Raw genomic sequence first — 115,343 nt, 5'->3', positions numbered from 1 at the left:
GTCGATGCCGAGATATGTCACGTATGAAGCGTCCTGTCTGGGGCGCGGGGCGGCGCGCGTCGCGGGGGCGGCGCGTCGTCGCGACCGTGCGGTTCGTTGAGCCGGTGCAGCGCGCGGAACTTCGACGGCGGCACCTGCTTCATCGCGAGAAACTGACGGTTGAAGTTCGACAGGTTGTTGAAGCCAACCCGGTAGCAGATGTCGGTCACCGTCAGGTCGGAAAACATCAGCAGCTCGCACGCTTCGTTGATGCGCAGCCGGTTCAGGTAGCGCACGAACGACGAGCCGGTATGACGCCGGAAAAACCGCGTGAAGGTGCTGACGCTCATGCCGGCGAACGCGGCGACGTCGGCTTCGCGCAGCATGCCGGGCAGGTTCTGCTGCAGGTACGACAGCACCTGGTTGATGGTCGACGACATGTAGTGCTGCGCGTCGCTGCGGTAGCCGGGGCCGGCGAGCACGCGCCGCTCGCGGCACGACGACAGCCGGTCGAACAGCGACATCAGGATCTCGACGCGGCGGCAGCCGTGCGCATTCGCGAGTTCGAGCATCAGCGGCGCGACCTCGATGCCCACGCGGTCGGGAAACTGCACGCCGCGCGCCGCATCGTCGATCAGGTCGATCACCGGCTGCAGCTCGCTGAACGCGCCGACCATCTTCTCGATCGCATCGCGCGAGAACTGCAGCACGACGTCGCGCGACGGCACGCGTTCGCCGTCGGCCAGCTCGCTGACCCAGTTGTGCGGCAGGTTCGGCCCGGTGACGATCAGGTTGCCGGGGCCGAAATCGCCGATGTGGTCGCCGACGAACACCTTGCCGTGCGACGCCTGGATCAGATGAATCTCGTACTCGGGATGGAAGTGCCACTTCGCGACCGAATGCGGATAGTCGTGGACCCACGCGCGAAACGATTCGTCGCGGTGGGTGGGAACGATCTCGAGATCCGGGTTCATCGTGTACTCCGTCGGGGCGTGCCGGCGTGCTACGAACGGGACATCGACCAGCCCGTCGCGGCAGGCGGCGTGGTGCGCGTCGCGGCCGCCGGCGGCGCCGCGTGCGCGATCGGGTTCGCGTCCGGCAGCGTGACGTTGCGCTCGGTGCCGGCGTCGAACAGATGCAGGGCTTCTTCGTCGAAGCGGAACGCTACCACGGCGCCCGGCGCCGGGGCCATCGGGGCCGGCACGAGGGCCGCGCACGGCTGGCCGCGCCAGTCCAGCGTGACGAGCGCCTCGGCGCCGAGCAGCTCGACGAGTTCGACCGTGCCGGTCAGCGTGAGCGTGCCCGGGGTCGGATCGCCTTCGGCGACGAGTTGCAGGTGATTCGGGCGGATCGCCGCCTTCACCTGCTGGCCGTCCTGCAGCCGTGCGAAGCGCGAGGACGCGAGCGGCCAGCGCGCGCCGTTGCAGTCGAGCAGCACGTTCGTGCCGACGCGCGCGATCGTGCCGTCCGCGAAGTTCATTGCCGGCGTGCCGACGAACCCGGCCGCGAATACCGTGTGCGGCTGGCCGTACAGCTCGGCCGGCGTGCCGATCTGCTCGATGTGGCCGCCGCGCATCAACACGACGCGGTCGGCGAGCGTCATCGCCTCGAGCTGATCGTGCGTGACGTACAGCGTGGTTGTCTTCAGTTGCCGGTGCAGCCGTTTGATGTCGCCGCGCAACTGCGTGCGCAGCTTCGCGTCGAGGTTCGACAGCGGCTCGTCGAACAGGAACACGGCGGGCGTCTTGATCATCGCGCGCGCGATCGCCGCGCGCTGCTGCTGGCCGCCCGACATCGCGCGCGGACGGCGGTCGAGCAGCGCGTCGAGGCTCAGGATGCGCGCGACGTCGCGCACGCGGCGGTCGATCTCGTCGGCGGGCACCTTCAGCCGCCGCAGGCCGAACGCGATGTTGTCGTACACCGTCATGTGCGGGTATAGCGCGTAGTTCTGGAACACCATCGCCACATTGCGCTCGCGCGACGGCAGGTCGTTGACGACCGCATCGCCGATCACGAGCTCGCCGCCGGTGATCGCCTCGAGGCCCGCGATCATCCGCAGCATCGTCGACTTGCCGCAGCCGGACGGGCCGAGCAGCACGATGAATTCGCCGTCGGCGATCTCGAGGTCGAGCGGATGCAGCACGGCGGGGCCGCCGTCGTAGTGCTTCGACAAAGCCTTGCAGGTGATCTGGGCCATGGCTCAATCCATTTCGATCTGAATCTTGACGTCGCGCGGGTGCCCGCTCGCCGCTTCCTCGAACGCGCGCACGCCTTCGGAAAACGGGAACGTGCGCGAGATGAACGGCTTCACGTCGATCGCGCCGGACGCGATCAGCGCGAGCGCGCGCGGGAAGATGTTCGCGTAGCGGAACACCGATTCGATGCGGCCCTCCTTCGCCTGCAGCGCGACCACGTCGAGCGGCACCGGCGCGACCGGCATCCCGATCAGCACCGCGCAGCCGCCCGGGCACATCAGGTCGACGAGGCCCGCATACGCATTCGCGCTGCCGCTCGCCTCGAACACGACGTCCGCGCCCCAGCCGCCGGACGCTTCGGCCACCGCGTCGGCCAGCGGCCGCGTACGCACGTCGACGGTCGTGACGGCCGGGTTGCCGGCGAACAGCGCGAGCTTGTCCGGCACGACGTCGGCGAGGATCACGCGCGCGGCGCCGCCGGCGAGCGCGGCGAGCGCCGTCATCGCGCCGATCGTGCCGGCGCCGATCACGACCGCGAGGTCGCCCGGCTTCATCGCCGCCTTCTTCGCAGCCTGCAGGCCGATCGACAGCGGCTCGACGATCGCGCCTTCGGCGAACGACACGTTGTCGGGCAGCCGGTACGTGAACGCGGCCGGATGCACGACGAACGGCGTCAGGCAGCCGTGGATCGGCGGCGTCGCCCAGAAGCGCACGTCGGGATCGAGGTTGTAGAGCCCGCGCAGCGTCGCGGGCGAATCGAGGCGCGGCACGCCGGGCTCCATGCACACGCGGTCGCCGACGCGCAGGTGCGTGACGTCGGCGCCGGTCTCGACGACCGTGCCGGACGCTTCATGGCCGAGCACCATCGGCGCATCGACGCGGAACGGGCCGATCCCGCCGTGAACGTAGTAATGCACGTCGCTGCCGCAGACGCCGACCGTATGGACCTTGATCCGGACGTCGCCGGGGCCGACCGCTTGCGGCAGGTCGATGTCGCGCAGCGCGAGCTCGCGCGTGCGTTCGAGTACGAGCGCTTTCAACGTGTTCTCCTTATTTTCCCTTGACCATCGAATTGAGCAGGCGGCTCAGCATGCCGACGAAGACGAGCGGCGGCAGCGCGAGCAGCACCGTCGACGCGTTGATCACGCCCCACGGCACTTCCTGGCCGAGCGACGTGAACGCGGACGCGACCACCGGCAGCGTCGCGCTGCGCGACGACGTGAGGGCGAGCGCGATCATCAGTTCGTTCCACACCAGCACGAAGCTGAACACGATGCCGCCGAGCAGCGTGCTCGCGCACACCGGCAGCGCGATGTGCCAGAACACCGCGTACGGGCCGTAGCCGTCGAGCGCGGCGGCTTCCTCGATCTCGCGCGGCAGCCGGCGGAACACCGGGATCGACAGCCACGTGATGGTCGACAGCGTGACGAGCAGGTACGTGACGATCATCGACAGCTTGGTGTCGTACAGCCCGAGATCGACCCAGATCGCGATCAACGGCAATGCGACCGCGACGGGCGGCAGGAACCGCAGCGACAGCAGGAAGAACTGGATGTCGCGCTTGCCGCGCACCGGGTAGCGCGCGATCGCATACGCGGCCGGCACGCCGAGCACGGCACCGATCAGCACCGCCGCGCCGACGATCGCGATGCTGTTGCCGAGCCCGATCAGCACTTCGGGGCTCGACAGCACCTGTTCGTAGTTCGCGAGCGTCGGCGTGAAGAAGAAGCGCGGCGTCGGCGTGACGATGTCGAGCAGGTGCTTGAGCGAATTGAGCACGGCCCAGAACAGCGGGAACGCGGCGACGAGCAGGATCGCGCCGGCGATCGCGACGGTGGAAACGGCGGCGGGGCCGCGGCGGGCCATCAGTCGTCCCATTTGTTGACCCTCTTCCAGATGAGCGTGAAGACCAGCGTGGTCGCGACCATCATCAGCACGGCCATGCCCGACGCATACGACACCTTGCCGGCGAGGCCGATGCCCTGCTGGTACGCGTAGAGATCGAGCGTTTCGGTCGCGATGCCGGGGCCGCCCTTGGTCATCACGTAGATCAGGTCGAACGAGCGCAGCGATTCGACCATCTTGATGAACACGAGGCTGACGAGCGGCGCCTTCAGCATCGGCAGCGCGATGTACGCATGCACCTGCCAGGTCGTCGCGTAGTCGAGCCGCGCGGCCTCGAGCGGCTCCGGCGGCAGCGTCTCCAGCAGCTTCAGGATCACGACCGCGAAGAACAGCCCCCACTGCCACACGTCGACGAGCGCGACCGCGTACAGCGCGAGATGCGGATCGGCGAGAAACGCGGTGTGCTCGACGCCGAGCGTGCCGAGCAGCCAGCTCAGGATGCCGGTGAGCGGCGCGTACATGAACTTCCAGATGAACGCGGCCGACACGCGCGGCAGCAGCACCGGCATGATCAGCACCAGCGACGCGAAGCGGCGCCAGCGGCCGTGCACGCGCTCGAACAGGAACACCGCGAGCGCGATCCCGACCAGCACCGCGCCGGCGACCGTGACGACTTCCCACAGCACCGACACCTCGATCGCGTTCAGGAAGCGCCGGTCCGACGCGAGCCGGACGAAGTTGCGCAGGCCGACGTATTCGCTGTCCGGGTAGCGCAGCACGCGGTTGCGCAGCGCGAGATTGATCGCGGCGATCGTCGGGACGAGGCTCAGGACCGCGAGCAGCGCGAGCGTCGGCGCGAGGAACACCCACGGCAGGCTCGTGCGGTCGCGGCGCGCGCGGCCGCGCCGGGCCGACGTGGCGGAAGGGGCCGGGCGGACGCCGAGCGTGCGTCCGCCCGTGCCGTCATTTGCGAGCGCCATGTTCGAGCGCGTCCTTCGCATACTGGTCCGCGTCGTCGAGCGTGCCGCGGATGTCCGTCTGCGTGCCGGTGAACACCTGTTCGAGCGCGATGCCGAGGTTGTCGCCGATATCCGGCCACTGCGGCGTCCGCCAGATCGTCACCTGCGTGACGGGGTTGGTGTCGTTCAGCCCGGCCTGGATCTGCGGCGCGACGTGCTGCTTGAAGTACGGGCTGGCGATCGTGCTGGAGCGGTTGTAGTCGCTGAACACGCCGTTGCGCAGCCGCGCCTGCTCCTGGTCCTTGCTGGTCGCCCACGCGATGAAGCGGCCGGCGGCCATCCGCGTGCAGTCGTCCTTTGCGCCGACCGCCGAGATCGCGAAGCCGTGCCCGTACGCGGCCGACGGCAGCGGCGCGGGCGGCCGCGTATAGCCGACCTTGCCGGCCACGCTCGACTTGCTCGCATCTTCCATCCAGTCCGCGAACGGCGTCGATTCGATCATGAACGCGACCTTGCCCGAGCGGAACGCTTCGAGCGCGTTGCTCCAGTCGTAGGTCGCCGAGCCGGGGGGCGCGTACTTGAACAGGTCGCTGTAGAGCTGCGTGGCCTTCACCGCGGCCGGCGAATTGAACGCGGGCTGGCCGCCCTTGTCGGTCCACGCGCCGCCCATCCCGAGCATGAACGGCGACCAGCGCCACACGTTCATTCCCGAGCCGCGCTGGCCGCGCGCGACCCAGCCGTACAGCTTCGGCGGCGCGTTCAGCTTCCTGATCGCGGCGACGAGCTGGTCGAGCGTCTTCGGCACCGGGATGTGCGCGGCGTCGAGCAGGTCGCGGCGGTAGAACAGGAAGTCGCCGCCGCCGATCAGCGGCGCGAAGTACGCGACGCCGTTGTAGCTCGCGACCGCGCGGCGGCCGGGCAGGAAGTCGTCGTAGTCGTAGTCCTTCGGGTAGTACTTCAGGAGCGGCACGATCCAGTTGGCCGACGCGAATTCGGCGACGTTCGCCTCGTCGACGTAGTAGATCTGGTACGAACCCGCGCCGGTCGACGCGTCGAGCCGCGATTTCGCGCGGCGGTCGTTTTCGCCGAAATAGCTGATCTCGACCTTGGTGCCGTTCTTCTTCTCGTAGTCGGCCAGCGATTTCTCCATCACCGACAGGCCGAGGCTCTTCTGCGCGAGCACCCGAAGGGTCGGCACCTTGCAGGTTTGCGCGGCCGCGACGCCCGGCAGACAGGCGCCGAGCAGCAGGCCGGCTGCGACGATTCGCATCTTGTTCACCCGTGTCTCCTTGATTCTGCTTGTTCGAATGCCGCCGATGACGGCAGGGACAATGGTGTGACGGGGGCGATGCGATCACCACATCAAAAGAATTCGCGAACCGATACTTTTTGCTCAGGTTCGGTCGTGCGATGCACAAAATGTGGTGGTGGGGCGGCGATGGGACCTTTATCGCCGCGGGGCACCTGGTTCAGCCCGCCGCTCGACCAGGTCGGGCGCGAACCGCGCGCGTGAGGGTGTCGCGACGTAACGGCGCCAGGTTACGCCGCGAACCGCTCGCTTTCGGGCGCCGGCACGAGATCGTCCGGCCACTGCACCTCGAACCGCGTGCCGCCCGCGCCGGTCGGCACGCACAGCGCTTCGCCGCGATGGGCATGCGCGATCGCCGCGACGACGGCGAGCCCGAGGCCCGTGCCGCCGGGTTGCGACTCGTCGACGCGCCGGAAAGCCTGGAACACGTGCGGCGCGAACTCGGCCGGGATACCGGGGCCGTCGTCCTCGACGCGCAGCCGGCACATGCCGTCTTCGATGCGGGTCTGGATCCGGATCGCGCCCGGCACTGCGTGGCGGCGTGCGTTTTCCAGCAACGCGAGCAACGCCTGGCGGATGCGCACCGGGTCGCAGCGCATGCGCCGCGGGTCGAGATCGAGCACCGGTTGCTGGCCGGCGGCCTGCAGCGCGTGCGCGAACGCGTCGACTACGGCGCGCACTTCGGCGGCAAGGTCGGTGTCGCGGATCTCGATGCTCAGATGGCCGCTGTCGGCGAGGCTGACCACGCGCAGATCCTCGATCAGCCGCGTCAGCCCTTCGACCTGCACGAGCAGGCTGCGGTACAGCGCATCGCTCGGCGTGAACACACCTTCGGCGAGCCCCTGCAAGCGCCCGCGCAGCACGGTCACGGGCGTGCGCAGCTCGTGCGCGATCGCCGCGTTCCAGAAGGTTTGCTCATCGGTCACGCGCTGCAGTTCGCTCGCGAGCGCGTTGAAGTTGTCGGCGAGCAGCGCCGCTTCCTTCAACGAACGATCGCCGGCGACCGCGCGTGCGCCGAGATCGCCGCGGGCAACGCGGCGGATGCTGTCCGTCACCGAATTCAGCGGCACGAGGATGCGGCGCGACAGGTTGATTGCAACGATGACCGCGATCAACAGGCCGACCAGTGTGGTCGAGGTGATCCACACCCACTCCGGTCCGCTCGGGAGCCAGCTTTCCGGCTTGAACGACTCCGGCGAGTACTGGTACAGCAGGTAGTAGAACGCATAGGCCGTCACGACGATCAGCACCGTGATGCCGAAGGCGATCGCGCCCATCGTCAGCGCGATCTGGCGACTCAGGCCATCGAGTCTCACTCGCCGCTCCACAGTTTGTAGCCGACGCCGCGCACACTGGCCGGTACGCCCGCGACGCCGAGATCGTCGAGTTTCTTGCGCAGCTTGCTGACGTGGCTGTCGACCGTGCGTTCCAGCGCGTCGCCTTCTGGCAGGCAGGTCGCCATCAGCTCGGCGCGGCTGAACACGCGGCGCGGCGCGCGCGCGAGCTGCGCGAGCAGCTTGAATTCGGTGAGCGTCAGCACGAGCGTGTGGCGCACGCCGTCGACTTCGACCGTCGCTTCGTGGTGCTCGAGATCGATCTCGAACGGCGCGGCGCGCAGCACGCGCTGCTCTTCCTGGCGCGCGCCGGCCATCGAACGGCGCAGCACGGCCTGGGCGCGCGCGACGACTTCGGCCGGGTTGAACGGCTTGACCACGTAGTCGTCGGCGCCGATGCGCAGCCCGGTCAGCTTGTCGATGTCCTGGTCTAGTGCGGTCAGCATGATGACCGGCGTGTCGCCGCGATGGCGGATCTCGGCAAGCACCTTCCAGCCGTCGACGTGCGGCATCTGCACGTCGAGCAGCACGAGGTCGGGCTTCAGCGACAGGTGGAGTTCGAGCGCGCGGCGGCCGTCGGCGGCGTGCACGGTGCGCAGGCCGTTGCGCGCGAAATACGCGATCAGGATCTCGGCGATCTCGGGTTCGTCCTCGGCGATGAGGACGAGCGCCTGCGCGCCTTGGCCGGCGCCGGGAGATGAAGGAAATTCGGGCATGGCCACTCGTTCGGATTCAGCGGGGTTCCATCGAATCGCCATACTACCGTACGGCTCTGGCGGTCGAATGGAGACGGGCGGCCATGCCCCGGCGAGACGCCGCGCCAGGGCGGCGCGTACCGTCAGTGCCCGACCGCCTTCAGCAGCGCGGCGGCCGCGAGCTTGCCGACGCCGTTCGATGCGAGCGGGCTGTCGCCCGTGATCAGTTTGCGGTCCTGATGGCAGCGGCCGGTCATGTCCTTGTTCAGCACGCGCGCGCCGAGCTTTTCGAGGCTTTGCGCAACGAGCCACGGCAGCGGGCCCGGCATGTAGCCGATGTCGAGGTTCGGCCCCGTGTCGAGCGCATCCGGAAACACGCAGATCTCGTAGTCCTTGAACGGGTAGTCCTGAGGATCTTCGTCGACGGCGGCCGACAGCAGGCATGCGGGCCCGTGACACAGCGTGATGATGTGCCGGTCGTGGTCGAGCGCCCAGCGCAGCGTGCGCTTGACGTCCTTGCTGTGCGGAATGCCGGCGAGCACGCCGTGGCCGCCGGGAATGAACACCGCGATATACGGCGAATCGGCGCCGGAATGCCGGTCGAGCACGTCGGACAGCTTGAGCGGCGTCTTCAGCTTCGGCAGGTATTTCCGGTAAGTACTCTGCACGGCCTCGTCATCCTGCGGCATCGCCCAGAGTTCGAGTTTGGCCGGGTTACCCGACAGCGTCGCGATGTCGATCTCGAAGCCGGCCTTGTCCATGTGGTGCATCGGCAGCAGCATCTCCACCGGATGGTTGCCGGTCGAGAACATCTTGCCGTTCGTCATCAGGATGTAGCGCTCGTCGGTCGCGATCATCAGGACCTTCCACTTGCCGCCGGTGTACGGATTCGGGTAATCGGCGCCGTCGAAGTCGGTCTTCGACGACGTGTACTGCGACAGCGAATACGGCGACGGGAAATACGCGTTGTTCTCCGCCGGGTCGGCGGCGGGCGTGCGGTCCGTCTGCGTCGTGTCGGAAGTCATGGCTGCTCCTTGCTCGGGGGATGGGTTCGGATGGGGCGGGCGTGGCCGGTGGGCGCCTGCGTGAGTCGTCGCGGCGATTCCGCGGCGGCGACCTGGCGTTCCGGTCATGTCCCGGTCGTGCGGACGGGTATCTCGCAGGGACGATGCGTGTTGCGATGAATCCTACAACGCCGTTCCGCGGCGAACGCCTCCCCGAACGGGTGGGTATCCCGTATTCATCGCCGTGATACGCGTCCGGACGGCTCGCCGCCGGTTTCGACGGGGGCTCGCTCCCCCCGGACAGGGGGGACGCGAAAGCCGGCCGGTCCGGTATCGTGGCCGCACGCTCGACGACCCGACCGGTCGCCCATGGAGACCTTCATGCATTCGTCATACCCGTACCCGCAAGACGAACCGGCGCCGTCCGGCCATGCGTATCCGCTGCTGATCAAGCAGTTGCTTCATGCGCCGCTGGCGACGCGGCCCGAGCAGGAAATCGTGTACGGCGACCGGGTTCGGCACGATTACTGGACGTTCCGGCATCGCATCGGGCAACTCGCGAGCGGACTGTCGTCGATCGGCGTCGGCGCGGGCGACGTCGTCGCCGTGCTGGACTGGGACAGCCATCGCTACCTGGAGTGCTACCACGCGATCCCGATGATGGGCGCGGTGCTGATGACCGCCAATGTCCGGCTGTCGCCCGACCAGTTGCTGTATACGCTCGACCATTCGGGCGCGCGCGTCGTGCTGGTGCACCGCGACTTCCTGCCGTTGTGGGCGGGCATGCGCGACCGGCTCGACACCGTGCGGCACGTCGTGCTGATCGCCGACGGCGATGAAGCCGGTTTGCCGGACGGTTTCACCGACGAATACGAGGCGCTCGTCGCGGCCGGTTCGCCCGATTTCGCGTTCCCCGATTTCGACGAGCAGACCCGCGCGACGACGTTCTACACGACCGGCACCACCGGCCTGCCGAAGGCGGTGGCGTTCACCCATCGGCAGCTCGTGCTGCACACGCTCGCGGGCATGGCGGCGTTGTCGAGCGCGCGCGATCGCGGCCGCGTGCATCGCGACGACGTCTACATGCCGATCACGCCGATGTTCCATGTGCACGCCTGGGGAATGCCGTACATCGCGACCGCGCTCGGGCTCAAGCAGGTCTATCCGGGCCGTTATTCGCCGGACGGATTGGTCGCGCTGATCGTGCGCGAAGCGGTGACGTTCTCGCATTGCGTGCCGACGCTGCTCGCGATGATTCTCGACAGCCCGGCGTCGGCGGCGGCCGACCTGTCGGCGTGGAAGGTGATCGTCGGCGGCTCGCCGCTGTCCGACGGCCTGGCGCGGGCGGCGCTCGCGCGCGGGATCGAGGTCTACACCGGATACGGGATGTCGGAAACCTGCCCGCTGATGACCATCGCGCAGATCGACCCGCCGCGCGCGGCCGGCGGCGCATCGGCCGACGACGACATCGCGCGCCGGACGAAGGCGGGGCTGCCGTTGCCGCTCGTCGACCTGCGTATCGTCGATGCGCAGTTTCGCGACGTGCCGCACGACGGCCGCTCGGCCGGCGAGGTCGTCGTACGGATGCCGTGGGCGACGCAAGGCTATCTGGGCGATGCGCCGGCGTCGGCGGCGCTGTGGGCCGGCGGCTATCTGCATACGAACGACATCGGCGTGATCGATCCCGACGGCCGGCTGCAGATCACCGACCGCATCAAGGACGTGATCAAGACGGGCGGGGAATGGGTCTCGTCGCTCGAACTCGAGAGCATCCTGTCGCGTCATCCGGCCGTGCGCGAATCGGCGGTGATCGGCGTGAAGGATGCACGCTGGGGCGAGCGTCCGCTCGCGCTGGTCGTGCTGACCGACGAGCAGGTCGGCCGCGTCGAGCCGGAGGAATTGAAAGCGCATGTGAAGCAAGTGGCCGACCGCGGGCTGATCTCGCGCTATGCGGTGCCGGAGCGGCTGCTGATCGTCGACGCGATCGAGAAGACGAGCGTCGGGAAGATCAACAAGCGCGCGTTGCGCGAGCGCTACCAGCCCGACTGAGCGGCGCGCGCCCGGCCGTCGAAGACGCCGGCGGTCAGGACGAGGCGACTTCCCCGCCCGGGGTAACCCCCCGAATGGGGGGCTGAACATCGCGCGCCGGTTCGAGAACAATGCGGGTCCCGTGTCGCGGCCGATACGCGCACTGCGCACCCACGCCGGTACGGACATCACCTACCTTTGACGGCCGGCGTCGAATCGTTATGCTGTTTTCGGCGCACGGCGAGACCGGGCCCGGCCGGCGGCTTCGCCGGCCGGGCCGGCGGACACGCGATCAGCGCGAGGAGAACACGAACAGCATGGCGCCGACGGACAGCAGACAACCGGCTCGCCCGCCGGACACCGATGCGATCGAAGTGCTGGTGCGCACCAAGCTGGCGCCGGCGTCGGCCCGCGGCATCGTGGCGCGCATCGCGCGGCTCGGCCGGCTCAGGCGCGGCCTCGACCGTCGGCTGACGCTCGTGAGCGCGCCGGCCGGATATGGCAAGACCACGCTGCTGGCGGAATGGCGCCATGCGCTGGTGGCGTCGGACGTGAAAGTCGCGTGGGTGAGTCTCGACCAGGACGACGACAACGCGTCGATCTTCGCGTCCTACGTGGTCGCCGCGATCGTCGACGCAACCGGCGGTGTCGGCGCCCGAGCGCAGCAGTTGTTGCGCGATCGCGCGCTGATTCCGCTGAAGACCGTCTTCGACGAACTGCTCAACGAACTGGACAGCGCGGGCGTCGACCTGTTCCTGATGCTCGACGACTTCGATCGCCTCGCGTCGCCGGTCATTCACGACGCGATGTTCGACCTGCTGCGCTACGCGCCGTCGAACCTGCACGTCGTGCTGGCGTGCCGCTCGGTACCCGCGCTGCCGCTCAGCTATTTCGAATCGCGCGACGAACTCGTGCGGGTGGACGAGCACGACCTGCGTTTCGACGACACGGAGACGCGTGCGTTCTTCGAGCGGGTGGCCGGCAAGCCGCTCAATGCGGACAACGTCGCGCGTCTGCGCGCGGCGACCGAAGGCTGGGTGTCGGGCCTGCAACTGGCGGCCCTGGCGCTGCACGACGACAGCGACGCGGCGCGCGTGGCCGAGCAGGTCAGCCACGCGCGTGCCGGCATTGCCGCGTACCTGAACGACAACGTGATGACGCAGGTACCGGACGCGATCCGCCACTTCCTGCTGCATACGGCGGTGCTCGACCGGATGACGCCGGCGCTGTGCGATGCGCTGACCGGCCGCGACGATGCGCTCGATTGCCTCGAATGGCTGAATGCGCACAACCTGTTCATCCGGTCGATCGACGGTGACCGCCGGCGCTACCGCTATCACGCGCTGTTCCTGCAATACCTGCGGGAGGAACTGGCGCTGCGCGAGCCCGGCGCGGTGGCCACGCTGCATCGTCGCGCGAGCGCCTGGTACGCGGCCGAGCGGCAATGGCCGGACGCCGTCAGGCACGCGCTCGCGGCGGGCGACTTCGACGCGGCGGCCGGCTGGGTCGAGGCGTGCGCGATGAAGCTCATCGCGTCGAGCGACGTGCGCACGGTGCTCGACTGGGTGTCGCGCCTGCCCGCGCAGGCGCTGGCGGGCCGCCTGCGGTTGCGGATCGCGCATACGTGGGCGCTCGCGCTGTCGATGCAGATGGTCGAGGCGCGCCGCGCGCTGGAAGCGCTGGAAGCCGACATCGCGGCCGGGCGACTCGATACCGATGCCGTCACGGCGACCGAACTGTTGGCCGTGCGCTCGCTGATCGCCGGGCTGTCGGATCACAGCATCGAATCGCTGCAGCTCGGCGAGCGCGTGCTCGCGGCCGCGCCGCCGGCCGGTTCGTGGGTCGAGCAGATCGGGCAGACGACGCTGATCTTCGGGCTCGGCTACGCGGGCCGCCTCGGCGACGTGCGGGATCTCGGCGCGCGCGCGGAACACGCGGCGTCCGGACACGAGCCGCTTTACGCGAACGTGTACCGCCAGAACATGTCGGGCCTGGCCGAGTTCGTCGCGGGCCGGCTGCACGACGCGTCGAAGACGTTCGAGGCGGCGCTGCGGGCCGCCGAACGATCGGCGGGACGCCTGTCGGCGGCGACGGCGCTGTCGGCCGGCTATCTGTCGGCGATCTATTACGAATGGAACGACTGGGCGAAGGTGCGCGACGCGCAGGCCGATCGCTTCGACATCGCGATGCAGGCGTGCTCGCTCGGGCCGTTGCTGAGGTTCATGCAGACGGCCGCGCTGCTGCAATTCCAGTCGGGAAACGATGCGCGCGCGCACGACATGCTCGACGAAGCCGATCGCGTCGCGTGCAGCCGGCAATGGCTGCGGCTGCGCGTCGCGTGCATGGCGACCGGTATCCGGCTGCATCTGGCCGCCGGCAAGCCGACGCAAGCCCATCGCGTGGGGCGGGCGCTGGCGTCGCTGGTGTCGCCCGTGCCGCCGGACGAAGCGTCGAGCCACGTCGAGACGTGGCAGATGGCGCAATCCGCGCAGGCCAGGCTGCTGCTCGCCGATGCGCGCGCGAGCGAGGCGGCCCAACGCATGGCGACCGTGCACGCGGTGCTGGCCGCACGCGGGTTCGACTGGTTCGCGGCGCAGGCGGCCGTGCTGCTTGCGATCGCGCTCGACCAGGCGGGCGACGAAAGCGCGGCGCTCGCGGCGTTGGCGCGCGCGCTCGAATACGGCCAGGGCAACGGACTCGTCCGAACCTTCGTCGACGAAGGGGCCGCGGCCGAGCGCCTGCTGGCGCGCTTACACAAGCGTGCCGACCGCTTTCCGGCGGTCGGCGCATGGTATCTGCGCGATCTGGCCCGTGCGTTCGACGGGCAGCGGCAATCGAACGCCACGCCCGCCACACGGCAGGGTGGGGCCGGCAACCTCAGCGCACGGGAAGTCGAGATCCTCGACTACGTCGCGCGCGGCCTGTCGAACAAGGAAATCGCCCGTGCGCTGCGGGTCGCGCCGGAGACGATCAAGTGGCACCTGAAGAACGTCTTCGAGAAGCTCAACGTGACGTCGCGCATCCAGGCTGTGCGCAGCGGGCTGGCGCTCGATCCGTCGCGGGTGCGGCGCGACGACGAATGACCGGCTGACGCGCTGCCGCCCGCGTCAGCGGTGTGCGGCGAACGCGGCCACGATCTCGTCGATCGCCGCGCGAATGCGCGCGGTGTGGCGCAGGTCGCGGTGCGTGACGAGCCAGACCTCGTACGGCGACTGCCGCATGCGGTCCGGCCAGATGCGCGTGAGCCCGTCGCGCTCGCCCATGTGGACGGGAATCTCGCCGACGCCGAGACCCGCGCGCAGCGCCGCGCGCATCATCAGGTTCGAGTTCGTGCGCGTGACGATGCGCCCGCCGTCGATCGGTTCGCCGGCGAGGGTCGGCTTGCGGCTGGCGTCGATGTACGGCTGGTAGACGACGAGATCGTGACCCGCGAACGCGCGGCCGCGCTCGGGCTCGCCGTGCCGGTGCAGATAGTCGGGCGACGCGAACAGGCCCATGTCCCAGCACGCCAGCCGGCGTGCGACCAGATCGGGGTTCTCGGGCCGCACGGTGCGGATGGCGATATCGGCTTCGCGCTTCGCGAGATTCAGGATGTGGGTCGACGTGTTCAGCGCGACGGAGACGTCGGGATGTTTCGCGTGCAGCCGTGCGATCGACGGCATCACGAACTCGATCGCGAGCGCGTCGGTCGTCGTGATCTTCACCTCGCCGGCGAGCCGCCGGTCGACCCCGTGCGTCAGCCGCACCAGCTCGTGCGCGTGCTGCTCCATCGCCTCGGCGGCGCGCAGCGCCAGTTCGCCGACCGGCGTGGGCAGATAGCCTTTCGACGAGCGCAGGAACAGCGTCGCGCCGAGCATGTGCTCGAGCGTCGCGAGCCGCCGCCCGACCGTCGCCTGATCGACGCCGAGCGTCTGCGCCGCGCGGCGCAGCGTGCGTTCGCGATGGATCGCGAGAAAGACGCGCGCGTCGTCCCAGTTCATCGTGTGTCCCGACTGATGCATTTTTGCATTCCCCGACCGGTAAATCGCTGCGTGCCCGCCAGCGGCATCGCCCATAGACTGGCTTCACACACATGGCGATGCCGCGATTCGCGGATGGCCCGCGAATCGGCCGAGCATCGACGAACGTTGAGGATCATATCGTGATTGATGACGCGAACCCCCTTCCCACCCACATGACCGCGATCGAAATCGTGCGTCCCGGCGGCCCCGACGTGCTCGTGCCGGCGACCCGCACCGTACCGGTGCCAGGCCCCGACGACGTGCTGATCCGGATTCATGCGGCCGGCGTCAACGGCCCGGACGTGTTCCAGCGCAAGGGGCTGTACGATCCGCCGCCTGGCGCGTCCGACATTCCCGGCCTCGAGATCGCCGGCGAAATCGTCGCGGTCGGGCGCGACGTCACGCGGTTCGCCGTCGGCGATCGCGTCTGCGCGCTGATTCCCGGCGGCGGCTACGCGGAATACGCGGTGGCGAACGAGAGCAACACGCTCGCGATTCCCGACGGCCTCGGGATGGCCGAGGCGGCGGCGCTGCCGGAGACCTTCATGACGGTCTGGCTGAACCTGTTTCAGCGCGGCCGGTTGTCGCCCGGCGAAAGCGTGCTGATCCACGGCGGCGCGTCGGGCATCGGCACGACGGCGACGATGCTGGCGAAGGCGTTCGGCGCGTCGACGATCATCACGACCGTCGGGTCGGACGCGCAACGCGACGCGAGCATGCGGCTCGGCGCGGATCTCGCGATCGACTATCGCAGCGAGGATTTCGTCGAGGCGGTCGCGCGCTTCACGGGCGGCAAGGGCGTCGACGTGATCGTCGACATCATCGCGGGCGACTACGTCGCGCGCAATTTCGCGGCCGCCGCGATGAACGGGCGCATCGTGCAGATCGGCGTGATCAATGGCCCCGCGAAGGCGCTCGACCTGTTTCCGATGCTGACGAAGCGGCTCACGCACATCGGCTCGACGCTGCGCTCGCGCACATACGCGGAGAAGGCGCAGATCATTCGCGAGCTCGAGGAGGCCGTGTGGCCGCTGATCCGGCAAGGCACGGTCAAGCCTCGGGTCTATCGGCTGTTCGATCTGCGCGACGCCCGTGCGGCGCACGAGCTGATGGATTCGGGGCGACATATCGGCAAGATCGTGCTGGCGACGCGGGCCGCGGAGGGATCGCTGCGGGCCGCCGTCGACGCAAACGCCAAGCATTCCACATGATCGGCCTACCCTTCAGCCCCCCGGTCGGGGGGGCTGAAGCCGCGGCGGGGATGGTCCGACAATCGGGGCACCGAATGCGTCGCCGCGCCCCGTCGGCGCGTCGCGTGGATGCAGCACCGGACTGGACGATGAGTCGAAATGGACATGCTCGAGAACATGCGGACGTTCGTTCGCGTCGTGCAGGCCGGCAGCTTCTCCGCCGTGGCGAAGCAGACCGATGTCGCGACCGCCCAGGTGTCGAGGGCCGTCGCGAGCCTGGAAGCGTATGCGCAGATTCGTCTGTTGAACCGGACCACCCGGAAAATCGCGCTGACCGACAGCGGACGCCGCTATTTCGAGCGCCTGCAATCGATCCTCGGCGATGTCGACCAGGCGAACGCCGAGGCGAGGAACGCGCTGGTCCGCCCGTACGGACGCCTGCGCGTGCATACGATGCCGGGGCTCGGGCAGAGCCATGTCACCGCGTCGGCCGTCGCCTACCGGGCGCGCTTTCCCGACGTCGCCATCGAGATGACCTATTCGCAGCGGATGCCCAATCTCGTCGAGGAGGGCTACGACGTGTCGGTCGTCACGGCCGCGAGCCTGCCGGACTCCGCGTGCATCGCGCATTCGTGCGGCACGTCCTTCAGCGTGCTGGTCGCGTCGCCGGCCTACCTCGCCCGCCACGGCGCGCCGGCCGTGCCCGCCGACCTGGCGCGCCATACCTGCCTGCGCCTCGATACGCCGGCGGAAGCGAACGGCGAATGGCTGCTGCACGGCGCGGGCGGCCAGGCGGTGTCGCATGCGGTCACGGCCGCGCCGTTCCACGCGAATGCGCCGGAGGCGATGTCGATCGCGCTGCGCGCGGGGCTGGGCATCGGTTCGCTCGCGATCTATTCGGCGATCGACGACCTGCGCACCGGGCGGCTCGTGCGCGTGCTGCCGGACTACCGGTTGACGATGCTCGACGTGTACGCGATGTATGCGTCGCGTCGCTTCCTGGACGCGAAGGTCCGCACCTTCGTCGAGCATCTGCGCTTGGGGTTGTCGCCCGCGCTGAAAGCCGACGCCCGCGCGCTCGACGCGCTCGCGGCGCCGCGCGGCTGCGAGCGTGCCCGTGCCCGTGCGGTGGCCGGTGTCACGGCCTGACGGCCGGCCCATCCGTCGTATCCGTTGTACCCGTTCGTTCCTGTCGAGGAGAATCCGATGAAGTCCCGTTTTGCAATCGTCGTTGCAGGTTTCGTTGCGTTGTCGCCGCTGGCCGGTCAAGCGCAGTCCGCCGCACCCACCGCGCCCGCCGAGCAGGCGGCATCGGCGGCCGCGTCGCCGCGAGCGGCGAAGAAGGCCGAACGCGCGGCCGACCGCGCATTCGCGAAGAAGGTTCGGCAGGCCATCGCGAGGGCGCCCGGCGTGGGCAATGCGCAGGTCACCGTGTTCGCGAAGGCGAAGACGGGCGACGTGACACTGGCCGGGCAGATCGCCGACGAGTCGCAGGACCGGGCCGCGGTGGACGCGGCCCGCCAGGTACCGGGCGTGACGTCGGTGAAGAGCAAGCTCCAGTTACGCCTGGAGGGTGGCCAGTAACGGGTAGGGTTGACGGCATCGGATGCATGTCTTTGCGGGTCTCGTCGTGTAAAGAATCCACGGCGAAGGCTCGGGAAGGCACGCACCCGTGCCGGCTGCGACGCGTCCCGCCGGTGGCAGGGGCGTCAGATGCGACCGAGCAGCACCAGTATCACGACAATGACGACGATCAGCCCGACGGTCCCCGATGGCCAGTAGCCCCAGCTTCGGCTGTGCGGCCATGCAGGAAATGCTCCGATGAGCAGCAGAATCAGAACGATGATGAGGATCGTACCGAGCATCGCATCCCTCCTGGATTTATTCGACACGGTGTCGGCTGTCGCAATTCGCGTGCCGCGAGGCGACGATCGTTCCGTAGGGCGCCGCTGCCGCATCGGACGGTGCGCGGCGGGCGACCGGGATTATGCGCCGGCCTCCGTGCCGGCGGTGTCCGGCCAGAGCAGGGCCTGGGCGACGACGACGTGATCGCCGTTGAAGGTGGCGGCGGGCGAGCCGTACAGGCGATAGCCGAGCGCCAGCGCATCCGACACGCGGTGGCAAAACGTGGCGTCGTCCTTGCCCGTCAGCAAGCGATAGCGGGGCAGGTCGTTGGGTGGGGAAGACGACATGGGCGGGACTCCTGTGAAGGGGGCGGATCGGGCAGTATAAGTCGGGCAAACCCACGCCATCTGCGAAGGCAGGGGCATTTACATCATGAATGCTCGTTCATTCAACAAATAAATTTTAAAAATGGCCGCCCGCTCGCTATGCTGAATCCTTCACTCAGGCGGGCATGCAATGGCTGAACTCTTTCTGGTACGGCACGGGCAGGCGTCGTTCGGCACCGACGACTACGACCGGCTTTCCGCGGCGGGCGACCAGCAGGGCGTCTGGCTCGGCGAATATTTCGCGCGGCAGGGCCTGACGTTCGACCGCGTGATCTGCGGCACGATGAACCGCCATGCGCAGACGGTCGCCGCGATCCTGCGCGGGATGGGCCGCGAAGGCGTCGCGGTGGACCGCCATTCGGGCCTGAACGAATACGATTTCCACGGGCTGTTCGCGGCCGCCGCCAGCGACTACCCGGAGATCGCGCGGCTCGCGGCCGGCTCGATGAAGGAACATTTCCGCGCGCTCCGGCAGGTGCTGCAGCTGTGGACCGAGGACAAGCTCGGCGAGGCGGCTCCCGAAACCTGGGCCCATTTCCAGCAGCGCGTGGCCGACGCGCGCGCGGCGATCCGCGCAGGCGGCGGCCAGCGCGTACTGGCGGTGAGCTCCGGCGGCCCGATCGCGGTCACCGTGCAGCAGGTGCTCGGGGCCCCGCCGTCGAGCGCGATCGCGCTGAACCTGCAGATCCGCAACAGCAGTCTTTCGCAGTTTTTCTTCAACGCCGAGGCGTTCCACCTCGCGTCGTTCAACGGCATCCCGCATCTGGAGGATCCCGAACGACACGCGCTGCGCACCTACGGCTGACCCACGAACGATCGCGACGATGACGAACCCTTCCCAGCAACTCGACGTAGCCCGCCTCACGCGCTATCTGGAAACGCACGTGCCGGGCTTCGAAGGCCCGGTCGACACGGAGAAGTTTGCCGGCGGCCAGTCGAATCCGACTTTCCTGCTGAATGCGAAGAGCGGCCGCTACGTGCTGCGCCGCCAGCCGCCGGGCGAACTGCTGAAATCCGCGCACGCGGTCGACCGCGAATTCCGCGTGCTGACCGCGCTGTCGGGCACCGCGGTGCCGGTCGCGCACCCGTATCACCTGTGCGAAGACCGCGACGTGATCGGCAGCCTGTTCTACGTGATGAGTTTCGAGGATGGCCGGATCTTCTGGGATCCCGCGCTGCCCGAACTGCCGAAGGCCGAGCGCGCGACCTGCTACGACGCGCTGCTGCAGACGATGGCCGCGCTGCACGACGTCGATGTCGATGCGGTGGGCCTCGCCGACTACGGCCGCCCGGGCAACTACTTCGAACGCCAGATCGGCGTGTGGACGAAGCAGTATCGCGCGGCCGAAACCGGCCGCCTCGACGCGATGGAGACGCTGATCGACTGGCTGCCGAAAGCATGCCCCGAGGACACGGGCCGGCCGGCGCTGGTGCACGGCGATTTCCGGATCGACAACCTGATGTTCGCGCGCGACGGCTATCGCGTGCAGGCCGTGCTCGACTGGGAGCTGTCGACGCTCGGCAACCCGCTCGCCGATCTCGCGTATTTCTGCATGTGCCTGCGGCTGCCGTCGGGCGGCCAGGTGCGCGGGCTCGCGGGCCAGGATCGCGCGGCGCTCGGGATTCCCGACGAAGCGGCGATCGTCGCGCGCTACTGCGAACTGCGCGGCATCGCGCCGATCCGCGACTGGCATTTCTACCTCGCCTTCAGTTTCTTCCGGCTCGCGGCGATCGCGCAGGGCGTGAAGGCGCGCGCGTTGCAGGGCAACGCATCGAGCGAGCAGGCGCTGCGCGTCGGCGAAATGGCCGGCCGGCTGGCCGAACTGGCCGTCGGCGTGATCGACGCGCATCGCTGAACGCGACGCTGGCGCAGGCAGCGCCGCGCCGCGGCACGAACAACCACATCAATGGAGGAGCACAGCAACATGGCAACGAATCTGTTCGACCTGACGGGCAAGATCGCACTGGTGACAGGCGCGAGCCGCGGCATCGGCGAGGAAATCGCCAAGCTGCTCGCGGAGCAGGGCGCGCACGTGATCGTGTCGAGCCGCAAGCTCGACGACTGTCAGGCCGTGGCCGACGCGATCGTCGCGGCGGGCGGCCGCGCCGAGGCGCTGGCGTGCCACGTCGGGCGCCTGGAGGACATCGCCGCGACGTTCGAGCACATCCGCGGCAAGCACGGCCGCCTCGACATCCTCGTGAACAACGCCGCTGCGAACCCGTATTTCGGGCACATCCTCGATACCGATCTCGCCGCGTACGAGAAGACCGTCGACGTGAACATCCGCGGCTACTTCTTCATGTCGGTCGAGGCCGGCAAGCTGATGAAGACGCACGGCGGCGGCGCGATCGTCAACACGGCGTCGGTGAACGCGCTGCAGCCGGGCGACCGGCAAGGCATCTACTCGATCACGAAGGCGGCCGTCGTCAACATGACGAAGGCGTTCGCGAAGGAATGCGGGCCGCTCGGCATCCGCGTGAACGCGCTACTGCCGGGGTTGACGAAGACGAAGTTCGCGGGCGCGCTGTTCGCGGACAAGGACATCTACGAAACCTGGATGACGAAGATCCCGCTGCGCCGCCACGCGGAGCCGCGCGAGATGGCCGGCACCGTGCTGTATCTCGTGTCGGACGCGGCGAGCTACACGAACGGCGAATGCATCGTCGTCGACGGCGGCCTGACGATCTGAGCGCGCGATGAAACTGGACAGCTACGCCGGCCAGGCCGTGATGATCACCGGCGCCGCGAGCGGCTTCGGCGCGCTGCTCGCGAGCGAACTCGCCGCGATGGGTGCGCGGCTCGCGCTCGGCGACCTGAACGGCGATGCGCTCGAACGCGTGGCCGCGCCGCTGCGCGCGGCCGGCACCGACGTGATCGCGCGGCGCTGCGACGTGCGCGTCGAAACGGAGGTCGCCGCGCTGGTGCAGGAAGCCGTCGCGCGCTTCGGGCGGCTCGACGTCGGCATCAACAACGCGGGCATCGCGCCGCCGATGAAGGCGCTGATCGACACCGACGAAGCCGATCTCGACCTGAACTTCGCGGTGAACGCCAAGGGCGTGTTCTTCGGGATGAAGCACCAGATCCGTCAGATGCTCGCGCAGCGCGAAGGCGTGATCCTGAACGTCGCGTCGATGGCCGGGCTCGGCGGCGCGCCGAAGCTGGCCGCGTATGCGGCATCGAAACATGCGGTGGTCGGGCTCACGAAGACGGCCGCGCTCGAATACGCGCGCCATGGCATCCGCGTGAATGCGGTGTGCCCGTTCTACAGCACGACGCCGATGGTCACCGACAGCGAGATCGGCGAGCGCCAGGATTTTCTGGCGCAGGGCTCGCCGATGAAGCGGCTCGGCCGGCCCGACGAAATCGTCGCGACGATGCTGATGCTGTGCGCGAAGGACAACACGTATCTGACCGGGCAGGCCGTCGCCGTCGACGGCGGCGTCTCGGCCTTCTGAACCGAACGAACGGAAACACGGAAATCTCGAGGAGTCGATCATGGACTTTGGCTACACCCCGAAAGTGGAAGCACTGCGCGAACGCGTGAGCGCATTCATGGATGCGCACATCGTGCCGCGCATTCGCCAGTGGAACGACGACGTGCACGCGGGCCAGTATCCGGTGTCGTTCATGGAGGAACTGAAGGAACGCGCGAAGGCGGAAGGGCTGTGGAACCTGTTCCTGCCGCACCTGAAGGACGACGAGCCGGGGATGGGCCTGACGAACCTCGAATATGCGCCGCTCGCCGAGATCATGGGGCGCGTGAGCTGGGCGTCGGAAGTGTTCAACTGCAATGCGCCGGACACCGGCAACATGGAGCTGCTGCACATGTTCGCGACGCCCGAGCAGCGCGAACAGTGGCTGCTGCCGCTGCTGCGCGGGGAAATCCGCTCGGCGTTCGCGATGACGGAGCCCGACGTCGCGTCGTCGGATGCGACCAACATCACGACGCGCATCGAGCGTATCGGCGACGAGTACGTGATCAACGGCCGCAAGTGGTTCATCACGAACGCCGCGCATCCGAACTGCAAGATCTTCATCGTGATGGGCAAGACCGATCCCGAGGCCGAGTCGCACCAGCAGCAGAGCATGATCCTCGTGCCGCGCGACACGCCGGGCGTGACGGTCGTGCGCAACATCACGGTGGTCAATCACCACGCGCCGGAAGGACACTGCGAGATCACGTTCGACAACGTGCGCGTGCCGGCGCGCAACCTGCTCGGCGAGGAAGGCAGCGGCTTCGCGCTCGCGCAGGCGCGTCTCGGGCCGGGCCGCATCCACCACTGCATGCGCTCGATCGGCGCGGCTGAGCTGGCGCTGGAGCTGATGGTCGACCGCGCGCAGTCGCGCGTCGCGTTCGGCAAGCCGCTGAACCGGCACGGCACGGTCGGCGAATGGATCGCGCGCTCGCGTATCGAGATCGACCAGGCACGCCTCTTGGTGCTGAAGGCCGCGTGGATGATCGACAAGGTCGGCGCGAAGGCCGCGCGCAAGGAAATCTCGATGATCAAGGCGCTCGTGCCGACCGTCTACACGGACGTGTGCGACCGCGCGATGCAGGTATTCGGCGCGGCTGGCCTGAGCCCCGATACGCCGCTGGCCGACCTGTGGACCTGGGGCCGCGCGCTGCGCTTCGCCGACGGCCCGGATGAGGTGCACCTGCAGGCCATCGCGCGGATGGAGATCAAGGACGGCGAACCCGGCGCGACGGCGCCGTACCTGACGCCGCCGCCGCGCGGCTGAGCGCCGTGCCGCACGGGAGCGCAACGTGGGTGAACGGGAGGCGCACGCCGTATTAAGATGCCGGCAAGGAGATCCGGCGATGCGCCTTTCGAAGATTGATCTGAACCTGTTCGTCGTATTCGAGGCGATCTACAACAAGCGCAACCTGACGCGCGCGGCCGAGGTGCTGAACCTCACGCAGCCGGCCGTCAGCAACGCGCTGGCGCGGCTGCGCAAGACGCTGAACGATCCGCTGTTCGTCAGCACGCCGGCCGGGATGATGCCGACGCCGATGGCCGAGAACATCGTCGGCCGCGTGCGCGAGGCGCTGCAACTGCTCGATTCGAGCGCGCATGAAGGCGACGTGTTCGACCCGGCTTCGTCCGAGCGCGTGTTCCGGCTCAGCATGAGCGACCTGACCGAGGCGCTGCTGCTGCCCGCGCTCGGCGAACTGCTGCAGACGCATGCGCCCGGCATGCACGTGCGCAGCTATACGATGGACCGCCGCGAAGTCGCGACCGCGCTCGCGAACGGCTCGGTCGACATCGCGATCGACGCGCCGCTGATCGGCGATCCGCATCTGCACCAGGCGCTGCTGGTGCAGGACCGCTACGCATGCATGATCCGCGACGATCACCCGTTCAACGGCGACACGCTGACCATGGACGACTACCTGTCGATGGGCCACATCCACGTGTCGAGCCGCCGCAAGGGCAGCGGGCACGTCGACGCGGAACTGACGCGGCTCGGGCTGCGCCGCAATATCCAGATGCGCGTGCAGCACTACATGGTCGCGCCGCTGATCGCGATGCGAAGCGATCTCGCGCTGACGGCGCCGCTGCGGCTGCTGCAGCGCTATCCGGCGCGCATTCTGGAATTGCCGTTCGAGATGCCGGGGCTCGACTACTTCTGCTACTGGCATCGCAGCGCCGATCAGGATCAGGGCAGCCAGTGGCTGCGCGAGCAATTGATGACGCTGATGGGCGGGATCGGCGAGGTGCGGTGACGTGCGCGCAGGCGGCTCAATACGATTCGTCGTCGAAGCGTGACGATGCGGGCCGGCGTTTCATGTCCTTCAACCAGTTCCTGACCTGATCCGGATCCTCGAACTCGCGCAGCGTGACGGTCAAATCCTGGTTGCTCCGCTGCATGCCGGCGATGTCGCGCGCAAGCATGCGCAGCACGGTATCGGGCGCGACCTTGGTGGACGGCGCGATCCCGTACGTGCGCCGGAAGTCGTGCTCGACGTGCACGATCTCCTGATCGAGTTCGCGCAGCTGTTCCTCCAGGATGCCGTTGTAGCGCGTGAGCCGCGCTTCGCCGAGACCGTCGATCGCACGCCGGTCGATCTGTTCGATTTCCAGCTGCAGTTCGAGCAACTGGAGCAGATTGCCTTTCTCGTAGGCACGGTTGACCCGCTGCATCAGCACGGTCTTGCGTTGCTGCTCCTGCGGATCGGGTTCGCGATCGGGGTGCAGCGCGCTGGCCAGCTTGCGATAGATCTCGCGGATCGATTTGCTCGATTCGGCCTGCTCGGCTTCGATCCGGGCCTGCGCGGCCGATTGCTTCGGTGCCTTCTTGCGCTTGGCGCGCTGCGCCTCGCGGGCCGCATGGGCGGCCATGTCGCGCTCGAACTGGGCGTCGAGTTCAGCCTGCATGCGTGCCGCGAGTTCGTCGGGCGACAGCGTGTCGAGATCTTCTGGCGGTTGCGGCTCGGGTTCCTGTTCCCGTCCCGGTTTGGCGGGCTCGGGAGCGCCTGCCGCGTGGCCGGTGTGCGCGGGTCCGGCATGCCGGTCGTAGATGATTTTCAACGTCGCGTCGTCGCTGACGTCGAGCAAATCGCGCGCCATGTCGACGATCAGGTCCGACAGCGTGCGCTGCTCGGCCTTGCTCAGGCCCTTCTGCAGGAACGCGTCGTCGAGCAGATGGATCAGCCGGATGCGCAGCGCAGTCGCTTCCTGTTCGAGCGGCAGCAGAGCGTCGACGAACTTCTTCTGGAACGCCGGCATCACGGCTTCCCACGCGCCGAGCCGCTCGCGCCGCGTCTCGATCTGCTTGACGAGCGTATTGAACGTTTGCTGGGCTTTCGACAGGCTGGCTGTCTCGTGGCCGGGTGCGATGGCGACCGCGGCACCGCGACGTGCGGTCATGATGAGTGTCCTCCGGCCGCGGCGGGACGCGCGGCAGGCCGGTATTTTAGCCGCATGCCCGCGGGGCGGCGCGGAGTTGGGGGCTTCCTCCCGGTGACCGGCGGCGCGTCAGTGCGCCACGGCCGCCGCTGCCGGCGCGCCGGAATCCGAACCCGGTGCGCCGTTCGGGCCGTAGCCCGCTTCGGCATTCTTGTGTTCGGCGAGGCGCTTCGCGGCCAGGCGTTCCTGCGCGGCGACGATGTCGTCCGGATAGCTGTCGCCGTCGCCGATCGACGGGTTGTAGCCGACCGATTCGAGGTCCAGCAACTCCTGGCGCACTTGCGCGCGGGTGAGCGTCGAGTGGGACGACGACTGCGCGTACGACAGGGTCGGTGCGGCAAGCAGCGCGGTGGCGGTAGTGGTGACGGCGGCGATGGTAACGATGAGCGATTTCACGATTTCCTCAGACGGTTTCGTTGCGATTCGGCGTACCTGCGGCAGGCCGCCAGATCGATGGAGCAAGTTTAGGAACCCGGAACGGCCGGATAAACGGCGATTCCTGGCGAGCTGTGTTCCAGAATGCGTGAGAGTGCGCAATGCGCATGCCGGGGCGATCACGCATCGGCGATGGCTGCGGCGGTGCTTGCCGCATGGGCCGTTCCTGACGCGTGTGGTGAGGCGACCCTGATTGCATCAATCGTGTCGCTCGGGACGGCCCGGCTCAGCGGCAGGTGCGTGCATCGGTCGCGAGGCCAATGATCCGGCATGCGGCCGGAGCGACCGGTCGGCGCGGCGTCAAAGCTGGACGCCTGATCGAGGCAATCGGTTTTACTTGTCGTGCGGCAGGTGGGGACGTGCGAATGCCGACCGATGCGGCTTCGGATCGATCCGCAGACTCATGGTCGACGCACGATGAATGGCCTGCAAGGCTCGGTTGCGTGCGCAACCGGGACGGGCTGGCGTGTGATCCGTCAATCGCCGAACAACTGCCCCTGCCCGGAGATCACGCGTTCGAAATCGTCGCGCAGGAACGGCAGGATCGCATCGGCGACGGGCTGAAGCTGGCGGCTCAGGTAGAACGCATAGTCGATCGGCGAGCGCATCGTTTCGAGCGGCTCGGGGCCGGCCGTCGTCATCACGTAGCTGATCCAGCCGCCGCGCTGATACTGCAGCGGCCGGCCCTGCGCATGATTGAACTCGTCGGCGATGCGCGCCGCGCGCACGTGCGGCGGCACGTTGCGCTCGTATTCGCGCAGCGGCCGGCGCACGCGCTTGCGGTAGACGAGCTGATCGTCGAATTCGCCGGCCAGCGTGCGCCGCACGTAGTCGCGAATGAAATCCTGATACGGTTCGCGCCTGAACACGCGCCGGTACAACTCGCGCTGAAACTGCTGCGCGAGCGGCGTCCAGTCGGTGCGCACCGTTTCGAGCCCCTTGAACACGAGATCCTCGCCGCCGTCGGCCGTCGCCGCGAGGCCCGCATAGCGCTTCTTGCTGCCTTCTTCCGCGCCGCGCACGGTCGGCATCAGGAAGCGGCGGTAATGCCGCTCGTATTGCAGCTCCAGCGCGCTGTCGAGCCCGAACTGCTCGCGCAGGTGCGCTTGCCACCAGCGATTCACGTGCTCGACCAGCGCCCGACCCTTCGCGCCGGCTTCGTCGTCGTCATGCGCGCGGCCGAGCCATACGAACGTCGAATCGGTATCGCCGTAAATCACTTCGTAACCCTGAGCTTCGATCAGCTTGCGCGTGCGGTGCATGATCTCGTGGCCGCGCATCGTGATCGACGATGCGAGGCGCGGATCGAAGAAGCGGCAGCCGGTCGAGCCGAGCACGCCGTAAAACGAATTCATGATGATCTTCAGCGCCTGCGACAGCGGTGCGTTGCGCTGCCGCTTCGCGTCGTCGCGGCCTTCCCACACGCGCCGCACGATGTCGGGCAGGCAGTGCGCGGTGCGCGAGAAACGCGCGCCGAGAAAACCGGGCACCGATGTGTCGTCGGCGGGGTGCGCGAGCCCCTCGATCAGCCCGACCGGATCGATCAGGAACGTGCGGATGATCGACGGATAGAGGCTCTTGTAGTCGAACACGAGCACCGAGTCGTACAGCCCGGGGCGCGAATCCATCACGAAGCCGCCGGGGCTGTTCTGCCCCGTCACGTCGCCGAGGTTCGGCGCGACATAGCCGAGCCGATGCATGCGCGGCAGGTACAGGTGCGTGAACGCCGCGACCGACCCGCCGGTGCGATCGGCCGCGAGGCCCGTGACGCTCGCGCGTTCGAGCGCGAAGGACAGCAGGTCGGCCTTGTCGAAGATGCGCGTGACGAGCTCGCAATCCTTCAGGTTGTAGCGCGCGAGCGCGGGCTTGTCGTGATCGAAGCGACGCTGGATCTCGTCCATCCGCTGATACGGATTGTCGATCGACTTGCCTTCGCCGAGCAGCGACTGCGACACGTATTCGAGGCTGAACGACGGGAAGGTCCACGTCGCGGATTTCAGCATGTCGATGCCGTCGAGGATCAGCCGGCCGGCCGCGCCCGCGAAGAAGTGGTCGGGCTGCTGGCCGTGCGCGCGCCAGTCGAGCACGCTGCCGCCGCGCCCGAGTTTCAGCGGCACGCCGTATTGCTCCGCGTGCGCGTGCAGGATGCGCAGGTCGAACTGCACGAGATTCCAGCCGATCACCGCATCGGGATCGTGCTCGTCGAACCAGTCGTTCAGCCGCGCGAGCATCGCGGGCCGGCTGTCGCAGTAGTCGAGATTGAAATCGAGCGTGCCGGTGCCATCGCGTTCGTCGCCGTTCGGCGGGCCGAGCATGTAGACCTGGCGCTGCCCGCAACCTTCGAGCGCGATCGAGTACAGCTCGCCGTGGACGCTGGTCTCGATGTCGAGCGACACGCAGCGCAGCGCGGGGCGGTAACCGGTCGCCGGCTTCAGCTCGCCGCCGGTCAGCGTGCCGTCGCGGCCGGGCTGGCCGCGAAACTCGACGCAGGCGGTGATGAAGCGCTCCATCGCGTAGCGGTCGGGCGGCTGCACGTCGGCTTCGTAGACGTCGACGCCGGCGGCGGCCAGGCGTTTCTGGAGCCCGGACAGATGGCGGTAGCGCTTGCAATAGAGGCCGACGACCGGGCGCTGCCGGAAGTCGCGCAGCGCGAGCGGCCGCAACTCGGCGTCGCGCTCGCCGGCCAGCGTGCGTTCGGCGAGCGCCTGCTGCTCGGCGGGGATGAACGCGACGGCTTCCTGCGGGCGCAACCGCACGCGGCGCGGGCCGTGTCCGGTTGCCAGCCAGAACTCGATCTCGATGCCGGATGCGGTGTCCCGCCAGTGGCGGGTAAGGATGAAGCCCTGCTCGAACGCCGTCAAAACGCTTGCTCGTCGTGGATGCTCAGGCGGCGGATTTTAGCGCCTGGAAGCGCTTCGCGCCGGCGGTGGTCGATGGCATCAGGTGGCAGGAAGCCGGAGCGTCACGACGGCCGCATCAGCACGCGCATGCCCGGCGCGATCTTCTGCGTGACTTCGCCGAACGCGGTGGTGTCGACGCGCGCGGACGCCTGCCGGTCGGCCGGCGACAACCGGTCGCGCGGCTGGACGACGATCTCGCGCATCTTGTCGGGGATGCCGTCGAATACGTCCCGGGTCGTTTTTTCCCAGTTCTTCGCCATCTTCAACCACGACTGCAGATACCGGATCGGCGTGGCGCCCTTCAGGAAGCTGGTGATTTCCGGATGATTCGGATCGTAAGACGACCGGAAGTACTGCCCGAGTTCGGTCGCGATCTTGTCGAATCGCAGCGACTCGGCCACGCAGAACACGACGAGCGATTGCGCGAGGAAGCGATCATCGGGCGTGAGCATGCGCTTGTCGCCGTCGGGTGTGCGCAGCAGGCCGCGAATCGCGCTATCGAGCGAGAAGCCGCGCACCGCGTCGCTGCCACTGGTGGCGATCGCATCGAACGGCATCCGGTCGAGATTGTGCGAGTAGTTTTCGAACGGATGACCGCCGATCAGCTCGACGTACAGGTCGCGCGTACGCATGTTGAGCACGAGCGGTGTGCCGCCGGTGCTGGGAAGCAGGCTGATCGTAAACGAAGGCGGCGCCGCATTCGAACAGATCCGGTAGTACGTGTTGTCGTAGCGGATCAGGTTCGTGTGTTCGGTAACGGCGTCGCGAATGGCATCGATCTGGGTGTCCCAGGTGCGCCCGACGCGCAAGATGAAATTCATGGAGATGTCTCCTGATGGCGGACCGAAGCCCGCACGGCCGGATCGGAAATCCGCGGCGGGTATGCCAGGGGCGCCCCGTCGCCTCTCTATTGCTCTTTTTAGGCTTTTGCAGCGGCTCGCGTCGGCGTAGCGTTTGTTCCGGCACCTTTTGTGAAAAGGCGGGCAACGGGCGCGAGGCAAACGATCATAGCAGGGCCGCGGGGTGGGTCGGCTCGGGCATCGCGCGGTGGGATCGGTGACGGTGGAACCGTGTCGTCGTGCAAGCCACGGGTGCTTGCAGTGGGACGTCAGGCGACGCGGAAATGCTCGGCCCACATCGTGCAGGACGAATGGCATCTGCTTGTCGCAGCATCTCGGTATTACTAAATGCATTCACGCCAATGAATAACCAATTACAGTTTTCAATTATTTGAATTCCACCCAATTGACGTCACAGAATCGTCATTCGTAGAATCGCCGGTCGAGAACAACATAATTCTGAGAGAGGCGCTATGGATGCGCACAGCATGATCGGGGCACTCACGGGAGGGCTGATTCAGCAGGAACGGCTTCTCAAGCTCGATACACCGCTTGGTAGTAACATCTTGACCCCGCATCGCGTGTTCGGGCAGTCTCGTATCGGTCGGGATTACCTGTTCATGGTCGACTGTGTGTCGACATCGAATGATGTCCAGCTCAAGGCACTGATTTCGCAGCCCATCACGCTGTGGATCCAGCAAACCGACAAGTCCTATTTTCCTCACCACGGCTACATTCATACCGCGAGAAAACTCGGTGTGGATGGCGGACTCGCGTGTTATCAGCTCAGTTTCTCGTCATGGCTGCATTTCCTGAAATTCCGACGGGACCAGCGCCACTGGCAAGACAAGACCGTCGACGCGATCATTGCCGACGTATTCGATGCGCATCCGCAGGCGCGCGGAATGTATCGCTTTGAATTGTCGCAACCGCTGCCCTCGCGTTCCTATTGCCGTCAGGACGAAACCGACTGGAATTTCGTGCATCGGCTGCTCGAATCCGAAGGTCTGTACGGCGTCTGGAAACAAGCGCAGGACGGCAAATCGCACACGCTCGTGATGACCGACCGTCTGCAGACGCTCGAGCCGCTTGCGCCGGCAACGGTCGAGTTTTCGCGGGCGGGCGTTCATGGCGAAGTGGACGCCTTGACGCAGTGGGCCGGTACCCGGACGCTGCAGTCCGTCCTGCTGTCGACGCGAACGTTCGACTACAAGAATCCGTCGACCCCTGCCAACCCGAAGGCGACGTCGGTGCCCACGATGGCGAACCAGGGCGATCTGCCGTCGCAGGCCGAGGTGTATGAATACACGGGCGGCTATACGTACCCGGAACAGGAGCGCGGCGATCATCTCGGCAAGATCCGCATGGAGGAATGGGAGTCGCGAGCCAAGCGCTACGATGGTGTCGGCGGGGTGCGCCGCATCGATGCGGGGCGGCGATTCACGCTGACGGGGCATCCCGAGCACGATCAGGACGCGGCCGATCACCGGGAATTCGCGGTGATCGAGGTCGAGTGGATCATCGTGAACAACGTGCCGCTTTCCGGGCACGAAGCCAACTATCCATACAGCCTCTATTCTGCAGTGAAACAGGCCGATGCGGACGACCCCGACAAGCTGTTCACCGTATCGCATGACGACGGCTCGACTGGCTTCTATCGAGTTGCCATCGAAGCGCAGCGTACGTCCGTGCCATATCGCAGCCCGCTCGAACACCGGAAACCGGAAGCCAAGCTGGAATCGGCCATCGTGGCCGGCCCCAAAGGGCAGCAGGCGTATACCGACGGCCTGAACCGGATCAAGGTGCTGTTCATCTGGGATCGGCACAACGAAGGTGACGAGCGGGCGTCGTGCTGGGTACGTGTCGCGCAATCCGACACCGGCGACGGGTACGGTGGCGTTCACATGCCGCGCGCAGGCGAGGAACTGCTGATCGGCCATATCGGGAACGACATCGACCGTCCGATTGCGTTGCACCGCGTCTACAACGGGGCCGCGAAGCCGCGATGGCATTCGAATGCGTTGCTGTCGGGCTACCGGTCCCAGGAGTTTTCGGGAAGCGGTTACAACCAGATGGTCATGGACGACTCCACGGGCCAGAACCGCGTGCATCTGTATAGCAGCAGCACGAATGCCGCGTTGCACCTGGGCTACCTGATCGATCAGAACGACAACGCACGGGGCGGTTATCTGGGCAAAGGCTTCGACTTGAGCTCCGAAGCCTATGGCGCGCTGCGGGCCGGGCGAGGACTGTTCGTGACGACGCACCCGGTGGCTGGCCAGCCACTCGATGCCAGCCTGGCGACGCGTCAATTGAACGGCTCCGCGAATATCCTCGATGGCTTGTCGCAGGCAAGCGAAACGTCGAAGGCGGAAAGCCTGAAGGATGGCCACGACACCTTCAAGGCCTTCGCGGATGCGACGCAGCACAGCGAATCGGGTGCGACGGGCGGTGGCGGTGTGACGGCCGGCGGAGGGACGGGCGACGCCAGTGCGTTCAAGCAGCCGGTGATCCTCATGGCTGCGCCTGCCGGCATCGGCCTGTCGACGCAGAAGTCGACGCACGTTGCGGCGGATCAGCACGTCAATATCGTCAGCGGGCAAAGCACGCACGTGGCGACCGGCAAATCGCTGGTCGCCAGCATTACGGAGAAACTGAGCCTGTTCGTGCAGAATGCCGGGATGAAGCTGTTTGCCGCGAAGGGGAAGATCGAGGTTCAGACTCATGCGGACAATATCGAAGTGACCGCGCAGAAGTCGTTGTTGCTGGCCTCCGTGACCGAGAAGGTCCAGGCATCGGCGCAGCAGGAAATCCTGTTGACGTCGGGCGGTGCGTACATTCGGCTCAAAGGGGGCGACATCGAGATTCATGCGCCGGGAAAGATCGACATCAAGGGCGCGCAGCATGCGTTCAGCGGCCCTGCGCGGATGGATGTGACCCATCCCGCGTTCAAGGATTTGCCGACGCGGCGGCTGATGCTGAATACCATGGCCTCGCCGTCCGCGACCCGTGTCGTTCCGGTCGGCATGCCGTACAAGCTTTACGCGGACGGGGCGCTGGTCAAGCAAGGGGTGTTCGACAAGACCGGGCAGTTGCCGATCGATCATCAGGTCACCACGCAGAAGTACACGCTGGAGATGGCGAACGGGGTGAAGCACGAGATTCCGGTGCCGGGTGAGTATCGGGATGCCGAGAACGGGAAACTTGCGAATCAGGGGTTTCAGTTCCTCGAGAGTTCGCCTGACGACGAAGTCGCGCCCGATCGGGCTGTCCACCGACAACAGTACAACGATCTGCTCAATCCTTCTTCGGACGCATAGCTCATGGCAACGCCGAACAATACCTTCACTACGCCGCTGGCGCTGAATCACACGTCGAACGCGACGGCGACGCTGCCATGGTTTCTGCAATTTACTGAATACGCCGCGAAGCAGGCGACATTCAGGCCCTTGGTAAACGGCAAAGAAGCGTTTGGGACGCTCTATGATGTGCTGATGAAAGCCCAGCACACCATCGACATCATTTGCTGGGGATTTCAGCCGTCCATGTATTTCAAGCGCGACGGTCACTCGCTTCGGATCGGAGAATTGCTTGAGCAGAAGGGGCAGAAAGGCGTCAAAGTCCGATTGCTGTGTTGGCGCGATCCGTTGTACCTCACCGAATTTGGCGAGAACAACATGCCGGGCTACGACCTGGTAACCGGGTTGAAGCAACATATATCGGACGATACCTATCGTCGGAGTTCGATGTTGTCCCGTGACTATCAAACCGACGAAGAAAGGAAGTTCGACGTGGAATGGTATTGGCGCGCCGACTTGAATAACGTAACAAGCACTTCGCTGCTGTCACCCCTGAATCCCCTGGCGAAAGTCGCCTACGAAAAAGCGCGTGCCCAGTACTACAAAGACCACGCACTAAAGAATATTGACTTCGCGACTCGGGGCTTCAGTCCCGCCAATCGGGCAGAGATTGCATGGCGCACGTTCTGGCATGGGAAAGACAAGGATCGTGACCTCCAAACCAAGGCGATGAACAGTGTTGGCATGGGTGCTGGAATTCCGACGCACCACCAAAAGATGGTGCTTGTCGATTATGAGGACCCGGAGAATGCCGTTGGTTTCGTGATGGGGCACAACATGCTCGATCAGTACTGGGATACGGATGATCACAGTTACAAGCCAAAGACCCCTTCGACCGGGCGTAATGGTCCAAGCCCATGGCAGGACATCTCCAGCTATGTGACCGGTCCGGTATTGCAGTATCTGAATGCGAACTTTTGCCAGGCATGGGACGACGCCACCGGCCAGGGCCTGGGCAAGGCACGGGACGGTCTTAAGGACCGCCTCAAGGTTCGATATGCGCCGGGTGGTGATACGCCGATGATGGCTCAGATCGCGCGTACACAGTCCCAGAAGGGACGACGCGACATCGAGAAGCTTTATCTGCAGGCGGTGAACAACGCCACGCAACACGTCTTTATCCAGAATCAATATTTCCGATGGCCGCCGCTTGCGAATGCAATCAAAGCGGTCGCGGCCAAGCACGTCAGTTGGGGACGCAACGTCACCGTGCATGGCCCGTTGTATTTGTTCGCCATCACGAATTCGGGCGACGAGGCAGTCGGAACCGGGACCGTCAATACTTATCGGATGCTGAATGCCTTGGGGAAGGCGCAGAGCATTCCGGGTGTCGCGACGTTGGAGCAAGAGGACGCTCGTCAGACCGCTTTGAAGGATCAGATGGCGGCGGTTGTGGATCAGCAGTCGCAGGCGAACCAAGCGTTGCTCGGGGCTCTCGAAGTGCAAGGCATCGTCGACTCGCCCGATTCGGCAAAACGGGTGGCCGACGCGAAGGCGAGGATCGAGCAGTTGAAACAGCGACGGGAATCCATTGCATCGCAGATGAAGAGTGCGCCGCAGCCTGTTCTGAACAAGGAGTACGATGGCCTCAAGGTTCATGTCTGTACGCTTGTGGCTCCGGATTCCCCGCCGGGCAAGTGGGTGCCCGTCTACGTTCATGCAAAATTGATGACGATCGACGATGTGTTTACGACGCTGGGGTCAGCCAACATCAACACACGCAGCATGGAGGCGGATAGCGAACTCAATATCTGTCACGAGAATGGTGACGTGACCAAGAGGTTACGGCAGCAGTTGTGGAGTCTGCATACGAACAAGGAGGGGGCGCAGGATGATCCAGGGCAAGCTTTTAATAAATGGGAAATGATTCTTAACAATAACGCCGACCTGCAGGGTGGAGGAAAGCATTCACCCGTCGCTTCGATTATTCGTTTCATGCGCATGTCAAACGAACGCACCTACAAAGACTGAAAAATGAGAAAGTCGCTTGTAATTTATACGGTCGTGTTGCTAGTGTGCGCCTGCACCAACAAGGAAGACTCAGTGGACTCGAATTTACCCGATATGTCGGCCGTACGAGCCAATCTCGCATTTACGTGTGTGCACGAGAGTGAACATCTTCCGCCTTTGGATCCGCGGGCAGATCAGTTGTTTCAGTATGGTCGCTATTTGCAGAAAATCGATGGTCCAAAGGATTTCGATGAAATCGTCCGCTACTATCGAATAGCTGCAGCGTATGGTCACTACAAAGCTAACACTAACGCACAGAAGCTGATTTCCCAAGGGTTGGCTAACTCCCCTGACGGGGCAAAGGAAACCATTGCGCTGGCAAAGAAGTTAATTGATGACGGAGTTCCTGGTGGCTATTACGACATCGGGCACTATCTCGAAGCTGGCTATGGGGTAAAGCAGGATGCCGAGATGGCCTTGCGGTATTTCAGGAAGGCTGCGGACATGGGTAGTCCTGAGGCACAAACTTATGTTGCCGAGCAGCTGGCGCCACACGATCGAGCTCCCGAGATTGCACGTCAAATGAGGCAGTGTGCGACCAATCAAGGTTACGGAGATGCTGCCAATTATTTGGGAATTAATTTTAAAAACGACTCAAAATATTCGGATGCCGTTTTATCCTTTCAAAAAGGTGTGAAGGCGGGGAGTGCTCAAGCTGCGTTGGCACTCGAAGAGGGATTCAACGGCCCCGAGGCATCAAATCGTCTTTCGTACCTTGCGCTCGCGCACGATCCAGAACGCTCGCGTCGTTATCGGTTGATCGGCAAATTTCTCGATAGCAACGAGAGCCGTAACCCGAAGGTTCCCGACCTCGACAAGATTGTTCCGCTGCCGCCGGCAAAACTGCCGCCGTGGGACGGCACGTTCCAATGGCAAAAGGAACAAGACGCAGCGACGCCACCGCAGAAGCCTTCAGACGAGTTCATCAACGAGATGGCGAAAGCCAAACATCTCGATCCCGCGACAGGATTACCGCTCCCAGGATCCGCGGACAAGACTTCGCAGGCCGAGCAACCGGAAAACGTCGCATCCCGCCTGCCATTGGGTACGGTTGCTCACACGGGCCAGACCTGCCCGGAAGACGGCGTATGGTGCGCGAAACTCGGTGCGGGTCAGTTTGGCGATACGCAGCGTCGATTCCTCAAGGGCGACGCGCTGCCGTCTGTCGTCGTGCATGAACCGAGAAAGCTGGCGGTGCTCGACAGCATGATGGGGACGCGCCAGCACGTTGAACAAGTTGCGTGGGAACTCGTTGCGTACCTTGATCAGGCTTGACCGGTTCATGCATCAAGGCTGCGTGCCCAACCCGCTCGTTCGATTGCGGCCACGCGCAGCAGGCTCGATTGATCATGTGTAGAACGTCTATCGCCTTGCTTGTTTCGTGCCTGCTGGCCGCGTGCTCGAAGAGCGAGAATGCTACGCGCGCGCGGACTGCCAACCCTGCCCGCAAGACGGCGCAGGTTGCACGACACCCGAACCGACCAGATTGACGATACGCAGCACCTTTTCACCAGGACGACGCATCGCCGTCCGTCGACCACCCGCCCGGCTAACCGGCATCGCGCACCTGACGACTGATTGATCCCGGAGTCCACATCGGCATGCGCGTGTTGCCGATCACGATGGCGATCTTGACCCTCGGCGGCGCCTGTGTGGTTTACCGGGTGCGGTGCCGCGTGTTCTACGCTCCCGTGAGCCGCGACACGGCGGAAACGTCCGAGGGAATGCCGTCGTCGTAGAAGCCGAAGGCGGGGAGGGCGATTCGCCGACGCGTGGCACGGCGGCGAATCACTGGACGATCGCTGTCCCTCCTCAGACATGCCCCTCATGCTCGATCGCCCCGCCATTCCCGACCCGCGCGGCGACCCTCACCGGCACCCCTGACACCCTTGCCGCCCGCTTCGCCCACATCGCCGTCAGAATCGGCACGAGGATCGCCGTCACGAGGCACGCGGTCGCGACGATCGCCGTCGCCGCCGGCACCATCGGTTTGAACTTCGGAATCATCTCGCCGATGATCGCCGGGTTCGCGACCGCGGCGCCGGCCGTCGACGACGCGGCAAGTCCGGCCGTCCCGTTGCCGCCGCCCACGAACTTGTCCGCCAGAATCAACGGCACGCCCGTCACGACGATCACCGCGAGCCCGAGTGCGATACCCGGCAGCCCGCTCTTCGCAATCACGTTCAGATCGATGCCGTTGCCGAGCGCGAAGCCGAAGAACGGAATCAGCGGATGCACGCAGCGCCCGAACAACTCGCGCAGGTCTTCATCGAGGTTGCCGAGCGTGAAGCCGATCAGGAACGGCAGCACCGCGCCGACGAAGAGCCGCGTCTCGAACACCGCGACGCCCGCCGCGCCGAGAATCAGCATGCTGACGAGCGGCCCCGATTCGATCGACATCAGCACGAACGCGCCGGCTTCTTCCTTGCTGCCGTACTGCTGCATCACGGCCGCATAGAGGCCGCCGTTGGTCATGTCCATCGACGTCGTGATCGCGAGCAGCGACAGGCCCGCGAACAGGCCCGTGCGGATGCCGTCGTCGGGGATGAACTGCGCGGCAATCAGCGTCGCGAGCCACGCGACCACGATCTTGGTCGCGAGCAGCGTGCCCGATTTGCGCAACACGACGCCCGTCGCGCGCAGGTTGATCGTCGCGCCCATGCAGAAGAACCAGACGGCGAGGATCGGCACCGTGCCGGCGATCAGGCCGTTGGTGAACGAGCCGAAGTACTTGCCGGCGTTCGGGGCGAACGTATGCACGCACGCACCCAGCAGCATCGGGACCAGCATGAGCCCGCCCGGAATGCGGTCGATGGCCTGTTTCAGCTTCACGTCTCCTCCGTGGACGTCGATGCGTCCCGTTGTCGAATGATGTCTGCTGACTGACTATAGGACAGGATTCGGAACGATGGTCCGTTTTTGTTAATTTCAGTGGTAGTCGTATACCCGTAAGACGCGATGGCTATGGCAGCAAAGGAATTGATCGACCGACGAAGCTGGATCGAAAATCCGGATCGACGTTCTGAATTTGATAAATGTGTGCTTCAATCTTCATCAGGGCGAGCGGCGGCGACGGTGCCGGCGGCCTGCCCATTCCCCAACGGAGAACCGGCATGGACGTGCGACAGGGCATACACAGCGAACACGCGAAGGCGCTCGACACGGCCGGCCTGCGCCGGCATTTCCTGGTGGAGAACGTGTTCGCGCCGGACGCGCTGTCGCTCACCTACAGCCATATCGACCGCATCATCGTCGGCGGCGCGTGGCCGGCCACGCGGCCGGTCGAGGTGCCGGCGTCGCTCGGCGCCGCGATGGGCGTGAGCCATCTGCTGGCGCGGCGCGAACTCGGGGCGATCAACATCGGCGGGCCGGGCTGGGTCGAGGTCGACGGGCAGCGTCATGCGGTGGGCACCGAAGAGGCGATCTATATCGGGCAAGGCGGGCAGGGTGTCGTGTTCGGCAGCGACGATCACGCGCGACCGGCGAAGTTCTACCTGAACTGCGCGCCCGCGCACACGGCCTATCCGACCCGCACGATCACGCTCGCGCAGGCATCGCCCGAAACGCTCGGCGACGCGGCTACGAGCAACCGTCGCACGATCTACAAGTTCATCGTGCCCGACGTATTGCCGACCTGCCAGTTGTCGATGGGGATGACGAAACTCGAGCCCGGCAGCCTGTGGAACACGATGCCGTGTCACACGCACGAGCGGCGGATGGAGGTGTATTTCTACTTCAATCTCGCCGCCGACGCGGCCGTGTTCCATCTGCTCGGCGAACCGCGGGAGACGCGTCACGTGGTGGTGCACAACGAGCAGGCCGTGATTTCGCCGAGCTGGTCGATTCATTCCGGCGTCGGCACGCAGGCATACACGTTCATCTGGGGGATGGCCGGCGAGAACCAGGTGTTCAAGGACATGGACCACATCGCCGTCGCCGACCTGCGCTGACATCATGAAACGCGAAACCCCCGATCTTCCCGCCGCCGGCGCGCATGCCGCGCTCGCCCGCCTGTTCGACCTCACCGGCAAGGTCGCGATCGTCACCGGCTGCAACACGGGGCTCGGCGCGGCGATGGCCGTCGCGCTCGCGTCGGCCGGGTGCGACATCGTCGGTGCGAATCGTTCGTCATCCGATGCAACGTCGGCGCGCGTCGCGGCCGCCGGGCGGCGCTTCGTCGACGTGCGCGCGGATCTGTCGACGCTCGAGCCGGTCGAGCGGATCGTCGAGGATGCGGTCGATGCGTTCGGCCACGTCGACATCCTCGTCAACAACGCGGGCATGATTCGCCGCTGCGATGCGCTCGCGTTCACCGAAGCCGACTGGGACGCCGTGATCGACGTGAACCTGAAGAGCGTGTTCTTCCTGTCGCAGGCCGTCGCGCGGCAGATGGTGCGGCAGGGGCGCGGCGGCAAGATCGTGAACGTCGCGTCGATGCTGTCGTTCCAGGGCGGCATTCGCGTGCCGTCGTACACGGCGTCGAAAAGCGGCGTGCTCGGCCTCACGCGGCTGCTCGCGAACGAATGGGCCGTGCGCGGCATCAACGTGAACGCGATCGCGCCCGGCTACATGGAGACCGACAACACCGCGCAGTTGCGCGAGGACAGCCGGCGCAGCGACGAAATCCTCGGCCGCATCCCGGCCGGCCGCTGGGGCGTGCCGGACGATCTCGCCGGCGCGGCGGTGTTTCTCGCGTCGCGCGCGTCGGACTACGTGCACGGCCATACGCTGGCCGTCGACGGCGGTTGGCTCGCGCGCTGACCGGCTCGCGCGATGAACGCGTTATGCTCTCCCGATTCGCATCTCACGGATTCACGGACATGACAGCAACGCCCAGGCAGCGCAAGCGCGATCAGGCGAACCAGGAAACCGGTGGCGGCCAACCGGGGGCCGACCTGTCGGCGGCAGGCAGCGTCGAGAAGCCCGATTCGGTCGCCGCGGTCGGCAAGGTCTTCACGATCCTCGCCGCGCTCGGCGAGCGCCGCGAGATCGGCATCAGCGAACTGTCGCACCAGCTCGGCATGTCGAAGACGACGGTGCATCGCTTCCTGCAGACCCTCAAGACGCTCGGCTACGTCGCGCAGGAAGGCGAGACCGACCGCTACCGGCTGACGATCCGGCTGTTCGAGCTCGGCAGCAAGGCGCTGGAAAGCGTGGACCTCGTGCGCGAGGCCGATCTCGAGATGCGCCGCATCGGGCAACTGACGCGCGAAGCCGTGCATCTCGGCGCGTTCGACGAGGACGCGATCATCTACATCCACAAGATCGACGCCGATTACGGGCTGCGCATGCAGTCGCGGATCGGCCGGCGCAATCCGCTGTACAGCACCGCGATCGGCAAGGTGCTGCTCGCATGGATGACGCCCGGCGACGCGCGTGCGGTGCTGGCCGGCATCGAGTTCAGGAAGTCGACCGCGAAGACGCTGGCGTCGGCGGATGCGGTGATGAGCATCCTGCCGCACGTGCGGCAGCAGGGCTACGGCGAGGACAACGAGGAGCAGGAAGACGGCCTGCTGTGTCTCGCGGTGCCGGTGTTCGACCGTTTCGGTCGCGTGATCGCGGGGTTGTCGCTGTCGTTCCCGGCGATGCGGTGCGGCGCGGACACGAAGGCGCATTACGTCGCGTTGCTGAAGGAGGCCGGGCAGGCGATTTCCGCCCGGCTCGGGCATCATCCGGAAGCGGTAGGCGTCGAAGCGACGACCATCGCGCAGGATTGAGCGTGTGCCGGGCGCGAACCGGCACGCCGAAACAACCATACGGCATACAGAACTTGATCATGCAGATGAAAATGACGATGCGCATGGGCATCGCGATGCTGGTGCTCGGCGCGAGCCTGGCTGCGAGCGGCGCGCACGCGACGCGCGCGGTCGATTGCGGGCAGCTCGATGCGGCCACGAGCGGCCCGGACGACAACTTCCGGCCGCCGGCGTCGGGTACGGTGATCGGCACGGGGCGCGCGTATTTCTACTCGGCGCCCGACGCGCACTGCATGACGAAGCAGACCTTCATCGTTCCCGGCGATTCGGTGACCGTCTACAAGTCGCACGGGCGCTGGTACAACATCATGTACGTGAACGGCAAGACCGGCGACGACTTCGAAGGATGGGTCGAGCAGGGCCGCGTGCGCCTCGACGGTCGATACGGCGCGCAGTAGTCGCCGTCGGCGGCGCCGCTACACCGGCGCCCATGCGAAATCGCGCTTCAGGTTCTCCGCGCGCAGCGGCCGCTGGTAGAGATATCCCTGCGCATACTGGATCCCGACCGCATGCAGCGCGCGATGCTGCGCTTCCGTCTCCACGCCTTCCGCGATGATCTTCAGGCCGTAGTGATGCGCGACGGCCGCGATCCCCTCGATCAGCCTCGCGCTGCCGCCGTCCAGTTGCGAGATGAACTGCCGATCGATCTTCACGTAGTCGAACGGAAAGCGCGACAGCATGTCGAGATTGCTGTGATGCGTGCCGAAATCGTCGATCGCGAACTTCGCGCCTTTCGAGCGCAGCGTCTGGAAAATCTCGGTGGTTCGCGCGTTCTTCTCCAGCAGGATGCGTTCGGTGACTTCGAGCACCAGCGTGAAGCCGGGCGGCAGCGCGCGGATCGCCTCCTCGACGACGGCCACGAACCGCCCGCGCTCGAGATCCTGCGGCGCAACGTTCACGGCGATGCGCAGCGGCGCGGACGGTGTCAGCGCGGTCAGTTCGGACACGGCCGTGCGCAGCACGAATTCGGTGACCTTCGGCAGCACGGTGCTGGATTCCACCTGCGGGATGAAGGCGGCCGGGCTGATGGCCCCCCACTTCGGATGGTGCCAGCGCAGCAACGCTTCGACGCCGACCGTCCTGCGCGTCTGCACGTCGACGATCGGCTGGTACACGACATGGAATTCGTTGCGCCTGAGCGCGTGGCGCACCGCTTTCAGCAACAGCCGCCGCGGGGCCATCGTGAGCAGGTAAGCGGCCATCACGAGGCTGTCGGCCAGCAGCACGATCGTCGCGCAGATCAGCCGGTAGTGGCGCTGCACCTGTGCCGCGTAGCGCGCCGAGGCGATGACCGACACCGTGAACGGCCAGCGCTGCGACGCCATCGTGCTGCCGCCGGCGGGGCCGGCCGCCGTTTCCGGCGCGAACTTGCCGTGCTGATCGAGACGGCCCGAACCCGCGATCGACAGCGTGGCCGTTTCCGCGCCATCGCCGGTGCCGTGGTTCAGCGCGTCGGCGACGTAGTCGCCTTCGATCAGGTACAGGACGCCCGCGCCGCGCGCGGTCGCGCGGAACGCGGACAGTACCGGAATGCCATGCTGGAACGGCGTCTGGCGCAGCAGCGTGACGATCATCGATCCCGGTTCGGGTTCGCGCGCATATGCGGCGAGCGGCAGGTCGATCGAGCCGAGCGCCGACGAACACATCACGCGCCCGTCGTTTGCCAGCGCGACCGCCCGCAGATAGCGCAGGCGAGTGCCCACTTCGGCGAGTGTCCGGAACACCGTCGCGCACGGCCGCCCGACCAGTGCGGTCAGCTCGTCCGCGTGTCGAAGGCGCACGCCGTCCAGAATGCGGTCCACGGAAGCCACGATGTCGTTTGCCACGACGCGTTCATGCGCGGTGACGGCATCGCGCGCGTAGCGGTCGGCCAGCACGATCGCGAACGCGGGCACGAGCACGCAAATGATCACGGCGGCGAAAAACACGACGCGCGGCCACGCGCCGCGGCGATGGAAAAGGGGCTTCGAGCCGGGCGCGAGCGCCCACAGTCCCGCGGTTGCCTTTGGTGTTGTACGCATGGCGTGGCAAGTCGAACCGGTCGATGCGCCAACGGCGCGCATCCCGCATGCCCGATTCGGGCCATGCGGCTCGCGCGCCGGTTTCGGGACGCCGGTCAATTCGGCCGGCGCGACGGCATCGGCTCGGCCTGTCGCGATCGACCCTTCATCTGGCAGCATTCCTCAATAACATGCGCGCATTGAGCATGTATATCGACGCAGCGTACCGAAAAAAGCCCCGGCCGCACAGTGTGTGCAGCCGGGACAAAAAACACCGTCTCTTGGCACGAGGATGGTGCGCGGCAAGTATAAGACGCGGCGCGATATTACGAAATATTGTTGTTTAAATATTGATGTGGTTTTGTGATTGTGTCTCAAAAAGAAACATTTCCATGTGGCGCGGCCGGCGGCAGACTTCTGCCAGGGCCTCAAACCGGAGCGTGACGATGGAAGAAAATGCCGGACCCACGGTCATCGTGACCGATGGCGCCGCCGTGGCGGACGGCGGTTCGCTGTGGATCAGGATTGCAGTGGATGGACAGGCGCGCGACTACTCGCTCGATCGCGCACTCGCGTCGCGCGGCACGCCGCGCTACGACAGCATCCGCGGCACGCACGGCGTGCTGTCGAACGAAGAACGACGGGCATTGCGGGTGCTGCTGGAGCGTATTGCCGATCCTGCCATGTGGGCCGGCATCGTCGGCACGTTCATCGAGGTGCTGAAGCGCGCCGACGGGCCATGAACGATGGAGTGCGGCTGCGCTTCAGAAGTCGTTGCGCATCTTGTGGAGCAGGCCGCTTGGCGACTGATGCGTGTCCACCGCGGTGAGCACGTCGGTCAGGAACCACGGCAGGTTCAGTTGCGTGTCGGCGTCGCCGACGCATACGCGGATCGGCGGTGCGCCGGACGGCGAACGGGCGCCTGGCGCGGCATCCCGCGACGGCACGCAATTTTTCGCGTGGGCCTGAGCCGGAACCGGCGCGACAGCGCCGGAGGATGCACCGGCGATGGCCGGCGCGTTGAAGGCGGCAAACAGGGTCAGGGCGGCGGCAAGGGCGACGCGTTTCATGAGGGTTCTCCGGCGATGCGGGTTCGACCACGCGAGCCGATGCGAGTTCGTCCGCGCGCGATGCGTGCACCCGCCCCAACAGCCGCTCAGCCGCGCGCGACGCTGGCTGCCCGCGCCGGCTGACGGCTGCGCCACTGCTGCGGCGATTCCCCGGTCCAGCGCCGAAAGGCGCGTGTAAACGCGCTGTGTTCGGAATAGCCGAGCAACCAGGCCACTTCGGCGAGCGTGAGCCGCGGATCGTTCAGATGATCGATCGCGAGCCGCCGCCGCGTATCCTCGCGCAGGCGCCGGAAGTTCAGCCCGAGCCCGGCCAGCCGGCGATGCAGCGTGCGGGACGACACATGCAGATCCGACGCGATCTGCTCGATGCTCACTTCACCCTGCGTCAGCAAACGCGCGACGGCCTCGCGCACCGACTGTTCGAGATCGTCCGTCTGCCGCAGTTCCGCGAGCAGCGCGCTCGCCTGGCGCTCCATCATCTGCCGCAGCGCGTCGTCGGGCCGCTGCAGCGGCTGCGTGAGCAAGCGCAACGGGAACGCGAGCCGGTTCACCGGCTGGCCGAACCGAACCGGGCAGCCGAAGTAGTCGCGGTACGGCTGTTCGTCGCCGGGCGACGGATGCACGAAGCAGACTTCGTCGGGCCCGGTGCGCGTGCCGGTGATATTGCGCGCAAATTGCACGATGGCGGTCAGCGCGACTTCGTCGACGAGCGGGCCGAGTGGTTCCGGTGCATCGTGCCATTCGATCGCCACTGACGTTGCCTCGACGCGCACTTCCATGCGCGCGACGTTCGCGATCAGGTGTTCGTATTGCTGCCAGCGCGCGAGCGCCGCGCCGGCGTCGCGGCACGCATGCAGCGCATAGCCGAGCGCGCCGAGATGCGCGGGCGTGATCCGCTGGCCGACGTGCAGGCCGAGCAGCGGATCGTCGAGCGCATCGGCCGCGCGTTCGAGCAGACGCCGCCAATGCGCGCTCGCGTACAGCGTCAGCCCGCGGTCGTCCTCGGGTGGCCGTGCCTCGCCGAGCACGCGCGCCGCATCCTTGCCCTGCCCGGACAGATAGTCGAACAGCAGCCGCACGTACGTGCTCGAGTAATAGATGCGCTGGGTCGCGAGCGGGGAGGCGGCGGGCATGGCGGAAAGTGTCAAGTAATCGTCGGCAAGTGTCAACGCGGGCCGACCCGTGCGCGACCATACTGCGCGGCAGTTCCCGATCGAGGCTGCCGACATGCCGACCGAGTTGATGACGTGGCTCCATGCGTTCCTGGGTAACGACGTGGACTGGAAGCAGGTGCTGCTGATCGGCATGACGCCGGTGTTCCTGATCGCCTTCGCGGTCGAGTACGCGGTAATGACCCGGCGCGGCCGCCGCGAACCGTTTTCCTGGAAGGAGATCGTCGCGAACCTGTCGCTCGGCGCCGGTTATCAGGTGGCCGAGACCGTGACGGGATTGCTGTTGAGCGGTGCGATCTTCGCGTGGGTCTATCGACACCGGCTGTTCGACGTGCCGGTGAACGGCTTCACGATCGTGCCGATCTTCGTCGTCGTCGAGTTCTGCTACTACTGGTTTCATCGCACGTCGCACCGCGTGCGCTGGTTCTGGGCCGCACACGTGCCGCATCACAGCGGCGAGGTGATGAACTTCACGACGGCGATGCGCCAGTCACTGCTGAACGCGTTCGTCGGCGTGTTCCTGTTCTATCTGCCGCCGGTGTGGCTCGGCATTCCGCCCGCCGTCGTGCTGTTCCTGCTTGCCGTCGATCTCGCGTACCAGTATTTCGTGCATACCGAAGCGATCGGCCGGCTGCCGCGCTGGTTCGAGTACGTGTTCGACACGCCGTCGAACCATCGCGCGCATCATGGCCGCAATCCGCGGTACATCGACCGCAACTACGGCGGCGTGCTGATCATCTTCGACCGGATGTTCGGCACCTATGTCGAGGAAACGGAGCCGGTCGACTACGGCATCACGCAGCAGATTCGTTCGTACAACTTTCTTGTTCTGAACGTGCACGAATTCGTCGACATGTGGCGCGATGTGCTCGCACCCGGGCCGGTTCTGCAGCGCTTGAAGCATCTGTGGATGCCGCCCGAGTGGGAGCGGCCCGGGCATCGGCCGATCCATACGTGGAGCGTCGAGCGGAAAGGGGGGGAAGGGGCGAGTCGGGCGGACATGACCGAGCGCGGTACTTGACCGCGCGGGGCCGGTTTTTCAGTTGGCGCCTGTCGGGCGATGACGGAAGAAAAGGTATGCCAGGCCGAGCGGTGCGATGAAAATGGCTAGATACCAACACAGGAACATGGTCATGAACTTGACAACCAGCATCAATGCTGCATTGACAAAGAACATATTGCGTCCAACGATGTAGTTCACGACGCTTTCGTAGACAAATCGGGAATAAGGGTAGAGGAGGCAACTCACCGCCATGAAAATCAATACAAGCGCGAGCAATCCTCCGGGAAGGCTTTCTTTCCCGAAGCTGGAAATGAAGATGAAAACCGTGGGGAAGATCAAGCTGAAAAGAAAGTTACGAATATAGTAGGGGCGAGTGAGTCCGCCAAACGAGCGCGTAATGATTGAATTCATGCCATCCCTGGTCGAAATTCATAGTAACGACCAGAGATGATAAAACTTGATAGGTCGCAATCAGATATTTTAATTGGCCGCGATATTCGAGATTGTCGACGGTGATTGCGGGCATGAAGGACAAGGGCGGACGTCGTCGACGTGATGCATCGCGCATCCGGCATACGTTGTCGTCACCATGCGTCACTGATACCCGTAACACTGCTTCAGCCCCGCGTAGTCGTAGAAGTGGCTGGTTGGCGCGATCTTCGCGCCGTCGCACGCGGCCTGGAAATCCGTTTCGCGCTCGTTGTACAGCATCTTCACGATGAGCCGCGTCCCGTTGCGATAAACATCCCATTGCATGTTCGCGGCCATCGGCGACACCTGGTCGCCGCGCCACGGGTTGTTCGCGTACGTGTACGTCTGCGCTTGCGGCGTCGGCACGAACACGTTCTTCAGGTTCATGATCGACGCGAACGGAATCACGATCTCCGCGTGCGTGAAGCGCAGCTTCGCGGCATGCGTCAGGTCGCCGCGCGCGATCGCATCGACTTCACCGAAGAAATCGTCCTGCAGCACCTTCGCCATCCGGTACGTCACCGGGTTCGCTTCCTGGATGCCGGGCCCTTTCTGGTAGTAGTCCTCGGCGTCCTGCAGGTACGCGAGATACTGCGCCTGCTCGGCACCGATGTATTTCTCCATCGTGACGCCGCCGGTTTCCGCGGTCATGGCCGGCGCAACCTGCAGCAGGTTGTACAGCACGTTCACCGCATCGACGGCCGTCGCGATCTTCGTCTTGCCGTCGCCCTTCAGCGTGTTGGTGAACTTGCCGTCCGTCGATGTAAACGCATAGGTGCCGGTGTTCGCGAACGTGTAGCCGTCGGTGCCGAGCTTCGCGATGAAGGCCGGCGACACGAGCGCGGTCAGCACCGTTCGCGCGACGTCGGCCGCTTGGGGCGCGGCCTTGATCGCCTTCAGCTTCGCGGCCACCGTCGCGTCGTTTGCATAGGCCTGGTATGCCTGGCTCGCCTGATAGGTCGCGTAGTACGGATCGCTCGTGTCGGTCACGAGATCGGTGGCCGGCTTCAGCGAGTGGAAATACAGCAGGAAGCGATTGGTGCCGGCCGGCTGCGCGACCGGTGCGTTCGCCGGATAGCCGGCCGGTGCGGCCGGCAGCGTGATGGCCGGCGCCAGTGCCGGCTGCGCGGCAACGAGCGCCGCCGAGAAATATGTCGAACTGTCGACCGCGCGATCCTGGCCCGAGTTGACGACGACCACCTGCCGGTTGCCCGCGGCGAACAGCGCAGGCAGCCGCTGCGCGAGACGCGCGGCGAGTTGCTGATGTTCGCGGATGCCGGTTTGCGTGAGGTTGCCGTACCCGGGTGTCGAGATGCCCTGCACGCCGTAGCCGAGCAGCGCATTGGCCTTCATCATCGCGTACGTGTCGGCCTTGAGTTGCGCGCCCAGCGCGGTCAGCGCGCCGTCGGCCTCGGCCTTGACCAGCATCGCGTAGATCGCGCCGTCGTACTTGAAGCCCGACAGCCCGCGCGAGCCGTGCCGTGCGACGAGTTCGGTGTAGACCGGCGCGTAGTCGGCCGGCGGCGCTTCGTAGGTCGCGGCGTCCTGCTGCGGGCGGTACGGCGTCTTCGTCTGGTAGTAGGTCGCGGGCGCAGGGTCAGGCGTGGGCTGAGGTTGCGGTTGCGGTGCGGGCGCCGTGCCGTTGTTGTCGACCGACGTGGCGGGCGGCGTCGGGTCATCATCCCCGCCGCAGGCGGCGAGCAACAGACAGGCGATCGTGAGGGCGGCGGCGGTGCGGGTCGGGCGTGTCATCGTGGCGGGCAACGGACGGCACGATGCGCATGCGCGTCGTACCGTCTCCGGGGCAATGTGGTCGAGCCCCGGAGTGTTGCAAGCGACTTTGACAGCAGAATGTCAGGATGCGGTCGGACAATCGTCGGATTGCCGCCGGATCGACGATGATGGCCGGCTGCGGCCGGCCCGGGGGCGGGCGTTCAGTGCAGCCCGGCCGATGCGATCGAGCGCACCGTATCGGTGATGTTCACGCAGCGCGACAGGCCGAAATGTTCGACTTCGCGGCGTTCCGGTTCGCTGCTCGCGATCCCGACCGCGCGCTCCGGCGGCACGCCGAGCGCTTGCAACGCGACATCGAACGGATGTTGATTTGATCCGGAGTCCTGTTGATCAGAATCCGTGACGACGACCGAGAAGCGGTCGAGGTTCGCGCGGCCGAACTGGCCTTCGAACATGTCGCTGAGCCGTGCGGCCGGCAGCGTCGTGACGAGACCGAGTCGATATCCTTCTTCCGATGCCCGGTCGAGCCACTGGATGATCGCGTCGCGCTGATGGCGCGATTCGCGCGAATCCGGTGTTGCTTCGATCTGCGCGAATGCTGCGTCGAGACGGGTGACGATGGCTTCGATGACCACGGTGATTCCTTTTCAGAAACGTGATGATCCGTTCGCCGACGGGAATGCCACACACCTTAGCGTCGATCCGGAAAATGCGACCAATTAATATTTTTAGCCGACTCATACGATTTGACTAATGAATGGGGTGGCAAGCCAGAGCGGGCGCGGGACACGTGTCGCACGGCATTTTCCGCGCGAATGGCAGCGCATCGACGGCCTTCAATGTGATGCACCAGCATGGCGCACATTCTGGATGCATCACGCATATGCATATAAGGAAACGGCATATCGAGCGATGCCCGCCCGATATGCCGCGTTGCGAGGGTGCGCGCGAACAGGCGCGATCAGTGCAGCTTGATCGACGGCTGGTTACGGCTTTGCAGCCAGTGGCTCAGCGACTGGAACAGCGCGCGCTTCACGCCGACCACGCTGAACAGGTGCTTGCGATACAGGAACTTGTACAGCCCGATCGCCGCCAGCCCGTCGACGATCAGCGAGCGCGAGCGCACGCCGATGTCCGCCTGGTACACCGCACCCGCATGCCCGAGCGACACGACCGTGCCCGCATCGCGGAACGTGAAGCCGGCCACCGGCTTGCCGGCGACGCGGCGCGCGAACGCGTTGACCAGATACACGGCCTGCTGGTGCGCGACCTGCGCGCGTGGCGGCAGGAATCCGCCGGCACCAGTCGACGGGCACGCGGCGCAATCGCCGAACGCATACACGTGCGGATCGTCGGGCGTCTGCAGCGTGTCGGTCACGATCACCTGGTTCGAGCGGTTCAGCGCGATGTCGCCGATGTCCCGCAGCATCGCGGGGCCGGCGACGCCGGCCGCCCAGATCGTGATGTCGCTCGCGAGCCGTTCGCCCGCCGCGGTCGTCACGGCATCCGCGCCGACTTCCGCCACGCGCGTATCGGTCAGCACGTCGACGTTCAGCGCGCGAAGCTGCGCGTGCATCTTGCCGGACAGCCGTTCGTCGAGCGCCGGCAGGATGCGCGGGCCGCCTTCGATCAGCCGGATGTGCACGTCGCGTGCGGACACCAGCGCCTTGAAGCGGTACGTGGTCAGTTGCTGGATCGCGTGCCGCAGCGCGGCGGCCAGCTCGACGCCCGTCGCGCCCGCACCGATCACGTTGATGCAGATCGGCGCGCCCCGCCGCGCGGGCTGCTGCTCGGCCAGGTGATTCGCCTTCGTGCACGCAGCGAGGAACTTGCGGCGGAAATCCTCGGCCTGGTCGAGGTTTTCGAGCGGCAGCGCATGACGCTCGGCGCCCGGCACATTGAAGAAATTCGTCACGCTGCCGACCGCCAGCACGAGATCGTCATAGTCGAGTTCCCGCTGCGGCAGGATTTCCGTGCCGTCCGCATCCCGCACGGCCGCGATCGTCGCCGTGCGGGCCGCGCGGTCGACCCGCCGCAGCGCGCCCTGCACGAAACGGAAGCCGTGACGCTTCGCCTGCGCCGCGTATTCGATCGTGTGGGAGGCCGGATCGCGATGGCCCGATGCGGCTTCGTGCAGCAGCGGCTTCCAGAAGTGCGTCGGATAACGGTCGACGAGCACGACGTCGGCCTGCCCGCGGCGTCCGACCGTATCGCCGAGACGCGTCGCGAGCTGCAGGCCGCCGGCGCCGCCGCCGATGATCACGATGCGCGGAACGCGCGGTGCGCGGTCCGTTGCAAGGGTGGGCGTGGTGTTGTCCATGTTGGGCTCCCGCTGAATGACGATTCGGATGACATTGCTCAAGAACCGACGATATAGTTTCGAACCCACTCGAACAATTTAATGTTTATAAGCGACTCATATGTATTCACTTATAGGAAAGACCGCGACGTTCCGGCAGCTGAAGGCGCTGGACATGATCGCGCGGCTCGGCAGCGTGTCGCGCGCGGCCGAGGAGCTGAACCTGACGCAGCCGGCCGTGTCGCTGCAGGTTCGCCTGCTCGAGGAGGCCGTGGGCGCCGCGTTGCTGCAGCGGGTGGGGCGTGGCGTGCAGCTGACGGCGGCCGGCGAGATCGTGGCGCGCTACGCGCGCGAGATCCTGCATCTGTGGAGCGAGGCCGGCGACGAAGTGGCCGCGCTGACGGGCGATCTCGGCGGCACGCTGCGGATCGGCGCGATCACGACGGCCGAATACCTGATCCCGCCGCTGCTCGTCAAATTCACCGCGACGCGTCCGCACGTGAAGACGTATTTCAAGGTCGGCAACCGCGACGACATCATCCGCATGCTCGCGACGCATGAAATCGATCTCGCGGTGATGGGCAGCGCGCCGAAGGAACTGCGCACGCACGCGGTCGAGTTCGCGAAGCATCCGATGGTGTTCGTCGCGGCGCCCGGCCATCCGCTGATGCAGCGCAAGCGCGTCGCGCTGAAGGATCTCGAATCCGCGCACCTGCTCGTGCGCGAGCGCGGCGCGGGCACGCGCTCGACCGTCGAGAGCCTGTTCAAGAACGCGGGCCATCGCTTTCATGTGGGTTCCGAACTGTCGAGCAACGAGGCGATCAAGCAGATGGCCGAAGCGGGCCTCGGCGTCGCGTTCCTGTCGTTGCACGCGTGTGCACTTGAATTGCGAACGGGGCTGCTCGGCCAACTGCCGTTTCCCGGCAATCCGATCGAACGCGAATGGTATGTGGTGACGCTCGCCGACCGGCGGATCTCGCAAGTGACGGGGCTGTTCCGCGACTTCCTGATCAAGCAGGGTGCGCCGGTGATCGACGGCGCGACGGTGGCGTCGCACGAGCGGCGACGCAAGTAGGCGCGACCGGCGGTCAGGCGAGCCCGAAATCGTCGTTGCTGTCGGGAATCGATGCGAGCAGCCGTTCGAGCCGGTACCAGCCGACCACGCGCAGGCACCACGCGGCGATGGCGGTGCGTGTATTGCGGACGTCGGGGCCGGATGAAGGGCGAACGGTGGACGGCGAACGCGCGATGAACGCCGCGCGTTGCGGGCAGGAATGAGGCATGACGGGCTCCGTAGGTGTCGGATGAACGGATCGTAAGCGGCGCGGCGCCCGCCGGCGCGCACGCAAGGATCGTCCCGAGCAGAAACGGATGATCTTTTTCTGCGTGATCCGGCGGCGCTCGCGCACGGCCGGCACGCCGGCCCGAAACGCGTCACAATGCGCGTTCGGCACCTGATCTGGTGGAGACCATCAATGAGCGATCCGATTCTTGCCGCGCCGACGGACAACGGCGTCCCGGTCAGCCTGCGCTCCAGCCGCGGGCTGGGTTGGCGCGGCTTCGGCGCGTCGCTGCTGGAGATTCGCGCGGGTACGTACCGGATTCCGGCGGCCGAGCATCACCGGATCGGCGTGCATATCGGCGCGCCGGTGCGCGCGGATTGCGTGTGCGACGGCGAGCGCGTGTCGCGCATCCAGGCGCACGGCGACGTCGACGTGATTCCGGCCGGCCTGCCCGGCCAATGGACCGACAGCGCCGACTGCCGGATTCTGCACATCGCGCTCAGCGACACCTTCGTGCGGCGCACCGTCGAACAGCTCGAACTGAAGCCGTCGCACGCGCAGATCCGCCGGCGGCTGCAGGTGCGCGACCCGCGGCTGCAGCACATCGCGTGGGCGATGGCCGCCGAACTCGAAGCGGAAGACGCATCGGACCCGCTCTACGCGGAGAGCCTGTGCACGGCGCTCGTCGCGCGGCTGGTCGACGGCCAGCCCGTGTTTCGCGAACGCCGGCGCACGCTGGCGCCGAAGGCGGCGGCGCGCGTGATCGACTATGTCGAGGCGAATCTCGACCGGCGCATGACGCTGGCCGAGCTCGCGGCGCTCGTGTCGATCAGCGTGCCGCATTTCAAGGTGCTGTTCCGCGAAACGCTCGGGATGCCCGTGCACCAGTACGTCGTGCGGCGCCGGGTGGAGCGCGCGAAGACGCTGCTGCTCGAAGGCCGGCTCAGCATCAGCCAGATCGCGCTGGAGGCCGGGTTTGCGCATCAGAGCCACATGGCGAACTGGATGAACCGCGTGCTCGGTGCGACGCCGACGGAGATTGCGCGGTCGGGCGTGCGGGGCGGGTTGCGGCTGGCGTATGACGGTGAGGATGGCGGGAAAGACGCATGACGCAACAGCAATACATGGACGTTGCGTTTGATCCGAGGGCAACTGTCCAACAGGTCGTTGGACAATTGTCGCGTTCGGCTTCTCCGGTTTTGACGCGCTTGTATCGGGGAGCTCGCATGGTTACGGCGTATTCAACGCGTCATCCTTTCCTGTTCGATTCATCCGCCCGTGCGCGCCTTCTCGGCCGCGCAACCCGACAATCACAGCACCTTCATCCCTCAGGAGCGAACCGTGTTCGTGATCTTCGGAGCATCCGGCAACGTCGGCTTGTCGACCGTGACGACCTTGCGCAACGCAGGCCATTCCGTACGCGCGGTACTGCGCGACGCGCGCCATCGTGAACGTTTCGTGCAGCTCGGCTGCGATGTCGCGATCGCGGACCTGACGGACGCGAACGCGATCGCCGCGGCAATCGACGGCGCGCAGGCCGTGCAGATGCTGTGTCCGGTGCCGGCTGCCGATCCCGATCCGGCCGCGACGATGACGCGCACGATCGACGCAGCGACTGCCGCGCTCGCCGCGAATCCGCCGCCGGCGCTGCTCGCGTTGTCGGATTACGGCGCGGAGCTTGAAGGCAATACGGGTATCACGCGTCTGTTCCATGACTTCGAGGCACGTCTGAAGACGATCCCGACACAATTGACGCTGCTGCGCTCGGCCGAGCATCTGCAGAACTGGGCGCGCGTGCTGCCGGTCGCGCTCGGTACCGGCGTGTTGCCGAGCTTCCATCATCCGGTCGGCAAGGCGTTTCCGACGGTCTGGGCGCCCGATGTGGGCATCGTCGCGGCGCGGCTGATGCTCGATGCGCCGGAAGGCGGCAGCGGGCCGCGCATCGTCAGTGTCGAAGGGCCGCGGCGGGTGAGCGTGACGGCGATCGCGGAGACGTTGGGCACGGCGGCGGGCCGCGCGATCGTTGCGCACGAGCTGCCGCGCGATACGTGGAGCGCGGCATTGCTGCGCGCCGGGCTCAGCGAGCGTCATGCGCAGCTGATCGTCGATTTGTACGACGTGCATAACGCGGGGCGGATCGATGTGGAAGCCGACGTGTCGGAGCGGGTGTACGGGACGACGATGCTGGAGGAAGCGCTTGCGCAACTGGTGCGCCGGCATGCGTGTTGAGTGAAGGGGGCGCGGCACGCATCACGCGGGCCCCCGCACCCTGTTCAATACCGCATACGCCGCCGACCCGATCACGATCCCCCAGAACGCCGACCCGAGCCCGAGCCACGTCATCCCCGACGCGGTCGCAAGAAACGTGATCATCGACGCTTCGCGATGGTCCTCGTCCTCGAAGATCCCGTGCACGTTCGCGCTGATCGCGCCGATCAGCGCGAGCCCCGCCAGGATCGCGACGAACGCCTTCGGCAGCGCGAAGAACACCGTGACGATCGTGCCCGCGAAGAGCCCGCCGATCAGATAGAACGCGCCGTTCGCGAGCCCGGCGACGTAGCGCCGGTCCGGATTCTCGTGCGCGTCCTTGCCGGTGCAGAGCGCCGCGGTGATCGCCGCGACGACGATCGTGATCCCGCCGAAGCAGGCGACGACGAGCGACATCACGCTGGTCGCGGTGATGATCGGGCGCGCCGGCGTGTGATAGCCGGACACGCGCAGGATCGTCATCCCCGGCAGGAACTGGCCGGTGAGGCTGACGACGACGAGCGGCAGCGCCAGGCTGAGCGTCGTGCCGAGCGTCCATTCCGGGGCGATGAAAATCGGCCGCGCGATACTCGGCGACACGTTGCCGAGATGCGTCATCCCGAGCAGCGTCGCGAGCGCGGCACCCGTCAGCAGCACGAGCACGATGCTGTAGCGCGGCAGCAGGCGCCGGAAGATCACGTACGCCGCGATCATCCCGAAACCGAGCACCGGCTGCGCGGTCGCGGCGGAGAACGCATGCATGCCGAACGGCAGCAGGATGCCGGCCATCATGCCGCAGGCGATGCCGCGCGGAATGTGGCGCACGAGGCGGTCGAAATAGCCGGACACGCCGATCGCCAGGATGATCAGCCCAGCCGTGAGGTACGCGCCGACGGCCTGGTTGAGCGTCAGTTGCGGGAACAGGCCGACGAGCAGCGCGGTGCCGGGCGCCGACCACGCGGTGATGACGGGCACCTTCAGCTTCCAGCTGGCGAACAGGCCCGAGACACCCGCGCCGATCGAGATCGCCCAGACCCACGACGACACCATGTCGTTGGACGCATGCGCGGCCTGCGAAGCCTGGAAGAAGATCGCGAGCGGGCCCGCATACGAAATCAGGACCGCGAGAAAACCTGCGGTGATTGCGGAAACGGACCAGTCGTTGCCGATCGTGCGGATCGCGCCGGGTGGGGTGTTCGGTTGCATCGTCGTCGGGGAATGCGGCGCGCGGCCGTGCGGCGGAGCCGGGGCGAATGATGATCGGAAACCCCGGAGGAGCGGCCATTCTGGGCATTGCCGACGCAATTGGCAATTCGCGGGCGACGATCGGCGTCGTCGGCTTTTCGTAAGGATCGGTGCCGAAACGCGGAAACTTCTGACGTCAGGTGCTGATCTGCAACACCCTGTCGACCACCGCCACTTTCACGCCGCTCCCCGTCGACAACGACGCTGTGCCCTGGTCGAACGGATGCACGGGCGGATCGGTCGGCGTCCACGCATGGCGCGCGAGCAGTTCGCGATATCCGCCACGGATCACGAAGCCGCCGCATTTCTTCGCATACGCGTCGCGTCGCATCCGGTATGCGCGTGGCAGGTCGTACCACGGCAGCTTCGGCAGGTCGTGATGGACGAGGTGATAGTTGTTGTTCAGGTACAGCAGCCGCATCGCGAAGCCGGCTTCGTTGATCGTGATGCGCGCCTTCGGATGCGGCGCGGCGCGATGCTCGTACAGCGAGCGGATCATCGCGAGCGACAGCGCGGGCCACGTGACGGCCAGCAGGTAGTACCACCACGGCACGCCGATCGCCCATTGCAGCCACGCGAGCAGCGCGGCCACGCTGGCAACGTGAGTCAACCACATCGGCAGATAGCGGAAGTCGCCACGGCGGAACGCGACGAACGCATCGCGGAACGTCGCGGCGACGGCGAGCGGCGGCCCGACGACGATGCGTCCGAGGAAAGTCTTGCGCGCGACCGTCAGCGCCCGGCGCCAGCGTGGCAGCCGCGCCCAGCGTTCGCGCGTCACGTAGTTCGTTTCGGGATCGACGCCCGGCACGGTCAGGTCCTCGTCGCGATGATGCTCGAGATGCGTGTCGCGATACAGCGTGTACGGATACCAGACCGTCAGCGGCGGATAGCCGAGCAGCTTGTTCACGAAGGCGGAACGCGTCGGATGGCCGTGCAGCAGCTCGTGCTGCAGCGACAGGTGCCACGCGCCGAGCAGGATCAGCGGCGGCGTCGCGGCGCCGAGCGACAGGTGCCCGTCGCGCGCGAGCAGCAGCACGGCGAGCCAGCCGCCGTAGATGACGACGACCAGCAGCCAGGTCGGCCACTCGGTGCGGGCAGTGAAGCGGGCGTCGAGCGCGGCGATCGCGCGCGCGTGGTCGACGTCGAAGTATTCGGCCATGGCGTTGAGGCAGGTGGATCGGGCAGTGCGGGGAACGAGCGATGGAACCGGGGCGCTCGGCCCGGGTGCGCTGGTGTCTCGCGGATCACGGTCGGCTTGCCCGGCATCGCGCACGGTGGCGGCGCCGGCAGGCCTTCGAACGGTACCGGGGCGGCGCGGCTACGCCAACCAATCGATTCGCATTTGCTTATCGTCTTGCGGCCGATAAGCATCCGGAGCGCCGTCGATGCGTAGAATGCCTGCATGAACCCCTGGATCGCTGTCCTGCCGATGTACAACGTGACGCCGCGCCACGCCGCCCTGTGGCGCGCGCTGTTGCGTGATGCGCTCGATGCGTTCGCGAACGCGGGCGGGCCGGCTGACGTCGTGCTGCCCGACGCGCCGTTCGACGATCTGCACGCACTGTGGCGGCGCGACGACCTGCTGCTGTCGCAGACCTGCGGCTACCCGTACCGGATGCTCGGCTTGCACGACGTCGTGCGATTGATTGCGACCCCGATTTTCGACGCGGAGGGCTGCGACGGGGCGCGCTACAGCAGCGTGCTGGTCGTATCGGCGCGGGTGCATGCGGGCGGAGCGACGACGCTCGCCGCCTGCCGCGGATTGCGGGCCGCCTTCAACGGCGAGGATTCGCACAGCGGGATGAACGCATTCCGGCACGCGGTTGCGCCGCATGCGCACGACGGACGGTTCTTCGGCTCGGTCACGCCGTTCGGTTCGCACCTGAACGTGCTGCGTGCGCTGGCCTCGGGAGAGGCCGATTGCGCGGCGATCGACTGCGTGACGTTCGCGTATGTGCGCGACGCGCGGCCCGACCTGCTCACTGACATCCGGATCATCGGCACGACGGCATCCGCGCCGGGCTTGCCGTTCGTCGCATCGCGGGCGGCGCTGGCGGATACGCAGGTGGGCGCGTTGCAGGAGGCGCTCGAGCGCGCGGCTGCCGCCGATGCGGAGCGGGCGCGCGTGCTGAGGCTGAAGGGATTCGACCGGCTGTCGCCGGCCGACTACGACACGATTGCGCGGTTCGAGCAGGCCGCCGCGACGCACGGCTATCCCGAACTCAGGTGACACACGGGGCGGCGCCCGGCGGTGTTGCGACCGTCCGCGCCGCGGCCCGCTTACTCCTCGTCCATCAACCGGACCTTGACCCGCTTGCCCTTGATCTTCCCCGCATTGAGCTTGCGCAGCGCGTCGCGCGCGACGCCGCGCTCGATCGCGACATAGGTCGAGAACTCGGTCACGTTGATCTTGCCGATCTGCTTGCCGTCGAATCCGGCGTCGCCGGTCAGCGCGCCGAGCACGTCGCCCGGGCGGATCTTGTCCTTGCGCCCGCCGAGGATCTGCAGCGTTTCCATCGGCGGCAGCAGCACGCTGTCGTCCGCCGGCTTCAGTTCAGCAAGCGGATGCCATTCGACCTCGCGCTTCTGCGCCTGTTCGATCGCGCCGACACGGCCCATCTCGTCCATGCTCGCGAGGCTCAGCGCCCAGCCGTCCTGATCCGCGCGGCCGGTGCGGCCGATGCGGTGTACGTGCACTTCGGGGTCGGGCGTCACGTCGACGTTGATTACTGCTTCGAGCTGTGCGATGTCGAGACCACGCGCGGCGACGTCGGTCGCCACCAGCACCGAGCAGCTGCGGTTCGCGAACTGGATCAGCACCTGGTCGCGCTCGCGCTGGTCGAGCTCGCCGTGCAGCGCGAGCGCATGGAAGCCCTGCGCGTGCAGCACGTCGAGCAGGTCGCGGCATTGCTGCTTGGTGTTGCAGAACGCGATCGTGCTCACCGGCCGGTAGTGGTTCAGCAACTGGCCGACCGCATGCAGCCGCTCGTCCTCGGTCACTTCATAGAAGCGCTGGCGGATCTTGCTGTCGTCGTGGCGTTCCGCGAGCTTGATTTCCTTCGGATTGCGCAGGAACTGCTGGCTCAGCTTCGCGATGCCGTCCGGGTAGGTCGCGGAGAACAGCAGCGTCTGACGCGTCGTCGGGCACATCCGGGCGACCTTCGCGATGTCGTCGAAGAAGCCCATGTCGAGCATCCGGTCGGCTTCGTCGAGCACCAGCGTGTTCAGCGCGTCGAGCTTCAGGTTGCCGCGATCGAGGTGATCCATGATGCGGCCCGGCGTGCCGACGACGATATGCGCGCCGTGCTCGAGGCTCTGCGCCTGCGGACGCATCGGCGTGCCGCCGCACAGCGTCAGCACCTTCACGTTTTCCTCGGCGCGCGCGAGGCGGCGCACTTCCTGCGCGACCTGGTCGGCGAGCTCGCGGGTCGGGCACAGGATCATCGCCTGCACGTCGAAGCTGCGCGCATCGAGGCGCGCGAGCAGCGCGAGCGAGAACGCGGCGGTCTTGCCGCTGCCCGTCTTCGCCTGCGCGATCAGGTCCTGGCCGGCCAGCGCGATCGGCAGGCTCGCGGCCTGGATCGGCGTCATGTCGACATAGCCGAGCTGCGCGAGGTTCGCGAGCGTGGCGGGCGTCAGCGGCAGCGCGCTGAACGGCGTGGCGGTCGGTTGGGTCAAGACAGGTCTCCGAGGTAGGGGCGGCCTTCCATCTGTTCATAGACGACGTTGCCTTCGTCGTCCTCGAAGCGTTCGAGATAGTTGCGGGCGCCGCACAGCGGGCAGCGGAACAGCAGCCCTTGGCCTTCGTCCTTGATGACGACGTCGGACTGCTCCCACTGCGTGCCGCAGCTCTGGTTTCGGCAGGTAAACACGGTCTTTCTCCAGCTGAATTCGGTTGATGGCGCGCCCGGGCGGGCGCGGCCACGGCAGGCGGCGCTCGCGCGGCTCGGGCGCGGGCCGCACCGGCGGTGGCTCGGGTTGGGTCGATGCGGGTGATGGATCGGGCGGCGACGGGGTCGCGCGTGCCGCAATTCTAGCGGAAGCCGGTGCTCGCGCCCGGCGCGCACCAGGAAAAACGGCCGCCCCGGAGGGCGGCCGTGTCGGGCGGCATGACGGTGCCGCATGGGTGCCGCGCGGCTGTTGCGCGGCGTCGGGCGCGTTACAGCGCCATGTCGGCCGATGCCTTCGCCGGGCGGGCCGGCGCGTTGCCGGTGGCCTGCGACGGCGCGCCGAGGTCGATCTTCGGCGGCGGCGACAGTTGCAGCACGTCGCTCGTGTAGGTCCATTCCTCGACGACCTTCGCCGGGCTGTCGTTCAGCTTGGTGCCGTAGCTCGGCACGATCTGGCGGATCTTCTGCTGCCACTCGGGCGTCGCGACCTTGTCCTTGAACACCTTCTTCATCAGGTTCAGCATGATCGGCGCGGCGGTCGATGCACCCGGCGACGCGCCGAGCAGGCCCGCGATGCTGCCGTCCTGCGACGCGACGATCTCGGTGCCGAGCTTCAGCACGCCGCCCTTGACCGGGTCGCGCTTGATGATCTGCACGCGCTGGCCGGCCTGCCACAGGCGCCAGTCTTCCTTCTTCGCGTTCGGGAAGTATTCCTTCAGCGCGTTGAAGCGGTCGTCGTCGGTCAGCATCAGCTGGCCGGCGAGGTACTGCACCAGCGGGAATTCGTCGACGCCCACGCGCATCATCGGCGCGACGTTGTGCAGGTTGGTGCTCTTCGCGAGGTCGAAGTACGAGCCGTTCTTCAGGAACTTGGTCGAGAACGTCGCGAACGGCCCGAACAGGATGATCTTCTTGCCGTCGATGATCCGCGTGTCGAGGTGCGGCACCGACATCGGCGGCGAGCCGACCGACGCCTTGCCGTACGCCTTCGCGAGGTGCTGCTTCACGACCTCGGGGTTGTCGGTCACGAGGAACGAGCCGCCGACCGGGAATGCGCCGTAGTCCTTCGCCTCGGGGATGCCCGACGCCTGCAGCAGGTGCAGCGCACCGCCGCCCGCGCCGATGAACACGAACTTCGCGTCGACCGATTGCGGCGGTTCATCCGAGTGCAGCTTGACCCACGACACGTGCCACGTGCCGTCGGCGTTGCGCGTGATCTCGCGCACTTCGCTCGACAGCGACAGCGTGAAGTTCGGCTGCGTCTTCAGGTAGCCGACGAACTGGCGCGTGATCTCGCCGAAGTTCACGTCGGTGCCGATCGGCGTCCACGTCGCGGCCACCTTCTGGTTGCGATCGCGGCCTTCCATCATCAGCGGCACCCACTGCTTGATCTGGTCGTAGTCTTCCGAATACTGCATCCCGCGGAACAGCGGGCTCGCCTGCAGCGCTTCGTAGCGCTTCTTCAGGAAGCGGACGTTGTCGTCGCCCCACACGAAGCTCATGTGCGGCGTCGAGTTGATGAACGCGTGCGGGTTCTTCAGCACGCCCTGCTTGACCTGCCACGCCCAGAACTGGCGCGAGATCTGGAACGACTCGTTGATCTCGATCGCCTTCGAGATGTCGACCTTGCCGTCCGCCTTCTCCGGCGTGTAGTTCAGCTCGGCGAGCGCCGAGTGGCCGGTGCCGGCGTTGTTCCAGCCGTTCGAGCTTTCCAGCGCGACGCCGTCGAGGCGCTCGACCATCGTCATCGACCAGTCGGGCTGGAGTTCGTGCAGCCAGACGCCGAGCGTCGAGCTCATGATGCCGCCGCCCACCAGCAGGACGTCGACCTTCTTCGTGTCGGCGGCGTGCGCCGACGATGTCGCGACGCACAGCGCGAGCGCCGACAGTATTACCCGTAACGTTTTGATCACAGCAGATCCCTTTTTCAACTTGGATGCATCGGTTTGCCATGCCGCCCGGCGCGCGGTTCCGTGGCGCCGGAACACGGGTCCGGAGATCCGGATCGCGAATCCGGAATTCCGGATCGGCGCGGCGCGCCGTTGCATTTGCGCACGCGAAGCGATTCGGAAGGACACCTTCGGATCGGCTTCCCGCGGGCAGGCAAGCGCCTGCGTCGCGAGGGTGCGCCACGCGCCCGGGTGGCAAGCCTGAGCGGACGGCGCTTCAGGCTGCGTTGAAAGAGGCCGCGTGCGACGCGTTTTGCGGGGGCGGGGTGGCAAGGGGCGCGTAATATAACCGAACTCGGACAACGTGTCGCAGGCGGCGAATATCCCTGTTTTCGTGGGGTTTTTTGTGCGTCCGGGTTTCCGGAATGACGGGGCGCGACGCGGGAAAATCGACGGGAATCGGCGGGGTCGAATGCGTGCGATGGACGGGCCATGCAGCAGACCGGAACATTATCGGATCGCGGCGTTGCACCGCGACCCGTTCACGCGCACCACTTCAGTTCACTTCGTTCCGCCGTTCCGGCAGAACTGCTCGTAAGCCTGCGCGGAATTCGCGAAGCCCCGCGCCTTCGCGAGTTCCCACGGACGCTCGCACTGCTGCGTCCGCTCGCACCACGCGTAGCCGGCCGAGCCGATGCAGCCGTGTGCGTCGCGATCGCCGCCGACCAGCGGCGGGGCCACTGGCGCGGCTGTACCGGCCGGCGCCGAAGCAGTGGCCGGCGCGGACGATTGCGCCGCACAGGCGCTCAATGCGAATGCGCAGGCAATCGCGGCGGCAAACGACGCGGTGGGAAAGTAACGTTTCATCGGGTAGCGCTCCATGGGATGACGATCGACGGCGGATGCCCGTGTGTGGGCGCCTGACAGGCATGAACGGTCACGCGTCCGGCACCGGCACGCGTGACGAGAACTTCACCTCGCGCAACGCGAGGCTCGACTGGATCGACGACACGCCGGCCTGCTTCCTCAGCACGCGCTCGAGGCACCCGGCGAAGGGGCTGGCCGCGATGCCGGTCACAGTCTATCGCGGCGCACTCGGCGAAGGGCGCTTCACGCCGCACGGCGACCTGAAGCACGGCGCGATCTCGGTGTTCACGTACAAGAGCGGCAGGAAGGCGCTGCTCGACATCGTCCGGATGTAACGCCGCAGCCGGGGCGCGGCGCGCCTCGCGGCACTACAAGACCCGCACGCGCGCGTCGCCTGCGCGGCGCTCCGCGTCGTGCACGATGTGCAGCTCCCGCGTGCGGATCGGCAGCGCGCAATCCGCGTCGGCGAGCGTCTTGCGCACCTGGCGCGCGAGGCGCCAGCGCATCGTCCAGAACTTGTCGGTATGCGTCCACACGCGCATGTTCGCGACGGCCGTGCTGTCGTCGAAGCGCATCACCATCACGTCCGGCGCGGGGTCCTGCAGCACGTCGGGATCGGCCACGGTCAACGCATGCAGCGCAGCGAGCGCGCGATCGATATCGTCGTGCACGGACACTTCCACTTCGAGATCGAGGCGGCGCGTCGGGTTGCGCGTGTAGTTGCGGATCGAGCTGCCCCACAGCGCGCTGTTCGGCACGTACTCGCAGATGCCATCCGGCTTCGTGAGGCGCGTCATGAAGAGCCCGACCTCTTCGACGGTGCCCGCGACGCCTGAGCCGCCGTCGATGTAGTCACCGACCTTGAACGGCCGCAGCAGCAGAAGCATGATGCCGGCCGCGATGTTCTGCATCGTGCCCTGCAGCGCGAGCCCGATGGCGAGGCCCGCGGCGCCGAGCACCGCCACGATGCTCGCGGTTTCGATGCCGAGCTGCGACAGCGCGCCGACGATCGCGACGATGCGGATGCCCCATACCGCGACGTCGCAGAGGATCGGCCGCAGCGTGTCGTCGACGCGCTCCTTGTTCGAGAGCAGCCGGTTCAGCCAGTTGCCGATGCGTTTCGACAGCCACCAGCCGGCGATGAGTAGCGCCAGGCCGGCGGCAAGCTTGAGGGAGAGGGTGGACAATGCGTTCCACAGGAACGTCCAGCGTTCCGGATGAAGATGATCGAGAAACATGACGGGATTCCGGTGTTGAAGACACAGTGCGCGGCGCGTGTCGCGCGCCGGCAGCCCTCGACTGTACACGGCGTGGCGGGTTTCGCGCGAATGCATGGCGTCCCGGCGGCATTGTTTTGGTACGAGTATTAAGCATCATTATTAACAAATAAGACGAGTCCTATTTAGCCGTTTCGACCACGCCGATACACTCGCTGTCGAGTAGCCGGATCGCGACGATCGTTCCTCAGCGATGTCCGGTTCTTTCCCGATTTTTCATTGAATAGCGAGTGACGACGTCATGCGGTCAGACCTGCGTTCCGTGTCGCACGCGAGCAAGGTCGACCCGCGTCACGCGGCGTTCACCGTTTTCCGATGGGTCGTGCGTTCCTGCGCGGCATCGTCGCGGCGGCGTGCGTGGCCGGCGCACAGGGCGCGGCAGCGCAGGCGTTTCACGACGCCGCGCCGGCCGCGCCCGCGACGGCGGAAACCACCGATCTTGGCGACGTGCCTTTCTTCAATTCCGCGCGCACGACGTGGGGCGGCCTGCGTGCATCATCCGCCGCGCCGCTCGACGTCGCTTATGCGTCGCACGCGTTGAACGTGTCGGCGGGCATCGAACGAGACGATCCGGTGGCGCGCTTCGGCGCCTGCGTCGCGTATCGCGTGCTGTGCAATACCGCGCGCGGTGCGGTCGAACGCGGCTATGCATCGCGGTTCGATTACGGGCTGGCGTCGGCGTTGCCCGCGACGGGCGCGCAGCCGGCGTTCGCGCGAGGTCCGGTCGATCTGGCCGCCGCCGAGCCGTTCACGCTCGCGCAGCCGGATCGCGGCACGCGTGCCGGCGCGATCGTCGGCAGCCTGCACGCGTCGCTGGCGCGCGCCGATCTGCCGGCCGGCGTCGCCGCGCAGATCGCCCGCATGCTGGCCGGGCGCATCGATTCGAAGCAGCGCGGCGCGCATGGCGATACTTTCCGCGTGGCATTCGAGCCCGACCACGGCGCAACGCGGCCGGGCCGCGTACGCGTGACGGCGCTCGATGTCCGCTTTCGCGGGCAGCGCGTCGCGGCCGTGTGGTTCGCCGCGCAGGCCGGCTCGCCGGGCGCCTATTACGAGTTTGACGGCATGCCGCTCGCCGGCGCACGCTTCGCGATGCCGGTCGCCGCGACGCGCATCAGCTCGCCGTTCGGCGCGCGCGTGCATCCGGTGAGCGGTGCGCGTCACGTGCATTCGGGCGTCGATCTCGCGGCGCCGGCGGGCCGCGCCGTTCATGCGTCGGAGCGCGGCGTCGTGACGTTCATCGGCACCGAGCCGCGCGGCTATGGCAAGTACGTGGTGATTCGTCATGACGGCGGTTACGCGTCGTACTATGCGCACCTGTCGGCGTTCGAGCCGACGTTGCGAACCGGCGCGCGCGTGATGCGCGGTCAACGCGTCGGCGCGGTCGGCAGCACGGGAACGGCGACCGGCCCGCATCTGCACTTCGAGGTGCGCCGGCATGCGCGCCTCGTCGATCCGATCGAGCTCGTGCACGCAGCCCGAGCGGCGAAACTGAAGGGCGCGCAACGCGTGGCGTTCAACCGCGTGGCGCGTGATGCGCGCATTCAGCTGGCGTCGGCCACTTGGGCGCAACCCGTGGCGATGTCGACGCGCTCCGCATCCCATGCGGGCTGACCGCTAGCAGTTGCCCGCTCCTCGATGCTGGCCGCAATGGCCGGCATCGTTGCATGGGCCAACCGACACCCGCCGTCTCGGCATGCGCGCAACGACGCTGCGCGCGCAGCCGGACTGGTCCTACACCCCGTTGACGATTTCAGCCTGGTCTGATGGTTCCGCTTTTGCCCCGTCGCTAAGATTTTCGGATGCAACGCGCGTGGCGATTCCCACAGCGAGTCATCGCGACCGCGTTCGTACCTCAATCGACTCCATCGTGCGCACCCGGCGGCGCCCGTGAGCGCGGTCGCGCGCTTCATGCATAGACGACCGCGCTGGGCAAAACACGGCGCGGCATGCACGACGACACAACGGGATGAAAACCATCTATGTCAAAACTGGATTTCACGTCGAAACGCACGTGGGGGGCGCTGGCGGCGATTGCCGTCGTGGCCGGCGCACTGACGTCGACCCTTGCGTGGACGGCCGGCTGGATTGGTTCGCGCACGACCAGCGTATCGCTGGTATCGGAAACCCCGCAGCCGTTTCCGCCCGGCTTTCGCCGCGCGCACGGCAAGGGCGTCTGCTTCGTCGGCACGTTCCGTCCCGACCGCGCGGCGGTGCCGTTGTCGACCGCGCGTGTCTTCACGCAGGCGGACATCCCGGTCGTCGGACGACTCTCGATCGGCACCGGCAGCCCGTACGCGGCCGACAACTCCACGACGACGCTGAGCATGGCTCTGCTGCTGACGACCGATGACAAGCAGCAATGGCGCATGGCGATGAACAACCAGCCGTACTTCGCGACACACGAACCGGAGGGCTTTCTGGCCATGCAGCAGGCGACCGCGCCCGATCCGGCCACGGGCCAGCCAGACCCGGCGCGGGTGTCCGCGTTCCTGAAAACGTACCCGGAGGCGGAGAAATTCATGAAATGGGCGGCTCAGGAACCGGCGCCCGGCAGTTTCGCGGGCGCGACGTTCTACAGCGTCAATGCCTTCTATCTCGTGGCCGCCGACGGCCACCGGCAGCCGGTGCGCTGGATGATGCGCCCGCATGATCCGTTCATGCCGATGAGCGATGCGCAGCGGCAGAAGGCCGACCACGACTTCCTGTTCGAAGGCGTGCGCGAGCGGCTCGCGCGCAAGCCGCTCCATTGGGATTACGTGTTGCAACTCGCGCAGCCGGGCGATCCGGTCGACGACGCGTCGCAGCCGTGGCCGGCCGATCGCAAGCAGCTCGTCGCCGGCACGCTGGAAATGACGCGTGTCGTCGAACAGGCCGAGGGCGCGTGTCGCGACATCAACTTCGATCCGTCGATCGTGCCCGCGGGCGTCGCGGTGTCGAACGATCCGATCCTGAACGCGCGCTCGGGAGCGTACGCGCATTCGTTCAATCGCCGCGAACGCGAAATCGGATACGGCAAGGCGACCGAGGCGGTCGGCAAGCAGGAGGTCAAATGAATACGCACAAGCTCGCGAGCAACGGCGCACCGCGCCATTTCAACGCGCTGGCGCGCGGTCTGCACTGGCTGATGGCCGCGATGATCCTGGCCATGCTGTTCATCGGCGCCGGCATGATGACGTCGTTGCATCACCGGATCTGGCTGATCGACCTGCATCGGCCGCTGGGTATCGCGATCCTCGTGCTGGCGCTGCTGCGCGTCGCGAACCGGTTGCGCAGCCGGCCGCCGGCACTGCCGGCTAGTCTGCCGTATTGGCAGGTGCTCGCAGCGAAAGCGTCGCACTGGGCACTGTATGTGCTGATGTTGGCATTGCCGCTGATCGGCTGGGCCTTGTTGTCGGCGGGCGGTTTCCCGATTGTCCTGTTCAAGGGCGTCAACCTGCCTGCGATCGTACCGGCCAGCCCGACGCTCTTTGCATGGTTGCGCGATGCGCACGGCCTGTTGGCGCGGCTGCTGTTCGTCGTCGTGCTGGCCCATCTGTCGGCCGCATTGGTCCATGCGTGGATTTACCGGGACGGCGTTTTTTCCAGCATGGCACGTGGTGGACGGCAACGCGGTTAAGTAGCCCGTCGTTCGATCGTCGGCGGAGTGCGTCGCATGGCGGCTTCGACGGCGGCCGTCCAGCTATCCGGAACATCTGCTGGCGGGATCGTCGAGCGCATCGACGAACACCTCTGGCCATGTAGTCGTCCAAAAGCCCGTGGCATTGCTTCGTGCAAGGCAACATGGCCGAGTTGTCCATGTTGCTTTGCACGACCCGTGCGATTGCGGTATCGCGTCATATTTTCCGATTCGCCCGAATCTCGTCGTCACGACTTTCAGCAGTCTCGCGATAACCGGAAAATTAAACCGGTTCGCTCCCATTCGCTTTCATGATGCCGGTGCCGCAGCATTTTCCGCGACGCAACAACGCGACCATTTTCCTTATTTCCCGTTCCGCAATGAATTGCGACGTGATTTCCGATATCACGCCAATGGATCTTGCGATTATTTCAAGACAAGTGATATAACCCGTTTCACGCACCGATTTGCAGCAATAACGTCACCAATAAATGCGAGCGGAAAAATGAAAAGAAAGGCGCGGAACCTGGGTTTGGGTGGAATGGCGATTCTGACCGGCGCGGTGCCGGTCAGTGCGTATGCGGCGTGCTCGGCCACCGCGCCGGGCAGTGGCATGACGGTGACGTGTACCGGCGCGAACGCGCCGTCGGTCGTGGCCACGGCCGGCAGCACCGGCGTGACGATCAACCTCGATTCGACCGTGACGGGCAGCTACGTGTTGACGTCCACGCCGACGCCGTTCTCCATAGACACGTCGAGCACGATCACCAACAACGGCAACCTGTCGATGTCCGGCAACGGCACGGGCGTCGCGAATCGCGGCGCGGTGCTGCTCGGCGTGAACAACGGCAACACGCTCACCAATGCGGCGACCGGCGTGATTTCGACGTCGGGCACCTACAACGACGGGATGGCCGCGAACGGCAACAACAATACGCTGGTCAACAACGGCACGATCACGACCACCGGCAACAACGCGTACGGGATGACGGCCGCGTGGGGGCAAAGCAATCCCGGCGCATCGGGCAACCAGATCGTCAACACGGGCACCGTGACGACATCCGGCAACAACGCGCGCGCCGCGTCGCTGCTCGGCGGCAATGGCACGATCACCAACAGCGGCACGCTGACGTCGAACGGCCGCGATGCGCCGGCCGTCTACATGCAGGGCAACAACGACACGCTGGTCAACAGCGGCACGATCCAGACCACCGGCACCGCGACCAGCGGCGGCAGCGTCGACGCGGTCGTATCGAACACGCTCGGCAGCTCGTTCACCGCGACGATCACGAACCAGGCCGGCGGCCGGATCATCAGCAACAACGGCATCGGCGTGCGCTCGACCAACGGCGCGACGACAATCACCAACGCGGGGCTGATCCAGGGCGGCGGCGGCACCGCGATCCAGGGCGGCAACGGCAACGTGACGCTGATCCTGCAGACGGGCTCGCAGATCGTCGGCACGGCCAACGGCGGCGCGGGCACCAACACCGTGACGCTGCAGGGCACCGGCACCGCGTCGAATGCGTTCACGAATTTCCAGAGCCTGACGATGGCCGGCACCGACTGGACGTGGGGCGGCACCGGCACGTTCTCGACCGCGCTGGTGCAGAGCGGCACGCTGAACCTCACGGGCACGCTCGGCACGACGACGGCATCGGTCGTCGCGACCGTCAACGCGGGCGCGACGCTGCAGGCCAATGCGTCGAACCTGCCGCTGTCGGTCACCGACAACGGGCTCGTGCGCTTCCAGCAGGACAGCGCCGGCACGTACACGGGCACGATTGGCGGGTCGGGGGCGGTCGAGAAAACCGGCGCGGGGACGCTGACGGTCGCGCCTTCTTCTGCAGGCGGCAACACGTACTCGGGCGGTACGACGATCACGCAGGGTACGCTGTCGGTCGCGGCGGACAACGCGCTCAGCGCGGCGTCGGGACCGCTGACCTTCAACGGCGGCACGCTGCAACTCGGCAGCGCGTTCGATCTCGCGGCGAGCCGCGCCGTGTCGATCACGGCGAACAACGGCACGATCGACACGCAGGGTTTCAATTCCACGATCGCGCAGAACGTCACCGGCGCGGGCGGGCTCACCAAACTCGGGGCCGGCACGCTGACCATGAACGGCGCGAACGCCTATGCCGGCGGCACCGCGCTGAATGCCGGCACGCTCGTCGTCGGTGACGCCGCGCATGCGTCGGCCGCGCTGGGCGGTGGCGGGCCGGTGACGGTAGCAGCGGGCGCCACGCTCGGCGGCTACGGCAGCGTGACGGGCAACGTGACGAACAACGGCACGCTCTCGGTCGCGAACGCGCTGGCGAGCGTCGCCGGCGGCGCCACCGGCAATTTCCGGATCAACGGCAATCTGACCAACGCGGGGCTCGTTCAGCTCGGCGGCAGCGGCGTGGGCAACACGCTGACGGTCGCGGGCAACTACGTCGGCCAGAACGCGACGCTCGCGCTGAACACGACGCTGGCCGGCGATGGCGCGCCGTCGGACAAACTGGTCGTCAGCGGCGGCACGGCGAGCGGCTCGAGCACGCTGAAGGTGACGAACGTCGACGGCGCGGGCGCGCAGACGACGGGCGACGGCATTCAGGTCGTGCAGGCGACGAATGGCGCGACCACGAGCGCGAACGCGTTCTCGCTGTCCGGCGGGACGGTCAGCGCCGGCGCGTACACGTACTTCCTCGCGAAGGGGGGCGAGTCGAATGGCACAGGCGACAGCTGGTATCTGCGCAACACGGTGCCGCCGAGACCGCAGCCGCGCGTCGTCGAGCCCGGCCAGCCGACGCCGCCGGCCGAGCCGCCGGTGATCGCAGCCGAAGGCACGCCCGAATCGATCGTCGAGGCGGTCGATCATGCCGGCATCGGCGCCAATCCGGAGCCGATCTATCGCCCCGAAGTGCCGCTATACGCGGAAGCGCCGGCCGTCGCACGCCAGCTTGGCCTGCTGCAGATCGATACGTTCCATGATCGTCAGGGCGAGCAAGGCCTGCTCGCCGAAAACGGGTCGGTGCCCGCGTCGTGGGCGCGTGTATGGGGCGGCAACAGCAACATCAAGCAGAAGGGTGACGCGACGCCGTCGTTCGACGGCACGGTGTGGGGGATGCAGGTCGGGCAGGATCTCTACGCCGATACGACCGCCGGCGGCCATCGCAATCACTACGGTTTCTTCCTCGGTTTCTCGCGCGCGGTTGGCGACGTGAACGGCTTCGCGCTCGCGCAGCCGGACCTGGGCGTCGGCACGTTGCAGGTGAACGCATACAACCTCGGCGGCTACTGGACGCACATCGGCCCGGGCGGCTGGTACACGGACGCGGTGCTGATGGGTAGTGCGCTCACGGTGCGTACGCACTCGAATGACAACGTGAACGGCTCGACGAACGGCAACGCATTCACGGGCTCCGTCGAAGCCGGGCTGCCGATCGCGCTCGGCAACGGATTGACGCTCGAGCCGCAGGCGCAGCTCGTGTGGCAATGGCTGTCGCTCGATCGCTTTAACGACGGCGTGTCGAGCATCGGATGGAACAACGGCAATACGTTCCTCGGCCGGATCGGCGCTCGGCTGCAATACGCGTTCGATTCGAATGGCGTGAGCTGGAAGCCGTATCTGCGCGTGAATGTGCTGCGTTCGTTCGGCAGCGATGACAGGACGACGTTCGGCGGCTCGACGACGATCGGCACGCAAGTCGGGCAGACGGCCGGGCAGATCGGCGCGGGGCTCGTCGCGCAACTGACGAAGCGCGGCAGTGTGTATGCGACGGTCAGCTACCTGACGAACCTCGGCGGCGAGCATCAGCGCACGATCACCGGCAATGCGGGCGTGCGGTGGGCATGGTGACGACGAAGCGCGCCGACCGACATTCGGCCTCGGAGTGTGATCGGGCCGTAGCGCGAGCTCGACGCGCGCATACGGCACAGGACTGGAAGTTGAGGCGGAACAGGGTTTGAACCAGATGGCCGTGCCGTCGGCCACCATCCAGTGCCCGTGCCACGGCACACATCGTGCGCGGTTCCGGATGGCAGGCGGTCGAGGCATGCGCCGCAAAACCCACGCCGTCGGTAGCGTGCCGATCCGGAACCGCGCAGCGATAGAGTAGCGTCCGGCGCCACGCAGGCCAATCAGCCTGGTCCGATTTGGCGGAGCCGTGGCAGCCAGGCGCGCTAGTCGCCGCGTGACGCCGCGTCGGTTGCGGTGTCCCGGCACGACGCAGGCCAGAGGGCCGGGTGTACCAGATCGAGATAGCGGAAAGCGGCGCGATTGCGCGGAATCGCATCCAGATCGATACCGACGTCGACCACCGCGTCCCGGTCTGACGGCGCCGCGGCAATGACGTCGCCGTCGGGCGAAGCGACGATGCTTTCTCCGCTGAACGTATAGCGATCGCCCGGGCCGACCCGATTGGCCATCGCGACGAAGACCTGATTTTCGAGCGCGCGTACGGGAATCATTTTCCGATGGACATGGCCATGAGGTTGCATCATGCCGTCGGGGATCACGATCAGATCCGCGCCGGCCCGCGCGAGCGCCCGGGCGGTTTCCGGGAATTCCAGATCGAAGCAGATCAACATGCCGACCTTGACGCCGCGCCATTCGCACACGTCGAACGTACCGCCCGCTTCGAAGACGCCCACATCCGATTCGTACAGGTGGGACTTGCGATAGCGCAGCCGGAGTTCGCCGAATTCATCGACCAGAATCGCCGTATTGAAGTAGCGCCCGTCGTCCTGTTCGGCGAATCCGATGACGACGGCGACGTGCGCGTCACGCGCGGCGGCGCGAATTGCCCGTACGGACGGCCCGTCGAGCGGCTCGGCCAGTTGAGCGACGTCATCCGGTGTCGGAAACCCCGGAAGGTACGTCTCGGAGAAGATGACCAGATCGGCGTTGCCGCGCGCCGCTTCGATATGCGCGAGGGCCTGAGCAAGATTCGACGCGTGCGCGCCGTCCTTCAGGGTGGACTGGATCAGGCGCAATCGCAAGATACTCATTGTCGGTACTCGATGACAGTTAATGGCGAGGATGACGGAAGCGGTTCCGGCGACAGAGCCGGGACAGGCTGACCGGCAGGCTCAGTTGGACGGCACGTCGACGGCGGGCGTTTCAGCGATGATGCGGCGTTCGCGATCGAGGTCGAGCGAGCGCGACATGAGCCAGTAGACGCCACCGGAGACGATCAATCCGACGAGCCAGGCGACATCGACGCCCCCGAGCATCCGTGCAAACGGCCCGACGAATACCTCCCGGTTCACCTCCGCGTCGAACACATAGAAGAACGGCACCATCGACGCGAATCCGATCAGGTAAGACAGGATTCCGCGCAATTGCCAGGCTCCGTACAAGCCGCTCGGTGTGAAGAAATGCGCGATCGCGTAATGGCCCCGACGCACGAAGAAGTAGTCGACGAGGTTGACGGCGGTCCACGGCACCAGGAAGTAGAGCATCAGCGTGAGGAATGTTTGAAGCAGCGCGATGCCGTTGCCTCGGATCGCGAACACGCAGGCGAGCACGAACGTGCTGATCGCGAGAATCGACGCGACCCGCGCGCGGCGCGTCGGTTTGATCGGCACGATCGAATCGATGCCGGTCAGCACCGTCAGCATTGCGCTGTATGCGTTGAGCGCGATGATCGGGAGGAAACCGGCGAGCGACACGAATGCGATCAGCTTGCCGAGACCGGGGACGAGCGACGCGCCGACGTCGTTCATCGCGACCAGCGCATCGGCCGCGTGCAACTTCTGGGCGAGCCATGCCCCCAGGCCGATCATCCATGCGCCCGACAGCGACGCGCCGGCAAAGATCACCGCGATCAGCTTCGCGCGGCTCGTCTGTTTCGGCAGATAGCGCGAATAGTCGGATACGTAGGGGGCATACGAGATGTTGTAGCTCGCGGCAATCGCAAACTGGGTCGCGAAGCCGATCCAGTTGAAACCGGATGGCGTCGACGACACGGGCGCGCTCGACGGCGCGGCATGGCCGAACACGAGCGCGAGCGTGACGAGCGCATAGAGCGGCAGCGTGGCGACGAGCGCCCACGTGAAGGTGCGATGCATCAGGTCATGCCCGTAGATCGCGAGCAGTGCGCCGATGGCGACCGCCGCGACGGCGACGAAACCGCCGTCGATGCCGAAGACGTTGTGCACGCCGTCGACCATCAGCGACACGTTGACGACATTGAAGCCAACGAACACGAACAGCGTGGCGAGCAGCGCGACGATGACGCCGCGATAGCCGAACTGCGCGCGCGACTGGATCATTTGCGGCAACCCCATTTCGGGCCCCTGCGAGCCGTGGAACGCCATGAACAGCGTGCCGAACATGATGCCGAGCGCGCCGGCGAGCGTCGTCCAGCCCGCCGACAGGCCCATGCCGGGCCCGACGAAACCGATCGAGATCGTGAAAAAGTGGAAATTGCCGAGAAACCAGAACGGTCCCTGGCTGGCGAGCTTCGCATGGCGCTCGCTCTCCGGAATGTAGTCGATCGAATGATGCTCGATCTGAAGGCCGGTTGGTTCGGCGCGAGCGAGGTCGAGGGTCTCGGGGCGATGCATGACGACGATGTCTCCGTGAGCATGCCGCGGCAGGCGGCATGTTTGCGCGCCAACGAGCGTGGCGCTTGATGAATGTTCGTATGATCAGGGACTGCGTGGGCGACCGGTCGTACGTGGGGATCGACGTGTCAGCCGGGCATGCGGGACCGGCAGCCCGGTGTCGGCACTGCGGCAAGCGCCGACATGTCGGGGCAAACGGTGCCGGGAGGGATCACCGCGTCAGCTGTCTCAATTTTGTTGTCTCCTTTCGTGCGATCGGCAAGAACGTGGTCAGCGTCGGTCTCGATGCGCCGCGTCGCCACTGGACGTAGTTGTACGCGGGTGATGCGAAAAGAGGAATGCGAATATATCGACGTAAACATCGATCCGGATCGATGCATGGGGGATGTAAGGAGGTTATTCGAAGCTGGAGTGCAAGGATGCGTGTCGTCGAGGTCGTGGAACGGTTTTGCGGATGACGAACGGTTTCAGGGAACGGGACGGGCGCAGGCCCGTCCCAGGACATTCCATAGCCGACGTGTCGCGGTTGCGAAAGGGACGCGCCGGAGCCAGTCAGGGGCGGGAATGGATCGATGTGCTTTGGGGAAGCTGAACGGGTTTCAGTTGATCCCACATCGTGATCGGACCGGGATTGTCAAGCGCGGCGTCCGCGCCGCCGAACATGCGCACCACCTTGTTCACGGCGTTGATCGCCGTGCCGATGGCGCCTTCGATCCAGCCGGCCACCCACGAAATGTCGTCGCCGGCCAGGATCATTGGATTAGCGTGTGGGCGCGGCGGCTCGTCCGGTTCGACACCGTCTATAAATTGCGAGAAGAGGCGTCGTTGCAGTTCGTACTGACCGGGCAGGTTCATCTTGAATGCGCCGAGATAGAGCGGTTCGTTCTCCCAGTTGATCTCGACTTCTGCGTTGCCGCCAGGGGCGAGCTCGCTCTCGAGATCGACCTTCGGGTAAATATCCTTGAGAACCTGGCGGCACAGGTGCGCGTGCGAGTGAACCGCGCCGTCTCGATCGCCGAGAAGCTTGAGTGCGTCGTCATTCCACGTGTACGAGAGGAAGATGCCGGTCCCTCTCGTACTGCCGGCGCTCTCACTGTAATCGACGAGATACGTGCCTCGCGTGAGCCGGTCGGAGAGCGTCACGCTCATTTTTCGCATGTTGGTCTCCGGATCGGTCTCCTTCCAGAACGCCGATTTCGTCGCCATGAAGATCTTGGCCGATTGCATATAGTGCGTGTACTGAATGGCCTCCCACGTCCTGGCGTCGAACAGGTTCGTGGTCTGTTGGTATTGTTGATGCGTACCGTAGTGGCGGAGTTTGTCGAGAATACGAACATGCGGCGTGTAGATTACCGCGTCGAACAGCATCTCCTGTATCGCGCCAGTGGACACATCGGTGATCGTCACGGTGAGTGTGTTGTCCGGGTTGCGCGACAAGTGGCGAACTTCCTTGCCGTGCGGTATCGGGTTACCGGGGAAGGCGGTTGCGAGCGCCTGCATCGTCGTCTTCAACACGGACTCGTTCTGCGTATCGGGATCCGTGACGTCGTGCAGTTCGGTTGGTGTTTGGGTCAGCAATGTGTTCGGAAGCGTGGAGGTGCCGTCGTACATCAGTCGATGATCGACGTCGAGGCCGGTATAGAGCACGCGCAACACCTCCAGGAAACCGTTCGGGTAATCGGTATTCCAGCCGCCCGTGCCGAAACCGATTTGCCCGAATAGATCGATCGTCTCGCGGTCCCATTGCGCCACGTCAACCAGGGCGCCGTGAAAACTCAGGTTGTCCCAGCCTTTGGTGTGCAGCAGATTTTTCCATGTCGCCTTGATTGCATCGTAATCGGGCGGATCCTGCGACATCGCGGCCTGAAGTTCGTCAAGCTTGATGTCGTCGTTGTTTAGCCACCCGTGGGGGCCGAACATGGATTCTTCGAGTTCCACGTATTTTTCGGGGATGGGGAACGGGTTTTCGGTGCCGCTCGGAACCGACTGGTAATAGGTCCGCTCGCCCTTGTAGTCGATGACGGTGCTGAAGGCGGCTTGACTGCCGGGATTGGGAAACGGAGCCCAATTTTTCAGCATGCCGACTTTTTCGAAATAGTGGAGGCCGGCCTTTCCGGAACTCGGAAATCGCATTGCGCCAAGCTCGGCGAATACCTGATGGTCGGGGTCCGAACCGAGACGTTGCGCATTCAATCGACCACCGATGCGATCCGACGCTTCGACGATGACTGGGCGAAAGCCCAGCCGCAACAATTCGTAGGCTGCGACCGTGCCTGCCACGCCGGCACCCACTACCAGCACGCGTTTCGATTTCGCATCGGACGAAACCTGAAAAAGCGGCTTGTTGGCTGATTTGGCATTATCGAGGAACCTGCCGTAGTGAAATGGAAAATCGGGAATCAATGCTGCGAGATCCAGGCCGCGTGTTCTAGGCGTATTGCGATTGTGCGACGGGATTGACGACATATGATCACTCCTGGAACTGAAAATATTGATTTGATTGTTCGGGGTTTCAACGTCAAGCCAGACAAGGCTTGCTCGGCGCTTGTCGCTTTATGAGCCAACGAAGCTTAGAAAATCGTCATGCCGGTTTCAAGGAAAATTACGGACGTTGATTGGAATTCGGTTGGAGTGGTTAAGTTTTCCAGAAAGACTGGCGCGCGGACCAGAAACGGAGTGCGAGGTTATTTATTGAATATGGCTATTGACGCCCGCAGGCATGATGTCGCCGGAGTTTCGATCAGGGCTCCGGGTTTCCGGAGCCCTTTTTCGATGTGGAATGGCCGAGCGCGTCGCCACAGCTATGCCGATGCGCTTCGAGTTCGGCCGCCCGGGTTTGCGGCTGAACGCAATCGGCGTCACCCGTAAAGAGAAATCAGCCCGCGTTGAGGCGACCTTGGAGTGCCAGGATTTCGGCTCTCAATTGGGCAATGATTGCCGACTGAGCGCTCAATTCTGCAGTGACCCTTTCCGATTCGGCGAGAAGCGCGGCGCGGAGTTGTCCGATGGTCGCTGCGTCCGTCAATTGTTCGCCATCCGCGACGTTGACGATCTGACGTAGCTGCGCCGTCGAGCCGACCGAGAGCGTATTCGGGAGATTGGCTACAGAGTTGAAACCAAGCGCGATGCTGTTTTCCGCGCCAGCGGTGGCGGAGCTGCCGATTGCGATGGCTCGCTGCGGGGTCGCGTTTGCTCTCCACCCAACCGCAATGGTTCCCCACGCATTCGCTTCCGTATTGCGGCCCAGTGCAGTTGCACCTTCTCCCGGCGCTTTCGCTGCATAGCCGATTGCGGTAGCCGCGACGTTTCCACCGTCCGGTCCAGCAACGGCGGCGTTACCGAGCGCGATGGAGTTTGCGCTTGCGGTGGCAGCGTGCCCGAGACCTTTGACGTCGACATACCGGTTGTCGACCTTCGTCGCTAGCGCGGCGTTCATTTGGCGCCGATTGACAGCGTCAGCGTCCTGCACGCCATCTGCAACGCCTGTCAACCTGCGTTCGCCTCCCGTGCCGCGCAAGTCGACCGCTGCGCCATTGGTCGCGGCGCCCACGGTCAGATTCGCGCCGGCGCTCGCTTGCTGCACCAGGCCCGCCGTGCCGCTTTCCAGCTCGTTCAACTTCGCGTCGATCGTCGTGACATTACCTTCGATGATCGTCACGCGACCGGTGAGTTCGCCCATGTCGGTATTCAGCTTGGCGATGTCGGCGGTGTTGTTGTCGACAGCCTCGTTGGTGGCGTGCAGCTGACTGCCGTTCACCGCGTGAGTGCTCGCAGTCGACAGCTCGCCGTCGGCCACGCCCATCAGCCTGCGCGCGCCTTCCGTGCCGGCGAAGTTGGCCGACGCGCCCGCGTGGTCCGCGGCCACGGTGATCGTGTTGGAGAGCGGGTCTTGCCGGACCAGGCCCACCTCGCCGCTGGCCAGTTCGCTGCGGATGTTCGTGATCGCCGTTTCGTTGCCCGTCACCCGCGCATCGATCCCGTTCACGCGGGTCGACAGGTTCTTCACGTCGACGTTGGTCGCGTTCAGTTGCTTTCCGTTGACCGCGTCGTTACTGGCGCTCGACAGTTCGCCTTCGGCCACGCCCCTCAGTTTGCGTGCGCCTTCCGCGCCGGCGAAGTTGGCCGACGTGCCCGCGCGGTCCGCTGCCACGGTGATCGCATTCGTGTCCGGGTCTTGCCGGACCAGGCCCACCTCGCCACTGCCCAGTTCGTTGCGGATGTTCGTGACCGCCGTTTCGTTGTTCGTCACGCGTGCATCAACGCCATCCACGCGGTTCGACAGGGTCTTCACGCTGACGTTGGTCGCGTTCAGTTGCTTGCCGTTGACCGCGTCGTTGCTGGAACTCGATAGTTCGCCTTCGTCCACACCCGTCAGTCTGCGCACGCCTTCCGTGCCGGCGAAGTTGGTCAACGAGCCCGCGCTGTCCGCGGCCACGGTGATCGTCTTCGTCACCGGGTCTTGATGGACCAGGCCCAGCGAGCCGCTACCAATTTCGTTGCGAATATTGGTCACGGCCGCTTCGTTGTTTGTCACGCGCGTATCGACACCATCTACCCGGGCCGACAGGTTGTTCACGTTGACATTGGTGGCATTCAGTTGCTTGCCGTTGACTGCATCGTTGCTGGCGCTCGACAATTCGCCTTCGCCCACGCCGGTCAGTTTGCGGTCGCCGACCGTGCTGGTGAAGTTGACGGCAGGGCCATCGGTAGCCTTGCCGACGGTGAGGTCTGCACCCGCTGACGCTTGCTGCACCAGACCGATAGCGCCGCCGTTCAGGTCGGCGCGGATTTGCGTGATTTCCTGGCTATTGTTCGCCACCTGGACGCCGATGCCATCCACGGTGGTGTTGAGTGTCGTCACCCGGCCGTCGACATTGTCAAGTTGGCGCAGGTTCACGGCGTCCGTGGCTTGCGTACCGTTGGCCACGTTGGCGATTTGTCGCTGTCGCGCGGCCGAGCCGACGGAAACCGTATTCTCCCGGTCGGCCGAAGAACCGTTACCGAGCGCCACGGCATTCTGGGCCGTGACGTTGCTGTCCAGGCCGACGGCAATGCCGTTCGTCGCGCTTGCTTTGGCACGAAGACCCAGGGCGATGGCGGCCTGGGCGGCCGCTTCGGTGTCGGTGCCCAACGCCATCGCGCCGGCAATGCCGGTTGCCCTGGCATTTTCCCCCAAGGCAATTGTTGCGCTGTTGGTCGCAATGCCCGTCGATTCCGCGTTGTTGCCTATAGCGATGTTCCCTGGCCGGCCGCTGATGGTGGCCGTCCCGGTACCGCCCACCTTGACACGCGCGTCGTCTGCCTTCGCAGCCAGCGCGCTGTTCAGCTGGCCCAGATTCACCGCATCGTTGCTGTTCATGCCGACGCCCACGTTGACGATCCGGCGCTGTATGGCGGAGGTGCCGATCGATACCGTGTTGGCCGTGTCTGCAACCGATCCCGCGCCGAGCGCGACTGCGCTCGTGCCATTCGCAGTGACTTGTGCGGTTGCGCCGATCGCCGTGCCGTTGTCGGCCAGCACGCGGGATACATGGCCCAGCGCTGTGCCAGAACCCGCGTTGACGGTTGCGGCATTTCCCAAGGCATTGCTGCCGGTGCCGCTGACAGTGGCTCCGTAGCCGATGGCGCTGCTGTTGGATGAGTTGGTCGGCACACCGCTGATGTTGCGCTGCGTGACCTTGGCGGTGTTGCCGATCGCGGTGTTGTAACTACCGGCATTGGCGTTGGTGGAACTGCCGCCCGTGCTCGCGTCGAAGCCGACCGCCAGCGATGCACCGCCGCTGCTCGCATTGGCGCCGAAAACGGCGGAGTTCACGCCTGTCGTGCTGGCGCTGAACCCGACAACGACGCTGTTGTTACCCGAACTGGTCGAGCTACGGCCAATGGCAATCGAATTTTGGCCGCTTGCACTCGAATAAGCGCCCAATGCAATCGCTGCCTCGCTGCGTGCACCGGCACTCAGTCCAATCGATATTGTCCAATAACCTTGGGCAATTGCCGGCGTCCCGATTGCAATCGCCGGCCTGTAGGAACCCGCGACCGCCGGGCCTGCACTTGCGGTACCGCTCTGACCAAGCGCGATGTCATATGCATAACCCGCGACCGGGGGAGGATTGCTCGGGTTGGAGGTGTTCACGTTGAGTACTCTATCGCCCGATTCCTTGATTCCGATCGAACCCGTCGAGTCGATGGAGGGCGTGTCCAATGCCCGCGTCTCGGCTTCGCGTGCCGCTTCGCCATTGCGTTTGCCGTCGCGCCCATTGGGTACTTCAGTAGCGTTTGCCATGATCGGCTCCATTCGAGAGTATGGCCGGTTCACCTGCCCCGACCCGGATACTTCATGCGCAATATCGCTATTGCGCATGAAGCGGACGATGACCGGCGACGCGCCGATCACATTGAAACCGGTGAACCCGGCGACGGGCGGCTACACCGTCGATCGCAAGAATTTCCAGTGTCCCGTGCCTTGCCCGGCGCGATTCGAAGTGGCGTGCGTGTACACCGCATACTTCGTATTGGTGCCCTTCCGGAAGGCCTTGGTGGTTTGCCCTTCGAAGACATGGCAGGTGTCCAGGAAGCCGCCTTGAGAGTTGTTGTATTCGTTGCGCAACGTAACCTGATCGCCGATCTTCACCGGGGTGCCGGCGGTACCGGAAAGCACGACCCAGTCCAGGGTCTTGTAGGCACCGCGGCTCGTCTTGTCCGCGGTGGATACGTTATAGAGTTCAGGGGCGCCCGCATGGCCATTGGTATCGAGATAGCCGCCGTTGTTGCCGTACGCGTTGAACAACCGGATGGCGTCGCCGCTGAGGACTGCCGTGCCTTTTGCCTTTCCGGTCACGGATTCGACGATCCAGGTGCCGCTGCCGCCATCCCGGGTCGGTGAGCCGGACGTGATGACGCCGTGCTTGGCGCCAGCTTGCCTGGCGTAGTCATAGGTATCGAGATAGCCGCCATTCCAGTTGTTGTAGCCGTTCAGGAGGTGAACCCTGTCGCCGTACTTCAACGTATTGGCGTCGATTTGCGGGACGTCGCCAGCTTGAGCGCCCGGACTTGTGCCGCCAGGCTGGGCTGGCTGACCTCCGCCGGCGACCTGATCTGCCGGACCGTTGCCGCCTGGCTGGGCCGCCGGGCCGTCACCCGGTGCTTGCGTCGCCGGCTTGCCATCGCCTGCCTCAGCCTGCTGACCTCCACCGGTTGCCTGGTCTGACGGACTTTCACCGCCTGTTTGCGCTTCATGCTCTCCGGTCGATTGCTCGACCGCTTTGTCGATCGGCCACTGGAGCAGGACGATGCCGTCGTTATAGTCGGTGCCGGTCTGGCGATCCTCCGTGACGACGATGCCGAAATTGACGGTGAACGGCGTGCCATTTGCGGATTTGCCGCTGATGGGCGCCAACCGAGCGTCGGCGGCGGACAGTTTGCCGTTGACCCACACCTCCACCCGAATCTTGCCGTTGCCGGAATTCAGGGTGGCCTCGCGCGTGCCGTCACGTGTGGTCAGCTTGTACTCCGCGGCCGGTTCCGCACTGTCGCCGATAAACAGCTTGATGTGCTGCTGGTAGTCCGGCGGGGAGTTGGCAAAAAAGATCGCGCGAAAATCGGTGTTGGGTGGCAGCGTGAAGTTGGCGTTTCGATCGGAGAACGGTTTGAAGTCGGACATGATTGGTTCCGGAAATGGATAGGCGCGATACGATCGGATAGCTGATCGAAGGACCGCTGCTCATTGACGTGGCTGTCTGGGCCTGGCGTGTCGGCACGTTTCTGGCCCGCGGCTTGCCGTCGTCAGTCGCTGCCTTGGCTATGTCGACATCCGCGCTGCAATCGGTCGACACCACAGGGAGCGGCGTGCGTCTTGAATGGAGACGCGGTCTTCGACGGCGTTGCATGGCTGCAATACCGCTGACCTGCCCGGGCAACTGACAGGTCAGCGGTCGTCACTCGGTCAGCCAATCGGCCACTGGAGCACGACGATGCCGTCGTTGTAGTCGCTGTCGTGGCGGTCCTCGGAGACGGTGATGCCGAAATTGACCTCGAAATCCTTGCCGTCTTTGGACTTGCCCTTGATCGGCGCGAGCCGTGCGTCGGTGGCGGACGGCTCGCCGTTGACCGACACCTCCACCCGGACCTTGCCGTCGCTGCCGGAATCCAGCGTGGCTTCGCGCGAACCGTCGCGGGTGGTCAGCTTGTGATAAAGGGCCGGCGTTTCGCTGTCGCCGATAAAAATCTTGATGTGCTGCTGTTCCGCGGCATTGGCCCAGAGAACGGCCCGGAATTTCGTGTTGGGCGGCAGCGTGAAGTTGGCGTTTCGATCGGAGAACGGTTTGAAGTCGGACATGATTGGCTCCGGAAGTGGATACGGGTAATGCAATGGCGTTCGTGCCTGAAGAAGGATTGCCGCTTGACGTGGCTAGAGAAAACTATATAAAAAAATTGAAAAAATATTCAATTCCTCGATGAATTGCTTTTCCGATTGAAATGAGCCGGTGGATTGTTGATCCTTTGTGATTGTTTTTCTGCCGTAAATGCGAGTTCTGGAATTCGCTATTCGACACATGTCGATTATTCAATTTCTCTGAATGCTGACCGAGGGTGTTTCGATCTGGCCGCGCCATGCTCGAACGCATGCCATCAAGCAACGAAGCCTGCCTTGATGGTGGACGCTCGTCTCGCGACGACTTTCAAGGGCCTCTTTTTCTGTCGAATTGAGCGATACCAGCGGTGCTGGCTGGTTTAAGCCGGATAAACTGGATGTGGACTGACAATCATTGCCGCCCGAACATGACCCCGGCCGGATTTACCCCAAAGCGGCGGCTGGCCGTGGCCGCTTGGTTCCTGCTTCCGGGCCCGTCGCAAAGGGATTGCCGGCGCGTCCCGCGACATCATGTAGCCGATGTGTTCCGATTGCGAAAAGGATACGTCGGAGGCGGTCGGAGCCCGGGACGGGTCGGTGTCCGGTGGGGCATCCTCGTATTTCATGATTTTTTTGTTAATCGTTTGATCGACGAATAAATTATGCCGAGCAGAGAAAGAAGGGTTCCGATACAGATGAGTTGTATCGAAATGATCGCCGGATGTGCTATTGATAAGGAATCGTCGGTGCTGCTGGCATATCTCAATGGGAACATCAGGATATAAGCCGTACCTGTCGCTCCGGCGAGTGACATAAATGCGCATGTCAGCCAGTACCATCTACCCGGACCAGCGTGGCCGATAGCCTCGATGATCGATTCGATGATGATCAAGGCAACGAAGAGTATTTCAAAAATGAACAATGCTCCTTTGAACATCGGTTTTCCTTGTGATTGGCGTGGAATGGCCATGTCCGGCGCGACCGGCTGGGGGATGATTATCGTGCCAGCATGTCTCCGGGAAAGAATAGAGTCTCGGGGTCTACGCGTCCAACTTGTACGGCGGATTAAACCGGCCGATGCAATCCACCGGGCACCGCGTAAGCAGCGGGGGCTGAAACCGGATTTCCCGCACGCGCGGGGCGCGGATGCCGGATGCGCACCGACCAGTCGCCACGCCGCGCGGCGTGGCGACGCTCATCACGCGGCCGCGACTCAACCCAGCGGCCAGTTCAGGATCGCGATGCCGTCGTTGTAGTCGCCGTCGCCGCCATCTTCCGATCCGACCAGCCCGAAGTAGGTCTTCTTGAAGATGTCGACCTGACGCGAGCCGATCTTCGACGGCTTGCCGTTCGCCGTCACGACCACCCGCACCTTTCCCTTGCCCGAGTTCACGATCTGCGTGTTCAGGTTCGCGTCCTGCGTGCCGGCGCCCTGGAACGTCGCGGCCGGTTTCGGATTGTCGTCGACGAACACCTCGATCGTCTGCGGGGCGGACGAATTGACCAGCGCGGTCACGCCGAATGCGATGTTCGGCGGCAGGTTGAAGACGCCGTCGCGTTCGCCGCCGCCGGTCGGCGCGGGCGTCGGCTGCACGGGTTGCGGTGTCGCTTTCGAGAAGTAATTGACCACCGCGCCGACGCCGAACTTCGCCGCGGCACCGGGCAACACGCCCGGCGCGCCGGCCCACGTCACCGTGCAGGCAACGACCTCGCCTGCCGCATCGGTTTTCACCTTGTTCTGCCAACTGCCGACGTCGAAGCTGTACGGGATCGTCGCGATATCGACGAACACGTCGTATTGCGGGAGTTTCTCGACGAGCTGCGCGGTCATGAACCGGCGCATCCGGTCGAGCACGGCCTGATCGCCGTTGGCCTGCACGGCAGTGGCGTCGTTGCCCGCGAGTTGCAGCAGCGCGTAAAGGTCGTCGTGGGTAAAGGGTTGTGACATGTCGTCCTCGTCTGGATGGAAGGTTCCGCATCGCGTGACCGGCGAACGGATTTCACCGGGCCGCGCGCGGTGTACAGCAGTGGGACTGCAAATGATTGGTCGAACGATGCGCAATGCGTGGCTGGCCCCGTCGCCATTGCGATGTTTCGCGACTACCGTCGCTCAGCCGAGCGGCCAGTTCAGAAACACGATGCCGTCGTTGTAATCGTCGTCGGCACCGTCTTCCGACCCGACGATCCCGAAATACGACTTCTTGAAAATGTCGACCTGCCGCGAGCCGAGCCGTGACGGCTTGCCGTTCGCCATCACGATCACGCGCACGCGTCCGTTGCCGGAATCGAGCACTTTCGTGCCGAGGTTCTGGTCCTGGGCGCCGGCGCCCTTGAACGTCGCGGCCGGTTTCGGGTCGTCGCCGATGTAGATGTCGATCGTCTGGTCGTTCGCCGCGTGGGTGAGCGCGGTCACGCCGAACTTGATGTGCGGCGGGAGATTGAACGTACCGTCGCGTTCGCCGCCGCCGCCGATGTTGCCGGCCCCGGTGCCGCCGGTTTCGGCGCCCTGATTGCCGCTGCCTTGCGACGACGATGGCGCGGCCGTGCCGCCGAGCGCGGACAGGCTCGCGTACGAATCGATGTGCATCGCGCTGCCGCGCACGCTTTTCCACTGGCCCTTCACGAACGTGACGCCGCTGCCGACGTCGATCGTCGCGACGAGCGTGAACGGCATGCGGCCGGTGCTTTCGGGCACTTTCGACGAATACGTGAAGCAGCCGTCCGCGACGACGCCCTGGTTCGTCGCGATCGCGAAATAGATGCCGGGGAAGTTGTTGCCGGTCGCATAAGGCGTCGGCACGTTGAGGATGACTTGCAGTTTGCCGTCGCGAATCCCGGCCTTCGCGACGTCGAGGTAGAGGCCGGGGATGTCGACGTAAGTCTCCGACGTCGCGACGGGCGCGCTAACGATCGAAGCCGAAAGGAGGGGCATGGGAGTCTCCGGAGGGAGGGCGGGGCCGGCCGGGGGCGAGGCGCCGCCGTACCGGGCGCAAACCGCCGGCCGGCGCGGACGCGGCGCGGCCGGCGGCGGTCGGTCGTCGAACGTGCGTCAGGTCAGCCGATCGGCCACTGGAGCACGACGATGCCGTCGTTGTAGTCGCTGTCGTGGCCGTCTTCCGACACGACGATCCCGAAGTTGACCGTGAACGGCGAGCCGTCCGACTTCTTGCCGTTGATCGGCGCGAGGCGCGCGTCGGTCGCCGACGGCTTGCCGTTCACCGACACTTCGAAACGGATCTTGCCGTTGCCGGAATTCAGCGTGGCTTCGCGCGGGCCGTCGCGCGTCGTCAGCTTGTGATACGCGGCGGGTTCCTGGCTGTCGCCGATAAACAATTTGATGTGCTGTTGCTCGGCGGCATTCGCGAAGAAAATCGCGCGGAAATCGGTATTCGGCGGAATCGAGAATTCGCCGGCGCGGTTGGATGACGTTTGAGAATCAGCCATGCTTTTCTCCTGTGGATTATTAGGTAAGGCCAGGGGCCTCGTCGCGCAAACGTTTGCCGTTTGAAACGCGACGTACCGAGCATGACGAAAAATAAATAAAAAAATATTCGTACGTGAATGGCTATTGTTCAGTAAATCGAAAAGCAATGCCAATCTATTGAGTGAAATGTAGTTAATGAAGTGGATTTCGATATATTCGAGAAATTATATCGATGCGTGTATCGTTTTCCTGAACGATGCGCGAGCGGGGCGGGAGAGGCGGAGGGCAATCGGACTTCGGAGCAGACGCTCGGCGTTCGCATATGGCAGCGTTTCGTTTCAACATCAGCATCTCTGTCGTGGCCGCGCCCACCGGCCACCGTCGAACGCCCACACCGAAGCCCGATTGCAGGGAGGGGTGTGCGGCGACCGGCGAAGAGGATGGACCGACTCACTCCGAACATGAATAGGGCCTCACCGGCGCCGCACCCGTGAAGCATATCGATGGGGCCAGCCGCCGCCTATCGGACTGGACTGATTCTGCGCCAACGCGCGTGTCGGGGGACGACGCGGAATGAATGCGCCCGGTTGACAGCCGTGGCCACCCTGTGATTTGATGCCGGTCATGCACGCCGCCCAGTTCCTCTTCTCGCTACGACTACTAGCCCGCTTCTCCGGGCTGGGTCTGCGGCTGCGCGCTTTCCATCTGCTTCTTTCCTGAAGCGCCAGATTTTCCCCGCATCACCGACCTGGCCCCGGTTGTCGACCGGCGCCTGAGTTCGTCTTTCTTCCGTCACCACTCCGCTCCGTCCCGGTCGCCCAACCGCCAAGGCCGTCGTTTGCCGTACCGCTTTGCCGTTGTGCCGCTTTTTTGCCGTTTTTACCGCTGCGCATGGACCCGGCTCATCACGCCGATGGCCGCCGCGCCGCGCTTCGCCGACAAACAGACCGAGGACCGACATCATGATGCTGAAAAACCCCGCGACCAAATACCGACCGTTTACGCCCGTCAACCTGCCCGACCGCACGTGGCCGTCGCGCACGATTACGCAGGCGCCGATCTGGATGAGCACCGACCTGCGCGACGGCAACCAGGCGCTGTTCGAGCCGATGGACGCCACGCGCAAGATGCGGATGTTCAAGACGCTGGTGGCGATCGGCTTCAAGGAGATCGAGGTCGCGTTCCCGTCCGCGTCCGAAACCGACTTCAACTTCGTCCGCGAACTGATCGAGGGCGGCCACATTCCCGACGACGTGACGATCGAGGTGCTGACGCAGGCGCGCGACGACCTGATCGAGCGCACCTTCGCGTCGCTGCGCGGCGCGAAGCGCGCGATCGTGCACCTGTACAACGCGACCGCGCCGGAATTCCGCAAGATCGTGTTCAGCCTCGATCGCGACGGCGTGAAGCAGCTCGCGGTGAACGCGGCGCGCACGATCAAGCGATGCGCCGATGCGGCGACCGACACGCAATTCACGCTGCAGTACAGCCCGGAAACGTTTACGGCGACCGAACTCGATTTCGCGAAGGAAGTGTGCGACGCGGTGTTCGACGTGTGGCAGCCGACGCCCGAGCGCAAGTCGATCGTGAACCTGCCGGCCACGGTGGAAATCGGCACGCCGAATTACTATGCGGACCAGATCGAGTGGATGCACCGCAACCTCGCGCGCCGCGATTCGCTGATCCTGTCCGTCCACCCGCACAACGACCGCGGCACCGCGGTCGCGGCGGCCGAGCTCGCGGTGATGGCTGGCGCCGACCGGATCGAGGGCTGCCTGTTCGGCAACGGCGAACGCACGGGTAACGTCGACCTCGTGACGCTCGCGCTGAACCTGTACACGCAGGGCGTCGATCCGGGCCTCGATTTCTCGCAGATCAACGAAGTCGCGCGCACGTCCGAGGAATGCACGCAGTTGCCGGTTCACCCGCGCCATCCGTATGTCGGCGACCTCGTGTTCACCGCGTTCTCGGGCTCGCACCAGGACGCGATCAAGAAGGGCTTCGCGGTTCAGCGCGCGGACACCGTATGGGAAGTCCCGTACCTGCCGATCGATCCGAACGACCTCGGCCGCACGTACGATTCGATCATTCGCGTGAACAGCCAGTCGGGCAAGGGCGGGATCGCGTACCTGCTCGAACAGGGCTACGGCGTCGCGCTGCCGCGCCGCATGCAGGTCGATTTCAGCGCGGCCGTGCAGCGCCTGACCGACGAGAGCGGGCACGAGGTGACGAGCGCGCAGATCTGGGCGCTGTTCCAGCAGGAATACGTCGAAAGCGACACGCCGCTGCGTTATGTCAGCCATGAGTTGACCGAGCGCGACGGCCGCGAGACGATCGTGCTGACCGCCGACGTGCACGGCGAGCGCCGTGTGCTGCGCGGTGAAGGTAATGGCCCGCTCGACGCGCTGATGCATGCGCTGCACACGCCGCTGCGGATCCAGCATTACGAGGAACGCGCGCTGTCGCAGGGCGCCGATGCGAAGGCGATCGCGATCGCCGAGCTGGCCGGTACGGGCGTGCGCGGCAGCGCGTTCGGTGTGGGGGTTGATGCGAACCTGACGACCGCGTCGATTCGTGCGGTGATCAGCGGCGTGAACCGCGCGTATGCGCGCGCGGATGAGGTTGTGCAGGCAACCTTCTTTGCCGGACAGCCGGCGGTGCAGGCCGTCGCATAAGCGGGTCGAAACCCGGGCGGCAGGGCCGGCCCGGGTTGTTTTTTCACGTCACGGCGCGCGCGTGCGCGCCGTTAGGGCAGCAGCCCGAGCATCGCGGCCTTGGTGGCCGCATGCGTCTTGTTCATCGCGTCGAGCTTCACGACGGCGTTCTGCAAGTGGAACTTCACCGTCCGCTCCGCGATCCCGAAGATCATCCCGATTTCGTAGGCCGTCTTGCCGTCGGCCGTCCACGCCAGCACCTCGCGCTCGCGCAGCGTCAGCCCGGTGCCGACCGGCGCGATCGGATCGGCGAGGCGCGGCATCAGGTACGCATGCGCCGCATGCGAGAGGCTCGCACAGGGTGCGCGCAACCGCGAGATTTCGTCCGCGTCGAGCGGCGTCGTGTCGCGCACGAGCGTCAGCACGCCGAGGTTGCCGGCCCGGTCGTAGCCGCCGTGCGACCAGCCGTAACGCATCCCGAAGCACGCCGCGTCGTGCCAGAACGCGGTGTCGCCCGGTTCGTCGAACGCATTCCATACGACCGGGCGCGGCTGGCTCGCGACCCGCTTGATGATCGGATCGATGGTGACGTAGCCGAATTTCACATAACGGTGTTCCCATTCGCGTGGATGATTGCCGACGATCTGCATGTCGGGCCGGGCGAGCGGCAGCGTGCGGCGCAAGCCGTACACGCAATACCGGAATCCGAGCGCGGCCGCGGCAGCGGCAATCGGCGGGAACGCGGCTTCCGCGGTGGGTGCGCGCTGTAGTGCGTCGAAACAGTCGTGCAGTATTGTCAGGTCCATCGGTGATCCTCGTCGGTGTGGGCGGGCCGTGCATTGCGGCCCGCGCGTATCCTGTTCAAAAGGACAGTTTTGAGGCGAAGCCGACGCCGGTTTAATGGCGGCTGTTCGCACGACGGGCCCGCTTGTGCGGGCACTGTCCCCCCGTCGTTTCACGTGTTGCGGTACCCCTCCGGTTTCGTATCAGGACTGATCGACCATGACCAGCGTTCAAGACGTGCCTCTCCTCGCGCGCGCCGGCGCGCGCGCGTTCGCCTTCGGCGGGATCCGCGCGATCGAACCGCCCTGCGCGTCGGCCCCCGCCCGCGCGCTCGCTCACGAGTATGCCCCGCACGCGCATCAGGCCGGGCAACTATTGTTTACGACGCGCGGCGTATTGGTACTCGACGTCGAAGGCCAGCGCTGGATCACCCCGCCGCTGCGCGCGATCTGGATTCCGGCGCGCACCGTTCATGCGATGCGCGTGGCCGACGACGTCCAGCTCTGCTCGCTCTATCTCGGCGACGCGCTCGGCGCGCGGCTGCCGGCCACGCTGTGCGCGATGACCGTCTCGCCGCTGCTGCGCGAGCTCGCCACGCGCGTGTCGCATCCGTTCGATTGCAGCGTCGACCACGATCCGCTCGTGCGCCTGTTCGCCGACGAACTGAGCGAACTCGCGCAGACGCCGCTCACGTTGCCGTTGCCGCGCGACCGGCGCCTGCTGAAGCTGTGCGAGCGGCTGCAGCGCGAGCCGCACTGCGAACTGCCGCTCGACACGCTCGCACGCGACGCCGCGCTGAGCGCGCGCCATCTGGCGCGCCTGTTTCGCAGCGAGACCGGCATGAGCGTGGCCGCGTGGCGCCAGCAACTGCGGCTGTCGATGTCGCTCGCGCTGCTCGCGAGCGGCATGCCCGTCACGCAGGCCGCGCACCAGGTCGGCTATCGCAGCCCGACCACCTATGCGGCCACCTTCAAGCGCGCGTTCGGCGTCACGCCGAGCCAGTACCTCGCGGCCGCGGAAGCGGCGGCGCGCTGACCGCCGCCGCCCCGCTGTCACGCTCAGCGTGCGGTCCAGCGCGGCACCGTTTCGAACGCGTGCTCGACCGCATGCACGATGCGGTCGACGTCCTCGCGACCGATCACGAGCGGCGGCGCGATCGCGAGCCGGTTGCCGAGCGAGCGGATCAGCACGCCCGCATCGCGCACCGCGTCGGCGAGCGCGGCCGCATAGCCGTCCGACGGCTCGATCGATTCGCGCGTCGCCTTGTCCTTCACGAGGTCGATGCCGACCAGCAGCCCCTTGCCGCGCACGTCGCCGACGACCGGATAGCGGTCGACGAGCGGCTGCAGCCGCTCCAGCAGGTACGCGCCTTCGCGCGCCGCGTTGCCGGCGAGATCCTCGTCGACGATGATCTGCAGGTTCGCGAGCGCGGCCGCGCAGACGATCGGGTGGCCCGAGTAGGTGTAGCCGTGCATCAGCGTGCCGATGCCGCCCGGGTTGGACGCGAACGCGTTCTCGATGCGGCGGTTGACGACGGTCGCGCCGAGCGGCAGATACCCTGACGACACGCCCTTCGCCAGGCACATGATGTCCGGCGCGACGCCCCAGCCGCGGCTGCCGAACGCCGCGCCGGTCCGGCCGAAGCCGGTCACCACTTCGTCGGCGATCAGCAGCACGCCGTGGCGGTCGCACACCTCGCGCACCAACGGCCAGTAGTTCGCGGGCGGCACGATGATGCCGCCGGTTGCCTGCACCGGTTCGGCGATGAAGGCGGCTACGGTATCGGGCCCCTGGAACAGGATCTCGCGCTCGACGAGCGACGCGCACAGGCGGCCGAGCTCTTCCGGGTCGTGCGTGAACGGGTTGCGATAGATCCAAGGCGTCTCGACGTGGAAGCAGCCGGCGAGCGTCGGCTCGTAGTTGCGCCGGTAGACGGTGTTGCCGGTGACGGAGCTGCCGCCGAAGTGCGAGCCGTGATAAGCCTGGCGCAGCGCGATGAACTTGGTGCGCTCGGGCTGCCCGGACACCTTCCAGTACTGCCGAGCGATCATCAGCGCGGCCTCGACGGCGTCCGAGCCGCCGGAGCCGAAGATCACGCGGCTCATGTCTTCCGGCTGGAGCATGTCGATCAGCCGCGCCGACAGTTCTTCCGCGCGCGGATGACTGAACCCGGCGAACACCGGGTGATATTCGAGCTCGTCGAGCTGCCGGACGATCGCTTCCTTGATTTCCCGCCGGCCGTGGCCGACGTACACGTTGAACAGCGACGCGACTGCGTCGAGATACGGCCGGCCGGTGTCGTCGTACAGGTAGCAGCCTTCGCCGCGCGTGATGCGGACTGGCGGGCGCGACGCGGCGAGCGGATGTTGCCGGGGATGCCAGAAGCGCGATTCCGAATAGGGCATGACAGGACTCCGTAGTGATTCGGTTTGACGGGGCAACACGGTGACGCAGGTGGCGCTCAGCCGGCGAGCGCCGCCGGTTGAAAGTCGAGCCGGCTCTCGAGCGCGCCGAGCGTCGCGAACGGTTCGTCGAGCGCGACACGCATGAAAGTCAGGAACTGGCCGACGTGGGCGTTCAGCGCATCACGGCTGTAGTACTGCGGACTCGCGTCGAAGTCGAAGCGCAGCGGTTCGCCGTTGCGGCGGTCGGTCAGGTTCACCATCAGGTCGTCGGTGGTGCCGACGGACAGGTTGTGCGACGTCGTCACGCAGTCGCCGAACCGCAGGTCGTAGTCGAACGCCATGATGTTGATCTCGGGGCCGAACACGCCCTGGCCGTTGTCGAGCGACGTCAGCTCGCGGTGCAGGTCGCCCATCCGGTAGCGCTGGTGCTGGCGCAGCGCGATCATCTCGCGGTTCGCCTGGCGGCACAGATCGTCGAGCGTGTGGCCCGGCTCGACGTGCAGGCGCAGCGGCAGCATGTTCGCGCACTGCGCCGGCGTACGGCGCTCGCGCGCCGACGTGCGCGCCATCGCGGCGACCGACAGCACGATGTCGTGCGCGCCGGTGTTCAGGTACAGGTACGCGGCGGTCAGCGCGGTGACGAGCCGCGGCACCGTCGACGTGAAGAGATCCCTGGCGACCGCCTCGAGGCGTGCGCTTTCGGTTGCGGTGGCGAGGCGCGTCTCGCGCAGGTCGGGCCCGTCGTCGCGCTGGGGAAAGCGAGCGGGGCCGGCGAGCGTGACCGTGCGCGGCTGGTCCGCGAAGCGCTCGAGCCAGTAGCGGCGATCGTGCGCGAACTGTTCGGACGCGCGGTACGCGTCTTCGTCCAGTTGCAGCTCCGCGAGCGACGCGAAGCGCGCGGGCGGTGCCTTGGCGCCCGCCGCGAACGCGCTGTACAGCTCGGCGGCGCGGGTGGCGATCAGGCTGCCCGAATAGCCGTCGACCAGAATGTGCGCGTAACCGTGATACCAGTAGTAGTGATCCGGTGCGATGCGGTACAGCGTGTGACGGAAGAACGGCCCGCGCGCCAGTTCGATCGCACCCGTGCAGTGCGCGCGCATGCCGGCGAGCGCGACGGCGTGCGCGTCTTTCGTGCCGGCGAGATCCACGCGTTCGAGCGTCCAGTCGTCGGCGAGCGCGGCGTCGAGCACGCGCACGGGCGTGTCGCCATCCAGCACGATCCGCGTCGTGTGCAACGTCTGCGCCTCGCGAATCACCTGCCGTAGCGCGCGTTCGAATGCACCGGTGTCGAGCGCGCCGCGAATGTCGAAATACTCGGCCGCGTAGATATGCGTCGACGGAGCGGGATACGCGAGAGCGGCCTCCCAGAAATCCCGCTGCGGCGCGGACAGCGGCAATTGAAGCGTCGAATCGATCACGTCGTTTCTCCTGGAAAGCTTATTCCGGTGGATGAATTAAATGCGTGTATTTGTTTAATGAAAAATACATATTCGCATCGTGAATTTCATTTTTTGATGAATCGCAATTCTTATCCTAGACAGTCCAATTTGCGGCTGTCAATTCCGTGCGGTTTTGTCGGTAATTCGTAAAGTCCTTGCCAGTAAAGGCTTTGATGGATGAGTGAATAGTCTGGTCCGGAAAGAATATGAGAATGTCCGTTTTGAATAGGCGGCAAATTTACAGCTTATTTAGCATCGACGCCTGAAATTGCTGCGCAAGCCGAAAACGGCATGCAGGCAATTCGCCGGAAACGGTTTCCGGCGCCGGAAGCCGGCGCAGTGGGCTGGCGCGAGCGGACATTACTAGGAGAGTCCCGTGAATCAACTGGAAGGGCTGGAGCGAAAAATCGGCGAGCAGCACGAGCGGCTCGCGCATCATCCGGTGTTCGGATCGATCCGTACCATCGACGAGCTGCGCGTGTTCATGGAATGGCACGTATTCGCCGTGTGGGATTTCATGTCGCTCGTGAAGCGGCTGCAGCAGGACCTGACGACCGTCGCGGTGCCGTGGGTCGCGCCGCGCAACGCGAACGCGTCGCGCCTGATCAACGAGATCGTGCTCGGCGAGGAATCGGACGAAACGCCGAACGGCCACATGAGCCACTACGACCTGTACCTGCACGCGATGCGCGATGTCGGCGCGTCGACCTCGCGCATCGAGGAAATGGTGTCGCTGGTGCGCTCGGGCTTCTCGGTGTCGGCCGCGCTGAAGGCCGTCGATGCACCGGAGCCGGTGATCCGCTTCGTCGAGGCGACGATGGCCGCGTGCACGTCGGGCGCGACGCACCAGGTGCTCGGCAACTTCTTCTACGGCCGCGAGAACGTGATTCCCGACATGTTCCGCACGCTGCTCGACGAATGGAAGATCGAGCGCTCGTCGATCCCGCTGCTCGTGTATTACCTCGACCGCCACATCGAAGTGGATTCGGGCGAGCACGGGCCGGCGGCGCGCGCGATGATCCGCGAGGCGGCCGACGGCGACGCGGCGAAGCTCGAGGAAGCGCTGCAGGCCGGGCTCGATGCGATCGACGAGCGCATGCGCCTGTGGGACGGGCTGCTCGCGCATCTCGGCCAGACCCGCAACGTGGTGCCGGCATGAACGCGCGCGGGCTGTCGGAGCGCATCGTCGATTTCGCGGCGCTCGAGTGGGAGCACCCGGCGGCGTTCGACGACGGCATCGACCAGGTCGTGCTCGTCGATACGCTGGACGAGCACGCGAAGCGCGGCATCCGGACCCGGATCGTGCGGTTCGATCCGGGCGCGGGCACGAGCGTGCCGTTCCTGCACGACTACCACGAGGAAGTGCACCTGATCGACGGCGACCAGAGCCTGGTCGACGTCGCGACGCGCGAGTATCGCGCGACCTATCGGGAAGGCAGCTACTTCGTGCGTCCGGCCGGCACGCCGCATGGCCCGTTCCGCAGCGACGCGGGCTGCCTGCTGCTCGAAATCCATTACTACGGTTCCCCGGAGGACACGCGATGACGACCGCCGTCACCTACGTGAGCCACGTCGATCGCTGGGAGGCGCGCGCGACCGTGCGATCGCGCCCGCGGCGGATCGTCGAGGACGACGAACTGCGCTATTACCCGCTCGAACGCCAGCCGCTGTGCGCGCACCCGGCGATCGTCGACGCGGGCGATGCGGTGCGCGATTTCGTCCTGCTGCAGAGCTTCTACAAGTACATCCAGGACGTGATCATCTTCGAAACGGAGATCGTCAACGCCACCGCGTTGCGGATCGCGCGCGGCCGCTTCGCGCACCCGTTTCCGTTTGCATGCCGGCAGGATGCGATGACCGTCGTGATCGACGAGGACTACCACGCGTACGTCGCGATGGACTACCTGCGGCAGGTCGAGGAGGCCACCGGCATCGCGCCGCTGCCGCCGAACAGCGAGATCGAGCTGTCGCGGGCGATTCCGCGCGCGGTCGAGCGGGTCGGCGCGCAGTATCGCGACGGCATGGAGCTGCTGTGCGTCGCGATCTCGGAGAACACGGTCACGGCGGAAGTCGCGGCGTTCTCGCGCGACGCGACGCTCAAGCGCTCGGTGAAGGGCGTGATGGCCGATCACCTCGCGGACGAAGGCCGTCACTCGGCGTTCTGGATCAATCTCGTGAAGCTGTACTGGTCGGAGATCGACGAACCCGCGCGGCTCGCGCTCGGCGAAGGGCTGCCGTGCTTCCTGCGCGAATACCTGAGCGCCGACCTGCAACTGCAGTTCGATCGCCGCCTGATCGATGCGCTCGATCTGCCGGCCGCCGAGCGTGCGCGGATCGCGGACGACATGGTCGGCGCATATCCGATCACGAGCCAGCATCCGATGATCGTCAACATCCGGCAGTTCTTCCGGATGAGCGGCCTGCTCGATCACGCGCCGACCCGCGCGGCCTTGTCCGACTACCTGTGAGTCACGTCGATGAAAGCGATCATCATTGCGATCGGCGGGCAGACCCGTCTCGCCGCACGGCTGGCGTCTGAACTCGAGGCGACCGGTCATACCGTCTGTATCGCCGACGGACGCGACGGCCCGCTGCGCGACGCGGCCGATGCGCTGCTGTTGCCGGCGCCGGCGCCCGAACCGTTGCGCAACGCGGCCGAGTGGTCGATCGTCTGCGGCGCGCCGGACCCCGCCGTGCACTGCGCGCACGCACGGCCGCTGCATTGCGAGATCGTCGCCGATGCGTTTCCGCCGCGCGAGGTACGCGTCGCGTGGCTGACCGACGCGGCGCCGGGCGACATGCGCGTGCTGGCCGACGCGACGCTCGCGTTCGGCGCGGCGCTCAACGGCGCCGATCTCGCGGACGAGATCGCCGCGTGCGCGGTCGATCTGATGCACGAAGTCGCGAGCGGGATCGCCCGCGAGCTGAGCGACCCGAACGACGCGCCGCGCGCGACGCCGCCCGGGCCGGCCGACATCGTGCTCGATCTCGAACGGCTGGCCGGCTGGCATGCGTCTAATGACACGGCCGCCGCGTGGCCGTGCGAGCCGTCGCTGCCGGAGCTCGTGTCGCGTGCGGCGGCCGCTGCGCCGGACGCCTGCGCGCTCGTCGCGGCCGACGGCCAACTGACCTATCGCGAGCTGGTCGCGCGCGCCCGCCAGGTTGCCGCGCGCATCGCCGCGCGGCCGGCCGCGCCGCGCGTGGTCGCCGTGCGGCTCGACAAGGGCGTCGCGCTGTACCCGGCGATCGTCGGCGTGCTGGGCGCCGGCGCGACCTGCGTGCCGCTCGATCCGGCGTTTCCGCCCGAGCGGGCCCGCACGATCCTGCGTGAATCGGGGGCGCAGGCGCTCGTCGTCGGCGGTGCGGTCGAGCCGGCGCTGCTCGACGGATTCGACCTCGACGTGATCGACTGCGGCGCGCACGCGGAAGCAGACGCGCACGCCTCGCCCGATGCGCTGGCCGGCCAGTGGCCGCTCGAACGGGATGCGGATCGCGATGCGCGCTGCGCGGTCGCGATCTACACGTCGGGGTCGACTGGCGTGCCGAAGGGCGTGATGCTGTCGCACCGGAACATCGTGCAGTTCTGCCACTGGTATCGCGCGCACGTGTCGCTCGATGCGTCGTCGCGCGTGCTGCAGTTCTCGACGGTCGCGTTCGATGCGTCGCTGCTCGACATGTTCCCGACCTGGCTCGCCGGCGCGACGCTGGTCGCGCCGAGCGAAGCGCAGCGCCGCGAACTCGACGCGCTCGCGACGCTCGTCGCCGACGCGCGCATCACGCACGCGTTCCTGCCGCCCGCGCTGCTCGCGGCGCTGCCGGATTGCGACTGGCCCGCGCTCGCGCATCTCGTCACGGGCGGCGACGTGTGCGACCCCGACACGATCGCGCGCTGGAGCGCGAACCGGCGGCTGCACAACATCTACGGGCCGACCGAATGCACGGTGCTCGCGACGACGGGCGAACTGCGCGCCGGCGACAGCAACCGGCGCATCGGCCGGCCGATCGCGAACGCGCGCTGCCACGTGCTCGCGGCCGACGGCCGTCCGACGCTCACCGGCGAGGAGGGCGAGCTGTGCATCGCCGGCGCGGGCGTCGGGCTCGGCTATCTCGGCCGGCCCGACCTGAGCGCCGAGCGTTTCGTCGCCGATCCGTACGGCGCGCCGGGCGCGACGATGTACCGGACCGGCGATATCGCGAGCTGGGAGCCGGACGGCACGCTGCGCTACGTGGGCCGCCGCGACACGCAATTGAAGATTCGCGGTTTTCGGGTCGAGCCGGGTGAGATCGAGACGGCCGCGCTGGCGGCGGGGCTGTACCGCCAGTGCGCGGTGGTGCCCGACGAGCGCAAGCGCATCCGCCTGTTCGCCGCGAAGCCGGTCGACGCGGCGGCGACGCCCGATGCGCTGCGCGCCGTGCTGGCCGCCACGCTGCCCGACTACATGGTGCCGTACGACATCACGACGCTCGACGTGCTGCCCGCGACGCCGAACGGCAAGATCGATCGGGCCGCGCTCGCGCGCCTGCCGGTGTCGCGTGCGGGAAGCGACACGCGCGATGCCCCGCGCGGCGCGCTGGAGATGCGTCTCGCCGAGATGTGGGCGACGCTGCTCGAACTCGCGCCGGACGAGATCGGCCGCGACGCGTCGTTCTTCGAACTGGGCGGCCATTCGTTGCTGGTGTCGCGGCTGATGCTGGCGGTGAAGCGCGAACTGGGCGGCAACGCGGCGCTCGCGCGTTTCATGGAGCGGCCGACGATCGCCGCGCTCGCGGCGCTGCTGACCGACGAAACGGGCGAGCGCGGCGCGAACGTGCCGGCGCGCGTGCACGACGATCGCCGGCTGCCCGACGACGTGCGACTGCCGGCCGGCCAGTCGGCGGGCGACGGCCCCGGCGCGGTGCTGCTGACCGGTGCGAACGGCTTCCTGGGCAGCTTCATCCTCAGCGAGCTGATCAGCCGCACCAATCAGATCGTCTACTGCGTCGTGCGCGGCGACGACGATGCGAGCGCGCGCCGGCGGCTCGACGAAGCGGCGTTCGTCAACGGGCTCGGCCATCTGTGCGGGCATCCGCGCGTGCGGGTGCTGCGCGGCGATCTCGGCGCACCGCGCCTCGGGCTGTCGGATGCGGTGTGGCAGACGCTCGCGGCCGAGGTCGGCGCGATTCATCACAACGGCGCACACGTGAACCACGTGTACGACTACCCGTACCTGCACGCGGAGAACGTCGGCTCGACGCTCGAACTGCTCCGCCTGTGCTGCAGCGGCCGCCGCAAGGCGCTGCATTTCGTATCGACGCTATCCGCGGCGAGCGCGACGGGCCCGACGGGCCGCCTGATCGAGGCGGCCCCGTCGGAGGCCGGCCCTGCCTTCGTCAACAACGGCTACAACCTGACGAAGTGGGTGTCCGAGCATCTCGTTGCCGAAGCGGCTGCGCGGGGGATCGACACGACGATCCTGCGGCCCGGCAACATCACGGGCCATTCGCGCACGGGGCTGTGCCAGCCGGGACGCAACCGGATCCTGCTGCTGCTCAAGGGCGCGGTGCAGCTCGGCTGCGCGCCGCTCGCGAGCGAGGGCGGGCTGTTCGACCTGAGCCCGGTCGACTACCTGGCGCGGGCGATCGTCGCGTGCACGCTCGACGGTGCGCGCACCGAGCGCGTGTTCCATCTGCACAACCCGCGTCCGCTCGACTGGGCCGGCTACCTGCGCGCACTCGCGCGGCGCGGCTATCCGCTGCGATTCGAAGCGCCCGGGGTCTGGCGCGAGCGGCTGTTGTCGATCGACGAATCGAATGCGCTGTTCGACGTCGTCGCGTTCTATCTCGACGACCGGCAGGACGATATCGGCGACATGGCCGTGATCGATCACGCGCGCACCGAGGCGACGCTGCGCCGGCTAGGCGTCACGTATCCGGACAAGGACGACGCGCTGCTCGATGCGCATTTCGGCTACCTCGCCGAATGCGGCTTCATGCCGCCGCCGCCCGAGCCGGCGCCGCGCGCGAACGACGCCCGCCGCGACGCCGAGCCCGAACCCGCGTGGTGAAGACGTACCCCGTTTGATCAATCGCTGTCATCGCATCATTCATCAAGGAGGCATCATGCTGCAACGTACTGCAACGCAACCCCGTCCGTCCACGCTCGTCTACGCGCCGCAAACGCCGATCCTGTCCGGCTCGGCCGATCTCGACGTGCCGGCGCGCGACGCGTGGCGCGTGGTCGGCGATTTCGCCGGCTTCTCGCGCTTCATCACGGGGCTCGACCATACCGACATGATCGGCGAAGGCGTGCGCTCGCTGCGCATCAAGCATTTCGCGGACGGCAACGTCGTCGTGGAACAGCTCAACAGCCACGACGACGAAGCGATGGTGATGACGTGGAGCCTGATCCATACGTCGTTCGACATCGGCAATCTGTGGGCGCTGATGCGCGTCGAACCGCGCGGCGACCACGCCTGCACGGTGACGTGGGACATCGCCGGCGAACCGTCGCACGGCGGCGCTGCGCGCCAGCCGGAATTCGATGCGTTCGTCACCGGCTTCCTCGACATGGCGATGACGAACCTGCGCGCGCTGTTCAAGCCGCAGTAACCGTATATCGCCCGCCGGCGCCGTGCCGCTATGCGGCGGCGCCGGCCCACACGCCGGCCTTGCCTGGCGCGTGGCTTTTCTTCCCGGCCGGTGGTGCGCATGCGTCGTCGTGCATCTGCGCGAACGCATCGCGCAGCGCGGCCTTCATGAAGTCGACCCAGGCGCGCGTCTTCGCATCGAGATGCTGGCGCGACGCGTACACCAGGAACACGCCGATTTCTTCCGCCTGGTAGTCGGGCAGCACGCGCACCAGCGCGCCCGAGCGCAGGTCCGCCGCGGCGACGAAGTCCGGCAGCAGCCCGATCCCCGCGCCTTCGCGCACCGCGATCGCGAGCGACGCGGCGACGTCGGCCGTCATCGACGGATCGACGTCCACCGTTTGCGCTTCCGCACCGTTCCAGAGCGTCCAGATGCGCTCGTGATAGGCGGGCGCGACCAGTTGCACGCAGCGATGGTGAACCAGCGCGCCCGGCGAATCGGGCATGCCGTGCGCATCGAGATACGCGGGCGACGCGCACAGCACGCTGCGGATCCGGCCGACGTCGATCGCGACCTGCTCGGAACTCGGCAGGCTCGGCATCGCGATCACCGCGACGTCGTAGCTGTCGCGCACCAGTTTCGGCAGGTGCGGCGCGAGCGTCAGGTCGACGCTGACGTCCGGGTAGCGCGCCTGGAATTGCCCGATCAGCGGAATCACGAAATGGTTCGCGATGCTGGCGCTGCAATGCGCGCGCAGCCGGCCGTGCGGATGCACGCGCGCGTCGCGCGCCTCGCGCTCGCTCGCATCGACGGCCAGCGTGATGTCGCGGGCGCGCGCCAGATAGCGTTCGCCCGCTTCGGTCAGGCACATCGAACGCGTCGTGCGGTTCAGCAACCGGATGCCGAGACGATGCTCGAGCGACGCGACGAGCCGGCTGACGTGCGCGGTCGTGATGCCGAGCCGTTTGCCGGTCTCGGTGAAGGTGCCCGCGTCCGCGAGCGTGACGAACGCCTGCATGCTTTGAATCAGATCCATCGGGATAACGAAACCTCCGGCTGGCCGTATGGCAATGCCGCTACTGTAGCGACGGCCACGGCACGCCGCGCGCGCGCATCAGCGATCGATCGTCGCAAAACGGACAATCGACGCCCGGGTCAGCGCCGCCGGAAGTATTCGCTCGGCGCGACGCCGAGCGCCTTGCGGAACATCGCAGCGAATGCGCTGGGGCTGTCGTAGCCGTGTTCGAGCGCGAGTTCGAGGATCGGCGTGCCGGCGGCGAGGCGCGGCAGGCTCAGCAGCAGCCGCGCGTGGCGGCACCATGCGCCGTGCGTCATGCCCGTCTCGCGCTTGAACGCGCGGGCGAGCGTGCGCTCGTTCATGTGCGCGTCGCGCGCCCACGCCTGCAGCGTGACGGCCGACGACGGGTCGTTGATGAGCCGCGTGCACAGCGCGACGAGCGCGGGATGGCGCGGCATCGGCACGTGCAGCGACAGCGACGGCGCGATCTCGATCTCGTCGAGGATCAGTGCGAGCACGCGGCCCGCGCGGTGCGACAGGTCGTAGTCGGCGGGCAGGTCGCAGGCCGTCACGATCAGTTCGCGCAGCAGCGTGCCGACCTCGATCACCCGGCATTCGGTCGGCAGGCTCGGCCGCACTTCCGGGCCGACGAACACGGTGCGCATCTGCACGTCGCCGGCCGAGCGGATCTCGTGCTGCGTGCCGCCCGGCACCCACACCGCGCGGCCCGTCGGCACGACCCAGCTGCCCGCGTCCGCGTGCACGATCATCACGCCGGAAATCGCGTGGATCAGCTGGCCCTGGCGGTGCGAATGCGGCGGGTACGCCATGCCCGCCGGCGAGTCGGAGGCGACGACGGCGATCTGCTTGTCGCGCGCCTGACGCTCGAGTGCGATGAAGAAATTTTCCAATTGATCGGGATTGTCCTTTTCTCGACGACGAATGCGCTTTACGCGCGAGATCGACCGCATAGGTCGAAATTACCATAAGCCCATCGTTTGTTCGACCTCCTTGCCACTGCCACCCGATGCGCGTTCCGTCCATTCCGTCCGCTTCGCTCGTTTCTCCCGCCGTCGAGACACGCTTGCCGCGCGTGCGGCGCGCCACCTGTGCGGCCGTGCTGCTGGCGTCGGCTGCGCTGGCCGCGTGTTCGGTCGGCGAGCCGTATCGGCCGCCGGTGTCCGACGCAACGCGCACCGGGCCGTTCGACGCGGTGGCCGACGTGCCGGCCGTGGCCGCCGGCGAACCGCCGCAACGCTGGTGGCGCCTGTACGACGATCCCGTACTCGACGGTCTGGTGCGCGATGCGCTCGCGCAGAACCGCGATCTCGCGGCGGCCGTCGCACGGGTCGAGCGCGCGCGTGCCGTGTTCGACGAGGCCGGCGCCGCGCGGCTGCCCGACACGACGGCCGGCTTCGGCGTCGACTACGGCAAGCACGCGCCCGACCAGATCGTCGCGGCGGCCAAGGACACCGATGCGCGCACGCGCTGGGGTTTCGCGCCGTCGTTCTCGTTGTCGTGGGAAGTCGATCTGTGGGGCCGCGTGCGTCATCTGGTCGACGCTGCGCGGGCCGACGCCGACGCGGTGCAGGCCGCGTCCGATGCGATGCGTGTCGTGGTGGCCGCCGAGACGACGGCCGCCTATGCGCAGGTGTGCGCGTACGGCGAGCGGATCGACGTGGCGCAGCAGTCGGTCGGCATCGCCGACCGGCTGGCCGCGCTGACGGCGAAGCAGCGCGCGCACGGGCTCGTGTCCGACCTCGAAGTGGCACGCTCGCGCGCGTTCGCCGACGACACGCGCGCCGATCTGCCCGCGCTCGTCGGCTCGCGGCGCGCGGCGCTGTACGAACTGGCCGTGCTGACCGGGCGCGCGCCCGGCGCGCTGCCCGACGCCGTCGCGCATTGCCGCACCGCGCCCGTGCTCGCGCGGCCGTTCCCGGTCGGCGACGGCGCGTCGCTGCTGCGCCGCCGCCCCGACCTGCGCGAGAGCGAGCGCCAGCTGGCCGCCGCGAATGCGCGGATCGGCGTGGCGACGGCCGAACTGTATCCGTCGATTTCGCTCGGCGGCTCGGTGAACTGGCTGTCGACCGGCGGCGATCCGTCGACGCTCGGCGACAAGTACGCGATCGCGTGGGGCGTCGGCCCGCTGATCACGTGGCGCTTTCCGAACATGGCGGCGAGCCGCGCGCGGCTCGCGCAGGCCCGCGCCGACGACACGCTCGCCCGTGCGCAATTCGATGCGCAGGTGCTGCGTGCGCTGAAGGAAACCGAGCAGGCGCTGGCCCGGTACGGCGCCGCGTGGCGCCGCCGCGCCGCGCTCGAAACCGCGCGCGCCGAGCATGCGCGCGCCTATCGCCTCGCCGAGCTGAACTACGAAGCCGGAGCCCTCGATTTCCTCGGCGTGCTCGACGCGCAGCGCAGCCTCGTCGCGGTCGATTCGGCGCTGGCCGAGTCGACGCAGCAGGTCTCGCTCGACCAGGTCGCCGTGTTCAAGGCGCTCGGAGGCGGCTGGCAACCGTAGCCGGCCGCGTTCGCCGCGTCCCTGTCCGTTCTCTTGCACGCCTACACATCATTCCGATCATGAGCACGACTGCCGTACCCGAAAAAGCCAAAACCGCCCGGTTCTCCCGGCGCCAACTGATCGCCGCGGGCGTCGTGCTCGCCGTCATCGCGCTCGCCGTGTTCGGCTGGCACTGGTGGACCGTCGGCCGTTTCATCGAAAGCACCGACGACGCGTATGTCCGCGCCGACGTCGTGACCGTCAGCTCCCGCGTGTCGGGTTACGTCACGCAGGTCGCCGTCGACGACAACCAGCCGGTGAAGCGCGGCGACGTGCTCGTGCGGCTCGACGACCGCGACTATCGCGCGAAGGTCGACGATGCGCAGGCCGCCGTCGCGGCGGCCGACGCGACGCTGCAAGCCGAGCAGGCGGCGGCTTCGACGCTCGACGCCCAGATCGGCCAGCAGCGCAGCCAGATCGCGCAGGCCGATGCCGACGCGGCCGCCGCGGGCGCCGAAGCCGCGCGGCGCGACGCCGATGCGACGCGCTACAAGCAACTGCTGGCCGAATCCGCCGCGAGCGGACAGCGCTGGGAGCAGGCCCACGCGGACGCGTTGAAGGCACGCGCCGAACTGGCCCGCGCCGGGGCGGCCGTGCGCGTGCAGACCGACCAGCAGACCGTGCTGCAGCGCCGCCGCGAACAGAGCGCGGCCGCGATCGCGCAGGCGCGTGCGCGGCTTGCGGCGGCCCAGGCGAAGCTGGCGCTCGCGCAGCTCGATCTCGACCACACGGTGATCCGCGCGACGCGCGACGGCAGCGTCGGCCAGCGCGCGGTACGGGCCGGCCAGTACGTCGAAGTCGGGATGCCGCTGCTCGCGGTGGTGCCGCTGAGCGACGTGTATGTCGTCGCGAACTTCAAGGAAACGCAGTTGGGCGCGATGCACGACGGCCAGCCCGTCCAGATCGACGTCGACACCTATTCGGGCCATACGCTGCATGGCCGCGTGATCGGCCTCGCGCCGGGCTCGGGCGCGCAGTTCGCGCTGCTGCCGCCGGACAACGCGACCGGCAACTTCACGAAGATCGTGCAGCGCATCCCGGTGAAGATCCGCGTCGATGCGCCGCCGGCCGGCGTCGTGCTGCGGCCCGGGATGTCGGTGATCGCGCGCGTCGACACGCGCGGCACGCAGGGGGCCGGCACGTGAGCACGACGACCGCGCAGGCTGCGCACGAAGACACCGTTTCGCTGCGCGCGTGGGTCGCGGTGCTCGGCGGCGTGTTCGGCTGCTTCATGGCCGGCATGAACGTGCACGTGACCAATGCGTCGCTGCCCGACATCCGCGGCTCGCTCGGCGCGAGCTTCGAGGAAGGCTCGTGGATCACCACTGCGTACCTCGTCGCCGAGATCGTCGTGATTCCGCTCACCGGCTGGCTCGTGCAGGTGTTTTCCGCGCGACGCGTGCTGCTGGTCGGCGCGACCGGCTTTCTCGCGTTTTCGCTCGCGTGCTCGGTCGCGCCGAGCATCTCGACGATGATCATCGCGCGGGCGCTGCAGGGCGCGTTCGGCGGCGTGCTGATCCCGCTGTCGTTCCAGCTGATCGTCACCGAATTGCCGCCGTCGAAACATCCGCTCGGGATGGCGCTGTTCGCGATCGCGAACAACGTCGCGCAGGCGGCGGGGCCGTCGGTCGGCGGGTGGCTGACCGACATGTATTCGTGGCGCTGGATCTTCTATCTGCAGATTCCGCCGGCGATCGCGCTGGTCGTGGCGATCGGCTGGGCGATCCGGCCCGTGCCGGTGCAGCTCGGGATGCTCAGGCGGGCCGACTGGTTCGGCATCGCGACGATGGCGGTCGGCCTGAGCGCGCTGCAGATCGTGCTGGAGGAGGGCGGGCGCAAGGACTGGTTCGCGTCGGACCTGATCGTCGAGCTGTCGATCGTCGCGGCGCTCGGGCTGGCGGCGTTCGTCGCGATCGAGCTGCGGCGCAAGGAGCCGTTCATCAACCTGCGGCTGCTCGGCCAGTACAACTTCGGGATCGCGAGCCTGATGCAGTTCCTGTTCGGCGCGGTGGTGTTCGGCGTGGTGTTCCTCGTGCCGAACTACTTCGCCGAGCTGCACGGCTACAGCGCGCGCGACATCGGCCTCGCGATGATTCCGTACGGGCTCGTGCAGTTCGCGATGTCGTTCCTGACGCCGCCGCTGATGCGCCGCACCAGCCCGCGCACGACGATCGTGCTCGGCTTCGTGCTGGTCGCGGCCGGCTGCCTGATGAACATCCACCTCGACGCCGATGCGGCATCGAACGTGATCGTCCCGTCGCTGATCGTGCGCGGGATCGGGCAGTCGTTCGTCGTGATCGCGCTGGCCGTGATGGCCGTCGACGGGATCGAGAAGGCGCAGCTCGGCTCCGCGTCGGGCGTGTTCAACATGGTCCGCAACGTCGGCGGCGCGATCGGCATCGCGGTGATGAGCCAGATCGTCGTCGAGCGGCAGAAGCTGCACGCGATGCGCATCGGCGAGACGGTCACGCCGTTCTCCGAGGCGTTCCAGGAGCGCATGGCGATGCTTGCGCGGCTGCTTTCCCGCGTGCATGCGCCGCGCGCGGACGTGCTGCCCGGCGGGTCGATCTCCGGCGTGCAGGAGATGGCGCTCGGGCTCGTGAACCAGCGCGTGATGCGCGAGGCGCTGCTGATGGCGTACAGCGATACGTTCCTGATCGCGGGAATCGCGATGATCGGGTGTACGGCGGCGGCGTTCGTGTTGAGGGGGAGGAAGAAGGCGTAGCGGCGGGGGCGCAACTGGCCGGGCAGGCGTGCCCGCGGGCGGTGCGCCGGCACGGAGCCGAACCCGCTCGGACCGGTCCGATGGTGGCGAGCGCGCGGCTCTGCAACAATGCACGATCGGCCACGATGCCCTGTTTTCCGCCGGCCGTGCGCGTGCAGGTTCGTTGCGCAACGCGTCACATGCTGCCGGCATGCCCGATCGTTCTCCTGCCCATGCTCCGGATTTCCACGCTGTTCGTTGCCGTCGCACTGTGTTTCGTGGCACTTCCGCCCGCCCATGCCGACGACCGCGCGCGCTGGCCGGCCGCCTCCGACGGCCGGCCGCTTGTCGGCGTCCAGACGAAGATCCAGTCGTTGACGCCCGCCGATGCGCGGCAGATTCGACAGACCGGCTTCGACTTCGTCCGCTTCGGCGTATGGACCGATCGTCTCGATCGTGCGGACTACCGTCGCCAGGTCGACGAGGCATTCGCGGCGGCGCGCGCGGCTCGGCTGCCGGTGTTGCTGACCGTGCGTATGCTCGCGCCGCTGGGACAAGACGATGGAGCGCGCGAAGCGAACACGGACCGCCCGTCGCTCGTGACGGCCGGCGCCCGTTTGGCCGGCGCGGTGACGCAGCTCGCCGCGCGATACGACCGCGCGCTGGTGGCGATCGAGCTGTGGAACGAACCGGATCTGGGCCGTTATTGGCCGACCGGCGACGTTGCGCACACGTTCCCGCCGTTTGCCGAAGGCGTGTGCCGCGGCCTGGCCGCGCGCCGGCCGTCCGCTCCGGTCGTCGGCTTCGGCTTCGCACGGCCGCCGCTGCCCGGCAGCGTGCCCGACCGCCTGCTGGCCGGCATGGTTGCCGCGTCACCCGCGTGTCTCGACGCCGTGTCGTACCACGCGTACGGGATGACGCCGCCGCAGATCCGCGATGCCGCGCGCGACATTCGCGCGCGCTACGGCCTGCCGGCGCTCGTGACCGAAGACGGCGCGGCGTCGGCGGGCGTCGACGGCAACGCGCGGCAGGCGCGACGTGTGCGCATGCTGCTCGATGCGCGCGCGACGCTCGGCACGCCGCTGCTGTCGGTTTACGAATGGGCCGATACGGCGAATGCGAGCGATGCGGCGCAGCGCAGCTACGGGCTCGTGCGCGCGGACCGGTCGCCGAAGCCCGCGCTCGATGCGGCCCGCGCGTCGCTGCGCGCGACGACGTCGAAGCCGTAGCCGGCCGTCAAGCCGGCTCGCGCGTGCGGATCGACCACAGCGCGACGGCGAACAAGGCGACGCTGGACAGGTGCCGCAGGTAGCTGCCGAGATCCGGCTCGAACAGCATCGAGACCGCGACATGGCCGAGCAGCAGGCACGCGAGCAGTTCGCCGTTGCGGGGCAGCGCGTTTCCGCCTTCACCGGCACGCCGCACGGGAACGCGTCGCCATGCGGCGCAGAGAAACAGCGCGACCAGCGCCTGCATCGCGAATCCCTTCGGATCGAACGAGAACAGCACCGGCAGGTTGAGCCGCACGAGCGAATACGCATAGTTGCCCGCGAAATGGACGAACGAATCGGGCGGAAACGGATTGTAGAAACTCGTGCGCGCGCCGAACGGCGACGCATACACGAGATAGTCGACCGCGAGGTCGCGCGGCTGCTGAAGCAGCGTATAGGCGGCATTCGGCAGCGCGACGAGCACGGCGACGACCAGCAATGCGCCGGCCAGCCTCGGCAGCGTCGATACCCGGCGCCACACCCATGCCGCGAGCGCGATCGCGACGATCAACGCGAAGTAACCGCGGATCGTGGCCGCGTAGCCGAGGTACAGCAGCACGGCGATCAGCATCGTACCCGTCGTGCCGCGTACGCGCGCAACGGCGAGCACCGCGATCGACATCGCGACGACGAGCGTGTCCTTGCTCGCGACGAACAGGTTGAAGAACAGGCACGGCGCAATCAACGCGAGATGGGCGACCAGCGCGCCGAGCCGCCGTGTCGCGCGTAGCGCGATCCAGATCGTGGCGACGCCCAGCGCGACGACGAACACGGCCGTGCCGGCGCCGCCGAGCGCCTGGTACAGCTTGCCGACCGCGTCGAACGACGAGCCGTCGTAGGTCGAGCCGCCGCCGATCTGCGTCTGGATCTTGTCTGCGTCGCGGAAGATGAATTCCGGCAGCAGCGCGCGCGCATTCGCATAGACGCCGACGTACAGCAGCGCGAGGCACGCGGCGATGGCATCCCGCAAGCCGCGGCTCAGCAGCGGACCGCTCGCGATCAGCTTACGCAGCATCGGCCGCTCCCGGCCGGATGGCGCGGCGCGCCGTCGGGGTGCGCGCCGACACGATCCATGCGAGCCACGCGAACACCGCGATGCTCGCGACGAGATGCGCGACGGCTGCGCCGATCGCGTGCCCGTCATGCACGAGCGCGATCGTCATCGGTACGCACGCGAGCGTCAGCACGGCCATCACGCACGCGACCACGCGGCCTGCCCGCAACGCGACGGCGGCGGCCCACAGCACGTCGCACGCGGCGCGCAGCACGAACGACAGCAGCAGGATCGCGAGGATGACGGTCGACGGCAGGTCGTTGCCTTCATGCGCGAGCCGGAACAGCCACGGATGCACGGTGACGATCGCGAGCGCGGCGGCGCCGGTCAGGATCACCGACCCGCGCAGCGCCTGCGCGAGTTCGCCGCGAAATGCCTTCGGCGCGTTTCGCGGACAGTCGAGCGCACGCACGAGGCGCGGCGCGGCGACCGCCGCGACGGTGGCCGACGCGATCGTCTGGATCGCGTTCGCGATCGACCACACGAACACGTAGCGGCCGAGCTCGCCCGCATCGAGCATCGCGGATGCGACGAAGCGTTCGAGATACTGCAGTACCGACAGCAGCAGCAACGCGACGAAGAACGGCGCGCCGCTGCGCCAAACCGTCGCGAGCGGCAAGCGCGTGGCCGATAGCGCGGGCATCGCCGGCAGCCGGCGCGCGGTGCGCGAAATCAGCAGCCAGCCGAGCGCGACGACGATCACGTCGCCGGCGAGCCAGATCGCGAACACGCCGTCGATCGACCCGACCACGCGCGCCGCGAGCGCGGCGACCGCGACGCCGGCCCACGCGCCGGTCCGCACGAACAGCAGCCATGACGCCGCGCGGGCGCGATGTAGCGAGAACAGCCACGTGTTGACTTCGAGCGCCGCATGTTCGGCGCATGCGACGAGCGTCACCAGGACGAGCGGCACGTCGGCCAGCGCGCCCGCCCGCGGCCGCCCGAAGAACGCGCCGACCGGCAGCGCGGCCGCGCCGCACAGCACGACATGGACGCCCGCATACAGCACGGAGAGCCGCATGCAGGTCCGGATCGCATCGCGCGGATCGGGGCCGGCGAGCCGCCGGTTGATTTCGGTGCTGAAGCCGAGGCCGAGTACCTTCGACGCGACGACCGACACCGCGAGCGCGACACCATAGACGGCTACCGCTTCGAAGCCGAGCGTGCGCGCGACGACGATCGTCAGCACGAATTTGAGGCCGAGCGCACCGACCCGCAGCGCGAGGCGCGACGATGCGGCCTTCATCGCGCCGCTCCGTCGTGGAGCGCAGCCCGCAGCGCGGCGACGATTCGCTCGCGTTCGCGGGCGAGCCGCGCGATGCCGGTGTCGGTCTGCGTCCAGAAGCGGCGCAGCGCGTCGGGGGCGAACAGCGTGTCGCATACCGCATTCGCATCGAAATCGGCTGCGTTCGCGACCCAGTGGCCGACGCCGAGATCGGCATACGCGCCGAACCCCTTGCGCTCGTAGCTCAGGTGATAGGCCGGCACGCCATGCAGGATCGACTCGAGCGCGCCGTGCAGGCGCACGGAGACGACCGCATCGGGCGTGTCGCCGGCGAGCACGTCCTTCAGCGTGCGCGTATCGTCGAAGCCGCGTTCCCGGTAGTACGCGGCGTCGTCGTTGCCGCGCCCCGTGCTTTGCACGGCGAACGTGATGCGGCAGAACGCGCCGAGCCGTTCGATCAACGCTTCCGTCTGCGCGTGGTAACGCGCGCATTGCGCGGCGTTCCACGCGGGCGGACGGCGCAGCACCAGCGCGATGTGGCCGGGGCGGGCCGGCGGCACATGCGCGTGCTCGCGCAGGCCGGCCGCCCGACGGCCGAATTCGAGCACCGCGAGATCGGGCGCCCGCCGGGTGTTCGGGTTGGCGGCGAGCAGCGCCATCGAACGATCGTCGCGCACGAACACGGTGTGGAAGCCCGCGAGCAGCGACGTCAGGTGGCCGGCGAGCATCGCATTGCCGGCAGCCGGGCCGATGCTCTGCGGCAGATAGACGGCCGGCTTGCGCGCCGCGCGTGCCGCACGCATCTGCACGAGGTGCCCGGCTTCGAGCTTGAGCGCCTCGACGCTGTTGCGCGCGCGCAGGTAGCCGCCGCCGACGCCGACGATCAGGTCGACCTGTTTCAGCAGGCCGCGCAGGTCGGCCAGCGCCGGATTGGCGACGACGGGCAGCGCCGCCATCGCCGCGCCGATCAGCCGCCCGGCGGCGCCGGCGGCGAGCACGGGCGCGGGCCGCACGTCCGGATGAGCGGGGAACGACGCGGGATCGGCCGCGACGACGGACACGCGCGTGTCGGCGCCGAACGCGCCGCGCAGCAGCCCGACCGACAGCTCGACGAGCAGCCCGTCGCCGGAGTTGCGTGCGCTGTACGCGTGCAGCAGCGCCACGTGAACGGGGCGGCTCATCATGCGCTCTCCCGCAGCAGGTCGCGATAGACGGCGAGCGTGCGATCGACCATCGCGTCCGCCGAGAAATGGGGGTAGGCGCGTGCGCATTGTTCGCGCATCAGCCGGTGCGCGGCCGGATGCTCGACGAGCCGGCCGACCATCGACGCGAACGCGGCCGGATCGTCGCTGTTCGATACCGTCAGCCCGACGCGGTGGTCGGCGATCAGCTCGGTCGCACCCGACACCTGCGTCGCCACGATCGGCACCCGTGCGGCGACGGCTTCGAGGCACACGTACGGAAACCCTTCGTAGCGGCTCGGCAGCGCGAGCAGGTCGAACGCGGAGAAGTAGCGGCGCGCGGCGTCGACGCGGCCCGCGATGCGCAGGTTCGCCGGCAGGTCGTGCGCCTCGTCGCCCGCTGCCCGGTCGAAGTCGCCCGAGCCGACCGCGACGACCTGCACGCGATTGCCGAAGCGTTCGTCGAGTACGCGCGCGATCCGCACGAGGCGGTCGATCCCCTTCTGGTGATCGAACCGCCCGACGAACCCGACGACGAACGGGTGATCGGCCAATCCGAGCGCGATGCGTGCCGCCTGGCGCGCGAGCAGCATCGGCGGCGTGACGCCGTTCTCGACGAGCCGGATGCGCTCGCGCGCGATGCCGAGCGCATGCAGGTGATCGGCTTCGTCCTGCGACACGGCGATCACCGCGTCCGAGCACGCATTGCCGAGCACGCGCTCGACGCTGCCGTAGAACGCGCGCTTCGCAGGCGACAGCGTCGGGTTCAGCGTATAGACCGCATGCGGCGTGTAGACCTGCTTCCAGGGCCCGCGGCACAGGCGCGCGAGCGCGCCGGCCTTCGAGCTGTGGCTGTGCACGATGTCGGGCCGGATCCGGCGCAACAGCCGGCGCAGCGCGAGCATGCCGCGCAGGTCGTGTGCGCCGACCGCGCGCCGCAGCGGCAGCCGGTGCACGGTCTTGCACCGCGCGGCCGCGTCGGCCAGCATCGCGTCGTCGAAGCGCTCGCCGAGCGGCGCGATCAGGTGGATGTCCGCGTAGCCGCGTGCGTGCAGACCGGCGATCAGGTCGGTCAGGTGCACGGCGACGCCGCCGCCGGCCGCTTCGACGACGAGCGCGATGCGCAGCGGCGGCGCGGCGGGGGGCGAAGCCGCTGGGCGCGTGTCGGGTTGAAGGGGCGCGCGCTCGTCGAATGACGGCGCGAATGCGATGTCGCTCATGCGGACCTCCGCAGCAGACGTTGAAGTGCCGCGCGCAGGCGGGCGAGGTGCGTACAGCGCCGCGCGTCGCACGTGTAGCGGTACGCTTCGTAGCGGTAGCCGCCGTATTTCGAGCCGAAGGCCGATGCGCCCGTGCGCGGATCGAGGCCGTTCAGCACGACGCCGGGCTGGGCGTCGGGCCGCTGCGGCAGGCGCTTCGCGGCTTCGACGAGTTCGCCGGCCCGCGTCGAGCCCGCGCGTGCGACGAGGAGCGTCGCGTCGGCATGGGTGCCGAGCCAGGTCGAGTCGGTGGCGGCGAGCAGCGGGGCGGAATCGACGACGACGAGGTCGTAGCGCGCGCGCAGCGACGCGAGCAGCGCGCCGAGGCCGGCCTGCTGCAGCAGCGCGGTCGGCGCGCTCGGCAGTTCGCCGGTCGGCAGGAAGTCGAGATTCGGCGCGACGTCGCGCCGGATGGCGTCGTCGGCGTGCGCGCGGCCGGCGAGCAGCGCCGCGAAGCCCGCGCCGCGTTCGAGTCCGAAGTACTGGTGCAGATAGCCCTTGCGCAGATCGCCGTCGATCAGCAGCACGCGCCGGCCGCTCGCCGCATGCACCGCCGCGAGGTTGACCGATACGAACGACTTGCCGGTGCCGGGTGCGGGGCCCGTGACCAGCACCAGCGGATGCGCGCGATCGGCGAGCGCGAAGTGCAGTGCGGTCTGCAGGCTGCGCAGCCCTTCGATCGCCGGTTCGTACGGATCGTCGTACGCGAGCACGTGCAGGCCCGCGTCATGACGTTCGACCGCGCGCATCAGCTTGCGCTGGCGGGCGGCGGCAGGCAGCACCGCGCGCACCGGCAGCGACGTGTGGCGCTCGATCTCGTCGACGGCGGTCAGGCCGCCGTACAGGAATTCGCGCGCGAATGCGGCGATCAACCCGAGCGCGAGGCCGGCCAGCGCGGCGGCGGCGATCACGACCGGCCGGTTCGGCCGCACCGGATCGGCCGGCGCGACGGCCGCATCGACCACGCGCACGCTCGCCGTCCTGCCGGCCTGCACGAGTTCGAGTTGCTGGGTGTTGTTCAGCAGCGCGGTGTACAGGTCCGCGTTCACCTTCACGTCGAGCCGGGCGCGCACTTCCTCGCTTTGCTGGGCGGGCAGCCGGGCGATGCGCGCGTCGAGCGCGCCCTGCTGGCGCTTCAACGTCGCGAGCTGCGCGTCGAGCGCGGCCATGTCGGGGTGAGTCGGCAGGAAGCGGCGGGACAGTTCGTCGTGTTTCTGCTGCAGTTCGAGCAGGCGCGTCTGCAGGTCGGCGCCTTGTTGCAGGACGACCTTGCCTTCTTCCTCGAGATCGACCGAGCCGGTGCGGCTGCGCAGGGTCGCGTAACGTGTTTCCGCGCGCTCGAGCTGGCCTTTCACGATCGGCAGCTGCTCGTTCAGGAACGCGAGCGATTGCGCGGCCTCGGCCGTGCGGCGCGCGATGTTCTGTTCGACGTAACGGTTGGCGATCGCGTTGAGCGTCGCGCTGATGTCGACGGGATCGTGGCCACGTAGCGACGCGACGAGCACACCCGATTGCTTCACCTTCTCCTGGACGTCGAGCGCGGTGCGCAGCGTGTCGATCGTTTCCGCGCGCGATTGACGCACCAGCGTGAAGCGCGTGCCGGGCAGCGCGTCGAAGCCGGTGATGTCGAGGTGCAGCGGGCCGTAGCGCGTGTCGAAGGTTTCCGTGCGGCCGATCGTGCCGACCGCATCGGCCTTCAGGCTCGCGCCGGTGAGCCGGTAACGCGTTTCGTCGAGCCGCACGACCTGGAACGTGTCGCCTTCCGCGCGCGTCGGGACGTCGAAGCGCACGACGTCGATCCGCTCCTGCCCCCACGCATAGCCGCCGAAACCGAACAGGCCGGGCTTCACCGCGCCGTCGTTGAAGCGCGCGACGAACGCGCCGATCACCGGCACGCGGGCGGGGGCCGCGACGATATACGCGCGCAGGTCTTCCACCGCGCGCGTGACGACGAGCCGCGACGACAGGATCTGCGCCTCGGCCGACGCGGGCGACGCGACGTTGAAGAACGACGCGGCATCGCCGAGCAGGTTCTTCGACGCGGCGTCGGTCGCATCGTCGGTCTGGATCATCAGGTCGGCCTGGTAGATCGGCGGCGCGACGAACGCATACAGCGCGCCGGCGGCGACGCAGGCCGCCGTGATCGACGCGATCGTCCAGCGTGCCTGGCGCAGGACGTCGAGCACGCGGATCAGGTCGATCTCGCGTTCGGGGGAAGCGGTACTCGTCATGGCTGGGGTCCGGAGAAGGAGGCGGTGATGTGCGGCCAGCGCGCGGCGAGCCGCGGCAGCCAGCTGCCGACCGCGAGATCGATCAGCGCCGCGCAGCGCACGAAGTCGTCGCGCGTACCGCGGTAGGGGTCTGGGATGTCGAGGCCGAGCGGCGCGCCGTCGGCGATCCGCGCGTACTCGCCGAGACGGAACACGCGGCCGCGCAGGAACGGGTGACGCGCTTCGAGCACGCGGCGCTGCCCGCCGTCCATCACGAAGATCAGGTCGGCCTGCGCGCACAGCGCGGCCGTCACCGGCCGGGCCGCATGCGCGTCGAGGTTGAGCCCGCGCGCGGCGGCCATCTCGCGGGCCAGCGGGTCGGCCGGCCGGCCGTTCGGCGGCGCGAGGCCGGCCGAGCCGGTCCGCGCGTGCGGCAGCTTCGCCGCGAGCAGCGCGGCCGCGAGCGGGCTGCGGCACACGTTGCCTTCGCAGACGGCGAGCAGGAAGGGGGGCGGGGTCGGCCTCATTTCGTGGCGATCCCGGCGGCGACGCCCGTGTTCACGCTGGGCAGCAACAGGCTCAGCACGCGGCTGATGCGGACGAGCCCGTTGCCGTCGACGTAGACGATGTCCTTCGGCTCCAGCTCGAACTGGTTCGCGAGCACCATCGCGACTGGCGAGCGCGCGTCGAGATGGAATACCGTCGGCGTGCGGCCCTGCGCGCCGCGAATCACGAACATCTGCGCGGCGTCGGCGGTATTGGAATTGATGCTGCCGGCCTGCAGCAGTGCGTCGCTCAACGTCAGGCGGCCGTCGCGCTTCGGCAGCGCGAGCATCGGCCGGTTGACCTCGCCCATCACGTACACGCCGTTGCTGTCTCGCGCGCCGACGCGCAGCAGGTCGCCGCCGCGCAGCACGATGCGCGACGGGTCGCGGTGGCGCTCGATCAGGCGCGCCAGGTCGATGCGCACGGGCGTGCCGTCGCGCACGATCGTCACGTCGCTCTGGTCGGCGCCGGGCGTGAAGCCGCCGGCGCGCGCGATCGCATCGGCGAGCGTCATCGGCACGTCGTTGACGGGCAGCGCGCCCGGCGTGTGGACTTCGCCGTCGACGTACACCTGCTGCGAACGGAACGATGCCACGCGCAACGTGACCTGCGGGTCTCGGTAGATCTTGCCGAGCGCCTGCTTCACGCGGGCCTGCGCGTCGGCGGCGGTCAGGCCGGCGACCTTCAGCGCGCCGGCATACGGGAACGTCAGGTTGCCGCGGTCGTCGACGACGAAGCCGGCAACCGGGTCGGCCGCGCGCGGCGGCGTCTGCTGTGCGCCGCCTTGGGCCGCCGCGAGTTCCGGGTGATCCCACACGGTGATCTGCAGCACGTCGCCCGGGCCGATCCGGTAGGCCGACGACGCGCGCGATGCGGCCGGCGTGTCGAACGCCGCCGCGGCCGCATCCCGGGCCGCGCGTTGGCGCGCGATCAGCGACGGATCGATGTCGACGATCGGCGGCGTGGCGACGGCATCCCCGCCCGCGAGCGGCGCGCGAACCGGCGTGCCGGCCGTGGTCGACGCGGCCGCGGCGCGTGCTTCGGCCACGCGCGAGTCGGCCGCGGCCGGCGCGGGCGCGCCGTCATCCGGC

Annotated in this window: 94 protein-coding genes and 2 pseudogenes (1 of these 96 running past the window's edge); 40 read left to right on the top strand and 56 right to left on the bottom strand. The window is 66.8% G+C overall.

What is annotated here, in order from left to right; genetic code table 11:
* From xylB to hchA, 10 genes are all read right to left on the bottom strand, one after another.
* Positions 1–21, bottom strand: partial view of a xylulokinase gene (gene xylB, locus MMB92_RS04745; protein WP_200062099.1) — the beginning only. Its footprint begins 1,446 nt before the window's first position; the window shows 21 of its 1,467 coding nt (coding positions 1–21); the start codon lies at positions 19–21; the stop codon falls past the left edge of the window.
* The gene (locus MMB92_RS04740; protein WP_006482319.1) at positions 18–953 is read right to left on the bottom strand and encodes an AraC family transcriptional regulator; all 936 of its coding nucleotides are present in this window, start codon (positions 951–953) and stop codon (positions 18–20) included. The genes xylB and MMB92_RS04740 overlap by 4 nt, the downstream gene beginning before the upstream one ends.
* A 29-nt stretch (positions 954–982) precedes the next feature.
* On the bottom strand, positions 983–2,176 hold the full coding sequence (gene ugpC, locus MMB92_RS04735) for a sn-glycerol-3-phosphate ABC transporter ATP-binding protein UgpC (RefSeq protein ID WP_006482347.1): 1,194 nt from the start codon (positions 2,174–2,176) through the stop codon (positions 983–985).
* 3 nt (positions 2,177–2,179) lie between these two features.
* Complete coding sequence (locus MMB92_RS04730; protein ID WP_006494552.1) at positions 2,180–3,214, bottom strand: NAD(P)-dependent alcohol dehydrogenase; 1,035 nt, start codon at positions 3,212–3,214, stop codon at positions 2,180–2,182.
* Between the two features lie 10 nt (positions 3,215–3,224).
* Entirely contained in the window at positions 3,225–4,052 is an 828-nt protein-coding gene (locus MMB92_RS04725) for a carbohydrate ABC transporter permease (protein WP_006482351.1), read from the bottom strand.
* Positions 4,040–4,999, bottom strand: coding sequence for a sugar ABC transporter permease (locus tag MMB92_RS04720; protein ID WP_006482286.1), 960 nt, complete (start codon positions 4,997–4,999; stop codon positions 4,040–4,042). Before MMB92_RS04720 ends, MMB92_RS04725 begins: the two co-directional genes overlap by 13 nt.
* The gene (locus MMB92_RS04715; protein WP_006482338.1) at positions 4,983–6,257 is read right to left on the bottom strand and encodes a sugar ABC transporter substrate-binding protein; all 1,275 of its coding nucleotides are present in this window, start codon (positions 6,255–6,257) and stop codon (positions 4,983–4,985) included. The genes MMB92_RS04720 and MMB92_RS04715 overlap by 17 nt, the downstream gene beginning before the upstream one ends.
* 260 nt (positions 6,258–6,517) lie before the next feature.
* A complete protein-coding gene (locus MMB92_RS04710) occupies positions 6,518–7,603 on the bottom strand; it encodes an ATP-binding protein (protein ID WP_006494550.1) in 1,086 nt (361 codons plus the stop codon).
* Entirely contained in the window at positions 7,600–8,337 is a 738-nt protein-coding gene (locus MMB92_RS04705; protein ID WP_006482275.1) for a response regulator, read from the bottom strand. Before MMB92_RS04705 ends, MMB92_RS04710 begins: the two co-directional genes overlap by 4 nt.
* Positions 8,338–8,459: 122 nt before the next feature.
* Positions 8,460–9,341, bottom strand: a complete 882-nt coding sequence (gene hchA / locus MMB92_RS04700; protein ID WP_200062103.1) for a glyoxalase III HchA — start codon at positions 9,339–9,341, stop codon at positions 8,460–8,462.
* Between the two features lie 360 nt (positions 9,342–9,701).
* Between hchA and MMB92_RS04695 the strand changes: the two genes are divergently transcribed.
* Positions 9,702–11,369, top strand: coding sequence for a fatty acid--CoA ligase (locus tag MMB92_RS04695; RefSeq protein ID WP_200062104.1), 1,668 nt, complete (start codon positions 9,702–9,704; stop codon positions 11,367–11,369).
* A 296-nt stretch (positions 11,370–11,665) separates the two neighbouring features.
* On the top strand, positions 11,666–14,431 hold the full coding sequence (locus MMB92_RS04690; RefSeq protein WP_277562569.1) for a LuxR C-terminal-related transcriptional regulator: 2,766 nt from the start codon (positions 11,666–11,668) through the stop codon (positions 14,429–14,431).
* Between the two features lie 24 nt (positions 14,432–14,455).
* Here MMB92_RS04690 and MMB92_RS04685 read toward each other — a convergent pair whose 3' ends face one another.
* Positions 14,456–15,328 (bottom strand): LysR family transcriptional regulator, encoded by an 873-nt coding sequence (locus tag MMB92_RS04685; protein ID WP_058903558.1) that lies wholly within the window; start codon positions 15,326–15,328, stop codon positions 14,456–14,458.
* A gap of 92 nt (positions 15,329–15,420) precedes the next feature.
* Here MMB92_RS04685 and MMB92_RS04680 point away from each other — a divergent pair, with 92 nt between their 5' ends.
* The 3 genes from MMB92_RS04680 to MMB92_RS04670 all read left to right on the top strand — a co-directional run bounded on the left by MMB92_RS04680 (position 15,421) and on the right by MMB92_RS04670 (position 18,123).
* On the top strand, positions 15,421–16,560 hold the full coding sequence (locus MMB92_RS04680) for an NAD(P)H-quinone oxidoreductase (protein WP_200062106.1): 1,140 nt from the start codon (positions 15,421–15,423) through the stop codon (positions 16,558–16,560).
* Positions 16,561–16,698: 138 nt separating this feature from the next.
* A complete protein-coding gene (locus MMB92_RS04675; protein ID WP_200062107.1) occupies positions 16,699–17,688 on the top strand; it encodes a LysR family transcriptional regulator in 990 nt (329 codons plus the stop codon).
* 57 nt (positions 17,689–17,745) lie between these two features.
* Entirely contained in the window at positions 17,746–18,123 is a 378-nt protein-coding gene (locus tag MMB92_RS04670) for a BON domain-containing protein (protein WP_059720944.1), read from the top strand.
* A 125-nt stretch (positions 18,124–18,248) separates the two neighbouring features.
* On the opposite strand, the gene MMB92_RS04665 is transcribed toward MMB92_RS04670, so the two are convergent.
* Together MMB92_RS04665 and MMB92_RS04660 are read right to left on the bottom strand one after the other, a co-directional pair.
* Positions 18,249–18,404, bottom strand: a complete 156-nt coding sequence (locus tag MMB92_RS04665) for a DUF3309 family protein (RefSeq protein ID WP_006483086.1) — start codon at positions 18,402–18,404, stop codon at positions 18,249–18,251.
* 120 nt (positions 18,405–18,524) lie between these two features.
* Positions 18,525–18,731, bottom strand: a complete 207-nt coding sequence (locus MMB92_RS04660; RefSeq protein ID WP_023474879.1) for a DUF1737 domain-containing protein — start codon at positions 18,729–18,731, stop codon at positions 18,525–18,527.
* Positions 18,732–18,900: 169 nt separating this feature from the next.
* Between MMB92_RS04660 and MMB92_RS04655 the strand changes: the two genes are divergently transcribed.
* From MMB92_RS04655 to MMB92_RS04630, 6 genes are all read left to right on the top strand, one after another.
* The gene (locus tag MMB92_RS04655) at positions 18,901–19,575 is read left to right on the top strand and encodes a histidine phosphatase family protein (RefSeq protein ID WP_200062108.1); all 675 of its coding nucleotides are present in this window, start codon (positions 18,901–18,903) and stop codon (positions 19,573–19,575) included.
* A 19-nt stretch (positions 19,576–19,594) separates the two neighbouring features.
* Positions 19,595–20,626, top strand: coding sequence for a phosphotransferase (locus MMB92_RS04650; RefSeq protein ID WP_006483113.1), 1,032 nt, complete (start codon positions 19,595–19,597; stop codon positions 20,624–20,626).
* Positions 20,627–20,695: 69 nt separating this feature from the next.
* Positions 20,696–21,460: an SDR family oxidoreductase gene (locus MMB92_RS04645; protein ID WP_043886545.1), complete on the top strand. Its 765-nt coding sequence runs from the start codon at positions 20,696–20,698 to the stop codon at positions 21,458–21,460.
* Positions 21,461–21,467: 7 nt separating this feature from the next.
* The gene (locus MMB92_RS04640; RefSeq protein WP_200062109.1) at positions 21,468–22,226 is read left to right on the top strand and encodes a glucose 1-dehydrogenase; all 759 of its coding nucleotides are present in this window, start codon (positions 21,468–21,470) and stop codon (positions 22,224–22,226) included.
* 40 nt (positions 22,227–22,266) lie between these two features.
* Positions 22,267–23,511, top strand: coding sequence for an acyl-CoA dehydrogenase family protein (locus tag MMB92_RS04635; protein ID WP_212157538.1), 1,245 nt, complete (start codon positions 22,267–22,269; stop codon positions 23,509–23,511).
* 79 nt (positions 23,512–23,590) lie between these two features.
* Positions 23,591–24,496, top strand: coding sequence for a LysR family transcriptional regulator (locus tag MMB92_RS04630; RefSeq protein ID WP_006483110.1), 906 nt, complete (start codon positions 23,591–23,593; stop codon positions 24,494–24,496).
* Between the two features lie 16 nt (positions 24,497–24,512).
* Here MMB92_RS04630 and MMB92_RS04625 read toward each other — a convergent pair whose 3' ends face one another.
* The 4 genes from MMB92_RS04625 to MMB92_RS04610 all read right to left on the bottom strand — a co-directional run bounded on the left by MMB92_RS04625 (position 24,513) and on the right by MMB92_RS04610 (position 29,835).
* Entirely contained in the window at positions 24,513–25,640 is a 1,128-nt protein-coding gene (locus tag MMB92_RS04625) for a J domain-containing protein (protein ID WP_006483103.1), read from the bottom strand.
* A 108-nt stretch (positions 25,641–25,748) separates the two neighbouring features.
* Positions 25,749–26,075 carry a DUF4148 domain-containing protein gene (locus MMB92_RS04620; RefSeq protein WP_006483102.1) on the bottom strand — a complete coding sequence of 109 codons (327 nt, stop codon included), beginning with the start codon at positions 26,073–26,075 and terminating at the stop codon, positions 25,749–25,751.
* Positions 26,076–26,590: 515 nt separating this feature from the next.
* A complete protein-coding gene (locus MMB92_RS04615) occupies positions 26,591–28,975 on the bottom strand; it encodes a DNA polymerase II (protein WP_077189813.1) in 2,385 nt (794 codons plus the stop codon).
* A 101-nt stretch (positions 28,976–29,076) separates the two neighbouring features.
* Positions 29,077–29,835, bottom strand: a complete 759-nt coding sequence (locus tag MMB92_RS04610; protein WP_006483080.1) for a hypothetical protein — start codon at positions 29,833–29,835, stop codon at positions 29,077–29,079.
* A 491-nt stretch (positions 29,836–30,326) separates the two neighbouring features.
* Here MMB92_RS04610 and MMB92_RS04605 point away from each other — a divergent pair, with 491 nt between their 5' ends.
* The 3 genes from MMB92_RS04605 to MMB92_RS04595 are packed head-to-tail and all read left to right on the top strand — an operon-like array spanning position 30,327 to position 36,497.
* Complete coding sequence (locus tag MMB92_RS04605; protein WP_212266687.1) at positions 30,327–33,173, top strand: type VI secretion system Vgr family protein; 2,847 nt, start codon at positions 30,327–30,329, stop codon at positions 33,171–33,173.
* Between the two features lie 3 nt (positions 33,174–33,176).
* Complete coding sequence (locus tag MMB92_RS04600; RefSeq protein WP_034203050.1) at positions 33,177–35,183, top strand: phosphatidylserine/phosphatidylglycerophosphate/cardiolipin synthase family protein; 2,007 nt, start codon at positions 33,177–33,179, stop codon at positions 35,181–35,183.
* Positions 35,184–35,186: 3 nt separating this feature from the next.
* Complete coding sequence (locus MMB92_RS04595) at positions 35,187–36,497, top strand: sel1 repeat family protein (RefSeq protein ID WP_181645694.1); 1,311 nt, start codon at positions 35,187–35,189, stop codon at positions 36,495–36,497.
* 537 nt (positions 36,498–37,034) lie between these two features.
* Here MMB92_RS04595 and kdgT read toward each other — a convergent pair.
* Complete coding sequence (kdgT, locus tag MMB92_RS04590; protein ID WP_006494531.1) at positions 37,035–38,054, bottom strand: 2-keto-3-deoxygluconate transporter; 1,020 nt, start codon at positions 38,052–38,054, stop codon at positions 37,035–37,037.
* A 281-nt stretch (positions 38,055–38,335) separates the two neighbouring features.
* Between kdgT and kduI the strand changes: the two genes are divergently transcribed.
* The 4 genes from kduI to MMB92_RS04570 all read left to right on the top strand — a co-directional run bounded on the left by kduI (position 38,336) and on the right by MMB92_RS04570 (position 41,376).
* Positions 38,336–39,172: a 5-dehydro-4-deoxy-D-glucuronate isomerase gene (gene kduI / locus MMB92_RS04585; protein ID WP_006494530.1), complete on the top strand. Its 837-nt coding sequence runs from the start codon at positions 38,336–38,338 to the stop codon at positions 39,170–39,172.
* A gap of 4 nt (positions 39,173–39,176) precedes the next feature.
* Positions 39,177–39,983 carry a 2-dehydro-3-deoxy-D-gluconate 5-dehydrogenase KduD gene (kduD, locus tag MMB92_RS04580; protein ID WP_048986384.1) on the top strand — a complete coding sequence of 269 codons (807 nt, stop codon included), beginning with the start codon at positions 39,177–39,179 and terminating at the stop codon, positions 39,981–39,983.
* 59 nt (positions 39,984–40,042) lie between these two features.
* Complete coding sequence (gene kdgR / locus MMB92_RS04575) at positions 40,043–40,939, top strand: DNA-binding transcriptional regulator KdgR (RefSeq protein ID WP_058902529.1); 897 nt, start codon at positions 40,043–40,045, stop codon at positions 40,937–40,939.
* 65 nt (positions 40,940–41,004) lie between these two features.
* Entirely contained in the window at positions 41,005–41,376 is a 372-nt protein-coding gene (locus MMB92_RS04570) for a hypothetical protein (protein WP_034203450.1), read from the top strand.
* Positions 41,377–41,394: 18 nt separating this feature from the next.
* Here the strand turns inward: MMB92_RS04570 and MMB92_RS04565 are convergent, their stop codons facing one another.
* Positions 41,395–42,999 carry an EAL domain-containing protein gene (locus tag MMB92_RS04565; protein ID WP_058903559.1) on the bottom strand — a complete coding sequence of 535 codons (1,605 nt, stop codon included), beginning with the start codon at positions 42,997–42,999 and terminating at the stop codon, positions 41,395–41,397.
* 425 nt (positions 43,000–43,424) lie between these two features.
* Here MMB92_RS04565 and MMB92_RS04560 point away from each other — a divergent pair, with 425 nt between their 5' ends.
* Positions 43,425–43,721: a hypothetical protein gene (locus tag MMB92_RS04560; protein WP_058902530.1), complete on the top strand. Its 297-nt coding sequence runs from the start codon at positions 43,425–43,427 to the stop codon at positions 43,719–43,721.
* 21 nt (positions 43,722–43,742) lie between these two features.
* Here the strand turns inward: MMB92_RS04560 and MMB92_RS04555 are convergent, their stop codons facing one another.
* Together MMB92_RS04555 and MMB92_RS04550 are read right to left on the bottom strand one after the other, a co-directional pair.
* The gene (locus MMB92_RS04555) at positions 43,743–44,048 is read right to left on the bottom strand and encodes a hypothetical protein (protein WP_006483216.1); all 306 of its coding nucleotides are present in this window, start codon (positions 44,046–44,048) and stop codon (positions 43,743–43,745) included.
* Positions 44,049–44,134: 86 nt separating this feature from the next.
* Positions 44,135–45,181, bottom strand: a complete 1,047-nt coding sequence (locus tag MMB92_RS04550) for an AraC family transcriptional regulator (protein WP_006494522.1) — start codon at positions 45,179–45,181, stop codon at positions 44,135–44,137.
* A 49-nt stretch (positions 45,182–45,230) separates the two neighbouring features.
* Here MMB92_RS04550 and MMB92_RS04545 point away from each other — a divergent pair, with 49 nt between their 5' ends.
* Positions 45,231–46,241: a sterol desaturase family protein gene (locus tag MMB92_RS04545; RefSeq protein ID WP_227746323.1), complete on the top strand. Its 1,011-nt coding sequence runs from the start codon at positions 45,231–45,233 to the stop codon at positions 46,239–46,241.
* A gap of 18 nt (positions 46,242–46,259) precedes the next feature.
* Here the strand turns inward: MMB92_RS04545 and MMB92_RS04540 are convergent, their stop codons facing one another.
* From MMB92_RS04540 to MMB92_RS04525, 4 genes are all read right to left on the bottom strand, one after another.
* Entirely contained in the window at positions 46,260–46,634 is a 375-nt protein-coding gene (locus MMB92_RS04540; RefSeq protein WP_006483192.1) for a hypothetical protein, read from the bottom strand.
* A gap of 183 nt (positions 46,635–46,817) precedes the next feature.
* Positions 46,818–48,446, bottom strand: a complete 1,629-nt coding sequence (locus tag MMB92_RS04535; RefSeq protein ID WP_012493022.1) for a histidine-type phosphatase — start codon at positions 48,444–48,446, stop codon at positions 46,818–46,820.
* A 182-nt stretch (positions 48,447–48,628) separates the two neighbouring features.
* The gene (locus MMB92_RS04530; protein ID WP_006483196.1) at positions 48,629–49,063 is read right to left on the bottom strand and encodes a hypothetical protein; all 435 of its coding nucleotides are present in this window, start codon (positions 49,061–49,063) and stop codon (positions 48,629–48,631) included.
* Positions 49,064–49,389: 326 nt separating this feature from the next.
* On the bottom strand, positions 49,390–50,748 hold the full coding sequence (locus tag MMB92_RS04525; protein WP_062885135.1) for an NAD(P)/FAD-dependent oxidoreductase: 1,359 nt from the start codon (positions 50,746–50,748) through the stop codon (positions 49,390–49,392).
* 100 nt (positions 50,749–50,848) lie between these two features.
* Between MMB92_RS04525 and MMB92_RS04520 the strand changes: the two genes are divergently transcribed.
* The gene (locus MMB92_RS04520) at positions 50,849–51,802 is read left to right on the top strand and encodes a LysR family transcriptional regulator (protein WP_006483210.1); all 954 of its coding nucleotides are present in this window, start codon (positions 50,849–50,851) and stop codon (positions 51,800–51,802) included.
* 13 nt (positions 51,803–51,815) lie between these two features.
* On the opposite strand, the gene MMB92_RS04515 is transcribed toward MMB92_RS04520, so the two are convergent.
* Complete coding sequence (locus MMB92_RS04515) at positions 51,816–52,010, bottom strand: hypothetical protein (protein WP_006483197.1); 195 nt, start codon at positions 52,008–52,010, stop codon at positions 51,816–51,818.
* A 192-nt stretch (positions 52,011–52,202) separates the two neighbouring features.
* On the opposite strand from MMB92_RS04515, the gene MMB92_RS04510 reads away from it, so the two are divergent.
* On the top strand, positions 52,203–53,120 hold the full coding sequence (locus tag MMB92_RS04510; protein ID WP_058902533.1) for an AraC family transcriptional regulator: 918 nt from the start codon (positions 52,203–52,205) through the stop codon (positions 53,118–53,120).
* Positions 53,121–53,351: 231 nt separating this feature from the next.
* Entirely contained in the window at positions 53,352–54,239 is an 888-nt protein-coding gene (locus MMB92_RS04505) for an NAD(P)H-binding protein (RefSeq protein WP_058902534.1), read from the top strand.
* A 21-nt stretch (positions 54,240–54,260) separates the two neighbouring features.
* On the opposite strand, the gene MMB92_RS04500 is transcribed toward MMB92_RS04505, so the two are convergent.
* A complete protein-coding gene (locus MMB92_RS04500) occupies positions 54,261–55,463 on the bottom strand; it encodes a benzoate/H(+) symporter BenE family transporter (RefSeq protein ID WP_058902535.1) in 1,203 nt (400 codons plus the stop codon).
* Positions 55,464–55,638: 175 nt separating this feature from the next.
* A complete protein-coding gene (locus MMB92_RS04495) occupies positions 55,639–56,664 on the bottom strand; it encodes a fatty acid desaturase (protein ID WP_058902536.1) in 1,026 nt (341 codons plus the stop codon).
* 243 nt (positions 56,665–56,907) lie between these two features.
* Here MMB92_RS04495 and MMB92_RS04490 point away from each other — a divergent pair, with 243 nt between their 5' ends.
* Positions 56,908–57,735 carry a PhnD/SsuA/transferrin family substrate-binding protein gene (locus tag MMB92_RS04490; RefSeq protein ID WP_058902537.1) on the top strand — a complete coding sequence of 276 codons (828 nt, stop codon included), beginning with the start codon at positions 56,908–56,910 and terminating at the stop codon, positions 57,733–57,735.
* Positions 57,736–57,785: 50 nt separating this feature from the next.
* Here MMB92_RS04490 and dbpA read toward each other — a convergent pair whose 3' ends face one another.
* The 5 genes and pseudogenes from dbpA to MMB92_RS35250 all read right to left on the bottom strand — a co-directional run.
* The gene (gene dbpA / locus MMB92_RS04485; RefSeq protein WP_011548605.1) at positions 57,786–59,183 is read right to left on the bottom strand and encodes an ATP-dependent RNA helicase DbpA; all 1,398 of its coding nucleotides are present in this window, start codon (positions 59,181–59,183) and stop codon (positions 57,786–57,788) included.
* Positions 59,180–59,377 carry a hypothetical protein gene (locus tag MMB92_RS04480; RefSeq protein WP_006483193.1) on the bottom strand — a complete coding sequence of 66 codons (198 nt, stop codon included), beginning with the start codon at positions 59,375–59,377 and terminating at the stop codon, positions 59,180–59,182. The genes dbpA and MMB92_RS04480 overlap by 4 nt, the downstream gene beginning before the upstream one ends.
* A 287-nt stretch (positions 59,378–59,664) precedes the next feature.
* Positions 59,665–61,326, bottom strand: a complete 1,662-nt coding sequence (gene mqo, locus MMB92_RS04475; RefSeq protein ID WP_171983954.1) for a malate dehydrogenase (quinone) — start codon at positions 61,324–61,326, stop codon at positions 59,665–59,667.
* A 519-nt stretch (positions 61,327–61,845) separates the two neighbouring features.
* Complete coding sequence (locus tag MMB92_RS04470) at positions 61,846–62,151, bottom strand: hypothetical protein (RefSeq protein ID WP_172843432.1); 306 nt, start codon at positions 62,149–62,151, stop codon at positions 61,846–61,848.
* 70 nt (positions 62,152–62,221) lie between these two features.
* Positions 62,222–62,338, bottom strand: a pseudogene (locus tag MMB92_RS35250) (Lrp/AsnC family transcriptional regulator); the annotation flags it as partial.
* Here MMB92_RS35250 and MMB92_RS04465 point away from each other — a divergent pair.
* Positions 62,331–62,486: pseudogene (locus MMB92_RS04465) on the top strand (branched-chain amino acid ABC transporter substrate-binding protein); the annotation flags it as partial. The pseudogenes MMB92_RS35250 and MMB92_RS04465 overlap by 8 nt on opposite strands.
* A gap of 33 nt (positions 62,487–62,519) precedes the next feature.
* Here MMB92_RS04465 and MMB92_RS04460 read toward each other — a convergent pair.
* Positions 62,520–63,389, bottom strand: coding sequence for a mechanosensitive ion channel family protein (locus MMB92_RS04460; protein ID WP_059720932.1), 870 nt, complete (start codon positions 63,387–63,389; stop codon positions 62,520–62,522).
* A gap of 354 nt (positions 63,390–63,743) precedes the next feature.
* On the opposite strand from MMB92_RS04460, the gene MMB92_RS04455 reads away from it, so the two are divergent.
* From MMB92_RS04455 to MMB92_RS04440, 4 genes are all read left to right on the top strand, one after another.
* Positions 63,744–65,042: a M23 family metallopeptidase gene (locus tag MMB92_RS04455; protein ID WP_277562568.1), complete on the top strand. Its 1,299-nt coding sequence runs from the start codon at positions 63,744–63,746 to the stop codon at positions 65,040–65,042.
* A 368-nt stretch (positions 65,043–65,410) separates the two neighbouring features.
* On the top strand, positions 65,411–66,484 hold the full coding sequence (locus tag MMB92_RS04450; protein WP_059720931.1) for a catalase family peroxidase: 1,074 nt from the start codon (positions 65,411–65,413) through the stop codon (positions 66,482–66,484).
* Positions 66,481–67,047, top strand: coding sequence for a cytochrome b (locus tag MMB92_RS04445; RefSeq protein ID WP_058902541.1), 567 nt, complete (start codon positions 66,481–66,483; stop codon positions 67,045–67,047). The genes MMB92_RS04450 and MMB92_RS04445 overlap by 4 nt, the downstream gene beginning before the upstream one ends.
* 541 nt (positions 67,048–67,588) lie before the next feature.
* The gene (locus tag MMB92_RS04440; RefSeq protein WP_277562567.1) at positions 67,589–70,888 is read left to right on the top strand and encodes an autotransporter outer membrane beta-barrel domain-containing protein; all 3,300 of its coding nucleotides are present in this window, start codon (positions 67,589–67,591) and stop codon (positions 70,886–70,888) included.
* Positions 70,889–71,211: 323 nt separating this feature from the next.
* On the opposite strand, the gene MMB92_RS04435 is transcribed toward MMB92_RS04440, so the two are convergent.
* The 10 genes from MMB92_RS04435 to MMB92_RS04390 form a co-directional block, all read right to left on the bottom strand.
* Entirely contained in the window at positions 71,212–72,039 is an 828-nt protein-coding gene (locus tag MMB92_RS04435; protein WP_058902543.1) for a carbon-nitrogen hydrolase family protein, read from the bottom strand.
* 81 nt (positions 72,040–72,120) lie between these two features.
* Positions 72,121–73,599 (bottom strand): cytosine permease, encoded by a 1,479-nt coding sequence (locus MMB92_RS04430; RefSeq protein WP_058902544.1) that lies wholly within the window; start codon positions 73,597–73,599, stop codon positions 72,121–72,123.
* 552 nt (positions 73,600–74,151) lie between these two features.
* Positions 74,152–76,065, bottom strand: coding sequence for an NAD(P)/FAD-dependent oxidoreductase (locus tag MMB92_RS04425; protein WP_058902545.1), 1,914 nt, complete (start codon positions 76,063–76,065; stop codon positions 74,152–74,154).
* 409 nt (positions 76,066–76,474) lie between these two features.
* Positions 76,475–79,885 (bottom strand): hypothetical protein, encoded by a 3,411-nt coding sequence (locus tag MMB92_RS04420; protein ID WP_277562566.1) that lies wholly within the window; start codon positions 79,883–79,885, stop codon positions 76,475–76,477.
* Positions 79,886–80,026: 141 nt separating this feature from the next.
* On the bottom strand, positions 80,027–81,262 hold the full coding sequence (locus MMB92_RS04415; RefSeq protein WP_277562565.1) for a fucose-binding lectin II: 1,236 nt from the start codon (positions 81,260–81,262) through the stop codon (positions 80,027–80,029).
* A 282-nt stretch (positions 81,263–81,544) separates the two neighbouring features.
* Positions 81,545–81,937, bottom strand: coding sequence for a fucose-binding lectin II (locus tag MMB92_RS04410; RefSeq protein WP_023474824.1), 393 nt, complete (start codon positions 81,935–81,937; stop codon positions 81,545–81,547).
* A gap of 637 nt (positions 81,938–82,574) precedes the next feature.
* On the bottom strand, positions 82,575–82,922 hold the full coding sequence (locus MMB92_RS04405; RefSeq protein WP_124592211.1) for a hypothetical protein: 348 nt from the start codon (positions 82,920–82,922) through the stop codon (positions 82,575–82,577).
* 243 nt (positions 82,923–83,165) lie between these two features.
* Positions 83,166–83,900 carry a fucose-binding lectin II gene (locus tag MMB92_RS04400; RefSeq protein ID WP_058902548.1) on the bottom strand — a complete coding sequence of 245 codons (735 nt, stop codon included), beginning with the start codon at positions 83,898–83,900 and terminating at the stop codon, positions 83,166–83,168.
* 162 nt (positions 83,901–84,062) lie between these two features.
* Positions 84,063–84,884 carry a fucose-binding lectin II gene (locus MMB92_RS04395; protein WP_277562564.1) on the bottom strand — a complete coding sequence of 274 codons (822 nt, stop codon included), beginning with the start codon at positions 84,882–84,884 and terminating at the stop codon, positions 84,063–84,065.
* Between the two features lie 122 nt (positions 84,885–85,006).
* The gene (locus MMB92_RS04390; RefSeq protein WP_006479996.1) at positions 85,007–85,396 is read right to left on the bottom strand and encodes a fucose-binding lectin II; all 390 of its coding nucleotides are present in this window, start codon (positions 85,394–85,396) and stop codon (positions 85,007–85,009) included.
* A gap of 945 nt (positions 85,397–86,341) precedes the next feature.
* Between MMB92_RS04390 and leuA the strand changes: the two genes are divergently transcribed.
* A complete protein-coding gene (leuA, locus tag MMB92_RS04385) occupies positions 86,342–88,051 on the top strand; it encodes a 2-isopropylmalate synthase (protein ID WP_185642966.1) in 1,710 nt (569 codons plus the stop codon).
* 71 nt (positions 88,052–88,122) lie between these two features.
* Here leuA and MMB92_RS04380 read toward each other — a convergent pair whose 3' ends face one another.
* Positions 88,123–88,836, bottom strand: a complete 714-nt coding sequence (locus tag MMB92_RS04380) for an autoinducer binding domain-containing protein (RefSeq protein ID WP_006490829.1) — start codon at positions 88,834–88,836, stop codon at positions 88,123–88,125.
* Positions 88,837–89,032: 196 nt separating this feature from the next.
* Between MMB92_RS04380 and MMB92_RS04375 the strand changes: the two genes are divergently transcribed.
* Positions 89,033–89,848, top strand: a complete 816-nt coding sequence (locus MMB92_RS04375; RefSeq protein ID WP_006494483.1) for a helix-turn-helix transcriptional regulator — start codon at positions 89,033–89,035, stop codon at positions 89,846–89,848.
* A 23-nt stretch (positions 89,849–89,871) separates the two neighbouring features.
* Here the strand turns inward: MMB92_RS04375 and MMB92_RS04370 are convergent, their stop codons facing one another.
* Together MMB92_RS04370 and MMB92_RS04365 are read right to left on the bottom strand one after the other, a co-directional pair.
* Positions 89,872–91,218, bottom strand: a complete 1,347-nt coding sequence (locus MMB92_RS04370; RefSeq protein WP_277562563.1) for an aspartate aminotransferase family protein — start codon at positions 91,216–91,218, stop codon at positions 89,872–89,874.
* Between the two features lie 56 nt (positions 91,219–91,274).
* Positions 91,275–92,636: a condensation domain-containing protein gene (locus tag MMB92_RS04365; protein WP_277562562.1), complete on the bottom strand. Its 1,362-nt coding sequence runs from the start codon at positions 92,634–92,636 to the stop codon at positions 91,275–91,277.
* 397 nt (positions 92,637–93,033) lie between these two features.
* Here MMB92_RS04365 and MMB92_RS04360 point away from each other — a divergent pair, with 397 nt between their 5' ends.
* The 5 genes from MMB92_RS04360 to MMB92_RS04340 are packed head-to-tail and all read left to right on the top strand — an operon-like array spanning position 93,034 to position 99,245.
* On the top strand, positions 93,034–93,816 hold the full coding sequence (locus MMB92_RS04360) for a DUF3050 domain-containing protein (RefSeq protein ID WP_006479991.1): 783 nt from the start codon (positions 93,034–93,036) through the stop codon (positions 93,814–93,816).
* A complete protein-coding gene (locus MMB92_RS04355; protein WP_006479990.1) occupies positions 93,813–94,202 on the top strand; it encodes a hypothetical protein in 390 nt (129 codons plus the stop codon). Before MMB92_RS04360 ends, MMB92_RS04355 begins: the two co-directional genes overlap by 4 nt.
* Complete coding sequence (locus MMB92_RS04350; protein WP_006479989.1) at positions 94,199–95,125, top strand: diiron oxygenase; 927 nt, start codon at positions 94,199–94,201, stop codon at positions 95,123–95,125. The genes MMB92_RS04355 and MMB92_RS04350 overlap by 4 nt, the downstream gene beginning before the upstream one ends.
* A gap of 9 nt (positions 95,126–95,134) precedes the next feature.
* Complete coding sequence (locus tag MMB92_RS04345; protein ID WP_277562561.1) at positions 95,135–98,701, top strand: amino acid adenylation domain-containing protein; 3,567 nt, start codon at positions 95,135–95,137, stop codon at positions 98,699–98,701.
* 55 nt (positions 98,702–98,756) lie between these two features.
* The gene (locus tag MMB92_RS04340) at positions 98,757–99,245 is read left to right on the top strand and encodes an SRPBCC family protein (protein WP_006491040.1); all 489 of its coding nucleotides are present in this window, start codon (positions 98,757–98,759) and stop codon (positions 99,243–99,245) included.
* 28 nt (positions 99,246–99,273) lie between these two features.
* Here MMB92_RS04340 and MMB92_RS04335 read toward each other — a convergent pair whose 3' ends face one another.
* A complete protein-coding gene (locus MMB92_RS04335; protein ID WP_277562560.1) occupies positions 99,274–100,260 on the bottom strand; it encodes a LysR family transcriptional regulator in 987 nt (328 codons plus the stop codon).
* Positions 100,261–100,379: 119 nt separating this feature from the next.
* Positions 100,380–101,153, bottom strand: coding sequence for a helix-turn-helix transcriptional regulator (locus MMB92_RS04330; RefSeq protein ID WP_006494477.1), 774 nt, complete (start codon positions 101,151–101,153; stop codon positions 100,380–100,382).
* 116 nt (positions 101,154–101,269) lie between these two features.
* On the opposite strand from MMB92_RS04330, the gene MMB92_RS04325 reads away from it, so the two are divergent.
* From MMB92_RS04325 to MMB92_RS04310, 4 genes are all read left to right on the top strand, one after another.
* Complete coding sequence (locus MMB92_RS04325; protein ID WP_277562559.1) at positions 101,270–102,763, top strand: TolC family protein; 1,494 nt, start codon at positions 101,270–101,272, stop codon at positions 102,761–102,763.
* A 59-nt stretch (positions 102,764–102,822) separates the two neighbouring features.
* Complete coding sequence (locus MMB92_RS04320; RefSeq protein WP_277562558.1) at positions 102,823–103,947, top strand: HlyD family secretion protein; 1,125 nt, start codon at positions 102,823–102,825, stop codon at positions 103,945–103,947.
* The gene (locus MMB92_RS04315) at positions 103,944–105,527 is read left to right on the top strand and encodes a DHA2 family efflux MFS transporter permease subunit (RefSeq protein ID WP_277562557.1); all 1,584 of its coding nucleotides are present in this window, start codon (positions 103,944–103,946) and stop codon (positions 105,525–105,527) included. The genes MMB92_RS04320 and MMB92_RS04315 overlap by 4 nt, the downstream gene beginning before the upstream one ends.
* A 257-nt stretch (positions 105,528–105,784) precedes the next feature.
* On the top strand, positions 105,785–106,735 hold the full coding sequence (locus tag MMB92_RS04310) for a cellulase family glycosylhydrolase (RefSeq protein WP_277562556.1): 951 nt from the start codon (positions 105,785–105,787) through the stop codon (positions 106,733–106,735).
* Positions 106,736–106,742: 7 nt separating this feature from the next.
* Here the strand turns inward: MMB92_RS04310 and MMB92_RS04305 are convergent, their stop codons facing one another.
* From MMB92_RS04305 to MMB92_RS04275, 7 genes are all read right to left on the bottom strand, one after another.
* A complete protein-coding gene (locus MMB92_RS04305; RefSeq protein ID WP_277562555.1) occupies positions 106,743–107,792 on the bottom strand; it encodes a hypothetical protein in 1,050 nt (349 codons plus the stop codon).
* Positions 107,782–109,077 carry an oligosaccharide flippase family protein gene (locus MMB92_RS04300; RefSeq protein WP_277562554.1) on the bottom strand — a complete coding sequence of 432 codons (1,296 nt, stop codon included), beginning with the start codon at positions 109,075–109,077 and terminating at the stop codon, positions 107,782–107,784. Before MMB92_RS04300 ends, MMB92_RS04305 begins: the two co-directional genes overlap by 11 nt.
* Complete coding sequence (locus MMB92_RS04295) at positions 109,074–110,237, bottom strand: polysaccharide pyruvyl transferase family protein (protein ID WP_277562553.1); 1,164 nt, start codon at positions 110,235–110,237, stop codon at positions 109,074–109,076. The genes MMB92_RS04300 and MMB92_RS04295 overlap by 4 nt, the downstream gene beginning before the upstream one ends.
* Positions 110,237–111,457, bottom strand: coding sequence for a glycosyltransferase family 4 protein (locus MMB92_RS04290; RefSeq protein WP_277562552.1), 1,221 nt, complete (start codon positions 111,455–111,457; stop codon positions 110,237–110,239). Before MMB92_RS04290 ends, MMB92_RS04295 begins: the two co-directional genes overlap by 1 nt.
* Positions 111,454–113,727, bottom strand: a complete 2,274-nt coding sequence (locus MMB92_RS04285; RefSeq protein ID WP_277562551.1) for a polysaccharide biosynthesis tyrosine autokinase — start codon at positions 113,725–113,727, stop codon at positions 111,454–111,456. The genes MMB92_RS04290 and MMB92_RS04285 overlap by 4 nt, the downstream gene beginning before the upstream one ends.
* The gene (locus MMB92_RS04280) at positions 113,724–114,233 is read right to left on the bottom strand and encodes a protein tyrosine phosphatase (protein ID WP_062885147.1); all 510 of its coding nucleotides are present in this window, start codon (positions 114,231–114,233) and stop codon (positions 113,724–113,726) included. Before MMB92_RS04280 ends, MMB92_RS04285 begins: the two co-directional genes overlap by 4 nt.
* Positions 114,230–115,343: polysaccharide biosynthesis/export family protein (locus tag MMB92_RS04275; RefSeq protein WP_277562550.1), on the bottom strand; the 1,114-nt coding region annotated here is incomplete at its 5' end. The genes MMB92_RS04275 and MMB92_RS04280, both read right to left, overlap by 4 nt.

Origin of the sequence: Burkholderia sp. IO2, assembly GCF_029522185.1 — a bacterium.
Taxonomy (GTDB): domain Bacteria; phylum Pseudomonadota; class Gammaproteobacteria; order Burkholderiales; family Burkholderiaceae; genus Burkholderia; species Burkholderia cenocepacia.
Note: the sequence above shows the minus strand (reverse complement) of the source record. Positions and strands in the feature narration are given on the sequence as shown.

What these genes read in the sequence shown, in the direction of transcription:
- MMB92_RS04380 (WP_006490829.1), bottom strand. Translation starts at nt 88,836, where the DNA reads ATGGACCTGACAATACTGCACGACTGTTTCGACGCACTACAGCGCGCA.
- hchA (WP_200062103.1), bottom strand. Translation starts at nt 9,341, where the DNA reads ATGACTTCCGACACGACGCAGACGGACCGCACGCCCGCCGCCGACCCG.
- MMB92_RS04515 (WP_006483197.1), bottom strand. Translation starts at nt 52,010, where the DNA reads ATGCCTCATTCCTGCCCGCAACGCGCGGCGTTCATCGCGCGTTCGCCG.
- MMB92_RS04375 (WP_006494483.1), top strand. Translation starts at nt 89,033, where the DNA reads ATGACCAGCGTTCAAGACGTGCCTCTCCTCGCGCGCGCCGGCGCGCGC.
- MMB92_RS04660 (WP_023474879.1), bottom strand. Translation starts at nt 18,731, where the DNA reads ATGTCGTCTTCCCCACCCAACGACCTGCCCCGCTATCGCTTGCTGACG.
- MMB92_RS04695 (WP_200062104.1), top strand. Translation starts at nt 9,702, where the DNA reads ATGCATTCGTCATACCCGTACCCGCAAGACGAACCGGCGCCGTCCGGC.
- MMB92_RS04655 (WP_200062108.1), top strand. Translation starts at nt 18,901, where the DNA reads ATGGCTGAACTCTTTCTGGTACGGCACGGGCAGGCGTCGTTCGGCACC.
- MMB92_RS04300 (WP_277562554.1), bottom strand. Translation starts at nt 109,077, where the DNA reads ATGAAGGCCGCATCGTCGCGCCTCGCGCTGCGGGTCGGTGCGCTCGGC.
- MMB92_RS04740 (WP_006482319.1), bottom strand. Translation starts at nt 953, where the DNA reads ATGAACCCGGATCTCGAGATCGTTCCCACCCACCGCGACGAATCGTTT.
- MMB92_RS04420 (WP_277562566.1), bottom strand. Translation starts at nt 79,885, where the DNA reads ATGGCAAACGCTACTGAAGTACCCAATGGGCGCGACGGCAAACGCAAT.
- MMB92_RS04460 (WP_059720932.1), bottom strand. Translation starts at nt 63,389, where the DNA reads ATGTTTCTCGATCATCTTCATCCGGAACGCTGGACGTTCCTGTGGAAC.
- MMB92_RS04610 (WP_006483080.1), bottom strand. Translation starts at nt 29,835, where the DNA reads ATGAATTTCATCTTGCGCGTCGGGCGCACCTGGGACACCCAGATCGAT.
- MMB92_RS04405 (WP_124592211.1), bottom strand. Translation starts at nt 82,922, where the DNA reads ATGGCCATTCCACGCCAATCACAAGGAAAACCGATGTTCAAAGGAGCA.
- MMB92_RS04350 (WP_006479989.1), top strand. Translation starts at nt 94,199, where the DNA reads ATGACGACCGCCGTCACCTACGTGAGCCACGTCGATCGCTGGGAGGCG.
- MMB92_RS04390 (WP_006479996.1), bottom strand. Translation starts at nt 85,396, where the DNA reads ATGGCTGATTCTCAAACGTCATCCAACCGCGCCGGCGAATTCTCGATT.
- MMB92_RS04450 (WP_059720931.1), top strand. Translation starts at nt 65,411, where the DNA reads ATGTCAAAACTGGATTTCACGTCGAAACGCACGTGGGGGGCGCTGGCG.
- MMB92_RS04550 (WP_006494522.1), bottom strand. Translation starts at nt 45,181, where the DNA reads ATGCCCGCCGCCTCCCCGCTCGCGACCCAGCGCATCTATTACTCGAGC.
- MMB92_RS04290 (WP_277562552.1), bottom strand. Translation starts at nt 111,457, where the DNA reads ATGAGCGACATCGCATTCGCGCCGTCATTCGACGAGCGCGCGCCCCTT.
- MMB92_RS04495 (WP_058902536.1), bottom strand. Translation starts at nt 56,664, where the DNA reads ATGGCCGAATACTTCGACGTCGACCACGCGCGCGCGATCGCCGCGCTC.
- MMB92_RS04640 (WP_200062109.1), top strand. Translation starts at nt 21,468, where the DNA reads ATGAAACTGGACAGCTACGCCGGCCAGGCCGTGATGATCACCGGCGCC.
- MMB92_RS04705 (WP_006482275.1), bottom strand. Translation starts at nt 8,337, where the DNA reads ATGCCCGAATTTCCTTCATCTCCCGGCGCCGGCCAAGGCGCGCAGGCG.
- MMB92_RS04440 (WP_277562567.1), top strand. Translation starts at nt 67,589, where the DNA reads ATGGCGATTCTGACCGGCGCGGTGCCGGTCAGTGCGTATGCGGCGTGC.
- MMB92_RS04285 (WP_277562551.1), bottom strand. Translation starts at nt 113,727, where the DNA reads ATGACGAGTACCGCTTCCCCCGAACGCGAGATCGACCTGATCCGCGTG.
- MMB92_RS04605 (WP_212266687.1), top strand. Translation starts at nt 30,327, where the DNA reads ATGGATGCGCACAGCATGATCGGGGCACTCACGGGAGGGCTGATTCAG.
- ugpC (WP_006482347.1), bottom strand. Translation starts at nt 2,176, where the DNA reads ATGGCCCAGATCACCTGCAAGGCTTTGTCGAAGCACTACGACGGCGGC.
- MMB92_RS04435 (WP_058902543.1), bottom strand. Translation starts at nt 72,039, where the DNA reads ATGAGTATCTTGCGATTGCGCCTGATCCAGTCCACCCTGAAGGACGGC.
- MMB92_RS04430 (WP_058902544.1), bottom strand. Translation starts at nt 73,599, where the DNA reads ATGCATCGCCCCGAGACCCTCGACCTCGCTCGCGCCGAACCAACCGGC.
- MMB92_RS04690 (WP_277562569.1), top strand. Translation starts at nt 11,666, where the DNA reads ATGGCGCCGACGGACAGCAGACAACCGGCTCGCCCGCCGGACACCGAT.
- MMB92_RS04410 (WP_023474824.1), bottom strand. Translation starts at nt 81,937, where the DNA reads ATGTCCGACTTCAAACCGTTCTCCGATCGAAACGCCAACTTCACGCTG.
- MMB92_RS04280 (WP_062885147.1), bottom strand. Translation starts at nt 114,233, where the DNA reads ATGAGGCCGACCCCGCCCCCCTTCCTGCTCGCCGTCTGCGAAGGCAAC.
- MMB92_RS04305 (WP_277562555.1), bottom strand. Translation starts at nt 107,792, where the DNA reads ATGCTGCGTAAGCTGATCGCGAGCGGTCCGCTGCTGAGCCGCGGCTTG.
- MMB92_RS04345 (WP_277562561.1), top strand. Translation starts at nt 95,135, where the DNA reads ATGAAAGCGATCATCATTGCGATCGGCGGGCAGACCCGTCTCGCCGCA.
- MMB92_RS04650 (WP_006483113.1), top strand. Translation starts at nt 19,595, where the DNA reads ATGACGAACCCTTCCCAGCAACTCGACGTAGCCCGCCTCACGCGCTAT.
- MMB92_RS04565 (WP_058903559.1), bottom strand. Translation starts at nt 42,999, where the DNA reads ATGCGTACAACACCAAAGGCAACCGCGGGACTGTGGGCGCTCGCGCCC.
- MMB92_RS04415 (WP_277562565.1), bottom strand. Translation starts at nt 81,262, where the DNA reads ATGTCCGACTTCAAACCGTTCTCCGATCGAAACGCCAACTTCACGCTG.
- MMB92_RS04635 (WP_212157538.1), top strand. Translation starts at nt 22,267, where the DNA reads ATGGACTTTGGCTACACCCCGAAAGTGGAAGCACTGCGCGAACGCGTG.
- MMB92_RS04555 (WP_006483216.1), bottom strand. Translation starts at nt 44,048, where the DNA reads ATGAAACGCGTCGCCCTTGCCGCCGCCCTGACCCTGTTTGCCGCCTTC.
- MMB92_RS04665 (WP_006483086.1), bottom strand. Translation starts at nt 18,404, where the DNA reads ATGCTCGGTACGATCCTCATCATCGTTCTGATTCTGCTGCTCATCGGA.
- kduI (WP_006494530.1), top strand. Translation starts at nt 38,336, where the DNA reads ATGGACGTGCGACAGGGCATACACAGCGAACACGCGAAGGCGCTCGAC.
- MMB92_RS04560 (WP_058902530.1), top strand. Translation starts at nt 43,425, where the DNA reads ATGGAAGAAAATGCCGGACCCACGGTCATCGTGACCGATGGCGCCGCC.
- MMB92_RS04490 (WP_058902537.1), top strand. Translation starts at nt 56,908, where the DNA reads ATGAACCCCTGGATCGCTGTCCTGCCGATGTACAACGTGACGCCGCGC.
- MMB92_RS04600 (WP_034203050.1), top strand. Translation starts at nt 33,177, where the DNA reads ATGGCAACGCCGAACAATACCTTCACTACGCCGCTGGCGCTGAATCAC.
- MMB92_RS04500 (WP_058902535.1), bottom strand. Translation starts at nt 55,463, where the DNA reads ATGCAACCGAACACCCCACCCGGCGCGATCCGCACGATCGGCAACGAC.
- MMB92_RS04630 (WP_006483110.1), top strand. Translation starts at nt 23,591, where the DNA reads ATGCGCCTTTCGAAGATTGATCTGAACCTGTTCGTCGTATTCGAGGCG.
- MMB92_RS04455 (WP_277562568.1), top strand. Translation starts at nt 63,744, where the DNA reads ATGGGTCGTGCGTTCCTGCGCGGCATCGTCGCGGCGGCGTGCGTGGCC.
- MMB92_RS04680 (WP_200062106.1), top strand. Translation starts at nt 15,421, where the DNA reads ATGGCGATGCCGCGATTCGCGGATGGCCCGCGAATCGGCCGAGCATCG.
- MMB92_RS04725 (WP_006482351.1), bottom strand. Translation starts at nt 4,052, where the DNA reads ATGGGACGACTGATGGCCCGCCGCGGCCCCGCCGCCGTTTCCACCGTC.
- MMB92_RS04355 (WP_006479990.1), top strand. Translation starts at nt 93,813, where the DNA reads ATGAACGCGCGCGGGCTGTCGGAGCGCATCGTCGATTTCGCGGCGCTC.
- MMB92_RS04625 (WP_006483103.1), bottom strand. Translation starts at nt 25,640, where the DNA reads ATGACCGCACGTCGCGGTGCCGCGGTCGCCATCGCACCCGGCCACGAG.
- MMB92_RS04675 (WP_200062107.1), top strand. Translation starts at nt 16,699, where the DNA reads ATGGACATGCTCGAGAACATGCGGACGTTCGTTCGCGTCGTGCAGGCC.
- MMB92_RS04595 (WP_181645694.1), top strand. Translation starts at nt 35,187, where the DNA reads ATGAGAAAGTCGCTTGTAATTTATACGGTCGTGTTGCTAGTGTGCGCC.
- MMB92_RS04535 (WP_012493022.1), bottom strand. Translation starts at nt 48,446, where the DNA reads ATGACACGCCCGACCCGCACCGCCGCCGCCCTCACGATCGCCTGTCTG.
- MMB92_RS04570 (WP_034203450.1), top strand. Translation starts at nt 41,005, where the DNA reads ATGAAAATGACGATGCGCATGGGCATCGCGATGCTGGTGCTCGGCGCG.
- MMB92_RS04510 (WP_058902533.1), top strand. Translation starts at nt 52,203, where the DNA reads ATGAGCGATCCGATTCTTGCCGCGCCGACGGACAACGGCGTCCCGGTC.
- MMB92_RS04335 (WP_277562560.1), bottom strand. Translation starts at nt 100,260, where the DNA reads ATGGATCTGATTCAAAGCATGCAGGCGTTCGTCACGCTCGCGGACGCG.
- MMB92_RS04720 (WP_006482286.1), bottom strand. Translation starts at nt 4,999, where the DNA reads ATGGCGCTCGCAAATGACGGCACGGGCGGACGCACGCTCGGCGTCCGC.
- MMB92_RS04445 (WP_058902541.1), top strand. Translation starts at nt 66,481, where the DNA reads ATGAATACGCACAAGCTCGCGAGCAACGGCGCACCGCGCCATTTCAAC.
- MMB92_RS04400 (WP_058902548.1), bottom strand. Translation starts at nt 83,900, where the DNA reads ATGTCACAACCCTTTACCCACGACGACCTTTACGCGCTGCTGCAACTC.
- kduD (WP_048986384.1), top strand. Translation starts at nt 39,177, where the DNA reads ATGAAACGCGAAACCCCCGATCTTCCCGCCGCCGGCGCGCATGCCGCG.
- MMB92_RS04685 (WP_058903558.1), bottom strand. Translation starts at nt 15,328, where the DNA reads ATGAACTGGGACGACGCGCGCGTCTTTCTCGCGATCCATCGCGAACGC.
- kdgR (WP_058902529.1), top strand. Translation starts at nt 40,043, where the DNA reads ATGACAGCAACGCCCAGGCAGCGCAAGCGCGATCAGGCGAACCAGGAA.
- MMB92_RS04645 (WP_043886545.1), top strand. Translation starts at nt 20,696, where the DNA reads ATGGCAACGAATCTGTTCGACCTGACGGGCAAGATCGCACTGGTGACA.
- MMB92_RS04325 (WP_277562559.1), top strand. Translation starts at nt 101,270, where the DNA reads ATGCGCGTTCCGTCCATTCCGTCCGCTTCGCTCGTTTCTCCCGCCGTC.
- MMB92_RS04520 (WP_006483210.1), top strand. Translation starts at nt 50,849, where the DNA reads ATGTATTCACTTATAGGAAAGACCGCGACGTTCCGGCAGCTGAAGGCG.
- leuA (WP_185642966.1), top strand. Translation starts at nt 86,342, where the DNA reads ATGCTGAAAAACCCCGCGACCAAATACCGACCGTTTACGCCCGTCAAC.
- MMB92_RS04295 (WP_277562553.1), bottom strand. Translation starts at nt 110,237, where the DNA reads ATGAGCCGCCCCGTTCACGTGGCGCTGCTGCACGCGTACAGCGCACGC.
- MMB92_RS04470 (WP_172843432.1), bottom strand. Translation starts at nt 62,151, where the DNA reads ATGAAACGTTACTTTCCCACCGCGTCGTTTGCCGCCGCGATTGCCTGC.
- MMB92_RS04540 (WP_006483192.1), bottom strand. Translation starts at nt 46,634, where the DNA reads ATGAATTCAATCATTACGCGCTCGTTTGGCGGACTCACTCGCCCCTAC.
- MMB92_RS04340 (WP_006491040.1), top strand. Translation starts at nt 98,757, where the DNA reads ATGCTGCAACGTACTGCAACGCAACCCCGTCCGTCCACGCTCGTCTAC.
- MMB92_RS04320 (WP_277562558.1), top strand. Translation starts at nt 102,823, where the DNA reads ATGAGCACGACTGCCGTACCCGAAAAAGCCAAAACCGCCCGGTTCTCC.
- MMB92_RS04425 (WP_058902545.1), bottom strand. Translation starts at nt 76,065, where the DNA reads ATGTCGTCAATCCCGTCGCACAATCGCAATACGCCTAGAACACGCGGC.
- MMB92_RS04670 (WP_059720944.1), top strand. Translation starts at nt 17,746, where the DNA reads ATGAAGTCCCGTTTTGCAATCGTCGTTGCAGGTTTCGTTGCGTTGTCG.
- MMB92_RS04370 (WP_277562563.1), bottom strand. Translation starts at nt 91,218, where the DNA reads ATGCCCTATTCGGAATCGCGCTTCTGGCATCCCCGGCAACATCCGCTC.
- MMB92_RS04525 (WP_062885135.1), bottom strand. Translation starts at nt 50,748, where the DNA reads ATGGACAACACCACGCCCACCCTTGCAACGGACCGCGCACCGCGCGTT.
- MMB92_RS04395 (WP_277562564.1), bottom strand. Translation starts at nt 84,884, where the DNA reads ATGCCCCTCCTTTCGGCTTCGATCGTTAGCGCGCCCGTCGCGACGTCG.